At 58.4% G+C, this 115,343-nt stretch carries 106 protein-coding genes (2 of these 106 cut by a window edge); 43 read left to right on the top strand and 63 right to left on the bottom strand.

The window, feature by feature from the left end; genetic code table 11:
- The 4 genes from ACFSE1_RS15530 to ACFSE1_RS15515 all read left to right on the top strand — a co-directional run.
- On the top strand, positions 1–39 hold the end of the coding sequence (locus tag ACFSE1_RS15530; protein ID WP_377403225.1) for a creatininase family protein. The gene continues 762 nt to the left of window position 1, outside the view; the window shows 39 of its 801 coding nt (coding positions 763–801); its start codon lies off the left edge, out of view; it ends in the stop codon at positions 37–39.
- Positions 40–141: 102 nt separating this feature from the next.
- Positions 142–1,263 carry a CobW family GTP-binding protein gene (locus ACFSE1_RS15525; protein WP_377403223.1) on the top strand — a complete coding sequence of 374 codons (1,122 nt, stop codon included), beginning with the start codon at positions 142–144 and terminating at the stop codon, positions 1,261–1,263.
- Positions 1,264–1,295: 32 nt separating this feature from the next.
- Positions 1,296–2,282 (top strand): WD40 repeat domain-containing protein, encoded by a 987-nt coding sequence (locus ACFSE1_RS15520; RefSeq protein ID WP_377403221.1) that lies wholly within the window; start codon positions 1,296–1,298, stop codon positions 2,280–2,282.
- A 37-nt stretch (positions 2,283–2,319) separates the two neighbouring features.
- Positions 2,320–2,562, top strand: a complete 243-nt coding sequence (locus ACFSE1_RS15515; protein ID WP_377403219.1) for a hypothetical protein — start codon at positions 2,320–2,322, stop codon at positions 2,560–2,562.
- Positions 2,563–2,598: 36 nt separating this feature from the next.
- Here ACFSE1_RS15515 and ACFSE1_RS15510 read toward each other — a convergent pair whose 3' ends face one another.
- Both ACFSE1_RS15510 and ACFSE1_RS15505 read right to left on the bottom strand, forming a co-directional pair.
- The gene (locus ACFSE1_RS15510) at positions 2,599–6,609 is read right to left on the bottom strand and encodes an amino acid adenylation domain-containing protein (protein ID WP_377403217.1); all 4,011 of its coding nucleotides are present in this window, start codon (positions 6,607–6,609) and stop codon (positions 2,599–2,601) included.
- An 829-nt stretch (positions 6,610–7,438) separates the two neighbouring features.
- A complete protein-coding gene (locus ACFSE1_RS15505; RefSeq protein ID WP_377403333.1) occupies positions 7,439–8,125 on the bottom strand; it encodes an OmpW/AlkL family protein in 687 nt (228 codons plus the stop codon).
- A 267-nt stretch (positions 8,126–8,392) separates the two neighbouring features.
- Here ACFSE1_RS15505 and ACFSE1_RS15500 point away from each other — a divergent pair, with 267 nt between their 5' ends.
- Positions 8,393–8,662 (top strand): hypothetical protein, encoded by a 270-nt coding sequence (locus tag ACFSE1_RS15500; protein WP_377403215.1) that lies wholly within the window; start codon positions 8,393–8,395, stop codon positions 8,660–8,662.
- A gap of 127 nt (positions 8,663–8,789) precedes the next feature.
- On the opposite strand, the gene ACFSE1_RS15495 is transcribed toward ACFSE1_RS15500, so the two are convergent.
- Complete coding sequence (locus tag ACFSE1_RS15495; protein ID WP_377403213.1) at positions 8,790–9,383, bottom strand: GNAT family N-acetyltransferase; 594 nt, start codon at positions 9,381–9,383, stop codon at positions 8,790–8,792.
- Between the two features lie 85 nt (positions 9,384–9,468).
- A complete protein-coding gene (gene odc2, locus ACFSE1_RS15490) occupies positions 9,469–10,602 on the bottom strand; it encodes an ornithine/lysine decarboxylase (protein WP_377403211.1) in 1,134 nt (377 codons plus the stop codon).
- 526 nt (positions 10,603–11,128) lie between these two features.
- On the opposite strand from odc2, the gene ACFSE1_RS15485 reads away from it, so the two are divergent.
- The 3 genes from ACFSE1_RS15485 (at position 11,129) to ACFSE1_RS15475 (ending at position 13,798) form a co-directional block, all read left to right on the top strand.
- Positions 11,129–12,022 (top strand): LysR family transcriptional regulator, encoded by an 894-nt coding sequence (locus ACFSE1_RS15485; protein WP_377403209.1) that lies wholly within the window; start codon positions 11,129–11,131, stop codon positions 12,020–12,022.
- Between the two features lie 94 nt (positions 12,023–12,116).
- Positions 12,117–12,758 (top strand): DUF1007 family protein, encoded by a 642-nt coding sequence (locus tag ACFSE1_RS15480; RefSeq protein WP_377403207.1) that lies wholly within the window; start codon positions 12,117–12,119, stop codon positions 12,756–12,758.
- Complete coding sequence (locus ACFSE1_RS15475; RefSeq protein WP_377403205.1) at positions 12,752–13,798, top strand: nickel/cobalt transporter; 1,047 nt, start codon at positions 12,752–12,754, stop codon at positions 13,796–13,798. The genes ACFSE1_RS15480 and ACFSE1_RS15475 overlap by 7 nt, the downstream gene beginning before the upstream one ends.
- A gap of 98 nt (positions 13,799–13,896) precedes the next feature.
- Here ACFSE1_RS15475 and ACFSE1_RS15470 read toward each other — a convergent pair whose 3' ends face one another.
- The 4 genes from ACFSE1_RS15470 to ACFSE1_RS15455 all read right to left on the bottom strand — a co-directional run bounded on the left by ACFSE1_RS15470 (position 13,897) and on the right by ACFSE1_RS15455 (position 16,273).
- Positions 13,897–14,106 carry a hypothetical protein gene (locus ACFSE1_RS15470; RefSeq protein ID WP_377403203.1) on the bottom strand — a complete coding sequence of 70 codons (210 nt, stop codon included), beginning with the start codon at positions 14,104–14,106 and terminating at the stop codon, positions 13,897–13,899.
- On the bottom strand, positions 14,103–14,795 hold the full coding sequence (locus ACFSE1_RS15465) for a GNAT family N-acetyltransferase (RefSeq protein ID WP_377403201.1): 693 nt from the start codon (positions 14,793–14,795) through the stop codon (positions 14,103–14,105). The genes ACFSE1_RS15470 and ACFSE1_RS15465 overlap by 4 nt, the downstream gene beginning before the upstream one ends.
- A 78-nt stretch (positions 14,796–14,873) precedes the next feature.
- Positions 14,874–15,572: a tellurite resistance TerB family protein gene (locus tag ACFSE1_RS15460; RefSeq protein WP_377403199.1), complete on the bottom strand. Its 699-nt coding sequence runs from the start codon at positions 15,570–15,572 to the stop codon at positions 14,874–14,876.
- A 62-nt stretch (positions 15,573–15,634) separates the two neighbouring features.
- On the bottom strand, positions 15,635–16,273 hold the full coding sequence (locus ACFSE1_RS15455) for a 2-dehydro-3-deoxy-phosphogluconate aldolase (RefSeq protein ID WP_377403197.1): 639 nt from the start codon (positions 16,271–16,273) through the stop codon (positions 15,635–15,637).
- A 165-nt stretch (positions 16,274–16,438) separates the two neighbouring features.
- Between ACFSE1_RS15455 and ACFSE1_RS15450 the strand changes: the two genes are divergently transcribed.
- The 5 genes from ACFSE1_RS15450 to trhO all read left to right on the top strand — a co-directional run bounded on the left by ACFSE1_RS15450 (position 16,439) and on the right by trhO (position 21,748).
- Entirely contained in the window at positions 16,439–16,936 is a 498-nt protein-coding gene (locus tag ACFSE1_RS15450; protein WP_377403195.1) for a CYTH domain-containing protein, read from the top strand.
- Entirely contained in the window at positions 16,911–17,822 is a 912-nt protein-coding gene (locus ACFSE1_RS15445) for a CHAD domain-containing protein (protein WP_377403193.1), read from the top strand. The genes ACFSE1_RS15450 and ACFSE1_RS15445 overlap by 26 nt, the downstream gene beginning before the upstream one ends.
- Before the next feature lie 191 nt (positions 17,823–18,013).
- Positions 18,014–18,850, top strand: coding sequence for a hypothetical protein (locus tag ACFSE1_RS15440; RefSeq protein WP_377403191.1), 837 nt, complete (start codon positions 18,014–18,016; stop codon positions 18,848–18,850).
- Between the two features lie 78 nt (positions 18,851–18,928).
- Positions 18,929–20,668 (top strand): methyl-accepting chemotaxis protein, encoded by a 1,740-nt coding sequence (locus ACFSE1_RS15435; protein ID WP_377403189.1) that lies wholly within the window; start codon positions 18,929–18,931, stop codon positions 20,666–20,668.
- 135 nt (positions 20,669–20,803) lie between these two features.
- Complete coding sequence (trhO, locus tag ACFSE1_RS15430; RefSeq protein ID WP_377403187.1) at positions 20,804–21,748, top strand: oxygen-dependent tRNA uridine(34) hydroxylase TrhO; 945 nt, start codon at positions 20,804–20,806, stop codon at positions 21,746–21,748.
- 30 nt (positions 21,749–21,778) lie between these two features.
- Here the strand turns inward: trhO and ACFSE1_RS15425 are convergent, their stop codons facing one another.
- The 4 genes from ACFSE1_RS15425 to ACFSE1_RS15410 form a co-directional block, all read right to left on the bottom strand.
- Complete coding sequence (locus ACFSE1_RS15425; protein WP_377403185.1) at positions 21,779–23,983, bottom strand: putative bifunctional diguanylate cyclase/phosphodiesterase; 2,205 nt, start codon at positions 23,981–23,983, stop codon at positions 21,779–21,781.
- Between the two features lie 174 nt (positions 23,984–24,157).
- Positions 24,158–24,790, bottom strand: coding sequence for an NAD(P)H-dependent oxidoreductase (locus tag ACFSE1_RS15420; RefSeq protein WP_377403183.1), 633 nt, complete (start codon positions 24,788–24,790; stop codon positions 24,158–24,160).
- 166 nt (positions 24,791–24,956) lie between these two features.
- Positions 24,957–25,706 (bottom strand): EAL domain-containing protein, encoded by a 750-nt coding sequence (locus ACFSE1_RS15415; RefSeq protein WP_377403181.1) that lies wholly within the window; start codon positions 25,704–25,706, stop codon positions 24,957–24,959.
- 55 nt (positions 25,707–25,761) lie between these two features.
- Positions 25,762–27,138, bottom strand: coding sequence for a GH1 family beta-glucosidase (locus ACFSE1_RS15410; RefSeq protein WP_377403179.1), 1,377 nt, complete (start codon positions 27,136–27,138; stop codon positions 25,762–25,764).
- A gap of 85 nt (positions 27,139–27,223) precedes the next feature.
- Between ACFSE1_RS15410 and ACFSE1_RS15405 the strand changes: the two genes are divergently transcribed.
- Positions 27,224–27,625, top strand: a complete 402-nt coding sequence (locus tag ACFSE1_RS15405; protein ID WP_377403177.1) for a hypothetical protein — start codon at positions 27,224–27,226, stop codon at positions 27,623–27,625.
- A gap of 56 nt (positions 27,626–27,681) precedes the next feature.
- Here ACFSE1_RS15405 and ACFSE1_RS15400 read toward each other — a convergent pair whose 3' ends face one another.
- On the bottom strand, positions 27,682–28,854 hold the full coding sequence (locus ACFSE1_RS15400) for a Gfo/Idh/MocA family protein (protein ID WP_377403175.1): 1,173 nt from the start codon (positions 28,852–28,854) through the stop codon (positions 27,682–27,684).
- A gap of 182 nt (positions 28,855–29,036) precedes the next feature.
- On the opposite strand from ACFSE1_RS15400, the gene ACFSE1_RS15395 reads away from it, so the two are divergent.
- Positions 29,037–29,672 carry a CatB-related O-acetyltransferase gene (locus ACFSE1_RS15395; RefSeq protein WP_377403173.1) on the top strand — a complete coding sequence of 212 codons (636 nt, stop codon included), beginning with the start codon at positions 29,037–29,039 and terminating at the stop codon, positions 29,670–29,672.
- Positions 29,673–29,675: 3 nt separating this feature from the next.
- On the opposite strand, the gene ACFSE1_RS15390 is transcribed toward ACFSE1_RS15395, so the two are convergent.
- Positions 29,676–30,728, bottom strand: coding sequence for a sugar phosphate isomerase/epimerase family protein (locus ACFSE1_RS15390; RefSeq protein ID WP_377403171.1), 1,053 nt, complete (start codon positions 30,726–30,728; stop codon positions 29,676–29,678).
- A 325-nt stretch (positions 30,729–31,053) separates the two neighbouring features.
- Between ACFSE1_RS15390 and ACFSE1_RS15385 the strand changes: the two genes are divergently transcribed.
- The gene (locus tag ACFSE1_RS15385) at positions 31,054–31,530 is read left to right on the top strand and encodes a VOC family protein (RefSeq protein ID WP_377403169.1); all 477 of its coding nucleotides are present in this window, start codon (positions 31,054–31,056) and stop codon (positions 31,528–31,530) included.
- Positions 31,531–31,563: 33 nt separating this feature from the next.
- Here the strand turns inward: ACFSE1_RS15385 and xylA are convergent, their stop codons facing one another.
- The 5 genes from xylA to ACFSE1_RS15360 all read right to left on the bottom strand — a co-directional run bounded on the left by xylA (position 31,564) and on the right by ACFSE1_RS15360 (position 38,516).
- Positions 31,564–32,874, bottom strand: coding sequence for a xylose isomerase (gene xylA / locus ACFSE1_RS15380; protein WP_377403167.1), 1,311 nt, complete (start codon positions 32,872–32,874; stop codon positions 31,564–31,566).
- Between the two features lie 47 nt (positions 32,875–32,921).
- Positions 32,922–34,370: a xylulokinase gene (gene xylB / locus ACFSE1_RS15375; protein ID WP_377403165.1), complete on the bottom strand. Its 1,449-nt coding sequence runs from the start codon at positions 34,368–34,370 to the stop codon at positions 32,922–32,924.
- A 25-nt stretch (positions 34,371–34,395) separates the two neighbouring features.
- Positions 34,396–35,421, bottom strand: coding sequence for a LacI family DNA-binding transcriptional regulator (locus ACFSE1_RS15370; RefSeq protein WP_377403163.1), 1,026 nt, complete (start codon positions 35,419–35,421; stop codon positions 34,396–34,398).
- A gap of 191 nt (positions 35,422–35,612) precedes the next feature.
- Complete coding sequence (locus tag ACFSE1_RS15365) at positions 35,613–37,190, bottom strand: DHA2 family efflux MFS transporter permease subunit (protein WP_377403161.1); 1,578 nt, start codon at positions 37,188–37,190, stop codon at positions 35,613–35,615.
- 126 nt (positions 37,191–37,316) lie between these two features.
- On the bottom strand, positions 37,317–38,516 hold the full coding sequence (locus ACFSE1_RS15360; protein WP_377403159.1) for an HlyD family secretion protein: 1,200 nt from the start codon (positions 38,514–38,516) through the stop codon (positions 37,317–37,319).
- Positions 38,517–38,648: 132 nt separating this feature from the next.
- Here ACFSE1_RS15360 and ACFSE1_RS15355 point away from each other — a divergent pair, with 132 nt between their 5' ends.
- The 7 genes from ACFSE1_RS15355 to ACFSE1_RS15325 all read left to right on the top strand — a co-directional run bounded on the left by ACFSE1_RS15355 (position 38,649) and on the right by ACFSE1_RS15325 (position 47,478).
- Positions 38,649–39,314, top strand: coding sequence for a TetR/AcrR family transcriptional regulator (locus ACFSE1_RS15355; RefSeq protein WP_377403157.1), 666 nt, complete (start codon positions 38,649–38,651; stop codon positions 39,312–39,314).
- Between the two features lie 117 nt (positions 39,315–39,431).
- On the top strand, positions 39,432–40,181 hold the full coding sequence (locus ACFSE1_RS15350; protein WP_377403155.1) for a TerC family protein: 750 nt from the start codon (positions 39,432–39,434) through the stop codon (positions 40,179–40,181).
- A 141-nt stretch (positions 40,182–40,322) separates the two neighbouring features.
- Complete coding sequence (locus tag ACFSE1_RS15345) at positions 40,323–42,095, top strand: SLC13 family permease (RefSeq protein ID WP_377403153.1); 1,773 nt, start codon at positions 40,323–40,325, stop codon at positions 42,093–42,095.
- A gap of 117 nt (positions 42,096–42,212) precedes the next feature.
- Positions 42,213–43,670: a glutamate--tRNA ligase gene (gltX, locus tag ACFSE1_RS15340; protein WP_377403151.1), complete on the top strand. Its 1,458-nt coding sequence runs from the start codon at positions 42,213–42,215 to the stop codon at positions 43,668–43,670.
- A gap of 93 nt (positions 43,671–43,763) precedes the next feature.
- Positions 43,764–45,260: a lysine--tRNA ligase gene (lysS, locus tag ACFSE1_RS15335; protein ID WP_377403149.1), complete on the top strand. Its 1,497-nt coding sequence runs from the start codon at positions 43,764–43,766 to the stop codon at positions 45,258–45,260.
- A 489-nt stretch (positions 45,261–45,749) separates the two neighbouring features.
- Positions 45,750–46,457 (top strand): helix-turn-helix domain-containing protein, encoded by a 708-nt coding sequence (locus ACFSE1_RS15330; protein WP_377403147.1) that lies wholly within the window; start codon positions 45,750–45,752, stop codon positions 46,455–46,457.
- A gap of 145 nt (positions 46,458–46,602) precedes the next feature.
- On the top strand, positions 46,603–47,478 hold the full coding sequence (locus tag ACFSE1_RS15325; RefSeq protein ID WP_377403145.1) for a SphA family protein: 876 nt from the start codon (positions 46,603–46,605) through the stop codon (positions 47,476–47,478).
- Positions 47,479–47,702: 224 nt separating this feature from the next.
- Here ACFSE1_RS15325 and ACFSE1_RS15320 read toward each other — a convergent pair whose 3' ends face one another.
- Positions 47,703–48,830: an ICP22 family protein gene (locus ACFSE1_RS15320; protein WP_377403143.1), complete on the bottom strand. Its 1,128-nt coding sequence runs from the start codon at positions 48,828–48,830 to the stop codon at positions 47,703–47,705.
- A gap of 285 nt (positions 48,831–49,115) precedes the next feature.
- Here ACFSE1_RS15320 and ACFSE1_RS15315 point away from each other — a divergent pair, with 285 nt between their 5' ends.
- Genes ACFSE1_RS15315 through ACFSE1_RS15300 form a run of 4 tightly spaced genes read left to right on the top strand, consistent with a single transcriptional unit; the run spans position 49,116 to position 52,570 of the window.
- A complete protein-coding gene (locus ACFSE1_RS15315) occupies positions 49,116–49,985 on the top strand; it encodes a metal ABC transporter substrate-binding protein (protein ID WP_377403331.1) in 870 nt (289 codons plus the stop codon).
- Positions 49,982–50,896 carry a manganese/iron ABC transporter ATP-binding protein gene (locus ACFSE1_RS15310; protein ID WP_377403141.1) on the top strand — a complete coding sequence of 305 codons (915 nt, stop codon included), beginning with the start codon at positions 49,982–49,984 and terminating at the stop codon, positions 50,894–50,896. Before ACFSE1_RS15315 ends, ACFSE1_RS15310 begins: the two co-directional genes overlap by 4 nt.
- A 19-nt stretch (positions 50,897–50,915) precedes the next feature.
- Positions 50,916–51,740 (top strand): metal ABC transporter permease, encoded by an 825-nt coding sequence (locus ACFSE1_RS15305; RefSeq protein WP_377403329.1) that lies wholly within the window; start codon positions 50,916–50,918, stop codon positions 51,738–51,740.
- A complete protein-coding gene (locus ACFSE1_RS15300) occupies positions 51,737–52,570 on the top strand; it encodes a metal ABC transporter permease (RefSeq protein WP_377403139.1) in 834 nt (277 codons plus the stop codon). The genes ACFSE1_RS15305 and ACFSE1_RS15300 overlap by 4 nt, the downstream gene beginning before the upstream one ends.
- Positions 52,571–52,626: 56 nt before the next feature.
- Here the strand turns inward: ACFSE1_RS15300 and tal are convergent, their stop codons facing one another.
- Positions 52,627–53,583, bottom strand: a complete 957-nt coding sequence (gene tal / locus ACFSE1_RS15295) for a transaldolase (RefSeq protein ID WP_377403137.1) — start codon at positions 53,581–53,583, stop codon at positions 52,627–52,629.
- Between the two features lie 165 nt (positions 53,584–53,748).
- Between tal and ACFSE1_RS15290 the strand changes: the two genes are divergently transcribed.
- Both ACFSE1_RS15290 and ACFSE1_RS15285 read left to right on the top strand, forming a co-directional pair.
- A complete protein-coding gene (locus ACFSE1_RS15290) occupies positions 53,749–54,723 on the top strand; it encodes a sugar-binding transcriptional regulator (RefSeq protein ID WP_377403135.1) in 975 nt (324 codons plus the stop codon).
- A gap of 156 nt (positions 54,724–54,879) precedes the next feature.
- The gene (locus ACFSE1_RS15285; RefSeq protein ID WP_377403133.1) at positions 54,880–55,176 is read left to right on the top strand and encodes a hypothetical protein; all 297 of its coding nucleotides are present in this window, start codon (positions 54,880–54,882) and stop codon (positions 55,174–55,176) included.
- Positions 55,177–55,215: 39 nt separating this feature from the next.
- Here ACFSE1_RS15285 and ACFSE1_RS15280 read toward each other — a convergent pair whose 3' ends face one another.
- Positions 55,216–56,100, bottom strand: coding sequence for a methylated-DNA--[protein]-cysteine S-methyltransferase (locus ACFSE1_RS15280; RefSeq protein WP_377403131.1), 885 nt, complete (start codon positions 56,098–56,100; stop codon positions 55,216–55,218).
- 65 nt (positions 56,101–56,165) lie between these two features.
- On the bottom strand, positions 56,166–56,660 hold the full coding sequence (locus ACFSE1_RS15275) for a DUF2244 domain-containing protein (protein WP_377403327.1): 495 nt from the start codon (positions 56,658–56,660) through the stop codon (positions 56,166–56,168).
- A 24-nt stretch (positions 56,661–56,684) separates the two neighbouring features.
- On the opposite strand from ACFSE1_RS15275, the gene nth reads away from it, so the two are divergent.
- Positions 56,685–57,473 (top strand): endonuclease III, encoded by a 789-nt coding sequence (nth, locus tag ACFSE1_RS15270; RefSeq protein ID WP_377403129.1) that lies wholly within the window; start codon positions 56,685–56,687, stop codon positions 57,471–57,473.
- On the opposite strand, the gene ACFSE1_RS15265 is transcribed toward nth, so the two are convergent.
- The 11 genes from ACFSE1_RS15265 to ACFSE1_RS15215 all read right to left on the bottom strand — a co-directional run bounded on the left by ACFSE1_RS15265 (position 57,426) and on the right by ACFSE1_RS15215 (position 70,486).
- Complete coding sequence (locus ACFSE1_RS15265) at positions 57,426–58,172, bottom strand: sulfate transporter family protein (RefSeq protein WP_377403127.1); 747 nt, start codon at positions 58,170–58,172, stop codon at positions 57,426–57,428. The genes nth and ACFSE1_RS15265 overlap by 48 nt on opposite strands.
- A gap of 77 nt (positions 58,173–58,249) precedes the next feature.
- Positions 58,250–59,827, bottom strand: a complete 1,578-nt coding sequence (locus ACFSE1_RS15260; protein ID WP_377403125.1) for an FGGY-family carbohydrate kinase — start codon at positions 59,825–59,827, stop codon at positions 58,250–58,252.
- A 56-nt stretch (positions 59,828–59,883) separates the two neighbouring features.
- The gene (locus ACFSE1_RS15255; RefSeq protein WP_377403123.1) at positions 59,884–60,573 is read right to left on the bottom strand and encodes an HAD family hydrolase; all 690 of its coding nucleotides are present in this window, start codon (positions 60,571–60,573) and stop codon (positions 59,884–59,886) included.
- Positions 60,574–60,583: 10 nt separating this feature from the next.
- Positions 60,584–62,065 (bottom strand): mannitol dehydrogenase family protein, encoded by a 1,482-nt coding sequence (locus tag ACFSE1_RS15250; RefSeq protein WP_377403121.1) that lies wholly within the window; start codon positions 62,063–62,065, stop codon positions 60,584–60,586.
- A 57-nt stretch (positions 62,066–62,122) separates the two neighbouring features.
- Positions 62,123–63,121 (bottom strand): ABC transporter ATP-binding protein, encoded by a 999-nt coding sequence (locus ACFSE1_RS15245; protein ID WP_377403119.1) that lies wholly within the window; start codon positions 63,119–63,121, stop codon positions 62,123–62,125.
- 25 nt (positions 63,122–63,146) lie between these two features.
- Positions 63,147–63,977: a carbohydrate ABC transporter permease gene (locus tag ACFSE1_RS15240; RefSeq protein WP_377403117.1), complete on the bottom strand. Its 831-nt coding sequence runs from the start codon at positions 63,975–63,977 to the stop codon at positions 63,147–63,149.
- Between the two features lie 3 nt (positions 63,978–63,980).
- Positions 63,981–64,853 carry a carbohydrate ABC transporter permease gene (locus tag ACFSE1_RS15235; protein ID WP_377403115.1) on the bottom strand — a complete coding sequence of 291 codons (873 nt, stop codon included), beginning with the start codon at positions 64,851–64,853 and terminating at the stop codon, positions 63,981–63,983.
- Positions 64,854–64,962: 109 nt separating this feature from the next.
- A complete protein-coding gene (locus tag ACFSE1_RS15230) occupies positions 64,963–66,282 on the bottom strand; it encodes an ABC transporter substrate-binding protein (protein WP_377403113.1) in 1,320 nt (439 codons plus the stop codon).
- Positions 66,283–66,428: 146 nt separating this feature from the next.
- Positions 66,429–67,382, bottom strand: a complete 954-nt coding sequence (locus ACFSE1_RS15225; protein WP_377403111.1) for a sugar-binding transcriptional regulator — start codon at positions 67,380–67,382, stop codon at positions 66,429–66,431.
- An 87-nt stretch (positions 67,383–67,469) separates the two neighbouring features.
- The gene (locus ACFSE1_RS15220; RefSeq protein ID WP_377403109.1) at positions 67,470–69,296 is read right to left on the bottom strand and encodes an ABC transporter ATP-binding protein; all 1,827 of its coding nucleotides are present in this window, start codon (positions 69,294–69,296) and stop codon (positions 67,470–67,472) included.
- A 26-nt stretch (positions 69,297–69,322) separates the two neighbouring features.
- Positions 69,323–70,486: a M20 aminoacylase family protein gene (locus ACFSE1_RS15215; protein ID WP_377403107.1), complete on the bottom strand. Its 1,164-nt coding sequence runs from the start codon at positions 70,484–70,486 to the stop codon at positions 69,323–69,325.
- A gap of 315 nt (positions 70,487–70,801) precedes the next feature.
- Here ACFSE1_RS15215 and ACFSE1_RS15210 point away from each other — a divergent pair, with 315 nt between their 5' ends.
- From ACFSE1_RS15210 to ACFSE1_RS15200, 3 genes are all read left to right on the top strand, one after another.
- Positions 70,802–72,508: a peptide ABC transporter substrate-binding protein gene (locus tag ACFSE1_RS15210; RefSeq protein WP_377403105.1), complete on the top strand. Its 1,707-nt coding sequence runs from the start codon at positions 70,802–70,804 to the stop codon at positions 72,506–72,508.
- Between the two features lie 75 nt (positions 72,509–72,583).
- Positions 72,584–73,594 carry an ABC transporter permease gene (locus tag ACFSE1_RS15205; protein ID WP_377403103.1) on the top strand — a complete coding sequence of 337 codons (1,011 nt, stop codon included), beginning with the start codon at positions 72,584–72,586 and terminating at the stop codon, positions 73,592–73,594.
- The gene (locus ACFSE1_RS15200) at positions 73,587–74,504 is read left to right on the top strand and encodes an ABC transporter permease (RefSeq protein WP_377403101.1); all 918 of its coding nucleotides are present in this window, start codon (positions 73,587–73,589) and stop codon (positions 74,502–74,504) included. The genes ACFSE1_RS15205 and ACFSE1_RS15200 overlap by 8 nt, the downstream gene beginning before the upstream one ends.
- 285 nt (positions 74,505–74,789) lie before the next feature.
- Here ACFSE1_RS15200 and ACFSE1_RS15195 read toward each other — a convergent pair whose 3' ends face one another.
- Together ACFSE1_RS15195 and ACFSE1_RS15190 are read right to left on the bottom strand one after the other, a co-directional pair.
- Positions 74,790–75,800: a sensor histidine kinase gene (locus tag ACFSE1_RS15195; RefSeq protein ID WP_377403099.1), complete on the bottom strand. Its 1,011-nt coding sequence runs from the start codon at positions 75,798–75,800 to the stop codon at positions 74,790–74,792.
- A 305-nt stretch (positions 75,801–76,105) separates the two neighbouring features.
- Positions 76,106–76,900 (bottom strand): response regulator, encoded by a 795-nt coding sequence (locus ACFSE1_RS15190; RefSeq protein ID WP_377403097.1) that lies wholly within the window; start codon positions 76,898–76,900, stop codon positions 76,106–76,108.
- A gap of 134 nt (positions 76,901–77,034) precedes the next feature.
- Between ACFSE1_RS15190 and ACFSE1_RS15185 the strand changes: the two genes are divergently transcribed.
- Complete coding sequence (locus ACFSE1_RS15185) at positions 77,035–77,250, top strand: NepR family anti-sigma factor (protein ID WP_377403095.1); 216 nt, start codon at positions 77,035–77,037, stop codon at positions 77,248–77,250.
- Entirely contained in the window at positions 77,247–77,813 is a 567-nt protein-coding gene (locus ACFSE1_RS15180; protein ID WP_377403093.1) for an RNA polymerase sigma factor, read from the top strand. The genes ACFSE1_RS15185 and ACFSE1_RS15180 overlap by 4 nt, the downstream gene beginning before the upstream one ends.
- Here the strand turns inward: ACFSE1_RS15180 and ACFSE1_RS15175 are convergent.
- Positions 77,810–78,166, bottom strand: coding sequence for a hypothetical protein (locus tag ACFSE1_RS15175; protein WP_377403091.1), 357 nt, complete (start codon positions 78,164–78,166; stop codon positions 77,810–77,812). The two genes, ACFSE1_RS15180 and ACFSE1_RS15175, sit on opposite strands and share 4 nt — an antisense overlap.
- A gap of 129 nt (positions 78,167–78,295) precedes the next feature.
- Here ACFSE1_RS15175 and ACFSE1_RS15170 point away from each other — a divergent pair, with 129 nt between their 5' ends.
- Positions 78,296–79,054, top strand: coding sequence for a Crp/Fnr family transcriptional regulator (locus tag ACFSE1_RS15170; RefSeq protein WP_377403089.1), 759 nt, complete (start codon positions 78,296–78,298; stop codon positions 79,052–79,054).
- A gap of 57 nt (positions 79,055–79,111) precedes the next feature.
- On the opposite strand, the gene ACFSE1_RS15165 is transcribed toward ACFSE1_RS15170, so the two are convergent.
- From ACFSE1_RS15165 to ACFSE1_RS15100, 14 genes are all read right to left on the bottom strand, one after another.
- A complete protein-coding gene (locus tag ACFSE1_RS15165; RefSeq protein WP_377403087.1) occupies positions 79,112–79,624 on the bottom strand; it encodes a Dps family protein in 513 nt (170 codons plus the stop codon).
- 39 nt (positions 79,625–79,663) lie between these two features.
- Entirely contained in the window at positions 79,664–80,107 is a 444-nt protein-coding gene (locus tag ACFSE1_RS15160) for a hypothetical protein (RefSeq protein ID WP_377403085.1), read from the bottom strand.
- Position 80,108: 1 nt separating this feature from the next.
- A complete protein-coding gene (locus tag ACFSE1_RS15155) occupies positions 80,109–80,435 on the bottom strand; it encodes an ElaB/YgaM/YqjD family protein (RefSeq protein WP_377403083.1) in 327 nt (108 codons plus the stop codon).
- Positions 80,436–80,598: 163 nt separating this feature from the next.
- Positions 80,599–81,414, bottom strand: a complete 816-nt coding sequence (locus ACFSE1_RS15150; protein WP_377403081.1) for an ABC transporter permease — start codon at positions 81,412–81,414, stop codon at positions 80,599–80,601.
- A complete protein-coding gene (locus ACFSE1_RS15145; RefSeq protein WP_377403079.1) occupies positions 81,414–82,364 on the bottom strand; it encodes an ABC transporter permease in 951 nt (316 codons plus the stop codon). The genes ACFSE1_RS15150 and ACFSE1_RS15145 overlap by 1 nt, the downstream gene beginning before the upstream one ends.
- Positions 82,365–82,396: 32 nt before the next feature.
- Entirely contained in the window at positions 82,397–83,935 is a 1,539-nt protein-coding gene (locus ACFSE1_RS15140) for an ABC transporter substrate-binding protein (protein WP_377403077.1), read from the bottom strand.
- Positions 83,936–84,045: 110 nt separating this feature from the next.
- Positions 84,046–84,798, bottom strand: coding sequence for an ABC transporter ATP-binding protein (locus ACFSE1_RS15135; RefSeq protein ID WP_377403075.1), 753 nt, complete (start codon positions 84,796–84,798; stop codon positions 84,046–84,048).
- Complete coding sequence (locus tag ACFSE1_RS15130) at positions 84,795–85,628, bottom strand: ABC transporter ATP-binding protein (RefSeq protein WP_377403073.1); 834 nt, start codon at positions 85,626–85,628, stop codon at positions 84,795–84,797. Before ACFSE1_RS15130 ends, ACFSE1_RS15135 begins: the two co-directional genes overlap by 4 nt.
- Complete coding sequence (locus ACFSE1_RS15125; protein WP_377403071.1) at positions 85,625–86,557, bottom strand: ABC transporter permease; 933 nt, start codon at positions 86,555–86,557, stop codon at positions 85,625–85,627. The genes ACFSE1_RS15130 and ACFSE1_RS15125 overlap by 4 nt, the downstream gene beginning before the upstream one ends.
- On the bottom strand, positions 86,554–87,621 hold the full coding sequence (locus ACFSE1_RS15120; protein ID WP_377403069.1) for an ABC transporter permease: 1,068 nt from the start codon (positions 87,619–87,621) through the stop codon (positions 86,554–86,556). The genes ACFSE1_RS15125 and ACFSE1_RS15120 overlap by 4 nt, the downstream gene beginning before the upstream one ends.
- Positions 87,622–87,632: 11 nt before the next feature.
- Positions 87,633–89,276 carry an ABC transporter substrate-binding protein gene (locus tag ACFSE1_RS15115; protein ID WP_377403067.1) on the bottom strand — a complete coding sequence of 548 codons (1,644 nt, stop codon included), beginning with the start codon at positions 89,274–89,276 and terminating at the stop codon, positions 87,633–87,635.
- A gap of 50 nt (positions 89,277–89,326) precedes the next feature.
- Complete coding sequence (locus ACFSE1_RS15110) at positions 89,327–90,373, bottom strand: dipeptidase (protein ID WP_377403065.1); 1,047 nt, start codon at positions 90,371–90,373, stop codon at positions 89,327–89,329.
- Between the two features lie 82 nt (positions 90,374–90,455).
- Positions 90,456–91,130 (bottom strand): phosphoribosyltransferase, encoded by a 675-nt coding sequence (locus ACFSE1_RS15105; protein WP_377403063.1) that lies wholly within the window; start codon positions 91,128–91,130, stop codon positions 90,456–90,458.
- A 12-nt stretch (positions 91,131–91,142) separates the two neighbouring features.
- A complete protein-coding gene (locus ACFSE1_RS15100) occupies positions 91,143–92,060 on the bottom strand; it encodes a LysR family transcriptional regulator (RefSeq protein WP_377403061.1) in 918 nt (305 codons plus the stop codon).
- A 99-nt stretch (positions 92,061–92,159) separates the two neighbouring features.
- Here ACFSE1_RS15100 and ACFSE1_RS15095 point away from each other — a divergent pair, with 99 nt between their 5' ends.
- Together ACFSE1_RS15095 and ACFSE1_RS15090 are read left to right on the top strand one after the other, a co-directional pair.
- Entirely contained in the window at positions 92,160–93,347 is a 1,188-nt protein-coding gene (locus ACFSE1_RS15095; protein ID WP_377403059.1) for an acyl-CoA dehydrogenase, read from the top strand.
- A 207-nt stretch (positions 93,348–93,554) separates the two neighbouring features.
- On the top strand, positions 93,555–94,991 hold the full coding sequence (locus ACFSE1_RS15090; RefSeq protein ID WP_377403057.1) for an NAD-dependent succinate-semialdehyde dehydrogenase: 1,437 nt from the start codon (positions 93,555–93,557) through the stop codon (positions 94,989–94,991).
- 83 nt (positions 94,992–95,074) lie between these two features.
- Here the strand turns inward: ACFSE1_RS15090 and ACFSE1_RS15085 are convergent, their stop codons facing one another.
- The 7 genes from ACFSE1_RS15085 to ACFSE1_RS15055 all read right to left on the bottom strand — a co-directional run bounded on the left by ACFSE1_RS15085 (position 95,075) and on the right by ACFSE1_RS15055 (position 104,038).
- Positions 95,075–96,100 carry a sulfate/molybdate ABC transporter ATP-binding protein gene (locus tag ACFSE1_RS15085; RefSeq protein ID WP_377403055.1) on the bottom strand — a complete coding sequence of 342 codons (1,026 nt, stop codon included), beginning with the start codon at positions 96,098–96,100 and terminating at the stop codon, positions 95,075–95,077.
- A gap of 3 nt (positions 96,101–96,103) precedes the next feature.
- A complete protein-coding gene (cysW, locus tag ACFSE1_RS15080; RefSeq protein ID WP_377403053.1) occupies positions 96,104–96,988 on the bottom strand; it encodes a sulfate ABC transporter permease subunit CysW in 885 nt (294 codons plus the stop codon).
- Positions 96,989–96,990: 2 nt separating this feature from the next.
- Positions 96,991–97,812 (bottom strand): sulfate ABC transporter permease subunit CysT, encoded by an 822-nt coding sequence (gene cysT / locus ACFSE1_RS15075; protein ID WP_377403051.1) that lies wholly within the window; start codon positions 97,810–97,812, stop codon positions 96,991–96,993.
- 79 nt (positions 97,813–97,891) lie between these two features.
- Positions 97,892–98,878 carry a thiosulfate ABC transporter substrate-binding protein CysP gene (gene cysP, locus ACFSE1_RS15070; RefSeq protein WP_377403049.1) on the bottom strand — a complete coding sequence of 329 codons (987 nt, stop codon included), beginning with the start codon at positions 98,876–98,878 and terminating at the stop codon, positions 97,892–97,894.
- A 201-nt stretch (positions 98,879–99,079) separates the two neighbouring features.
- Positions 99,080–102,229 (bottom strand): efflux RND transporter permease subunit, encoded by a 3,150-nt coding sequence (locus ACFSE1_RS15065; protein WP_377403047.1) that lies wholly within the window; start codon positions 102,227–102,229, stop codon positions 99,080–99,082.
- Positions 102,230–102,253: 24 nt separating this feature from the next.
- Positions 102,254–103,393 carry an efflux RND transporter periplasmic adaptor subunit gene (locus ACFSE1_RS15060; protein ID WP_377403045.1) on the bottom strand — a complete coding sequence of 380 codons (1,140 nt, stop codon included), beginning with the start codon at positions 103,391–103,393 and terminating at the stop codon, positions 102,254–102,256.
- Positions 103,394–103,432: 39 nt separating this feature from the next.
- Positions 103,433–104,038: a TetR/AcrR family transcriptional regulator gene (locus tag ACFSE1_RS15055; protein ID WP_377403043.1), complete on the bottom strand. Its 606-nt coding sequence runs from the start codon at positions 104,036–104,038 to the stop codon at positions 103,433–103,435.
- A gap of 153 nt (positions 104,039–104,191) precedes the next feature.
- Between ACFSE1_RS15055 and ACFSE1_RS15050 the strand changes: the two genes are divergently transcribed.
- Positions 104,192–105,745 (top strand): PAS domain-containing sensor histidine kinase, encoded by a 1,554-nt coding sequence (locus ACFSE1_RS15050; RefSeq protein WP_377403041.1) that lies wholly within the window; start codon positions 104,192–104,194, stop codon positions 105,743–105,745.
- 53 nt (positions 105,746–105,798) lie between these two features.
- The gene (locus ACFSE1_RS15045; protein WP_377403039.1) at positions 105,799–106,071 is read left to right on the top strand and encodes a BON domain-containing protein; all 273 of its coding nucleotides are present in this window, start codon (positions 105,799–105,801) and stop codon (positions 106,069–106,071) included.
- Positions 106,072–106,185: 114 nt separating this feature from the next.
- Here the strand turns inward: ACFSE1_RS15045 and ACFSE1_RS15040 are convergent, their stop codons facing one another.
- Positions 106,186–108,534: a glucose/quinate/shikimate family membrane-bound PQQ-dependent dehydrogenase gene (locus ACFSE1_RS15040; protein WP_377403037.1), complete on the bottom strand. Its 2,349-nt coding sequence runs from the start codon at positions 108,532–108,534 to the stop codon at positions 106,186–106,188.
- A 135-nt stretch (positions 108,535–108,669) separates the two neighbouring features.
- Complete coding sequence (locus ACFSE1_RS15035) at positions 108,670–109,170, bottom strand: sigma-70 family RNA polymerase sigma factor (RefSeq protein ID WP_377403035.1); 501 nt, start codon at positions 109,168–109,170, stop codon at positions 108,670–108,672.
- 179 nt (positions 109,171–109,349) lie between these two features.
- On the opposite strand from ACFSE1_RS15035, the gene ku reads away from it, so the two are divergent.
- Together ku and ligD are read left to right on the top strand one after the other, a co-directional pair.
- Entirely contained in the window at positions 109,350–110,219 is an 870-nt protein-coding gene (gene ku / locus ACFSE1_RS15030) for a non-homologous end joining protein Ku (protein ID WP_377403033.1), read from the top strand.
- Between the two features lie 2 nt (positions 110,220–110,221).
- Positions 110,222–112,711, top strand: coding sequence for a DNA ligase D (gene ligD / locus ACFSE1_RS15025; protein ID WP_377403031.1), 2,490 nt, complete (start codon positions 110,222–110,224; stop codon positions 112,709–112,711).
- Between the two features lie 48 nt (positions 112,712–112,759).
- On the opposite strand, the gene glgA is transcribed toward ligD, so the two are convergent.
- Together glgA and ACFSE1_RS15015 are read right to left on the bottom strand one after the other, a co-directional pair.
- Positions 112,760–114,226: a glycogen synthase GlgA gene (gene glgA / locus ACFSE1_RS15020; protein WP_377403029.1), complete on the bottom strand. Its 1,467-nt coding sequence runs from the start codon at positions 114,224–114,226 to the stop codon at positions 112,760–112,762.
- A 305-nt stretch (positions 114,227–114,531) separates the two neighbouring features.
- The gene (locus tag ACFSE1_RS15015) at positions 114,532–114,849 is read right to left on the bottom strand and encodes a DUF2934 domain-containing protein (protein ID WP_377403027.1); all 318 of its coding nucleotides are present in this window, start codon (positions 114,847–114,849) and stop codon (positions 114,532–114,534) included.
- 176 nt (positions 114,850–115,025) lie between these two features.
- On the opposite strand from ACFSE1_RS15015, the gene ACFSE1_RS15010 reads away from it, so the two are divergent.
- Complete coding sequence (locus ACFSE1_RS15010) at positions 115,026–115,247, top strand: hypothetical protein (RefSeq protein WP_377403025.1); 222 nt, start codon at positions 115,026–115,028, stop codon at positions 115,245–115,247.
- 57 nt (positions 115,248–115,304) lie between these two features.
- On the opposite strand, the gene ACFSE1_RS15005 is transcribed toward ACFSE1_RS15010, so the two are convergent.
- A protein-coding gene (locus ACFSE1_RS15005) for a YciE/YciF ferroxidase family protein (protein ID WP_377403023.1) crosses the window boundary here: on the bottom strand, positions 115,305–115,343 show its end. It continues 459 nt past the right edge of the window; 39 of the gene's 498 nt are visible here — the last part of the coding sequence; its start codon lies off the right edge, out of view — the gene reads right to left on this strand; its stop codon occupies positions 115,305–115,307.

Genomic DNA, 115,343 nt, shown 5'->3' with positions numbered 1-115,343 from the left:
CACCGCTTCGATGTCGATACACTGTCCTCCACAGCGTGACATTATAACATCGGAAGGCCCTTTGAACTGCCGCCAAGACGGCTTATATGAACGCAACCGCTGACGCTCCATTCGCGAGCGCCCTCATTCCCGGAGGTTCCCATGGCCGATACAGCCGCGCAAAAGCCAATTCCCGTGACCGTTCTCACCGGCTATCTCGGTGCCGGAAAAACAACGCTTCTCAACCGCATTCTCTCCGAAAGTCACGGCAAGAAATACGCGGTCATCGTCAACGAGTTCGGCGAGATCGGCATCGACAACGATCTGATCGTCGAGTCGGATGAAGAAATCTATGAAATGAACAATGGCTGCGTCTGCTGCACCGTTCGCGGAGACCTCATCCGCGTGGTGGAAGGCCTGATGCGCCGCCCCGGCCGCTTCGACGGCATCATCGTGGAAACGACCGGCCTTGCCGATCCTGTACCCGTCGCGCAGACATTCTTCATGGACGACGATGTGCGCGCCAAGACGGAACTTGATGCGGTTGTGGCCCTGGTTGACGCAAAGCACCTGCCGCTGCGCCTGAAGGACAGCCGCGAGGCAGAAGATCAGATCGCCTTTGCCGATGTGGTGGTGATCAACAAGACGGATCTCGTTTCGCCGCAGGAACTGGCAACCATCGAAGAAATCGTGCGCGCCATCAATCCGACCGCAAGGGTTTACAAGACGACCCGTTCGGGTGTCGATCTGGCCCGCGTGCTCGATCAGGGTGCCTTCAATCTGGAGCGTGCACTGGAAAACGACCCGCATTTCCTCGATCACGGCCATCCTGATCACGTTTGCGGCCCCGATTGCGGCCATGACCATCATCACCACGATCACGACCATCATGATCATCATGATCATCACCACCATGATCACCATCATCATGATCATGGGCACGATCATCACCATCACCACGATGCGCCTTCGGCCATCCACGACATTACGGTGAAATCGATTTCCCTGCGTGGCGGAGAGATGAACCCGGAACGCTTCTTCCAATGGATTCAGAAGATCACCCAGGTTCAGGGGCCGAACATCCTGCGTCTCAAGGGAATTATCGCCTTTGCTGGCGATCCCGAGCGCTATGTGGTTCAAGGTGTTCACATGATCGTTGAAGGTGATCACCAGCGTGCCTGGAAGGACGGCGAAAAGCGCGAAAGCCGCCTCGTCTTTATCGGGCGCGACCTGGACCGTGAAAAGATCGAACAGAGCTTCCTCGCCTGCCAGGCGAATGGCTAACCACAAGAAAAAACAGAAGGATTTTGCCGGAAATGCCGACAGTTGCCCCATTCGATATCGAAGGCCACGTGATTGGAGCGCATTTCCTGGGCGATATTCCCTTCTTCGCCACAGCCGCCGGAGAGATCCGGCGGTTGGATAACGGGGAAAAGGTGACAGAGCTGCATCAGGGCATGCTCACCTGTGTGCGGGATCCCTTTCACGCCTCGCTGCTCACCGGCGGTGAGGACGGCAAGGTGATGCGCATTCTGGCGGATGGCTCGGCTGTTCAGGTTGCGGAAGCCCCGCGCAAGTGGATCAATGTCGTTGCAGGCGGTCCGCAAGGTGCTGTGGCTTATGCCCACGGCAAGGCAAGCCATGTGGTGCTGCGTGACGGTACCACCAAGGTATTTCCCGAAGAGCGCACGGTTGAAGGATTGGCCTTTGCCTCAAAGGGATTGCGTATTGCCGCTGCCCGTTACAACGGGGTCTCGCTCCACTGGGTCAATACGAATGCCCCAGCCTCCGATCTGGAATGGAAAGGTGCCCATACGGGTGTTACCTTCTCCCCCGATGGTCGCTTTCTCGTGACCACCATGCAGGAAAACGCGCTGCATGGCTGGAAGCTGGAGGGCAAGCCCGGCGACCCGCGCCATATGCGAATGACCGGCTATCCTGCCAAGGTCAAATCCTTCTCCTGGTCCCCGAAAGGCAAGTGGCTCGCCACATCCGGTGCGCCTGCGGCCATCGTCTGGCCCTTCTCGGCCAAGGATGGCCCTATGGGCAAGGCCCCGCTGGAGCTTGGCACCCGGGCCAATGTGCTCGCCACCTGCGTGAGCTTTCATCCAGCGGAAGAGGTTCTCGCCATCGGCTTCATCGACGGCATGGTGCTTGGCGTTCGCGTCGGAGATGGCAAGGAAGCGCTGCTGCGCCGCCCCGGCAAAGGTGCGATTACCGCGATGAGCTGGAGCAGCAACGGAAAGCTGCTGGCCTTCGGATCCGAGGCTGGCGACTGCGGCGTGATCGATATCGCCGCTTGAGCTAGAGCATTTCCGGCAAACTCAGGGTCAGTTCTGTTTGTCGATTGGCACGCACGATCCGGTGGTCAAGCGGGCGAAGTTCGATGCTGCCGCATCGGGCAAGACCGGTTCGCCATCGGGCGTCCGCCAATCGGAAACCCGAAGGGACGGGCGCTTTCTCTTTACCCTGAAGCAGCGGGGGCTCTCCGGGACGCATGAGCGCACGAGAAACCCGCATCAGCTTTGTCTGCTGCGCCTGAAAAAAGAGGGCATTTCAGGCGACCGACCTGAAATGCCCTGACATTTTGAAGATTGCCTGCTTTTTTCCGACAGCGCATCAGGCCAGAAGATCGACCGTCATGACGCCGCCCACTCTGCGTCGAGTGGCCGCGATAGGCGTGATTCTCGCTCTTCTCTTCTGCGTTAGCTGGTCAGAAACCAATGCACCGATCTCCTTGGCAGGAACGTCCTCCAGCATATCTGCATGCCCCGCATCGATCTGAATGATCTCGACATAGCCGTTTGTATGCTCTTGCCAGGCGGTCGGATCGTAACGCAGCACCTCTTTCAACCGGGGCGACGCCATGGTGCGCGCCTGGAACATATGGATGTCGACATCGACCTGCCCCGGCTTGAACCTGTTGCTCATTTCGAGATGCTGAACGATCGCGCTTCTCACCCGGGCAAAGATCTCCGGATTATTGCGCTTCAGCTCCCTTTCGAAGGCATTGCCGTGGAACTCCCACTGGTCAAGAAGGAAAGTTTCCAGTTGATCGAGCGTCGGGTTCGACCCAAGAACCATCGCATCGTGTCCAAGGAAAGCCAGTGCCTGTTGCACCAGAAAACCCTGCCGTTCCTCCACATCGATCTTGGTATTGGTAAAGGGATAGGAGTCCAACATACCCAGATAGGAAACGCTGTGGCCCTGAAGCGACAGGACCCGAGTCATCTCATGGGCAACCAGACCGCCCATGGACCAGCCGAGCAAGCGATAGGGACCAACAGGCTGAACCTCGCGGATCCTGTCAACATAGCGTCGCGCCATGCTTTCGATCGTTTCGTCCGGGGCGAGACCCGCCTCGCTATAGGCGTCGGATTGCAGGCCATAGATCGGCACGTCCGGATTAAGCGACATTGAAAGCGCGGCGAACTTCCAGCCAAAGCCAACGCCGGGATGGATGCAGAACAGGGGCGCTTCCCCGCCACCTTCCCGAAGCCGCAGAAGCGGCTGGAAGTAGTTCACGTCCAGCTGCTTGTTCAGGACCTGCGCGAGCCGGGCAATGGTCAGAGAGTCGAGAAGCGCAGCAATCGGCACTTCCGGCAAGTCTGCCTCTCTCAAGGCTGAGATCATGACCGCAGCAGAGAGCGAATCGCCGCCCAGCTCGAAAAAGTTGTCGTGAATTCCAACCGTTTGCAGCCCCAGCACATCGCACCAGATCTTTGCAATGCGCTTTTCGAGATCGGTCGTCGGCAGAACCGCCTCCTGACGGGCCGTCTCGCGCGGCTCTGGAAGCGCTTTGCGATCAATCTTGCCATTCGTGTTCAAGGGCAGCGCATCCAGCACAACAAATTCCGAGGGGATCATGTGTGCAGGCAGCAAATCTGCCAGTCGATGCTGCATGGCCTTGGTCGTCAGGGCAGGTTCATCATCGGTCACAATATAGGCCAAGATGCGCATACGCTGGCTGGAGTCCGGTTTCGCGACAACCACAACTTCACGGACACCCTCCAGACCGGCGATCACGGTTTCGATTTCGCGCAATTCCACCCGGAACCCGCGGATCTTCACCTGGTCATCGTTGCGGCCGATATATTCCAGCACGCCATCGTCACGCCATTGAACCAGATCGCCGGTTTTATAGATCCGGCTGCCATCTTGCGTGAACGGGTTCAAAAGGAAGCGTTCAGCCGTAAGGTCCGGCCGGTGAAGATAGCCTTTGGCAACGCCCAGGCCACCAATATACAATTCTCCAGGCATTCCCACCGGAACCGGCTGCATATGCCGATCCAGAACATAGACTTGCGTGTTGAGAATCGGACGTCCAATCGGGGTTGACTGGAGATCGTATCCGCCGAGAGCCATGCAGGTGGACCACACTGTTGTCTCAGTCGGGCCATACACGTTCAGAACAGGATGTCCCATCAGGGCCATTTTCCGCGCCAGATCCGCCGGCAGCGCTTCACCTCCAACCAGCGAACGCAAACCCTTCAGGCGTCCGGCGAATTCGTGGGCCAGCGAACGCCACAGCGATGGCGTTGCCTGCATGACCGAAATTCCCTCACGCTCGATCAGACCGACCAGCCTTGCGGGATCCTTGACCACGTCACGCTTCACGATGACAGTGGCAGCACCCGATGTGAGAGGCAGGAAAAGCTCCAGCGCCGCAATGTCGAAGGCAACCGTCGTGACCGCCGCGATCTTGTCTCCCTCGTCCAGCGGCACAAGCCCCTGCATGGCCTGAAGGAAATTCAACAGGGAGAGATGTGAAATCTCGACACCCTTCGGCCGGCCGGTGGAACCTGATGTGAAGATCACATAGGCCGTGTCATCACCGGATGGCATCACGGATGCAACGGGCCCGCGAATTTCCGGCAGCGGCTCATCCATCAGCAATTTCAGCGCCGCAGAACCCGGCAGCTTTCCGGCAGCCTCTGCGGTAGTCATCACCGCAGCTGGCTTGGCGTCTTCGAAAATCAAACCGAGGCGATGCACCGGGTCTTCCGGATCGACAGGAAGATAGGCCGCTCCGGCCTTGTGAACAGCCAGCATGGCAACCAGCATTCGCATGGAGCGCGGAACCGCAACAGCAACCAGATCCCCGCGGCTGATCCCCTCCTGGCGCAGCACCGCAGCCCAACGATCCGAGAGGCAATCGAGATCGAAATAGCTTGCGCTCCTGTCTTCAAAACGGGCAGCAAGCGCATCAGGATTGCGGCATACCTGCTTCTGGAAGAGTTCGATCCAGCTCTGTCCGGTCACAGCCTGCTGCGTCTGGTTCCAGACATGCACAATCCGATGCTTTTCCTCCGGCGCCAGCAGGGAAATCGCAGGGATCGGCATCTCCGGTGATGCCAGAATGACATCCAGAACCCGCCGGAACCGCGTCTCGTGCTGCTTCAGCTCATCCAGAGTGTAGAGACCGGGATTGGCATCGAAATCCAGTTCGACATCCTGATCCGTGCCTCTGTCATAGGCAAAGATGGTAAAGTCACTCATCGTGCCATTCGAGAGGTTATGCGCCGTTGTCGGATGACCGTCGAACCGCAGATCGTAATTGAACGGCTCGATATTCACCCCGAGGCGAACCAGTTGGTCCTCCTGCTTGTTCATGCCGAGATCGCGCCGCATATCCTCGTAGCGATAGCGCTGATAGCGCAAAGCGCGCATCATCTGCTGGGCAACCTGCTTGGTCAAATCAAGCCAGCTCACATCGGAGCCGATCTTGAAGCGCAGCGGCACACCGTTCGCCATCATGACCGGCAAGCGGCGCATGGCCGGGCTGGTCCGCGCCGTAACCATGGTGGCCATGGTCAGCTCTTCGCAGTCGGTGGCGCGCGCATAGTAAGCGCCGACCAGGGCAATCAGGCATTGCGGCAGGGTGCAGCCGATCTGCTTTCCAAGCGCAGACAATTTCTGCACCTGTTCTCGTGGCAACTTCCCGCGATGGCGCAGGAAGCCTCCGGTCATCGGTCCTTGCCGCTTCGCCAGCGTTACCGGCGAAGAGATGCCCTGCAACTGCGACATCCAGTAGGCACGGTCTCGCTCAAAACTGGGGGAGTTCTTGTACTGCTCCTCGACCTCCAGCGACTCCTGAATTGTGCCGAGCTCGCTCGGAGGGACAGGCTCATTCCGCTTCAGCGCGGTGTAGATCTGCGACAGGCGGTGTGCCAGAAGGAAACCGCAGAAACCATCCATAGCCACGTGATGAGCACGGTGAAACCAGACCCAGTGATCGTCGCTCAGGCGCAACAGCGTGCTGTTCCAGAGCGAGTGATCATCCCCCTTGCGGATCTCCCCATTCATCCACTCATAAGCAGCATCGCGCGGATTCGGCCAGGTTGAAAAATCAAGCGTTTCAAACGGCTGCTCGCGCCGTTCCCTGATCAGGAACTGAGGCGCGTGCCCAACCTCGACCAGTTCCATTCTGGCACCCTCCGTCTCCGCGGAGAGCAATTCAAGGCTGCGCAAGAAAACATCCGCATCGATAGGCCCGTGGATCTCGATACTTTCAGCGATATCGAAGAGCGTATCGCTAGAGGAGAATTTTTGCTTCAGCCAAAGGCCTTTTTGCGCGGCAGTCAAAGCTTTATACGAAGCACCAGGAAGCAATTTCTCTCTCCTATACATAAGTAAGAGACGACTATATATATCCAGAACGACTGTTTAAAAATTTTTACGTTACTTTATGGGATAAGTGCGGTTTCAATATTTTTCTATTCATAGTCCAAATTAGCGGTACTGATAAATTTAAAAAGTTGAAGCGAACGATCCAAAAATTTTAATATGAATAGATGTTATATAAATGCGCAGAAGAATTCGGAGTGAACCCGCCTTTCAACGTTATGGATGTATAAAATTGACACAGAGTCAGTAATTTGCGCGAGCTCTGGACGCAGACTCACAAGGTGAGTGAGGGTCATTTTTTGTCGGGCACTGTCGCTTCGTGAACAATCTGGCGAGCAGAAAAAGGCGCACACGGATCTCACTAGGAAGGGCCATCTGTCAATTTTGTAAACAGTTGCACACGCCTGACGCGCCACACCCTGCTGCAGTGCAAAAAGCAGGAGAACAGATGACGACTTGTTGAACTGTTCTGCAGCAACAGAACTTCGTCAGTATCGAGGCCTGTCCGACGGCCCGCGCCGGCGATGGGATGGGGGGCGAAGGCAACGACGATCAGCCTCAAAGACCGGAATGTGTATGGGTACGGGAAGCACTAGAAATTGCTTGAAAACGGAAACGGGGAGCAACGCCCTCACGCGCTGCTCCCCGTCTCATTTCCCTTCCCGAGTCAAACCTGCCACGGTGCCGGATGCCCCCATCCGGACGATTCCTCGGAAAGGTATTCTGCTCTTTCGAGTATTTCCAGGAAAAGCCCGTAGCGGTTTTCCGTCCGGAAATGCGTAAAAACAATGCGTTAGAGCGGTTCAGAGTCTCCGTGAAACAGTCAACCGCTCTAGAAGCGGTACGTCACACCGGCACCGACGATCCAGGGATCGAGCTTTGCCTTGCCAGACAGCGAACCACCGGCGGTGTTGGCGCTCCACTTCGTGTCAAGAAACACCTTCTTGACGTCGAAGTTCACGCCCCAGTGCTCATCCAGCATATAGTCGAAACCAACCTGCAAAGCCGCGCCGACATGGTTATCGACCTTCAGATTGCTGAAGCCAGGCTTGGTGGATTCGTTATAGAAGAAGGTGTAGTTGATACCCGCGCCGATATAGGGCTTGAATGCGCCGAAATCGGTGAAGTGATATTGCAACGTCAGTGTGGGCGGCAGGATCCAGGTCTTGCCGACTGGCGTTCCGGCAAGAACACCGTCACCGCTGATCTTGGAGCTGGTCGTGCCCAGAATAAGTTCAGCTGCGAGATTGTCTGTAAAGTAGTAGGAAATATCCAGTTCAGGCGTAATCGAGTTCGAATACTGCAGATCGGAACCGGCAACACCATTCACCGAACCCTTATCATTCGGGATAACGCCAAGCGCGCGGACACGAACCTGCCAAGGGCTGCGAGACGCGGCAACAGCCTCATGCGCGGCCTGAACCGGATCGGAAACCGTAAGATCCGCAGCCTGCACAGCCCCGGAAAGAAGGACCGTGGCCGCACCCAGCATGGCGGCAATGGCTGGTCCGTTCTTGATCATGACACTCTCCTTGAAACATCAATGTAATGCGATGCGTGGAGATTTAGACGGAAGCCGAGGAAAGCGTTTGATCCGCATCAAGCTCACTTGACGATGATCAAGCCATTGAAGAATTTGAACAAATCGGCTGCGTTGCGTGCAATTATGCAACACCTGCCCTCGCCCTTCTGAAGAAGAAATTGAGCTTTCGCAAAAACACCAGCCGGCTGCGGGATCAATCCCATGCGCGGCACGTTGTGGCATGGCTGAAGGCGGAGCAGATGGATGACCGATCAAAACTTGGTTGCGGATTTTCTCATGGCGTTCTACGCCCTTCCGGACATCGTCAAGGCGCTTTGGCTTGTCGGCCCGCCAGCTTTTCTTCTGGCTATCCTCACCCTATGGCTGCGGAACGGCAGGAGCCAAATGCCGGAAGAGCAGATCCTCCATGCGCTGCAGCGCATGGACATTCGCCCTATTGAACCGAAGAGCCCCCTGCCAATCAAAGCCGAGCGCGCAGATGTGGTCACCACGGATGCGCAAAAGGTGGCATGACAGCGAACTGTCATGCCAGGCGCACAATTGAGCGTTTTGGTATCTCAAGGAAACACGAAAACGCTCCAACTCGTCGTATTTAGCATTTCAGGACCGAAAACCGCTACGCACGTTTCCTGAAAATGCTCTAGGCAGCGCGGCGCTGTTCCATTGCGCGGGAGAGTTTGCGGCCGGAGGCCGTCAACATGCCTGCGGCCCCATCCAGCCAGTCAGGCTTCAGCTCCAGCCCGAGGAACCGTTCACGCGCAAAAGGACCCGGCATCACAAGATGCTGCGCCTTGGACGCAAAGAAACCGAAGCGCTCGTAGTAGGGCGCATCGCCCACCAGAAGTATTGCTCCGTGTCCGCGTGCGGTGGCTTCGGCAATGGCAGCGCGCATCAGCGCACCTCCCACACCCTTGCCTTCCTGCGCGGGATCAACCGCAAGGGGACCGAGAAGAAGTGCGTCGACGGCGGCGCCATCGGCACCAACACCCGCCTCGACATTCCACAGGCGCACTGTGCCAATGACATGCCCGTGATCATCGCGAGCAACGAGCGCCAGACCTTCCGCCGGAAGACGTCCGCGACGCAGCTTCTCGCTTGACTTCTTGCGGCGACCTGGACCCATGGCCCGATCCAGAAGGTTTTCGCGCGCAACGACATCCGCTGGCGTTTCCGTAGCAATGATAAAAGATTTCGGCGCAAGAAATGCGCGTACAGAATCAAGAACAGCGGCCATCTTGGCCTCCGAAGCTCAACACCGTTCAGACGGCTCGAAAGAGAATTGTGAGATGCGGCTCCGGTTGCAAACCGGAGCCGGCCAATCAGATCACATAGGCTTTCAGCGGATCGAAGCCATTGAAGGCAACCGCCGAATAGGTGGTCGTGTAGGCGCCCGTGCCTTCGATCAGAACCTCATCGCCTACCGTCAGCGAGATCGGCAGCGGGTACATGTTCTTTTCGTAAAGCACATCGGCGGAATCGCAGGTCGGGCCGGCAATCACGCAAGGCTCCATCTCGTCACCGTCACGCTCCGTGCGGATCGGGTAACGAATGGCTTCATCCATGGTCTCGGCCAGACCGCCGAACTTGCCGATATCGAGGAAGACCCAGCGATGCTCGTCATTGTCGGACTTCTTGGACACCAGAACGACTTCCGCCTTGATCACACCCGCATTACCCACCATGCCGCGACCCGGCTCGATGATGGTCTTCGGCAGATTGTTGCCGAAATGCTTGCGCAGCGAAGCGAAGATCGCCTGACCGTATTCTTCCGCCGAAGGAATGTCGCGCAGATACTTGGTCGGGAAGCCGCCGCCCATGTTCACCATCTGCAGGAAAATGCCCTGCTTGGCGAGCTGCGCGAAGACGCGCTTGGCATCGGCCAGAGCCGAATCCCAGGCATCAACCTTGGTCATCTGCGAGCCGACATGGAAAGACACGCCGTAGCTTTCCAGCCCCAACTGGTGGGCATAGACCAGCACATCCACAGCCATCTGCGGAACGCAGCCGAACTTGCGCGACAGCGGCCATTCAGCGCCTTCACCATCGGTGAGAACGCGGCAGAACACGCGGGCACCGGGTGCTGCACGGGCAACCTTTTCCACTTCCTCGTGGCTATCCACGGCGAAAAGACCAACACCGAGTTCGAACGCACGCGCAACATCGCGCTCTTTCTTGATCGTGTTGCCAAAGGAAATCCGGTCAGCCGTTGCGCCGGCAGCCAGCGCCATCTGGATTTCAGCCACCGAGGCGCAGTCGAAATTGGAACCCATGGAAGCGAGAAGCTTCAGGATCTCCGGTTCGGGATTGGCCTTGACGGCATAGTAGATCGCGCTGTCCGGCAGGGCGTGACGGAATGCGGTGTAATTGTCGCGCACGATGTCGAGGTCAACGACGAGGCAGGGGCCTTCCGGACGTCGGGTGCGGAGAAAGTCGAGGATGCGAGCGGTCGTCATTGGTCTAATCCCTATTAAGCTTCTCCGGCGAACCGAAGGACAAAGACGCGCAAGCAGGTGAGCGAGGCCCGGCCGGTGGAAATCCCGGAGCATCGTTCGCGCCTGAATGCGCAGGGTTTGGCTCAACGCCCTGCCAAGAGCATTGATCCGGCTTTGTCTGCCATGGATTGGAGGGGATTATCCCAACCGCACTTCCGGCAATGATGGTGTGCCTCTTCAGTATTGCAAGCTGATGGAAAGCCTGCAGAGACCAGAAAGGCCCGCACCGTCGTTGCTTCAAGATGTCCTCGCATTTTCCGGTTGGCCGGAATAGCGACTGGAGGGGTTAGTTCCAGGTACCTTACCGATTATCCTCACCACTCGAGGGTCGGCGGACACCCACAGGCACGTGCGACTTTGGGCAGCACGGAAATATGTATAATCGCCGTCATAATCAAGAGCTTTTTTCAAGCACCTGAAAATTTCGCATTGCGCTACGGCGCATAAGGCTCCACGAAGAAAGCGACACTGAAAAAGGGAACAGAGTGTGGACACGCTGACGCGCATGCGCGCCTTCATTGACGTGGTGGAAGCGGAAGGTTTTTCGGCTGCTGCGCGCCGCACCGGGCGCTCGAAAGCGCTGCTTTCCAAATATGTGCGGGAATTGGAAGACGATCTGGGTGCGCTTCTGCTGAACCGCACCACACGCCAGTTTTCCCTCACGGAGGCAGGCCACACCTATTATCGAACGGCGGCCGACATTCTGAAGGAGATCGACAATCTTGCCGATCTGGTGCGCGAGAACAATGCCGACCTGAAGGGCAGGCTGCGAATCTCCGCACCGCGCACGTTCATGGATGCGGAAATCGGCCAGTCCCTGATCGATTTCGCCAAGGCGCATCCGGAAGTGTCGCTGGAAATCGTCGCGGAAGACCGGTTCGTGGATCTGATCGAGGAGAATTTCGATCTGGCGATCCGAATCACCCGCCTGGAAGATTCCGGCATGATTGCTCGTAAGCTGTCCGATTTTCGCGTCTATGCCTGCGCGACCACCGATTATGTCGCCCGTTACGGTCCGCTGAACCACCCGCAGGATCTGGCGGGAAAGCCGGTTATCATCGATACCAATGCCCGCTCGCACAACCATCTGCGTTTCCGCTCAACGGACGGCAGCAGCTTTTCCGTATCCGTCTCCGGCCCCATAGAGGTCAACAGTCCGCAGGCAACCCTTCGGGCCGCCCGGGCTGGCCTCGGTGTCGCCCTCATCCCGGATTTCATCGCCAAGCCGGTGATTGAGTCCGGCGAGCTGGTGAACCTGTTTGACGAATACATCGACAAAGACCGCGGCATCTACGCGGTCTACCCCCATCGCCGATATCTGCCCGCCAAAGTCCGCAGCTTCGTGGATTTTCTTTCCAACTGGTTTCGCAAATACGCGTGAAGCGGGGCACCTTGTGCCTGTCAGTGTTGACGATGGCCGAAATTCCGTCCCATTTGCGGGTGAAATCAAGGCCAACGCTTCACAGGATTCGGCAATGACCAGATACGGGTGGCTCGCTGCCGCAGCACTCATCGTTACTCCCCTGCCCGCCCTGGCACATCCGCACATTTTCGTGGAAGCGCGAATGGAAGTGCTGGCCGACGATAAAGGGCATGTTTCCGAAGTGCGCAATATCTGGCGTTTCGACGAAATGTTCTCGTCCAGCGTGCTGCTGGATTTCGACAAGAACACCAATGGCAAGCTCGATGCGCCTGAACTCGCCGAACTTGGCGAAACCATGCGCACCTCGCTGGCGGATTTCCATTACTTCACCAATATCACGATGAACGGCAAAAACATTCCGGTACAGAAGCCGGATGTGATCCACGTTACCTATCAGGATAATCAGGTATTGGCTTTCTTTGCCGTCAAGCCAGGTGAAACGATTCCGTTGAAGGGAAAACTGACCTTCGGGATCTACGATCCCTCCATGTACACGTCGCTCGACTTCCCCAACGACAAGGATCTGGTGCCGGAAGGCAAGGCCTTTGCAGCCTGTCAGCAGAAGGTCGTGCGTCCGAACCCGGATGAAGTCATCGCGCAGAATCAGTCCTCGCTGACGGATGCCTTCTTCAACGATCCGACAGGAACGGACATGACAAAGCTGTTCGCCACCCGCCTGGAGGTGACATGCTGAGAAAATCCGTCGCACCGGTCGCGATCCTGGCTTTGCTGGGTCTCGTCGTCGCGGCCCATGCTCAGTCTCCACTCGGCGTTGGAACGGCAGAACCCTCCTTCAACACCACCGGCTTTTTCGGCCCCTATCTCGGCTGGATCAATGTCTGGCAACAGACCTTCTATCGCGCGCTGACCGGCGCGCTGCGTGCCATGCGACAGGATCCCTGGGCGCTGCAAGGTCTCGTCGGCCTCTCCTTCGCCTATGGCGTTTTCCATGCGGCAGGCCCCGGACACGGAAAAGCGGTCATTTCCTCCTATATGATTGCCAACGAGACAGCACTGCGGCGCGGCATCGCCATCTCCTTCATCAGCGCCCTTCTTCAAGGTCTGGCCGCCGTGCTGCTGGTCGCTGTTGCCTATTGGCTTCTGCGTGGCACCGGCATCACCATGACCAAGGCAACCTGGGCCATGGAAATAGCAAGCTTCGGGCTGGTTGCCCTGTTCGGGTTCTGGCTTTTGGGCCGCAAGCTCATCACACTATGGCCGCAACGCTCTTCGCTGCCCATTTTCGCCAATGCCGAACCCGCTGGCGGCCCGACCGGTTTGCGCTTTCAGGCTATGGAAGTGGGTCATGACCACAAGGATCTGGCGGCAGGCGAATACTGCGCCGATTGCGGACAATTGCATATTCCAAATCCAGCCGCGCTGCGGGCCAAGGATTTTCATTGGCGCGAAGCTTGGTCGGCAATGGTCGCCGTCGGGCTTCGCCCCTGCTCCGGTGCCATTCTGGTCATGAGTTTTTCGCTGTTGAACGGGCTTTATCTGGGCGGCGCGCTTTCGGTGCTTGCCATGTCCATCGGCACGGCCATCACCGTATCCATACTGGCAATCATTGCTGTGAGCGCCAAGGGTCTCGCCGTGCGTCTGGCAGGAAAACGCTCGCGCGCTGCCACGCTGGTGACGAACGGCATCGAAATATTCGGCGCACTCTTCATCATCGTGGTGGGTACGAGCCTGCTCGCAGCATCGCTTCAGGGCACGGGCTTGCAAAGCTTCTAGAGCGGTTCATTGTTTCACGGGAACGCTAAACCACTCTACTCTTTGTATTTTCGCATTCGGGGCGGAAAACCGCTGCGCACTTTTCTCAGCTAAATGCTCTACAGGTCCTGACCTCGCTGGTGCTTTGCCCGCAGCCAGAACACCAGGAAGAAAGAAAGCACCGCCAGCGTGCCAAACGCTGCCGCCAGCCAGGGCGAAAAATCCGCCAGCCACAGCATGATGGCAGGCATGGCAAAAAACAGCAGCATGAAGCCAAAGAAAATGATCGCCGCGGCGATGGCGGGCGAACGTCCGGACCTGTTGTTCATAATGCCTTTTCCTGCAATTGCGCGCGGATGTCTTCCAGTCTCTGCTTCTGATGTCCCTGCTCATCGAAATTGGCCGGATCCAGCCACGCTTCGAAGGCCTTTGCCCGAAGTGGCCATTCGCTGTCGATGATCGAAAACCACGCCGTATCGCGGTTCTCACCGCGGGAAATCATGTGCTGGCGAAACACACCTTCAAAGGTGAAGCCATAGCGAATGGCCGCCCGCTTGCTAGGCTCGTTGGCATTATGGCACTTCCATTCGTAGCGACGATAGCCCAAGTCCTCGAAAGCATGTCTTGCCAGGAGATAGTGCGCTTCCGTGGAAAGCGGCGAGCGGGACATGCCAGGCCCATGCGCGACTGCACCGACCTCGACGACGCCATTGGCTGGATCAGGCCGCATATAGCTTGCCATGCCAACCACTTCGCCATCCTCCTTGTCCCGGAAGACAAGCGTGACGAAGCCCTTTGTGCTGTTCACCGTTTCAATCCAGTCAGCAAGCTGCTCCGGTCTCGAATAGGTTTCATTCGGGAAGTAGCGGATGAGATCATTGATCCCCTCTTCGGCTCCCAAAGCTTCCCAGAGCGTGTGAACATGCACAGCACGCTCATAGGGCTCTACGATAACATAGCGCCCTTCAAGCCGAACCGGTGCGGGCGGCCGGCAACTGTAATTGGCAAGATTGCGCATCCTTTTCCCCCTCTTTGCCGAGTGGTTTAAGGGAGGCGGCGACCAAGCGCAATCGCCGCCTTGTCGCAGAGGCTGGTCTCAAAGCGAAACCTTGGCCGAGGAAACGGTGGCTTCGATATGATCCACCAGCGGGTCCGGCAGCCTGAGCCGTCCGGCCAGAAGATCGAGATAGCCACGTTCGGCACGCGTATCCGGGTCAATCGCAAGTCGCGAGGCCGTATAGATCTCCACGCGTTGTTCCTCGGTACGGCCTGCCGCAACCAGAGCATCAAGATCGATCGGATCTGCCAGTTCCTTGGCAAGAAAGGCTTCCGCCTCTGCACCAAGATCCACTTCATGCACCTTCTGCATGATGTTCTGGCGCTCGAATGCGTCGATATGTCCATCGGCCTTGGCAGCGGCGATCATGGCTCTGAGCAGCGTCAGGGCAAAATCGTTGCTGAGCGTAGCAGACTGGGGGTGAAACGGCGAATCGCTTGGCGGCTGGAGCGCCGCCATATCGTTCGGCACGCCTTGCGGCTTTTGCCCGGACTGGTAGTTGCGGTAAGCAAGATAGCCAAGGCCCGCAATTGCAGCGATACCGCCCACGGCAGCAACATTGCCGGCAAGCTTGCGGCCTGTCTTGGTGCCGAGAATTGCGGCGGCCAGAGCGCCTGCCTTCATCGGATTGTTTCGGGCAAAGCTGCCCGCCTGTTCGGCACGCCCTTTGACCGATCCGGACAATCCGGGGATCTGCGACCCCAGAAACTGGTCAAGCAGCTTTTTCGCGTCGAACATTCATCTTCTCCCTGTTGAACTCAGGGAGAAGATAGGAATGGAAAAATGCAATATAAGGGCAATCAACCTTTAAGAGCTGCCGCTTCCGATGCCAGTTTCGTGATCGCTGCCCAATCGCCAGCCGCAACCAGCTCCTTCGGAGCCACCCAGGAACCGCCCACGCATACGACGTTTGGCAGGCTGAGGTAGTCACGCGCATTCTTCAGCGAGATGCCGCCGGTGGGGCAGAACAAGGTTCCGGCGAGCGGCGAGGACAGCGCCTTGAGATAGGCGGAGCCACCGGCCTGCTCGGCGGGGAAGAACTTCATCACATCATAGCCTGCTTCGCGAAGGGTCATCACTTCACTGGCTGTCGCGGCACCCGGCAGAAGCGGCACATTGGAATCGCTTGCGGCGGACAGCACGCCAGGCGCGACACCCGGGCTGACGATAAAGGTTGAACCCGCCTTCACGGCCGCGTCGAAATCACGCCCGTTCAAAATGGTACCGGCACCGACGTTGGCACCTTCCACTTCCGAAGCAACCGCCTTGACGGCATCCAGCGCCGCAGGCGTGCGCATGGTGATCTCAATGGCGCGCAACCCACCTGCGACAAGCGCCCGCGCCAGGGGCACGGCAGACGCCGCATCATCCACGATCAACACGGGAACAACCGGCTGAAGTTTCAGGATGGAAAGCAGACCTTCAGTCTTGCTGCTCATGATCGATCTCCCGCTGAGTACATTTTAAACGATTGAATTCGGTGCAAACGGCATAGCGCGACAGGCCGACGCTGTCGAGGAAAAAACCGCTGTCACGCCACCCGCGCACTGGCCTCGGCCCATGCTTTGCAATAGGTTAACTGATAGATAAGGATGGACAACCGCATGGCAAAGGAAATCGAGCGTAAATTTCTGGTGCGGTCGCAGGACTGGCGAGATAAGGCCATCTCCGAGGCGAGCCTGATCCAGGCCTATATTGCGGTGGACGAAAACCGCAATGTCCGGGTTCGCGTGAAAGATGGCACGAAGGCATTCCTGACGATCAAGATCGGGCACAGCGCACTGGTGCGGGATGAGTTCGAATATGAAATCCCCGTCAGCGATGCCGAAGAACTGGGGCGGGCGGCCATTGGCATCATCATCGAAAAGAAGCGCTACCGGGTGCCCCATGATGGAAAAATCATCGAGGTGGATGTTTACGAGGGCTTCTATTCCGGCCTCGTGGTGGCGGAAGTCGAACTCTCCAGCGAGGATGACGCCTTCAATCCTCCTCCATGGCTGGGCGAGGAAGTCACAGGCGACCGCCGCTACTCGAACATGATTCTGGCGACACAGGACCTTGCACCGGAGCTCATAAATGGCGTTTTCCATCAAGCCCTCTAAGTCCTTCGGCGGCGAATTTGCCCGCGTTGCCGAGGCGCAATTGCGCCTGGCAATCGACAGCCTCGAAAAGCGGCCGGAAGGCACTCATGAGGCGATCCACGCAGCGCGCAAGCGCTTCAAACGGCTTCGTGCCCTCTACCGCCTCGTCGAACCGGACGCCCGCAGTTTTCGCGAGCGGGAAAATGAGCGCATACGGAATATGGCGCGAACACTGTCTGCCGTTCGAGACGCGACCGCGCTTGTAGAGACGCTGGACTATCTGAAATCCGCCTCCAGCGGCGAGGAGGAAATGGAAGCGCTGCAGGAGGCGCAGGAAAGGCTTCGCAACCGTCGCGACGAGATCGCACAGGAAGCAGAGGCGGATCTGGAAGCCAGATTGCAGGCAGCTGTCGAGACCTGCCAGGAAGCGATCCAGGCGCTGGACCACCTGGACCTGCCGGAAGGGCGAACCAGAACCGCCAAGCGGCTGGAGAAAGTATGGCGCAAGCAACTCGGCAAGGCCCATAGGGCGCTGGAGGAATGCCGAACAAGTCACACGGAAGAGGCATTTCACGAATTGCGGAAATGCGGACAGGTCTACTGGATGCACCTTCAGCTGCTGTACGATCTCTGGCCAAGCGCCATAGAAGCCAAGCGTGAGCAGGTCAAACATCTGGTGGATCTTCTCGGGCACGAGCACGACCTGAGTGTGCTGGTGCAGACGATCAACGAAACTCCGGATCTCCTGCCAAAGAGCGAGACGCTCGCGCTTCTGCTCGGCGCCGTCATCCGCAACCAGCAGGCGTTGCGCAGCGAGGTGCTGTCGCGCGCGCAACAGATCTTCATCGATCGGCCTAGCAATGAGGCCGCAATTGTCGCGACCCTGTGGCTGGAAGCGGCAGATTGAGATTGCGGAAACCCCAGAAACCCGATTTTTGGGAGCAAATTGCTTCTGATAAACTATCAATTTCATAGCGCTACGACGACGATTTCGCGTTGAAGATTCAGTCTTTTTTAATTTAGTCGAAGCACCTTGCCTCTCGGGAACAACAGGGGGAATTTGCTTTGCTTACCCGTCGCAGTCTATGCGTCTTGACGTTGAGCGCCTTTTGTCTTGCCGGTCAGGTTCAGGCCGCCGGAAACGACACCATCTATTACAATTCCAGCGGCGGAAAAGAAAAGACGCTGGGCTTCGAGGTGTTGAAACTTGCGATTGAAAAATCCGGCAAAAATTACAGCCTGAAGCCATCGCCCACCGGCTATAGCTCGAACGCTGGCATGGTGGATGCCATTGCCAATGGCGCGCAGATCGATATCGCCTGGGTCAATGCCTCCAAGGCGGTTTCGGCCAAGCTTCTCTCGGTTCCCTTTCCTGTCGACATGGGGCTCGGTGGCTATCGCCTCTTCCTCATCGACGGCAGCCGGCAGGACGAGTTCAGCCGGGTCAAGAGCCTCTCCGACCTCAAAAATTTCATAGCGCTGCAAGGCACGGGCTGGGCCGATGTGGATGTGCTGCGCAAATCGGACCTGACTGTTCGCACGGGTCCGCAAAAGAACCTCTACCGCATGACCATCGGCAAGCGTGGCGATTACTTCGCGCGCGGCGTCAACGAGGCGCTGAACGAGCAGGCAAAGCAATCCGCCGAATTGCCAACACTCGCAGTCGAAAAATCGCTGGTGCTGCAATATCCATCCGCTTCGATCTTCTATGTCTCCCGCAATCGCCCGGAACTCAGGGACGATCTGATGCGCGGGCTGGAAGCGGCCTGGCAGGATGGCTCCTTCGAAAAGGTCTTCCTCTCCTATCCGGACATCAAGCTCGCCCTTGAAAAAGGCAACCTGAAAAACCGGACCATCATCAAGATCCCGAATCCCAATCTGCCGGAAGATATTCTGGCGATGGACACACGCTACTGGTTCAACCCCCAGAAGTAACCAGAACCACCCGCCTCACGCTGTCTCGCCGGCCAGATGCTGACTGCGGGACGTGTTCCAGATTTCAGGAAACAGACCATGTTCAAAAGCAAATCCGTTCGGATGCAGGTGATGCTGCCGTCATTGGCCCTCATCGCCGCCGGCTCCATCGCCATCAGCGCCTATGCCGTCTGGTCACAAGCCGATTCCGCCCGTGAACTCTTCGATCGCAAGGTGCGCCTCACCGCCTCCATGACAACCGCGGGCGCGGCCACCGCCATGTGGCAGTTCGACAAGGGCCTTGCGAAGGACACGTTCGAGCCCGCCACAACGGATGCCGATTTCCGCGCCGCCGTCGTGCTGGACAATACGGGCAAAGCCTTCTTCTCATCCGGCGAGGCCGAAGCCATCACCTCGGCTACGGAGCTTGCAGGCAAACAGGCGGCAACCGCGGATGAAGACAATCTGCGCTTCTCCATCGTGCCGTTGAAGCACACGGAAGAAGGCAAGGAAATGACCATTGGAACAATGGTGCTGGCCTTCGATACCGAGGCCATCATGCGCGATACCTGGTCGTCGCTGCTTGGTCAGGCCGCGATTGCCGGTCTCACCTTGCTGGCCTCCGCTTTCGCGCTGATGCTTCTGCTGCGCGGCATCACACAGCCCCTCGTCTCCCTCTCCGCCGTCATGAAGAAACTGTCCGGCGGCGCGCTGGAGACCGAAGTTCCGAACCAGAACCGGCCGGACGAGATTGGCGAAATGTCTCGTGCCGTCCAATACTTCAAGGAAAGCGTACAGCGCTCCTTCAGCCTGCAGCAGGATGCCGATGCAAGCCGCAAGATGGTGGAGATGCAGCGCCAGGAGCAGGAAGCCAGCGAACATCAGCGCATGCAGGCAATGATGGAGGCAAACCAGGCGCTGGCGCAGGGCTTGAGCGCCCTGTCTCGCGGCGACCTGACGGTGCAGCTGAACCAGCGCTTTGCGCCGGAATATGAAGATCTCCGCACCAATTTCAACGACGCCGTCCAGCAATTGCGCCAAACCATGTCAGTGGTCGTGTCGTCTGCCATGAACATCGATGCCGGCACCCGCGACATTGCTGGCAACACCAATGACCTCTCCCGCCGGACGGAACAGCAGGCCGCATCTCTGGAAGAAACCGCAGCTGCCCTGGATCAGATCACCACCAATGTTTCCTCTTCTCTTCATCTGACGGAGGAAGCGCGCCGGGTGGCAACCGAAGCCAACCAGAGCGCAACGAAATCCGGCGCAGTGGTGGCTGAAGCCGTGGAAGCGATGAGCCGGATCGAAGCCTCTGCAACGCAGATCTCCAATATCATCGGCGTGATTGACGAGATCGCCTTCCAGACCAATCTTCTCGCCCTCAACGCGGGCGTAGAAGCAGCGCGTGCCGGTGAGGCAGGCAAGGGCTTTGCCGTCGTGGCACAGGAAGTGCGCGAACTCGCCCAGCGCTCCGCCAATGCCGCGCGCGAAATCAAGGTTCTGATCCAGAACTCCACCACGGAGGTCGGCGCAGGCGTCCGCCTCGTTTCCGATACCGGCAGCGCGCTTTCGAATATCGGCCAGCTTATCGTCGCCATCAACGAGCATGTCAGCGCCATCGCCACCTCGGCACGCGAGCAATCCACGGGGCTGAAGGAAATCAATACCGCCGTCAACCACATGGACCAGAGCACTCAGCAGAACGCCGCCATGGTGGAAGAAACAAGCGCCGCCTCCGAAGCGCTTGCGGCGGAAGCGACCCGTCTGCGCGAACTGATGGTGCAGTTCAACCTGGATGCCAAGGCAGCATCGCAACTGGCGCAAAGAGCTGCCTGACCCCGTTTCGATCCGACCCATCCCTGTTTCCATGCGGGGATGGGTCACTCTCATGCACGCTTGACAAAGATCAAAGCGCATGGCACCGCGCAAAATTCATTGCTTTGCAGCGCGTGAGGCAGTATTTCGCCTCTCATGACCGACATTCTGAACACCTCTGCTGACGCCCCGTCCGGCTCCTTTCTCGTGGCCGCGCTCTATCATTTTGCGCGTTTCGACCGCTACGCGGATTTCCGCGCATCGCTGCAGTCGCTCTGCGACGAAAACGGTGTAAAGGGGACGCTGCTCCTGGCGCGCGAGGGCATCAATGGCACGATCGCCGGAACGGATGCAGGCATTGCCGCCGTTCTGGCCTATATTCGCGCCCAGCCGGAATTTGCGGCACTGGAACACAAGGAAAGCCGTGCTTCCAAGATGCCGTTCCTGCGTATGAAGGTGCGCCTGAAGAAGGAAATCGTGACGATGGGCGTTGAGGATATCGATCCCAACCGCATCGTCGGAACCTATGTCGATCCGAAGGACTGGAACGCCCTGATCTCCGACCCGGAGACCATCGTGATCGACACCCGCAATGATTATGAAACGGCGATCGGCATCTTCAAGGGCGCGGTCGACCCGAAGACGAAGACCTTCCGCGAATTCCCCGACTGGGTGCGCAACAATTCCGGCCTGCACAACAAGCCCAAGATTGCCATGTATTGCACCGGCGGCATTCGCTGCGAGAAGGCCACGGCTTTCATGAAGGAACAGGGCTTCGACGAGGTGTTTCACCTCAAGGGCGGCATCCTGAAATATCTGGAAGAAGTGCCGGAAGAAGAGAGCCTTTGGGAAGGCGCCTGCTTCGTCTTCGACGAGCGCGTATCCGTTACCCATGGATTGAAGGAAGGCGACCACAAGCTGTGTCACGCCTGCCGGGAACCTTTGACCGCCGAGGATCGCGCATCGCCTCTCTTCGAGGAAGGCGTTTCCTGCCCGCACTGCCATGACAAGCGCAGCGAGGCCGACAAGGAGCGTTATCGCCAACGGCAAAGGCAGATCGCTTTGGCGCGCAAGCGCGGCGAAAAGCATCTGGGAAGCTGAAGCAGGACGCCTGGCAACAGGCTCGCCCCCTCACTTGGTTGCGTAAAGCCGCGGCTTGTCGTCGAGCGACACCGTCATCTGGGTGATTTGCTCCTGCCCGCTCGGCTTTCCGAAGAGATAGCCCTGCAGGAGTTGGCAGCCCGCCTGCTTGAGTGCCTCGGCCTGAGCCTGGGTTTCAACGCCTTCCGCCGTCACCGGCATATCGAGAGAGCGGGCGAGCGCGACGGTCGCATGCAGTAGCTCCGCATCTCTCGGCCTGTCAGCGACCCCTTCCACCAAGGCCCTGTCAATCTTGATCCGGTCGAAGCCGAACTGTCGCAGATAGCCGACGCTGGAGAAACCAGCTCCGAAATCATCCAGCGCAACCTTGATCCCCATCTCCCGCAGCATGTCCAGCGTCTGCCGGGCTCGGGCGGGATTCTGGATGAAATAGGTCTCCGTCATTTCCAGCGTCAGGCGTGACGGCTCGATTTCCGCTTCTTTCAGAATGTCGCCAACCCTTCCCACGAAGGCGGGATCGCGGAACTGACCGGGAGAAACGTTGACGGAAATGGTCAGGTCCGGCCACTGGCGAAGTGCAAAGCAGGCGGAGCGCAAAACGCAAAGCCCCAGAAGATCGATAAGGCCGGTGCTCTCCGCAATCGGAATGAAGACCTCCGGCGAAACAGGCCCGTGGCCCGGACGCGTCCATCGTGCCAGTGCCTCCACGGCGCAAATACGGTAATCGCTGGCTCGAACAATTGGCTGATAGACGACGCCGATCTCCTCACGGTCGATGGCCGCGCGAAGATCCAGTTCCAGAAGGTTTCGCTCCTCGCGCTCGTCATCCATGGAGGCATCGTAAAATGTCCAGCGACCTCGACCATCCTCCTTGGAGCGATACATGGCAACGTCGGCGCGACGAATGAGCTCTTCACCCGGCACGAGCCCCTTCTTGGAGACGGCAAGGCCGATGCTGCAACCAATGACGGCAACACGTTCGCCAATGGTCAGCGGCTCATCCAGAAACTCCAGAACCCGGTCGGAAAGCTGCGCGGCGTCCTTCTGCACATCGAAGCCGGCAAAGGCAATGGCGAATTCATCGCCGCCGAGGCGGGCAAGCACGGCATTTTCCCGTGTCAGCACCCGAAGTCCGGCCGAAACGCTGCGGATCAACCGGTCACCCGTCGCATGGCCATAGGCATCGTTGACTTCCTTGAAGCCGTCGAGATCGAGATAAAGGAGTGCGACATCCTTCCCCTCTTCCTGCGCTTGCGCCACGAGATCCTGCAAGCCGACGAAAAGACCGGCTCGATTGGGCAGGCCGCTCAGTCGGTCGGTCAAGGAAAGCTGCACGGCAGCTGCCTCATCCGAGCTGACACGCTTGAGGATCTGGTTCCCGGTGACGAAAAGCAAGACCATATAGATGCCGATCATCAGCACGGCGCACCAGATCAATGGGCGCACCTGCGCCAGACTGGCATCCCCCGGTGAGCGGGCCACCCAGGAAAGCGAGGCGATCGGCTGCCCCCCCGGACTGCTCAAGAGCACGCTATGTTCGCCAGACGTGGAACCCGGCGTCAGCGTCAGGCCCGGCAAAACATAGGATCGCGACACCCTTGCAACGGTCTCCTCCGTCAGATGCCTGAGGAAGACGACATAGCGGCTGTCACCAAACGGAACGACCCTCTCGCCGGATTTCTTACGGATGAGTGCGACACCAACTGCCGCGACCCCCTTATCGGTCGCCACGAAACCCGTGGCTTCCGGCATGGCGGTATCGTCCATGCCGCGGACCTGCTCGAACAGGCTGATAACGTCCGGTGTCAGAAATTGCGCGGTTGCCTGGGATAAATCTCTGCCTTCGGAATAGGCGACGATGGCTTTGCCTTGCTGATCCAGGATCATCGCAACGTCGAAGAGTTCGCTATTGAAGCTCATTTCTCCGAAATTGCGCACAAGCCAACCGTGCCCCTTCGAATCATAGGCATTGTGGGCCGCATCGTCCCAGGCCGCGTAATCGTGCAAGGTGGCTTCCAGCTGGTCACGGAAGGTGCGCATGGCACCCGTCACCGCCTCGCGGGATCGGTCTTCATCCAGCTGGTTGGCATAATGCCCGACCCGATCCAATGCACTGAAGACCATGGCCGAGACGCAAATCATCACCGCCGCAAAGATCAGCAGCAATGAGCGAACGGCGGACCGCCGGTCCACTTTCGTCGCGGATTGTCCGAATTTTGTTGAGACAAATCGCATTTATGCGCCCCAGGATCCGGGGTCACATTGCCCGCCAAAGCGTTCAATTTACATTAACGCATAGGCTCGAATTGCCAGCTTTGAACGCTTGCTCAACAGCTTATAAACCAAGGCATGAGGTAGAGCGTCATGCCTTGGATTAAGGGCACGCTTCAAGAGCGATGGAGGTCTTGCTCAGCGGACTTCGCTGACGAACTGATCCTTGGAGCGGCGAACCTTCTTCAGGTTGACCAGCCAATCGTTCTCGCCATCACGATAGCCGAGCGGCAGCAGGGTCACAGAGCGCAGGCCACGAGCACGCAGACCCAGGATTTCATCCACCTTCTCCGGTTCGAAGCCTTCCATCGGCGTGGCATCCACGCCCTCGAAGGCGGCGGCAGCGACGGACATGCCAAAGCCAATATAGGCCTGGCGTGCGGCATGTTCGAAATTGATCTGCGGGTCACGCGGCACGTAGGTATCGAGGATCATCTTGCGATAATTCTCCCAGCCTTCATTGGTGAAGCCCCGCTCCTGGTTAACCAGATCGAACATCCCGTTGATGCGCTCTGACGTGTAGTTATCCCAGGCAGCGAAAACCAGCAGGTGTGAACCGTCGGTAATCTGCGCCTGGTTCCAGGCGACAGCGCGGATCTTCTCGCGGATCTCGGGATTGGTCACCACAATCACCTCGAACGGCTGCAAGCCGCTGGATGTGGGGGCAAGACGGGCAGCCTCAACGATGCGCTCGACCTTATCTTCCGAGACGGAGCGCTTCGGGTCCATCTTCTTCGTGGCATAGCGCCAGTTCAGCTTTTCAAGAAGCATCAGCAAAAAACCTTTATCTGATCCCCGTGGGAGGGAGGATCCAACGGAGACGCCATTTCAACCGGCTCTAGATAAAGAGAGGCAACCGCTAAACAAGCAGGCACTTTTCGGTAACCACCTCGCCAGACGGCGGCTTTGGCGGATGGGAAGCCCGCTTCCCCCCACGTCAGGCGGCCATCAACTGTGGTCGAATGAAGCTTTCAAAGGCTGGCTTCGCAAAGAGATAGCCCTGGAACAGGTTCACGCCGAGATCCCTCAGAACCAGGGCTTCCCCCGGCGTTTCAACGCCTTCGCAGATGGGAGTGATGCCGAAATCCGCCAGCATTGCCACTGTATGCTGCACCACGATGCGGCGTGCAGGATCCTGATCAATGCCGCGGATCAGGTCCATATCGAGCTTGACGATATCCGGCTGGAAACGGGCCAGGAGGTTGAGCCCGGCATGGCCGGCACCAAAATCGTCTATCGCGGTCTTGAAGCCAATCGAGCGATAGGTCCACAGGATATTGAGCAGGTGATCGGTGTTGATCCGCTCGCTTTCCGTGAATTCGAAAATGATCCGCTCCAGTGGAAAGCCCACCCGTTCTGCCGTCGCCAGCGTCAGGCGAATACAGGCGCGCGGCTCGTAAACGGCATTGGGCATGAAGTTGATGGAGAGTTTCTCCTGCCCATCCGCCATCATCAGGCCCGCCGCCAACTCAATGGCCTTGACGCGGCAAGCCTGATCGAAGGCATAACGGTTCTCTTCCGTTACACAGGCAAGGATTGCGCCGGCACCTTCGCCCGCAACGCCGCGAACCAGCGCCTCATGTGCGAACACATCGCCTGTCCGCACATCCACGATAGGCTGAAAGGCCATCGAGAACGGCACATCGAAGCCTGAACCGTTTCTGCATCCTTCACACCCTGTCGCCATGATATCCTCTCCACGCGCATTGAGTGAACCGTAGAGAGTAATCATTAAGGCCATACTAAACGGATGGTTTGGCGTGATTTCCCTTCGGAAAATGTCGCGCCAGATTGCGATACCACTTGCCGCTCTTCTTTATGGTGCGCAGCTGGGTCTCGTAATCCACGTGGACAAGGCCAAAGCGCATGCGATAGCCTTCCGCCCATTCGAAATTGTCCATCAGGCTCCAGGCGAAGTAACCGCGCAGAGGAATGCCCTCGGCCACCAGATCTGCCGCGACCGAAAGGTGGTCGCTGTAATAGTCGAGGCGGGGCTGATCATCCACTTCACCGTCCACGACACCCATATTGTAGCAGGCACCATTTTCGGTGATGTACATCTCCGGCAAGTCGTAACGCCGGTAGAGATCGCCGACCAGATCCCCCATTGCGGAAGGGAAAATCTCCCAGCCGATGTCAGTCTTTTCCGGATTGACGAAAGGGGCCGGTCGGGTGGCCGGAAATTCCGTGGCGGCAGGATCGTCCAGCACACGCATCGGCGTGTAGTAGTTGAGACCCCACCAATCCAGTTTCTCACTGATGATGGAAAGATCCCCCTCCTCAACCGGCGGCATTTGCGCGCCCAGAGCCTCAAGAAACTGCTCGGGATACTGGCCCTTGAAAACCGGATCGAAGAAAGCGCCATTGTGGAACTGGAAGGCCCGCTCGGCTGCCGCACGGTCCTCTTCGCTCTCCGAGCCCGGAAGAACGCAATGCGCGTTCAGCACCAGCCCAACTGGCACCTCTGGCGAAATGCTGCGAATGGCTTGCACCGCCAGACCATGCGCCAGATTGGTAAAATGCATGGCGTGCAGTGCCGCTTCCATATTGCGCTCGCCGGGGGCGTGAACACCGTAGAGATGGCTCAGCCAGACGGAGCACCATGGCTCGTTGAAGGTGGCAACGGCGTCCAGACGATCTCCCAACCGCTTCATGACAACCTCTGCATAGTGCTGGAAGGCGTAAGCGGTTGAGCGCGCCGTCCAGCCGCCTTCACCCATGAGTGCAAGTGGCAGATCCCAATGGTAGAGCGTGGCAAAGGTCTTGATGCCCCGCGCCTTGCAACCATCCACGAGCCGATCGTAGAAATCGAGCCCCCGCTCGTTAACACTTCCCACACCGTCGGGGATGACACGCGGCCAGGCAATGGAAAAGCGATAACCGCTGACCCCCATATCCGCAATGAGGTCGAGATCCTCGTCCAGCCGGTTGTAGTGATCGCATGCAATATCGCCATTGTGCCGGCCAAAGACCCGCCCGGGCATGTTGGAAAACGCGTCCCAGATGGAAGCCTTGCGCCCATCTGCCTTGGTTGCTCCCTCAATCTGGAAGGCGGCCGTTGCAACCCCAAACAAGAAATCGCCAGGAAAGCGCTGCGCAAGTGTTTTTGGTTCAATCATGGGTCACCTTTCAAGAAAATATGAGCGTTGTATTTCTGTCTGGAGAATGTTACCGAAGGTTGTATCTTTATCAGAGGGTATTTCCATGAATAAGACTTTATCGATCCTTCTTGGCGCAGCAGTCTTGAGCATTACTCTTCCAATGGCTGCAAGCGGTGCAACACTCTCATACAAGAACGGAAGCTCCAGCATCCGCTTCAACATCGGCTGGACCAAAGGCATGACGGTTCAACAGGCCATGCAGAAGGCCGGACCAGACTATGTGACGGGTTGGTCACATAAATACTCCGGCAATTCGCTGTTGATGGTGCTCGGAACCGGCAATTTTCCGACCACGCCGTCGTCCACCAATGGCAAGCTGGGCTCGCCCTACTGGCTGCTGTGCATTGATGGCAAGCCGGCCAGCGCTGGCATGACACAGCAGAAAATCCCGAGTCCGAAGTCAAATGTCAGCTGGATCTGGACCTCGAAGTTCCAGTGCAATTGAAACCGGTTCTCCACCTGGAGAAGCGCCAGGGCCGCCACCGCGACCCTGGCAATTTCTCATAGCTTCACCCAGGCACCGTTCTTCTTTGAACTTTCGATACAGGCGGTCACGAAGGCAACGCCTTTGACGCCGTCGTCGACAGTTGGATAGACCACCGCCGGATCGACGGTAGAGCCGGTGCGTGCGGCCTGAATGGCCGCCGCCGCTTCCGTATAGATGGTGGCAAAGGCCTCCAGATAGCCTTCCGGATGACCGCTGGGAATGCGCGTGACGCGGGAGGCAGAAGCCCCGGCACCCGCGCCGCCGCGCGTGATCAGCTGCTTCGGCTCGCCCAGCCGCGTGAACCAGAGATAATTGGGATCGGCTTGCGTCCACTCGATACCGGCCTTGGTGCCATAGACGCGCACTTTCAAACCGTTCTCATTGCCCGTCGCCACCTGGCTGCACCAGAGCAGCCCTTTCGCGCCATTCTTGAAGCGCAGCATGACATGGGCGTTATCGTCGAGGCGACGGCCTTCCACGAAGGTATGCACATCCGCCGCCAGCTCATCCAGTTCCAGCCCGGAGATGAAGCTTCCGAGATTATAGGCATGGGTGCCGATATCGCCGGTGGAGCCCCCAACACCCGACTGAGCCGGATCGGTGCGCCAAACCGCCTGTTTGGCTCCTGTCTGCTCGACAGGCTCGGCCAGCCAATCCTGCGGATATTCCATCTGCACAAGCCGAATGTCCCCCAGCTCGCCGGACTGAACCAATTCTCGCGCATGGCGCACCATTGGATAGCCGGTGTAGTTATGCGTCAGGATGAAAAGCGCCTTGGCCTTGTCGGCAACCGCCTTCAGCGCCTTGGCATCTTCGAGGTTGGAGGTCAGCGGCTTATCGCAGATGACGTGGATACCGCGTTCCAGAAAGGCTTTCGCGGCAGGAAAATGCACGTGGTTGGGCGTGACGATGGAAACCGCCTCAATACCATCCGGGCGGGCAGCCTCTTTCTCTGCCATCTCCTCGAAAGAGCCGTAGCAACGGTCTGGATCAAGGCCAAGCGCCACACCCGAGGCGCGGGATTTTTCCGGAGTTGAGGAAAGCGCACCCGCCACAAGATCGTAATGATCGTCCAGCCGCGCAGCCATGCGATGTACGGCACCGATAAAGGCGCCCTGCCCACCGCCCACCATGCCAAGACGGATCTTCGGTGCACGTTCATCCGATTTGCTTGCTTCGATCGCCATATGCTTCCTCCTTGAAACGCCGGTGTCTGGAATTTGGCCTCCAGATCCGTTAGACTGGCATCCTCAATGAAGGATGCCCTGACAGTGAACACCTGAGATCCGCCTCTTGCGAGGCAAAGCGAACGAGCCGGTGTCAGCGATAGACGCGACGCCAGAACTCCGCATTTGCAGGGATCTCAACCATGCCTTTTCTCAACCCGAAACAACCCTATCCCATCACGCTTGCCGACGGCTCGCCCTATCGCGAGACGGTGCATCTTGCTGCCGTGATCGACCATCCGCGTATGGAGATCGGTGACTACAGCTACTTCACCCACTCAGGCCAGGCGGCAGAAACGGCAGCTATTCTTGCTCCCTACCTCTACCCTTTCAGCCAGGAGAGGCTGAAAATTGGCCGCTTCGTGCAGATCGCGCGCGAGGTAATCTTCATCACCAGCTCGGCCAACCATGCCATGTCGGGCCTGACGACCTACCCCTTCCGCGTCTTCAGCCCTGAGACCATCACCGACTATCAATGCCTGCCTTTTCACGACACCGTGGTGGGGCACGACGTCTGGATCGGTCACGGTGCGACGATCATGCCGGGCGTCACCATTGGCTCCGGCGCCATCATTGCGGCTCGTGCCGTGGTCACCCGCGACGTGCCGCCCTACACAATCGTTGGCGGCAATCCCGCAACCGTATTGCGCCAGCGCTTCCCCGACGCGGACATCGCCGATCTGCTGCAGCTCGCCTGGTGGGACTGGCCGCTCGACAGGATCGAACGCGCCCTGTTCCACCTGGAGAGCGGCAATATCGCCGCCCTCAAGCCGGCATGACGATCAAAGACCCAGCATCCGGCGGTTGGCCGCATCGTCGGTCCCACCGGATGCGAAGTCGTCGAAGGCCTTTTCGGTGACGCGAATGATGTGCGCCTTGACGAACTCAGCGCCCTCCCGCGCGCCATCCTCGGAATTCTTGAGTGCGCATTCCCATTCGACGACGGCCCAGCCATCGAAATCATTGGCGGTGAGTTTGGAGAAAACCGCCCCGAAATCCACCTGCCCGTCGCCAAGCGAGCGGAATCGGCCAGCCCGCTGAACCCAGCCTTGATAGCCGCCATAGACACCCTGACGGCCAGTGGGGTTGAACTCCGCATCCTTGACGTGGAACATCTTGATCCGGTCCTTGTAGATGTCGATGTTATCGAGATAGTCGAGGCATTGCAGCACGTAGTGCGAGGGGTCGTAGAGCATGTTGGCGCGCGCATGGTTGCCAACCCGCTCGAGGAACATTTCGAAGGTCACGCCGTCATGCAGATCTTCGCCCGGATGGATTTCATAGCAGACATCCACCCCCTGCTCGTCGGCATAGTCGAGGATAGGACGCCAGCGGGCAGCCAACTCATCGAAAGCCGCTTCAACCAGACCTGCGGGACGCTGCGGCCAAGGATAGATGAAGGGCCAGGCAAGCGCACCGGAGAATGTTGCATGAGCCTTGATACCAAGATGGCGTGAGGCCTTCAGCGCCATCTTCACCTGTTCCACGGCCCAGGCCTGACGCGCTTTGGGATTGCCGCGTACTTCCGGTGCCGCAAAACCGTCAAACGCCTCGTCATAGGCCGGATGTACGGCAACAAGCTGGCCCTGAAGGTGGGTGGAAAGCTCCGTGATTTCGATGCCGTTCTGCCGCGCGACACCGGCAAGCTCCTCGCAATAGTCCCTGGATTCGGAAGCCTTCTTCAAATCGATCAGCTGGCTCGCCCATGTCGGCACCTGAACGCCCACATAGCCTTTTTCAGCCGCCCATCGGGTAATGCCGTCCCAGCTATCAAACGGGGCTTCGTTGCCGGCGAACTGGCCGAGGAAGATTGCGGGGCCCTTGATCGTCTTCATCTTGTCTCCTCCCTGAGAACAACTGCAACGTTGCAGAATTGGCTAACGCAGTTCGCCCATCAAGACAACCGCGCCAGAATGACATGTTGTGAAAACACGCTTGAGACACAAAGGGATAGCCGCCAGACACCCTTCGACAAGGCCTCTGAAACGGCGTTTGAAACCACCTGGAATTGAGCGATTAAGTAACTGATTGGAAAGGGATTTAGTGTTAGAGACGTGGTCGGATGCAAGTGTCCCGCAGGGCCTGGCGGCGACCGAAGGCCTCTTTCCCGCTCCGGTGGAAAAGAATATATTTTTTTGATGAACAGGTGGCATTGCCGGCATGCATGCCTCTGGAACGCCAGCAGACATTATTTGCGAAGAGCCGCAAGAAACGGATAGCGGATCGGCGCCCCTTGAAGGGTTGAGCGAAAATGGCGGAATGGAAATGAACGTGGCTGGCATCGGCAGAATCATCCTCTATTCGAGCGATGTCGAAGCGATGGTGGCATTCTATGCGCATCATTTCGGTTTCAGGGCCAAGACACTCCTCGGCGACGAATTAACGGAGTTGACCCCGGTGGAAGGGGGCGCAGCCCTGCTGATCCAGCGCAGCGAAGCCCATCAGCCTTGCGCGGAAAAACAGGTGGAGCTGGTTTTCGACGTAGCGGATGTGGACGATTTCGTGGCCCGTGCCCTTGAACGCGGCCTGGAATTCGATGCCGTCCGGCAAGCGAAAGGCTATCGTTTCTCCCAGACCCTCGACCCCAGCGGAAACCGCATCTCCGTATCCAGCCTCGCCTTTACCCCCAGGGGGTGAGGAGCCGACGCGCGGCTCCCCCTGCTTTTTCGGTCAAACGTAGCGGTTGACCACATTTTCCAGAAGCTCCTGCTTGCCGGACTTCGGCTGCGGGTTCACATTCTGGCTTTCGACGCGGGCTGCAATGGCATCGAGGCTTTCCTCGCCGCGCAGCATCTTCTGGTTCTCCGCCTTGTCCCAACCGGCATAGCGTGCATCGAGAGGCTGTGAGAGTGCCTTATCCTCGATCATCTTCGCAGCAGCCTTGAGGCCGCGTGCGCAGCAATCCATCCCGCCGATGTGACCGATCAGCAGGTCTTCCGGATCGAGCGACTGACGGCGCAGCTTCGCGTCGAAATTGGTTCCGCCCGTGGTGAAACCGCCACCTGCCAGAACGTGGTAGTAGGCAAGCGCCATTTCCGGCACATTGTTGGGGAACTGGTCGGTATCCCAACCGGACTGGTAATCGTTGCGGTTCATGTCGATCGAGCCGAAGATGCCAAGCGCGTTGGCGAGTGCCAGCTCATGCTCGAAGCTGTGCCCGGCCAGGATCGCGTGGCCCTGCTCGATATTGACCTTCACTTCCTTTTCCAGCCCGTAGTTCTTGAGGAAACCGTAAACGGTCGCCACGTCGTAATCATACTGGTGCTTGGAAGGCTCCTGCGGCTTCGGCTCGATCAGGATCGTACCCTTGAAGCCGATCTTGTGCTTGTATTCGACGACCAGATTGAGGAAGCGGCCCATCTGGTCCAGTTCCTTCTTCAGATCGGTGTTGAGCAGCGTCTCGTAACCTTCGCGACCGCCCCAGAGAACATAGTTCTCACCACCGAGCTTCATGGTGGCATCAATGCAGGTCTTCACCGTTGCCGCAGCAAAGGCAAAGACATCCGGATCCGGGTTGGTGGCAGCACCAGACATGTAGCGGCGATGCGAGAAGAGATTGGCCGTGCCCCAGAGCAGCTTGACACCCGTCTCTTCCTGCTTCTTGGCAAAGTAATCGACGATCTCGTTGAGGTTGCGGGTATTCTCCGCGAAGTTTGCCCCTTCCGGACGCACATCGGCATCATGGAAGCAGTAATAGGGTGCACCCAGAAGCTGGAAGAATTCGAAGGCCACATCCGCCTTCATCTTCGCCGCATCCATGCTGTCCTTGAACCAGGGGCGTTCGAACGTATTGCCGCCGAACGGATCGGTGCCTGGCCAGACGAAGGTATGCCAATAGGCAATGGCAAAACGCAGATGGTCTTCCATCCGCTTGCCCATGACCACTTCATCGGGATTGTAGTGACGGAATGCCAGCGGATTGGTGCTATCCGGGCCTTCGAATTTGATCTTCGGAATGTCTCCGAAAAAGCCAGTTGCCATCGTGTTGTTCCTCCTGGAAATGAAATCGAATTGGTGTCTGTGAGGTCTCAGAGAGACTTGATTGCCGGATAAAGTGCGCGATAGCGCCGATATGCCTCCTCATAGGACGAGCTCAGCGCGGAAACCGGATCGACTGTCTCGGCTGTCTTTGGCGCAGTGAAAACGGAAAGCGGATCGGAGCCGGTGGCTGCGACAAGGCCAAGGCGGGCGGCACCGAATGCTGCACCGAAATCGCCATCGGCTGGAATATCGACCGGAACGCCAAGGGCTGTGGCAATCGAGGCCAGCCAATAACGCGAGCGCGAGCCGCCACCGATGGCCGTCACCCGCTCGATGCTGGTTCCGGCAGATTTCAGCGCTTCCAGACTGTCGCGGATGGCAAAGGTCACACCTTCCATCACCGCCTGCGTCAGCGCTTTGCGCGACGTCTCATGAGCAAGGCCAATAAAGGCGCCGCGGATCCTCGCATCGTTATGCGGCGTGCGCTCGCCGGAAAGATAGGGAAGGAAGGTTACACCGCCGGGCGCCTGGAGTTCATCGCCCAGTTCGGCGGAAAGTTCGCCTGCCGATGTGCCGGTCACCTTCGCATGCCAGTTCAAAGCATCGGTGGCAGACAGGATCACGCCCATCTGGTGCCAAGTGTCGGGAAGCGCATGGCAGAAGGCGTGGACCGCACTTTCGGGTTTCGGGAGATAGGCGGCATTGGCGGCGAAAAGCACGCCGGATGTGCCGAGCGAGACGAAAGCCTGCCCCTCCCGCACCGTGCCCATGCCGCAGGCGGACGCGGCATTATCACCTGCACCACCGGCCACCACGACATTGCCGGACATACCCCATTGCGAGGCAAGCTCGCCGCGCAGGGAACCACCGGCCTCAGTGCCTTCCACCAGACGCGGCATCTGCTCTTTCGTCAGATCGGTTGCCGCCAGAAGCTCATCCGACCAGGCGCGCTTGCCGGTGTCGAGCCAGCTGGTTCCGGCGGAATCCGACATTTCGGAAACATGCTCGCCCGTCAGCCATAGCCGCAGATAATCCTTTGGCAGCAGAACCTTGGCCACCTTGCCGAAGATATCCGGCTCGTTGTTCTTCACCCATGCAAGCTTGGGCGCGGTAAAGCCGGGGAAGACGATATTGCCCGTCAGTGCCCGGAAACGCGGATCGGCGTCGAGTTTCGCCGCCTCGGCATGAGAGCGTGTATCATTCCACAAAATGCAGGGACGCAAGACGGCATCGTCTGCGCCGATGAGTGTCGCGCCATGCATATGACCGGAAAGGCCGATGCCTCTGACGGCTGCCAGCGCCTGACCATGCGTCGACTTCAAGATGCCGACCGCATCCAGTGTCGCGCTGATCCAGTCTGCCGGATTCTGCTCCGACCAGCCGGGATGAGGTCGCGAAACATCAAGCGCTGCCGTCGCGGAGCCGATGACCGTCTGACGATCGTCAATCAGCATGGCTTTCACGCCGGACGTGCCGAGATCAAGACCGAGATACATGGATGAACTCCTTCCCATATGCCCTTCAGGGCAGATTTTCTTTCAAAAAGATGTCGATGCGAATCCGCTCTTGCGCCGCCAGAAGGGCAGCGCCATCAGCGCCCGCCTTCAGCACGCGAAGGGCGCTTCGAACCTCATGCCCCGCATCCTGATTGAGAACCGCATCGATGCGGCCGCCGAGCAGACCCTGACGGCTGATTTCAGTCAGTTCATGAACAATGACGACAGGCGCCTCTTGCCCGCGTCCCTCCTCCAGAACAGTCAGGAGGCCGCGATTGCCCGCGCCAAAACTGTAAATGCCCGCAATATCCTCTCTGTGCCGCAGAGCCTCGCGCAGCAGAGCGGCAACCCGTTCCGGATTATCCGCACCCTCCACCACAGGCAAAAGGGCGCGGCATGGATAGGAGCGGGCGACGTGATCGGAAAAGCCTTTCAGGCGGTCACGGTGGTCCTGAACCTGCAGAGAACCGGCAATCGGCAGGATCTTGCCAGATCGCGCCCCCAAAAACCGACACATCAGCGTCGCGGCAGTCTGTCCGGCGGCAATATTGTCTATGCCTGCAAAATGATGGCGCCGCGAACCGGCAAGATCCGATACCAATGTTACGAGAATGGTCCCGCGCTCGGCCAGCCTCTCGACAACATCGCGCACGGCACCGGAATCGACAGCCACGAAGGCAATGCCGTCGATCGCGTCCTCACCCGCCTGCTCCAGTGCCGCCGCCAGCGCAGCATCATCGAAGGCCGGCACATCGACGATACGGATCGAAACCCGCTCCCGCCCGGCCCACTGGATGGCTTCCTCGACCTGACGGCGCAGGCCGATCATGAAGGAATTATCGTTGGCGGGCAGAATGAAGGTAAAGCGGTAGATGCGGCCTTTGGCGAGATTGGCAGCCGCCACATCACGCACGAAACCCAAAGCGGAAATCGCCGCCTCCACGCGCTCGCGCGTTGGCGCGCGCACACCGGCACGACCGTTCAGAACACGGTCCACCGTGGCCAGGCTGACGCCCGCATGGGCAGCGATATCGTGAACGGTTGGCTTCATGTCTCCTCCGGTGCAAAGGCATAAAGCAGGATTTGAGGTACGTAAATCAGAATTTATCCGCAAGACTGAAAAAGAGCGTGGAGCGGCCGGATCTGACACCCGGATCTCACACGCCGATCTCGCAAACGGAAAAGGGGCCGCTGCTTGCGCAACGGCCCCTGCAGGAGCTGGCATCTGGCAGGGAACAGATGTCAGTGAGCCGCGTCTGGAGGCGGAGCGGCTTTTGGTTTGGAAATCATGGAAACCAGCAGAATGAGGCTCGCAAACAGGACTGTCAGCCCCATGAACACATCGATGAAAGACATGATCGTGGCCTGCTGGTGGATCATTCCCGACAGCTTTTGCAAGGCTGCGGCGCTGCCATCCATGCCATAGGCATTGTAGTTTCCGGCAACATTGTTAAGCCATTCGAGCGCTGCCGGATTACCGAAATTCACGTGTTCCGAAAGCCGGGCATAATGCGCATCGGATCGCTGCGTCAGCATGGTGTTGATGATGGCCAAACCCACCGCACCGCCAAGATTTCGTGTCAGGTTATAGAGACCGGACGCATTCTGGATGCGCTGCGGCGGCAGTGTCCCCAGGGCGACATTGTTGATCGGCACCATGCACAGCATCAGCGAACAGCCGCGCAGGATCTGCGGAAGCAGAAGCTCGTAGAAATCCCAGTCCGCGGTCAGCCCGGTCATCAGATAGGTGCCACAGGCAAAGCCGAAGAAGCCGAGCGCCATCATCACGCGGGGGTCCATCTTCACCGAAAGCTTTCCGGCAACAGGCGCGGTGAGGAACATGGCAAGACCGGAGACGAACATGGTCTCCCCGATCATCAGCGCATCATAGCCGCGGATGCGGGCAAGATAGAGCGGATAGATATAGGTGAGGCCGTAAAGGCCAACGCCCATGATGAAGGAGAACAGCGAGCCGAAGGCAAAATTGCGGTTGGCGAAAGCCTTGAGGTCCACCACCGGGAAATCGACCTTGAACGCCCGCCAGAAGAAAACCACCGCACCAATGGCCATGGCAGCGGTCCCCAGCACGATATGCTCGTCGCTGAACCAGTCCTTGTTGTTCCCCTCTTCCAGCACGTATTCCAGGCATCCGAGAAAGACTGCCATGGAGAAAAGCCCCCACCAGTCGAAGCGCTTCATCAACTGGTGCTGCGGCTTGTCGAAATCGATGAAGGTCCAGGCAAGCAGGGTCACCGCAATGCCCGGTCCGATGTTTACCAGGAACAGCCAGTGCCATGAGAAGGCATTGCTGAGATATCCGCCGACAGTCGGGCCGATGGTTGGGGCAAGCGTCGCGATCAGGCCGATGATCGGAGAAACAACAGACCGCTTGGAAGGCGGAAAGATGGTGAAAGCTGCCGCGAAGACGGAGGGGATCATGCCACCGCCAATAAAACCCTGCAGCGCCCGGTAGATGATCATCTGTTCGATGCTGGTCGCTGTTGCGCACAGCGCGGAAGACAGCGTGAAGCCTGCGGCACAGATGGTGAAGAGAACGCGCGTGGACAGGATGCGGGCCAGGGTTCCCGAAAGCGGGATCATGATGACTTCCGCAATCAGATAGGAGGTCTGTACCCAGGCAACCTCATCCGACCCGGCCGACAGACCAGCCTGGATTTCCGCAAGCGAAGCGGAGACAATCTGAATGTCGAGGATGGACATGAACATGCCAACCACCATGGCGAAGAAAGCAATCAGCTTCCTTCTGTCCATGGGCGGATCCACAGGCATGGCGCCAGCATTTGCTGTAATGGCGGCCATGAGCTCGCTCCTTCAGGGCGAATCCGGGAAGAGGGCCATACATCTTCCAACGGTCATCGGGTCAAGACACTGGGTCGAGCGCCCATCGCGTTGAAACCGCGATCAGGCACCCGAAGAGCAAATTTCCTACTTCGCATCCGGCGCGGTGCGTGTATCGACATCGGCAATGATGCTGAGCCCTGCACGCAGACGCCCAGTTGCCAGGGCATCCTGAGGGATGGAAATGCGAACCGGAACACGCTGCACCACCTTGGTGAAATTGCCCGTGGCATTTTCCGGCGGCAGCAGCGAGAAAACCGCACCCGAAGCGGGCGAAACGGATTGAACTACGCCTTCAATCGGCTGGTCATCGAAGGCGTCCACATGCAACCGCACCTTGGAGCCCGGCACGATGTGGCCGATCTGCGTTTCCTTGAAATTCGCATTCACGTAAAGCGCATTGAGCGGCACGAGAGATGCCAGCCGCTTGCCAGCGGTCACGAAATCCCCCGTCTGCATGGAGAGATTGCCGATCGTGCCGTCGTAAGGCGCTTTCAGAACGGTGAAATCGAGATCCCGCTTCGCCTGATCGACGGCCAGCTGCTGGAGATCGACCGTGTTGACCGCTTCCGCACGTTGCGCCTTCAACAGCGCGATATTGGCCTTGGCGGATGTAACCGCCGCCTCACCAGCCTTGAGGTTGGCCTGAGCCTGATCGAGCGCAACCTGCGCATTGTCGAGGTCTGCGGTGGTTCCGACATTCTTGGCAGCCAGTTCCGCCGCCCGCTTCTGGGTAATCTCGGCGCCGCGCAGCGCTGCCTGAAGGGCACCAAGCTGTGCTTGCGCCTGGGCAAGGCTCGCCTCGCCGCCGCCAATCTGGGCGTCGATGCGCGCAACCGCAAGCTTGGCGCTCTGCACGTTGGACTGCGCCTTTTGGAGGACCAGCTGGTAATCGCCCTGATCCAGCGTCACCAGCGGATCGCCCGCCTTCACCGCCTGGTTCTCAACCACGTTCACCTTCTGGATGTAGCCGGAAACCTTGGGAGAAATGACCGCGATGTCGCCCTCGATATAGGCATCGTCCGTCGACACCAGGAACCGGCCGTCCGTCCACCAGTTATAGCCATACCATGCAGCGCCCCCCAGCACTGCGAGAACAAGAATGGGAAGCACGGGGCTGCGCTTCTTTTTCTTGCCGTCGCCTTCGAGATGCTGCGCATCCGCAACGGGCGCGTCGGCAGGTTTCTCGACACCGGGAGAGCCGGGACGCGAAGCGTCGTTCTTATCCTTGTTTTCCGCGTCTTGGGGCACTACGCGGAGCGAACCCGAATTGGAAGGTGAGGTCATTGATATCACCGCAGCTGGAAGACAACCAATCGAACCGATCGGTTCATTTGATGTTGACCTAATCCGATCCGTGAGACATTACAAGTGTAATCGAACCGCTCGGTTCGAAAAGGTTAAAAAACAGGTTCGCATATGACGGACAAGACAGACACGCCCTGTGAAAACCTGCCTCAGGCGGGCCGCTTTGCCGCGGGAGAGGATCCGGCAAAACGGGAACAGATCCTGGATGGCGCAAAGCGGGTGTTCCTGACGGTGGGCTTTGATGCGGCCAGCATGAATGACATCACGCGGGAGGCTGCAGTCTCCAAGGGAACCATCTATGTCTATTTCAACGGCAAGGACGACCTCTTTGCCGCCATCATGGAACGCGAACGCGGTCGGCTGGCGCGCTCCATGCAGGATGTGCTGGACGACGCGACGGAAGTGGAAGATGGCCTCTACCGCTTCGGCTATGCCTTTGCGCTGCGGGTGACGGACGAGGACATCGTGTCTGCAATGCGCACCATGATTGGCGTCGTCCACCGTATGCCGAGCCTTTCCAGCCGCTTTTTCAACACAGACAGCCTGAATGTGCGTACGGTTCTGGAAACCTTCATCAGGCTGCACCGCGATGCCGGCCGCCTGAATGTGGAGGATGTGACGCTGGCTGCACGGCACTTCATGGATCTCAGCACCGGAAGCTTCTTCAAGCTGCGACTGTTCGGGGACCTGAAGGCGCAGCCTCCGGCAGAGGAACTGGATCGCATCATTTCCAGTGCCGTGCGCGTTTTCATGGCAGCCTACGGCGCAAAGCAATAGTTTTTGACGCTAGAACGACGCCCGCCATTGCAGCTTGCACGATGACGGCCTAGTTACGTTGCCGAAATCCTGCCATTGGTTCGCCGCTCAACATCTCGGCGCAGAGGAAACCCGTTCATGCAAGACATTATGGTCCTTGTTCAAGATCCAGCCGCCTGGGTCGCTCTGGTCACACTTGTGGTCATGGAAGTCGTTCTCGGTATCGACAATCTCATTTTCATCTCGATCCTCACCAACAAGCTTCCGCCGGAAAACCGGGAGAAGGCTCGCAAGATCGGTATCGGCCTTGCCCTGATCATGCGCCTTGGCCTGCTGGGCACCGTCGCCTGGATCGTGCAGCTGACCAACCCGCTCTTCGAACTCTTCGGCCACGCCTTCTCCTGGAAGGATCTCATCCTCATCGCCGGTGGTCTCTTCCTCGTCTGGAAGGCAACCAAGGAAATCCACCACAGCGTCGATCCGATCGATCACAAGGAAGACATGGTTGGCAAAGCCACAGCCATGAGCTTCGGCTCGGCCATCGGCCAGATCCTTCTGCTCGATCTCGTCTTCTCCGTCGACAGCATCATCACCGCCGTCGGCATGACGCCGCATTTGCCGATCATGGTGATTGCCGTCATCGCAGCCGTCACCGTGATGCTGGTTGCCGCAACACCGCTTGCAAACTTCATCGAGAAGAACCCGACAATCGTCATGCTGGCGCTCGCCTTCCTGCTGATGATCGGCACCACGCTGATTGCCGAAGGCATGGGCTTCCACGTGCCCAAGGGCTACATCTATGCAGCCATGGCCTTTTCCGCGCTGGTGGAGCTTCTCAACATGTTTGCGCGCAATGCCCGCCAGCGCAAACGTCAGCACGGCGGTTGACGCCAGCTGCACGCAGCCAGTTGGAACTTTGAGACTGCCATTGTATTGGTGTGAACGACCTGCCGCGAATCCCCAACCGGCTTCGCGGCAGGATCCTCATTCGGTGGCACCTCCTGCCGCCAACGGCCCTTGCGGAGCGGCATGACCACAGAGCAAATACTCTCTTTCACCGTGATTGCAGGTATGATGGCGGTCTTCATATGGGACCGCTTTCGCTACGACGTGGTGGCCTGCTGCGCACTGGTCGCAGCCGTTGCCCTCGGCGTGGTACCGGCAGAGCACGCCTTCTCCGGCTTTTCGGATGACATCGTCATCATCGTGGGCAGCGCGCTGGTTGTCAGTGCAGGCGTTGCCCGCTCAGGCATTGTCGATCTTGCCATCAAGAAATTCTTCCCCAACCTGACATCGCTTCGCGCCCAGATGGCCCTGTTGATGATCGTGGTGGCTGTGCTCTCTGCCTTCATCAAGAATATCGGCGCGCTCGCAATCATGATGCCGGTCGCCTTCCAGTTCGCCCGCCGCTCGGGCATATCGCCCTCCCGCTATCTCATGCCCATGGCCTTCTCAGCACTTCTTGGCGGGCTGATGACGCAGATCGGAACCTCACCGAACATCGTCGTGTCACGCCTGCGCGCCGAGATGACGGGAACCTCCTTCACCATGTTCGATTTCACCCCGGTTGGTGGGCTCCTCACCATCGTGGGCGTGACATTCCTGATGTTCTTCTACTGGCTGGTTCCTGAGCGGACAAAGCAGAACAACAGCATCGAGGAAGCGGTGGAGATATCCAATTACGCCTCCGAGGCGGTTGTGACCGGCCAGAGCCAGATGATGGGAAAACCGCTTGCCGAACTTCTGAAACTCGGCGATGGCGAGGTGGTGGCCACGGCCGTTCTTCGCGGTTCGGTGCGTATGTCGCCCTTTCCGGATCTCATCCTGCGCGAAGATGACTCGGTGCTTCTGGAGGGCCGTTCTTCGGCGCTGGAGCGCGTGATTTCCGGCGCCAAGCTTCGGCTTTCCGGCAAGGAGCTGAACAGCAGCAAGGGTGTGCAGCAAGACCTCATCTCCATCGAAGCAGTGATTTCCCGGCAATCGACGCTGGAGGGCCTGACCGCACGCGGCATGGCCCTGTCCTATACGCGCGGGGTCAACATTCTGGCTGTCAGCAGGCGGGGAGAGCGAGTGCGCGACCGCCTGAGCGATCTCGTCTTGCGCGAAGGCGATGTCATCGTCTTGCAAGGTGCCCGCACGACGCTTCCCGGCGTCCTGCAGGATCTTGCGCTTCTGCCTCTGGCCCAGCAGGAGGTCATGCTGGGAACGGAGCGTCGGGCGCTGATCCCGATCATGATCCTTGCCCTTGCCATGATCGCCACCGCACTCGGTTATGCGCCGGTCGCCGTTGCCTTCTTCGCCGCGGCGCTTGGAATGGCCGTCTTCAAGGCCGTTCCACTGACGGATCTCTACAAATCGGTGGATGGCCCGATCCTCGTCATGCTCGGCGCCCTGATCCCGGTATCGGATTCCTTGCGCACCTCTGGCGGCAGCGAGTTGATTGCCGGCTGGCTTGGTCAGGTGGCTCACGTTTTGCCGCCGTACGGTGCCATCGCGCTGATCATGATCACCGCCATGGCGGTGACGCCCTTCCTCAACAATGCCGCAACCGTGCTGGTGATGGGACCGATTGCGGTGAGCTTCGCCACGACGCTGAATTACCGCCCGGAAGCCTTCCTGATGGCAGTTGCGATTGGCGCCGGTTCGGATTTCCTCACCCCCGTCGGGCACCAGTGCAATACACTCGTGATGGGGCCTGGCGGCTATCGTTTCTCGGACTATCCGCGCCTGGGTTTACCGCTGTCCATCTTGATCGTCCTCGTCAGCGTGCCTGCGCTCATGTGGTTCTGGCCGGTGCAATAACGCGCTGCAAACCTAAAAATCTTGACGCTTGCGCCGGAATATGCGCTAAGGCCAGCCAATCCGATCATCAGAGCTGCGCCCCTGGGCGCGCCATTATCCAAGTTCGAGCAGGTCCTCATGAGCACTTCCGGCGTCCGCGTCCGTATCGCACCTTCTCCGACCGGCGAGCCGCATGTCGGCACGGTTTACATCGCGCTCTTCAACTATCTCTTCGCCAAGAAGATGGGCGGCGAGTTCATCCTGCGTATCGAGGATACCGATGCCACGCGCTCCACGCCGGAGTTCGAGCAGAAGGTGCTGGATGCCCTGCGCTGGGCGGGTCTTGACTGGAAGGAAGGCCCGGATGTGGGCGGACCTTACGGGCCCTACCGCCAGTCCGATCGCAAGGCCATGTACCAGCCCTATGCCGATGAGCTTCTGGAAAAGGGTCACGCCTTCCGCTGTTTCTGCACCCCGGAACGGCTGGAGAAAATGCGTGAAGAGCAGCGCGCTGCCGGAAAACCGCCCGGCTATGACGGTCACTGCCTCAACTTGAAGGCAGAAGAAGTCAGCGCCCGCGTGGCTGCTGGCGAGCCTCATGTCGTGCGCATGAAGATCCCGACAGAAGGTGCCTGCGAATTCAACGATGGCGTCTATGGCGATGTTTCCATTCCGTGGTCGTCTGTGGACATGCAGGTGCTGATGAAGGCCGATGGCATGCCGACCTATCACATGGCCAATGTGATCGATGACCATCTGATGAAAATCACGCATGTGGCGCGCGGCGAAGAATGGCTGGCCTCCGTGCCGAAGCACATTCTGCTGTACCGTTATTTCGGCTGGCAGGAGCCGAAGTTCATGCATCTTTCGCTGATGCGCAACGCCGACAAGTCCAAGCTGTCCAAGCGTAAGAACCCGACATCGATCTCCTATTATTCGGCACTCGGCTATCTGCCGGAAGCGCTGATGAACTTCCTCGGCCTCTTCTTCATCCAGATCGCGGAAGGCGAAGAGCTTTTGACGATGGAAGAACTGGCGGAACAGTTCGACCCGGACAATCTCTCCAAGGCGGGCGCCATCTTCGACATCCAGAAGCTGGACTGGCTGAATGGCCGCTGGCTGCGCGAGAAGCTGACGCCGGAAGAATTCCTCGCCCGCACCTTCGAATGGGCGAGCGAAAACGACCGCCTGACGGAAGGTCTGAAACTGGCACAGAGCCGCATTTCCAAGCTCGGCGAGCTTCCCAATCTGGCGGGCTTCCTGCTGGCCAATGATGTGGGCCTGACGCCCGCCTCATTCGGCGGCCTGAAGACCTCGCCCGCCGAGACGCTGGAAATCATCAACACCGTTCAGGCCGATTTCGAAAAGATGGCGGAATGGACGGTTGAGAGCATTGATCAGGAACTGCGTTCCGTGGCGGACAAGCTGGGCAAGAAGCTTCGCGTGGTCACGCCGCCGCTCTTCATTGCCATGTCGGGCAGCCAGCGCTCCCTGCCTCTGTTTGATTCCATGGCGCTCCTCGGCCGCTCGGTGGTGCGCCAGCGCCTGAAGATTGCCGCAACCGTGGTGGCTTCCATGGTTGGCAGCGGAAGCTGAGACAATCCCCCTGCCGCATTGCTCCGGCCCCTCCCGAAGAGGGGCCAGTCGAGCCGGTAAACGAAACAAGCACAGCCGAAAAGGCGACAGACGATGACCGAACAGAAGACCGAAACCGCCCTCTCCTCCGACGCCACGGAAGTGCGCCGCCAGAAACTGGCGATGCTGCGCGACAAGATTGGCGACGTCTATCCGGCCCATTTCCACCGCACGATGACCAATGCGGAACTGGCGGAAAAATACGAAGGCCTCGAAGCCGATGTCGAGACGCAGGACGTGGTAACGGTCGCCGGCCGCGTCTACTCCTCGCGCAATTCCGGCATGTTCATGGACATTCGCGATGCCTCCGGCAAGGTGCAGATCTTCAGCCATAAGGATACGACGCCGGAAGCTGCCCGCGACATGCTGTCGATGATCGACATTGGCGATATCATTGGGGTGACGGGCGTTGTCCGCCGCACCAAGCGCGGCGAACTGACGATCAACGCGCAAGAGATCACCATGCTAACGAAGTCGCTGCTGCCGATGCCGGAAAAATGGCACGGCGTCTCCGACATCGAGCTTCGCTACCGCAAGCGTCACCTCGACATCATGACGAATGACGAGAGCAAACTGCGCTTCCAGCAGCGTTCGAAGATCGTGTCCGGTTTCCGCCGCTTCCTGGAGAGCGAAGGCTTCCTCGAAGTCGAAACCCCGATGCTGCAGACCGTTTACGGCGGCGCAACGGCCGATCCGTTCAAGACCTTCCACAACACGCTGAAGATGGACATGTACCTGCGCATCGCGCCGGAACTCTTCCTCAAGCGCACGCTGGTTTCCGGCCTTTCGGACAAGGTGTTCGAGATCAACCGAAACTTCCGCAATGAAGGCGTTTCTACCCGGCACAACCCTGAATTCACCATGATGGAGTGCTACTGGGCCTATGCCGATTACGAGGACATGATGGCGCTCGTCGAGCGTCTGTTCGAATATCTGGCCAACAGCATCCACGGCACGACGGACGTGACCTTCGGTGACAAGGTGCTGTCGTTCAAGGGTCCGTTCAAGCGCGTACCGATGCCAGATGCCGTCAAGGAAGCAACGGGCATCGATTTCCTCGCAATCAAGACCGATGAGGAAGCACGTGCTGCCGCCAAGGCCGCCGGTTTCGAAGTCGAGAAAGACTGGACCTGGGGCGAGTGCCTTGCCTTCATCTTTGAGGAAAAGGTGGAAGGCACGCTGATCCAGCCAAGCCATGTGACGCATTTCCCGAAGGATATTTCGCCCTTTGCCAAGGAGGTTCCGGGCGAGCCGCGCCTCGTGGAGCGTTTCGAAACCTATTGCAATGCCTGGGAAGTGGGCAATGCGTTTTCCGAGCTCAACGACCCGGAAGAACAGCGCCGCCGCATGGAAGAGCAGCTGGAACAGGCCCATGCCCGCGGCGAGAAGGACAAACAGCTGGACGACGAATTCCTCGATGCCATCGACCAGGGCATGCCGCCCGCTGGCGGCCTCGGCATCGGTGTCGATCGCCTGATCATGCTGCTCACCAACGCACCATCGATCCGCGACGTCATCCTGTTCCCGGCGCGCCGCAACAAGGCGGATTGACCAGCAGACAGAAGGCAGGGGCCTGATCTCCTGCCTTCCTGCAGGCAGGATATAGCCGGTATATTCGAAATACTTCATAGTATTGCGAAACACGACTCACGCTTACATTCAGAAAATTAAATGACGCCCACTACCGGGCGGTGCTTGGCAAGTTTTATGCTCTGTGTCTCTCTATGACGAAAGACGCGGAGGAGAACGTGTTGACGCAGGGAGATGTGCTGGAGGCACAGGGGAAATTCGTCCATTTTGCCAGCGGGGACGCCGCCCAGCTGGGATATGCATTCAGGGCTTGGCCGCAGGATTATATACAACTATCGCCCGGCCCGTTCTTCGGCAGCTTGCTGGAGTTACGCTTTCAAAAACTCGCGCTGTTCAGGGAATACTGCAACCGGTCCGTCTGCAAGACCGGCGCGGGCAATAAGGACAATCTGATCCTGAACCTGCCTTTGCGCGTTCATGGCATGGCCACAGCGGCAGGGCAGCGTCTGGATGACCGCAAGCTCATTCTCGCCAGCGGCGAAATATTTCCTGACATCGTCGCTCCCCCCCGATCTCGACGTCCTGTGTCTGGTGATGAACCGCGCCTGGCTACTGGACCTGGCCTCAAGTCTGCGAACCCGCGAAATGCTGCAGCAGGTGGAAGGCACGAACGCCCTGACCATACCTTCCGAAAATGTCGCACTGCTGTTTGCCCACCTGAAGCAGATATGGCAGAGCGCCAACCGCGAGTCGGAGGGACGGAACGGCTTCGATTTTGAGCAAGACATCGAATTGCGCGTGGCCGAGGCGTTTTTGTCCGCCCTGGATGAACGGTGCACATTGCACGGGTTGCAGGTTACGCCGCACAAGCTGATTGCCGATGCCGCAAGAGGCCAGATCATGCAGGACACGTCCGAGCCCCTGGACATAGAGAAACTCTGTCGGCAGATGTCGATCAGTCGACGCCATCTTCAAAACTGTTTTCAAAGCACCTTCGGGCAAAGCCCCATGCAGATCCTTCGGGCCATGCGCCTGAACGGCGCGCGCAAGGACATTCTCTCTGTCATACCGGATGCACGCACCTCCATCGGAGACATAGCAGCACGGTGGGGCTTCTGGCACTGGAGCCGTTTCACTCAGGAATACAAGCTGTTCTTCGGCGAGCTGCCGTCTGAAACCATGGCCTGCCGTCAGCGACACAAAAACGCCATAAACTGACATCGCGTGCCGAAATTGGATAACGCCTCGTTACCAGTCGATCCTAAGTTTCCGCCATTTACGGGACGACAACGGGGAACTCATTCATGAATTATGGCAATATTGCACGCCGCATGGGGGGGGCACTGCCTCCTTGCTTCTCTGCATGCTGAGCGCAGGCATCGCTCTGGCCGATGAAAACGGCTCGACCATCACACCTTTCGGCATCGGCGATTTTGGTGCAGGTCAGAGCCCGCCGCCAACGCCCTATGGCACTTTTGCGATTTCCGGCAGCTATTATCATGCGGATATGACCCGCGACGGAAGAGGCGACAAGGTCGACAACAACTTCGATCTCACGGTCAAATCCATCAGCCTGACCTATGTCAAAATGTTCGAGGCCCAGCTCTTCGGAGCCAATTACGGCTTCGCCGCGAGCATTCCCTTCTTGAATATCGGCGGCAATGTCACAGCTGCCACACCCACCGGCCTGCTGAACCTGGCCAACGAATCCGGTGGCATTGGGGACATCCAGATTTATCCCATCATTCTCCAATGGGATCTGACCAAGAACTGGTTCGTCAACGCAACGCTTCAGGTGCAGGCGCCAACGGGCGAATTTAACACGCGTGAGGCCTTCACGCCCGGCGTCAACCATTGGGCCATCGCTCCGGTCGTATCCTTCACCTATATCAGCGATAGCGGTTTCGAAATCTCGATGCGCAACGAGCTGAATTTCAACACCCGCAACCCTACCACACGCTATACCAGCGGTGTCGGCTTCAAGAATGAATTTGCCCTTGGCCAACACTTCGGTCCCTGGACCGTTGGCATTGGCGGCTATGCCTATCAGCAGATCACTGATGACAGCGCCCCGAACCTGACGTCCGGCAATCGCGGTCGCGTTTTTGCTGCAGGTCCTGCGATTACCTATAACGAACCGGGAATGCCCGCCATCGGTCTGCACGCCTATCAGGAATTCGGCGCCCGCAACCGCTCGGAAGGCTACAATGTCAACGTGCGAGTGGCCTTCACGTTCTGAAGCCGCTGCGGACGGGATGATAGCTTGAGACCCCACCGGGTTTTCCAGACTCCGCAATCGATCTTGAAGGGTTGAGGCTACCGGTCTCAGCCCTTCAATGCATGCGCGACCTTTCGGTTTCGGTCATTGCTTCCGGCACGCCGGTATCTGCCTGAAGCCGCTCACCGAGACTGCCAGTTTTGCTCAATGCGCTTGAGAGCGGTTCTGAAAGAGTGTGGCTGACGTCAGTGTCCCGACTTTTCGGAACCCTTGGCTGAGGCATCAGTCGGAGCTGCCACCTTCATGGGATCGATCCCGTCGTGGCTGGCGTCGTGGCTGGCCTGCGCATCAGGCTTAGCCGCACCTTGCCCGACAGGCGCCGGTGACGGTTGCTTCTCCACCACCTCCGGCTTGTCCTTTCCGAACATCATGGCCTTGATCCGGTCAACCAGACCGGCGGGCTCTGCGGCTGCTGTATGTTCAGGGCTTGGCGACTGGTGGTCTGCCAGCATTTTCTCCTCGCCCTGCGCTTCAGGATGCGGCGGCTGTGCAGCGACGGCCTCGCTCTTCTTGCCAAAGATCATCGTGCTGATGGAACTGACGAGGCCCTCGCTCTTGCCATCCTCCGTACCGGCTTCACCACCATGCCCTTCGGCTGGCGCAGCCTTGCCATGCCCGGCATCTGCAGCGGGGCTATCGTGCCCACCACCCTGCTCAGAAGCGTCACCCTTGCCCTTCTTCTCGTCCGTTTTGCTCTCATGGCCGGATGTCTTGCCATGCTCGCCGGAGCCAGACTTGCCGCTCTCCTCCGTCTCGACCACGGGAGAAATGCAATCTGCGCCATCGGTCAGCTCGGCGGCAATTTTTTCGATATCTTCAACCGGCGGTGAGATACGCAGGCCGAAAAATTCCCCGTTGCTCGCCGTCCCTTCGATGTAGAAGGCCGAATAGACGGGGTCGTTGGGATCAGGTGCCTTGCTGGTATCTGGAATATAGACAACCTGAGCGCCTATAGCGCGTCCGCGCATGGCCGCTCGCTGTGTCGGGCCGGATTTGTCGAGGACCGTAATCTGGATCAGGTCCGCCTTGGCGGATTTCTGCACGGCTTTCGCCACACGCACGGCGGTGCGCAGCCTGGCTGGCCCATCCCCCCCGGACGTGAAGACATAACGTCGCACCCAGGTGCGCTGGTCGCGATTCAGCTTCATTTCCTGAAGTGTCGTGCATTCCAGCCCGTTTATGCTTTCGTAGGAGGGGCCGAGAAGCCGGTCTGAGCCGATGTAAAGTGCCGCTGCGCCGCTTCCGCCAACCAGAAGCACGCCCCCGATAACAAGGATGAGAGTTCGTGAAAGCCGCAGCTTCAAGCCTTTCACGACCGGAACTCCGGCATCCATAACTCCCATAAACACAGCACTTATTCTCGAGACGACACATCCTGCGACATTACTCTTGAAGAAGCTTTAATATGCACAGGCGGTTTCCACCTTTCCGCGCGATGGAAGCCTCCAAAGGCCGGTAGCACCCCCTGAAATAGAGGGTTTCACCCCCTTTGTTGCAAATGATTTGCAATAGCATTGACACTCTGCATCAGGGCGCTACATTGTATTGAGAATGAATTGCAATAAGGAAGTCGTCCTGTGCTTTTTCGAGATCTTGTCATCGCTGCCGCGGCAATCCTGTCGCTCACTCCAGCCCTGTCTCAGGCGGCGGAAAAGCCGAAAGTCGTCACCACCTTCACTGTCATTGCCGATATGGCACGCAATGTTGCGGGCGATGCTGCCGATGTGGAAAGCATCACCAAGCCTGGTGCGGAGATCCACAACTACCAGCCCACACCGCGCGATATCCTGCGCGCCCGCAATGCCACGCTCGTCTTGCGCAACGGGCTCAATCTTGAGCAATGGTTCGACAAGTTCCTCGTCAATCTCGGCAAAGTGCCAAGCGTGACAGTCTCCGAAGGCGTTGAACCCATGGCCATTGCAGGCGGAGCCTATCAGGGAAAGCCCAATCCGCATGCCTGGATGTCGCCGGAGAACGGGCTGATCTATGTGGAAAATATCCGCAAAGCGCTGGTCGCCGTCGATCCTGCCAATGCTGAAACCTACAACGCCAATGCCAAGACCTATAGCGACAAGATCCGCGCGACGGTGCAGCCCATGCGCGATGCGCTTGCCAAACTTCCGGAAAATCACCGCTGGCTCGTGACCAGCGAGGGAGCCTTTTCCTATCTCGCCCGCGATTTTGGCTTGAAGGAGCTTTATCTCTGGCCCGTCAATGCCGATAGCCAGGGAACGCCGCAACAGGTGAAGGCCGTAATCGATGCAGTTCGGGCAAACCGCATCAGCGTCGTCTTTTCGGAAAGCACGGTTTCTGCCGATCCGGCAAAACAGGTGGCGAAGGAAACCGGCGCTGCCTATGGCGGGGTGCTGTATGTCGATTCCCTGAGCGAAGCCGACGGTCCCGTACCCACCTATCTCGATCTGTTGAAGGTCACAACCGGCACCATTGCCAAGGGATTGGCGTCATGAGAATGGGCAAATCCACGCGCCATCACGCAGGACTTTCCGTCGACAATGTCACCGTTGCCTATCGCAACGGCCATGTTGCCCTCAGCACGGCAAGCTTTGCGGTTCCGAAAGGCAGCATCACCGCTCTGGTGGGTGTGAATGGCGCTGGCAAATCCACGCTTTTCAAGGCCATCATGGGCTTCGTTCCACTGTCCTCCGGCAAGGTGGAACTTCTGGGCATGCCCGCGCGGCAGGCGCTGCGCCGCAATCTGGTAGCCTATGTTCCGCAGGCGGAAGAGGTGGACTGGAATTTTCCCGTACTGGTGGAAGATGTGGTGATGATGGGCCGCTATGGGCACATGAATTTTCTGCGCATCCCGTCCCGCCGCGATCACGCCATGGTAACGGAAGCGCTGCGCCGGGTGAATATGGAAGCCTTCCGCAAGCGCCAGATCGGTGAATTGTCGGGCGGGCAGCGCAAGCGGGTGTTTCTCGCGCGCGCTTTGGCGCAGGAGGGGCAGATCATCCTGCTGGATGAGCCCTTCACCGGCGTCGACGTCACCACGGAAGAGCAGATCGTAGCGCTTTTGAAAGCGCTTCGGGATGAGGGACGGATCATGCTGGTCTCGACTCATAACCTCGGCAGCGTGCCCGATTTTTGCGACCGCACCGTTTTCGTCAAAGGCACTGTGATTGCTGAAGGCCGCACGGCCGATGTGTTCAACGAAGAGAATCTGGAAAAGGCGTTTGGCGGCGTTCTGCGCCATTTCATTCTGGGCGGCCCGGACCTGCACGATGACGATGACCGTCGGCGTATCAGGGTCATCACGGATGATGAGCGCCCCTATGTGACCTATGGCGCGGATGCGACGCGTGTGGAGAGAACCACAGAGCGCCGTCAGGAGGCTCACAGTGTTCCAGACACTCATTGAGCCATTCACCTACGGCTACATGCGCGATGCCATCTGGGTCAGCGCCCTGGTGGGCTGTGTCTGCGGCTTCCTGTCTGCCTATCTGATGTTGAAAGGCTGGTCCCTCATCGGCGATGCGCTTTCCCATGCCATCGTGCCGGGCGTTGCCGGGGCCTATATGCTGGGTCTTCCCTTTGCGCTGGGCGCCTTCCTGTCCGGCGGGCTTGCTGCCGGTGCCATGCTCTTCCTCAACCAGCGTACCCGGCTGAAGGAAGACGCCATTATCGGCCTCATCTTCACATCCTTCTTTGGCCTTGGCCTGTTCATGGTGTCGCTCTCGCCCACCTCCGTGAACATACAGACCATCGTTCTGGGGAATATTCTCGCCATCACCGCCGAGGATAAATTACAGCTGATCCTGATCGGCGGCATCAGCCTTGCTATTCTGGCGCTGAAATGGAAGGATCTCATGGTGGCTTTCTTCGATGAGAACCATGCCCGCACCATCGGCCTGAAGCCGGATGCATTGAAGGTGCTGTTCTTCACCCTTCTCGCCGCTTCCACGGTCGCCGCCCTGCAAACCGTGGGCGCATTCCTCGTCGTTGCAATGGTGGTGACCCCTGGTGCGACTGCTTATCTGCTGACGGATCGCTTTGGCCGCCTGATTGCTCTTGCCGCCACCATTGGCGCGGTCACCAGCTTTATTGGCGCCTATGCCAGCTACTTTCTCAATGGCGCGACAGGTGGGGTGATCGTGGTGTTACAGACGCTCATATTCCTGATCACTTTTGTCTTTGCGCCCAAGCACGGTGTGCTGGCAGCCAGACGCCGCCGGAACCGAGAAATTGCCGGGAGGCTGGCATGAGCGAAATCCTGCAATTGGCAATTCTGCCCTTCCAGCTTCCTTTCATGCAGAACGCATTTCTCGTCACGCTGATGATCTCGGTACCGATGGCAATGCTATCCTGCTTCCTCGTCCTCAAGGGTTGGTCACTGATGGGCGATGCTGTGTCCCATGCCGTTCTGCCGGGCGTGGTCCTCGCTTACATCCTCTCCATTCCGCTCGCGATTGGCGCCTTCGCAGCTGGCTTGGTGTGCGCGATAGGCACCGGCTTCATCAAGGAAAACAGCCGCATCAAGGAAGATACGGTGCTCGGCATCGTCTTTTCCGGCATGTTCGGGCTGGGCCTGACGATGTATGTCGCGGTGCAGAGCGATGTTCACCTCGACCACATTCTGTTTGGAGACATGCTGGGCATCGCCCCCGCTGATCTTATTCAATCCGGGCTGATTGCACTCGCAGCCACTCTCTTCCTTGGTATTTTGCGCAAGGATCTGCTGCTGCACGCTTTCGATGCGCAACATGCGCAGGCCATTGGCCTGCCGGTCAGGCTCCTGCATTACGGGCTGCTGGCGGTTCTGTCTCTTACCGTGGTGGGGGCGCTGACGGCTGTCGGCATTATCCTGGCCGTTGCCTTTCTCGTCGGCCCGGGCACTATTGCTTATCTGATGGCACGCCGCTTCCACGCCATGCTGGTCACAGCCATTGCAATTGCCGTCGGCTGTTCATTCGTGGGCATCTACGCAAGTTTCTTCATCGACAGCGCCCCTGCCCCCACCATTGTATTGCTGATGAGCCTGGTCTTCATCGCAACCTTTGTGAAGACGTCGATCCGGGCGCATCGACCTGCCTAAAGCACAAACGGCCCGGTCGAAAACCGGGCCGTACAATGTTTTGCCTGTGAGGAAGCTTAGGCTGCCAATTCCTTCTTCACGATATCGCGCAGTGCCAGCAGATCCTTGGCAAAGAGGCGAATGCCTTCCGATAGCTTTTCGGTCGCCATGGCATCCTCGTTCAGCATCCAACGGAATGTCTTCTCGTCGATTGGCTGGAACGGATCTTCCGTGATGTTGTCCGGCGAAAGCTTGCGCTCCAGCGTGCCTTCCGCCTTGTCCAACTCATCCAGCAATGCCGGACTGATGGTCAGGCGATCGCAACCGGCCAGAGCTTCAATTTCGCCGGCGTTACGGAAGGATGCACCCATGACAATCGTCTTGATGCCATTGGCCTTGTAGTAGTTGTAGATCTGGCGAACGGAGACCACGCCCGGATCGGTTTCCGCCGTATAGTCCTGGCCGGTCGATTTCTTGTACCAATCCAGAATGCGGCCCACGAAAGGCGAAATCAGAAATGCCTTGGCATCCGCGCAGGCAATCGCCTGAGCCTTGGAGAAGAGAAGCGTCAGGTTGCAATCAATGCCTTCCTTCTGCAGCACTTCGGCAGCCTTGATGCCTTCCCAGGTGGAAGCGAGCTTGATGAGAATGCGATCCTTCTCAATACCACGCTCCTTATAGGCTGCGATGATACCGCGTGCCTTGGCAATGGAGGCTTCCGTATCGAAGGAGAGATCTGCATCCACTTCGGTGGAAACGCGACCCGGCACGAGTTCGGCGAGTGCTGCACCGACGGAAATGGCGAGACGATCAGCAACCGCAGCCACGACAGCCTCGGAAGAACCGTTCTGGCTCTTGCCCCAGACAACGGCTTCCTTGACCTTATCTGCAAAGATCGGCGTGCCCAGTGCCTTCAGAACGATTGTCGGGTTGGTGGTGCAATCCACCGGCTTAAGACGCGCCACTGCCTCGATATCGCCCGTATCGGCGACCACCGTGGTCATGGAACGGAGTTGTTCAAGTTTGGACGCCATCCGATGTTCCTTGCCTTATGAATAGCTATGGGAAGCATTTCCCTTCACCTCAATATCTGCGCGCTCAAGGCAAAAAGTCAAGACATTTGCTGATCGGATTTGACATTTGTTTCATCCGCAGGGATAGTTGCAACCACTATAAACCTCCAGCAACCGGCAGATCCCTTGGCCCGATTGAAACGCGAAACGCACATTGCCTATTCGGAAGCCGCATCACAGAGGCTTCGGGCAGCTTGGCTCTATTACAATCAGGGCCTGACGCAGAAAGATGTGGCAGACAGGCTGGGCGTCAGCCGCTCAACCGTCATCCGCATGCTGGATGAAGCGGTCAAGCGCTCGGAAGTGCAGATCTGGATCAGCGAGGGCGTGGATGATTGCGTGGCGCTGGCGGTGAAGCTTGAACAGGCTTACGGTCTGGATGAGGCAGTTGTTGTTCCGGCGCCCGCAAAGCAGGATGCCGATTCCTTGGCCAAAGCCGTGGGGCTTGCGCTTGGCCAATTCCTGACCGAAGTCATTACCAATGACATGACGATTGGCGTCGGCTGGGGCCGAACCATGACAGCTTCGCTCTCCGGCTTCCGCTCTCCCCGGCGGGAAAACTGCAAGGTCGTCTCCCTGCTTGGCGGCATCGTCGCCGTCCACCAGACCAATCCCATTGATTACACCTGGCGGCTTGCGAGCCAGTTGGGTGCGGAATGCTACATGTTTCTCGCCCCGCTTCTGGTCGATTCCACCGAAACGAAGCAGGCTCTCATCGAAAAGTGCGGCCTCAAAACCCTCTATGATCTGGCGGAGCGCCTGGACCTCGCGATTGTTTCCTGCGGCGATATCGGCCCGCATTCGACCTCCCTCTCGGAGGGATTCATATCGCGCGAGACCCTGCAGGAACTGGTGGACGCCGGATGCGTCTGCGACACCATGTTCAATTTCCTCGATGAAGCAGGACGCTCCATCGAACATCCGATCAATCAGCGTGTCATGTCCGTCGATCTCGATACGTTGAAGAAGGCAAAGCACATCGTGCTTTCCTCCGGTGGCGCACATCGCGCCAAGGCCATTCGCGCCACCATTCGCCGCATCGGCTGCAATACACTGATTACAGATGAAAGCGCGGCAAAGGCGTTGTTGGCTTTAGCATAGGCCCCGGCACGCTACGCAACCAAAACGGGTTGCGATAAAAAATTATCAACCTACATTGAGATTTGTCTCAAAACAGCAATTCGTGCTTGCGCCAAAGCATGCCAAATGAATAATCCCAGGTTGTTTAAAGTAACTTTTACACCAAAGGGTTTTAAAATGACACAGCGTATTATCTGGGGCAACGTTAATGCTGATGGCTCTATCCATTCCGGCAGCGGCGATTTTGCTATCACACGGACTGATAACGGCGTTTATATGATCCAGTTCAATGACGACTTCACCACCACGCCTGCGATTGTTGCATCTCAGGTTCGCTGGGGTGATATCGGCCAGAAAACTGCCGACAACGTCGTATTCCCGTTCCTGAACAAGAACGGAGCAACCGCGATTACGGGTGACAATAGCGGCAATCGCACCAACCGTAACTTCGCGTTCATTGCCATCGGCGTCTGAACCAGAACATGACCGAGATAGAGCCGGCGAGGCTCTATCTCACCCCTTGCCCGCCTCCCATCCAAGAATGGCCCGCTTGCGCGTCAGGCCCCAATGATAGCCGGTGAGAGCACCACTTTTGCCGAGTGCGCGGTGGCAGGGCACAACGAAGGAAATGGGGTTGCGCCCAATGGCAGCACCCACGGCACGGCTAGCCTTCGGCTGGCCGATATCGCAAGCGACATCCGAATAGGTCACCGCCTTGCCAAAGGGTATTTTTAGCAGGCTTTGCCATACGCGAACCTGAAAATCCGAACCGATCAGCACGACGCGCAGAGGCTCCTCGGATGACCAGCGTCTTGGGTCAAATATTCTGCCGATAAAGGGAGCCGTCGCTTCCCGGTCTTCGACATATTGGGCATTCGGCCAACGCCGCGCCATATCCTCGAAACAGGCATCCCGCCCGCCCTCATCATCTGCAAAGGCAAGGCCCGCCAGCCCGCGATCCGTCACCATCACCAAAGCCAGCCCGAAGGGAGAGGGATGAAACCCGTAACGCATGGTCAAGCCGCCGCCCCGCGCTTTCCACTCGCCAGGGCTCATGGCTTCGTGGGTCACGAACAGATCATGCAAGCGCCCCGGCCCGGAAAGACCGACCTCAAACGAAGCTTCAAGAAGCGGCAATTGCTCGTGGCCCAGAAGCCGCTTGGCGTGATCCAGTGTCACCGCCTGTAGAAAGGCTTTTGGGGAAAGCCCCGCCCAGCGAGTGAACACCTTCTGCAATTGTGTCGGCGACTGGCCAAGTTCCGCGGCAATCTTTTCCAGCGAGGGCTGCTCGCGGTAATCAAGGGTGATCAGTTCGATCACCTGCTTGACGATCTGATAATCCTCGCCGGTTGGCGTGATATCGATCTGGCGGTCTGGCACGGGTTGCAGGGCATTCATGGTTCAATCCTCATCTTGGCGTGAGAAGACCACGGCACGCTGTCCCATGCCACCCGTTTCTTGCGTCAAAGTCGCTGCTTCACCGTTGCGAGAGCGGCGCGAAACGCCTTGGCAAAGCTTTCCCGATCATCAGGATTGAGGAAAGAGCCAATATCCGTATGCCGCCCCTCCCCTGTCACATGCATGGAGGTAATGCCGAATTCCTGATGACGCTTGACGCGGAAGCGGGCCCAGAAGGAGTTGAAGCGGTGTTCCACCACCTGCCCCGCAGGCGAGAACTTCCGCACCGAAACATGCGTGCGGGAGACGGTCACCTCCTCCCGCGCCCGACCGGAGCGATAGTTCAACACGAAGGCTCCCCAGAGAAGCAGGAAATCCAGCCCGAAGAACAGACCGATGGGCCATGCGCCTGTCGCCAGAAAAAAGGCGGCATGAAGCATGCAGATGCCCCCGCTGATCAGGAGAAGTATACGAAACCCCTTTCGCCCCAGTGAGCGATAGGGGGTCAGCTCGGCTGCAAAAACCGGTTGCTCTTCACAAGCGTCCACGTTGCCTTCCATCCTCTGCCTTGCGATACAAGCCATATGGCAACTTCGAAGACTCAATCCCACATGCAAACTTCACAAAAGTCAAATGGCGCAGCGAGAAGCCGCAGACATGCCCGCACCGCCTATAACAAGGTTGAGCTGGAAGAGATCTTCCGCCGCTTCTCTGTGCAGAGGCCGGAGCCCAAGGGAGAGCTGGAGCACGTCAATCCCTTCACCCTGGTGGTGGCCGTTGCGCTTTCGGCGCAGGCAACCGATGTGGGCGTCAATCGTGCCACCCGCAAACTCTTCCAGATCGCCGATACTCCGGCCAAGATGCTGGCGCTGGGCGAAGAAGGGGTGATCGAGCACATCAAGACCATCGGGCTCTATCGCAACAAGGCAAAGAACGTTATTGCCTTGTGCAGAATGCTGCTCAATGATTTCGGCGGTGAGGTTCCGCAAACCCGTGAAGAGCTGATGCGCCTGCCAGGCGTGGGGCGCAAGACAGCCAATGTCGTGATGTCGATGGCTTTTGGCATCCCCACCCTTGCGGTCGATACGCATGTTTTCCGCATCGCCAATCGCATCAAGCTCGCGCCCGGCGCCAACCCGGATGCAGTGGAAGATAATCTCGTTCGGGTTATTCCGAAGCAATATCTCTTTCACGCCCACCATTGGCTGATCTTGCACGGGCGCTACACCTGCAAGGCCCGCAAGCCGGAATGCGAGATTTGCGTGATCGCAGATCTCTGTCGCTATCCCGCCAAGACAAACGACATTCCTGCCCCGCTTGTAGAGCTACCCGCGCAGATGATTGGGGCGGCTGCTCTGAGCGAGAGCGAATGACGGGTCCTTGCGGCTGACGGCCTTATGCAGATGCACCATCATACCCGCCGCAAACAGCGGCGTTAGCAGGTTGAGGAAGGGGATGGCGAGGAAACCGGCAATCAGCAGACCGCCAAGAAACACGGTTCCGCGATGCTTCTCGCGAAAGGCTTTGGCCTCGGCGGCTGGGCGAAAGCGCATGGCGGCAAATTCAAAGAATTCCCGGCCCAGTAGATAGCCGTTGACCAGAAAGAAGGCGACGATGTTGACGCCCGGCACGAACAGCAGGAAGAGCGCGATGATGTTGCCGATGATAACAACACCCAGGAATTTCGCCGACTCCACAAGCGCCTGCCCCAGAGGCAAAGCCATGCCCGGGGGATCGGTGGCATAATCCCGGCGCTCCACCACCTCCGCCACGTCATCCAGAAAAAGACCTGCGATCAGAGCGGTCACTGGCGCAATGAGAAGGGCAAGCGCAAGCGCCAATCCGATCCCCGCCAAGATAGCAAAAATGAAGGTCAGCCACCCTGCCCAGTCCGGAACTGTCGGCATCCATTGCGCCAAATATGGCCAGATATAGAGGAAGAACACTTCGCGCAGCGCAAACCATAGCCCCATCAGCACGACAAGGGTCAGCCCCAAAACTTTCCAGAATACGGATCGTGTTTCCGGGGCAAAAAGGTTCAACAGCGAAAGACGGGCTGCTTCGAGGATCATGTGAGAAACGCTCCCTGTTCCTCACCGATGTAGGTGGTGAGCTTGTCATGAACAAGCAGCAGCGAGCGTGCGAGCCATCACAAGGCTTCAAGTTCGGCGCGATGGCGGTGCATCAGAAGAAAACGTTGGTAATCGCGCTCATACGCTTCCTGCCGTTTTGCATCCGGCAGTTTTACGGTCGAACCCTGATCCATCAGCCTTCCGGCCTCGGCCATATCTGGATGGCGACCGCTGGCAACAGCCGCTGCCATGGCAGAACCGAGCAAGACTGCATCGGGCGTCTGGGGAAGAAGGACGCTACGCCCCGTCACATCGGCATAAAGCTCCACCAGGAGCGGATTGTTGAGATGGCCGCCGCCTGCATAAAGCCGCTCGAAGCGGTAGCCCGATTCTTCCATCCGCTCCAGGATATGCCGGATGCCGAGGACAAGCGCCACGCATGTGCGCCAGTATATGCGGCATAGCCCATCGAAGGACGCGTCCAGCGTCAGGCCGCTGATAACGCCGCGCGCGCGCGGATCTGCCAGCGGGGAACGGTTTCCGTGGAAATCAGGCAAAATATGCAGCCCCGCCCCGAAGCACTTCCCTTCGGCGGCTCTCAGCACACCAATCCGGTCAATGATGGCCTGATGCAGCTTTTTCGTCGGCTCGCCACCCACCGCATGCATTCGCACCACATGGTCGAGAAGCGCGCCGGTGGCCGATTGGCTTCCTTCCACTAACCAATGATCTTTCAAAATGGCCTCGAAATAAGGCCCCCAGAGAGAATGCCCTCCTTGTGGCTTGCGCGAGAGAGCAACAAGACAACTGGAGGTGCCGCCGATCAGCGCAAGGTTCTGCTCGACCTCAGAACAACCGAGATCCGGCGCGAGAAGGCCGAGTGTTCCGGCATAGGCATCGATAAGACCAGCGGCAACGACGCAATCCGTGGTCAAGCCAAGCGCTTGCGCCGCCTCCAAAGTCAGCGTTCCAACCGCGTCGCCCGGCGCCACCGTCTCTTGCGGTAAACCACCGCGCTCCAGCAAATCCTCCAGCCCGGCAAGGCGAAGATAGCTGTCGTCCCAGCCGCAGGCTTCATGGGCGAGATAATTCCACTTCGCCGTCAACGTGCAGCGGGAGCGTGCGGTCGATCCCGTTGATCGCCAGGTGAGGAAATCGGCGAGATCAAGAAAAAGCCCGGCCTTCGACCATTGCTGCGGCAGGTTGCGCTTCAGCCACATGAGCTTCGGGATCTGCATCTCCGGGGAGATGGACCCACCCGCATAACTTAAAATCCGATGGCCAGATGCGCTAATTTCTTCTGCTTGCGCGACAGCGCGATGATCGAGCCAGACGATGGTATCGAAGCGGGGCTCACCTTCTGCGGAGACAGCCAGTGGCCGATGATCTCGGTCACGCACGACAAGCGAACAGGTCGCATCAAAGCCAATGCCCGCTACCTCTTGTCCGCGCACGCCCGCCTCGCCCAAGGCCGCACGCACGGAAGAACAGGTTGCCTGCCATATATCTTCGGAATCGTGTTCGGCATAATCCGGCACAGACCGGCGCATTTGAATAGGGTGCTGGGCCTTGGCCAGCATACGGCCTTGGCTGTCAAAAACACCTGCGCGCGCGCTGGTCGTGCCAATGTCGACCGCCACCAGATACTGACGCATCAGGCTGTGTTTCCCATCCCCTCGATGCTCCCCTGAGTGACCCGCATGAGGCACGATCAGGGCGCATCCACTCCCAGACTTTCAGCCACAAGGTGGAGCAATTTGTCCATGTCGTCAAATATGACGTCTGGTGAAAGTGCTGCAACCTCTTCGCGATACTCCTCGCGGTCCGCATGGGAGCCCCCGGTGAAGGCAAACACGCGCATACCTGCCCTTTTGGCGGCGAGTATTCCGGCCGGACTATCTTCGACCACCACGCATTGGCTGGGTTCGGCATTCATTTCCGCAGCGGCATGCAGGAACAGATCCGGCTCCGGCTTGCCACGTTTGACCATGGTGGCGCTGAAGATGTGGGGTTCGAAAAAATTCTGCAGGCCCGTCAGCCTGAGAGAAAGACGTATCCGCTCCGGTTGGCTGGAAGAGGCTACGCATTTGCGCCACGGCATCTGCTGCAAGGCATTTGCTATGCCCTCGATGGGCTGAAGTTCTTCCTCAAACCGCTGGTAGAGCGCGCGCCGCATGCCTTCCAGAAACGCGGCATCGGCAGCTATACCGAAATCCTCATCCAGAATGGAGACCATGGTGGCCATGCTGCGCCCCAGAAACCGCCGATAGGCCTCCGCTTCCGACAGGGTGCCCCCATGAGCCGCAACCGCATCCATCAGGACACGGACGGACAGTGGCTCGCTATCGACGAGCACACCGTCACAATCGAAAATCACCAGCGGCTCTTGGGCATGTTGCATGGCCTTGAGACTACTCCACGAGGCGGTTATCGAGATAGAGCTGAAGTGTTTCTGCCGTACCCTTCGTCCACAGGGTGTTGAGCGCATGGGCAAAACGCTGGCGGAAATGCTCCGACCCGGAGACCGCACCGAAGATCTCGTCAAAGGCAAGGAATGCTGTCGGATCGTCCTTTGCCTTCAAAGCCGCCGCTTGCAGTTTTTCGGCACTCGCATCGTTAAAGATGATTTCCTTGCCGCTATCGCTCGTTCCGGCAAAGTACCGGCACCATAGCGCTGACACGAGCGACAGGCCCACAATGTCCTGACCCTGCCGCAGGCGATCCGCCGTCGATGGCAGGATGAATTTAGGCTGGCGGTTGGAGCCATCCTGCGCCAGACGGGGAATGGTATCGCCAATCTTCGGATTGAGGAAACGCCGCTCGATCAGTTGGAAATACGCATCCAGATCGGTGTCCGGCACCGGCGGCACGATGGGGATGATTTCCTCCCGCTCCAGCTTTGCCAGGAACGCCCGGATCAACGGATGCTCCATGGCCTCGTGAACAAAGTGAATGTCGAGCAGCGCTGCCGGATAGGCAATCGCGGCATGACCGCCGTTCAAAATGCGGATCTTCATCAGCTCGTAGGGCGCCACATCCGGCACGAACTGAACGCCCACCTTTTCCAGCGCCGGGCGACCGGCGGGAAAGTTATCTTCCATTACCCATTGCTTGAACTCTTCGCAGAAGACCGGCCAGTTATCGTCAATGCCGAATTCATTCGCCAGAAGGTCGATCTCGCGTTTACCTGTGGCGGGCGTAATGCGGTCCACCATGGAATTCGGGAAGGCCACGTTCTCGTGAATCCACTCGGCAAATGCCGGATCGGAAAGCCGCGCCAGACCGCAGACCGTGTTTTCCGTCACATGGCCATTACCCGGAATATTATCGCAGGACATGACGGTGAAGGGTTGAAGCCCCTTCTCGCGCCGCGCCTTAAGGCCCGCAATGATGAGACCGAAAACGGTCTTCGGCTGATCTGGGCTCTGGCTATCCGCTACGATGGCCGGATGGGACGGGTTGAAATGCCCCTCCGCATCAATGAAATAGCCGCCCTCCGTAATCGTCATCGACACAATGCGGATCTCGGGATCAGCCAGCGCCGCAATGATGGCACCCGCATCCCCCACCGGCAGAATATCCACCATGGGCGCGGTCACGCGTGCGCCCGTTTTGTTGTTATCCTGCTCCACGACAGTGGTGAGGAAATCCTGAGCGGAGAGCTTGTCGCGCATCGCCTGATCGGACGGCAGCACACCGGCGCCTAGAATGCCCCACTCATGATCAAGGCCGAGATTGAACAGGTCGTCCAGATAAATCGCCTGATGGGCGCGATGGAAATTTCCAACGCCGAAATGAAGGATGCCAGCCTTGAGGTTGCCGGGATCATAACCCGGAACCGTAGCCGTTTTACCGGCAGCTGCCAGCGTGGAAAGCGAAAGTTTGACAGTCATGATGTCACGTCCTGAAAATTGAACGGTGAAATGAAGTGCGCGCTCTATCCAGAGCACTCACATTGCAAGCCCCTTGTCGTTGAAGCGATGCAGCTTGGCCTCATCCGGGGTGAGGAAGACGCGGTCGCCATGGCGAACGCCAAATTCACCCCCCGCACGCGCCGTCACCGTGCCAATGCCTTTAATTTCAATGTGCATGAAGGTGTCGGAGCCCAGATGTTCGGCAATGGTCACCACGCCTTCCCAGGTTCCGCTGTCACGCGATAAACCGATATGTTCCGGGCGGATGCCAACCGTTTTGGCACCCTTCGTCTCGGCATAGGCACCTTCGATCAGGTTCATGCGCGGTGAACCGATGAAGCCTGCAACGAAGAGATTGGCTGGTTTGCGGTAGAGATCGAGCGGCGAGCCCACCTGCTCGATATTGCCCCGGTTCAGCACGACGATCTTGTCGGCCATGGTCATGGCTTCCACCTGATCGTGGGTTACATAGATCATCGTGGTCTTCAGCTGCTGGTGCAGCTCGCTGATTTCCAGCCGCATGTTCACGCGAAGCGCTGCATCGAGGTTGGAAAGCGGTTCATCGAACAGGAAGGCATCTGGCTGGCGCACGATGGCGCGCCCGATTGCAACACGCTGGCGCTGTCCACCGGAAAGCTGGCGCGGCTTGCGCTCCAGGTAATCGGTGAGGTTCAAAACTTTAGCGGCGTCAGACACCTTGCGGTCGATTTCCGCCTTGTCCACCCCCGCCATTTTCAACGGAAACGCAATATTGGAGCGCACACTCATATGCGGATAAAGCGCATAGGATTGGAACACCATGGCCAAGCCGCGCTTTGCAGGCGCAAGCTCGGTCGCATTGTGGCCGTTGATGATGATCTCACCGCCGGAGACATCTTCCAACCCGGCAATCAGCCGCAGCAGAGTGGATTTGCCGCAGCCGGAAGGCCCGACGAACACCACGAATTCTCCGTCGTTGATCTCCAGATTGATGGAGGGAATGACCTTCGCTTCACCGAAGACTTTTGAAACATTGCGAAGAGTAATGGAACCCATCTTCGTTTTCCTTGAATATCTACGGTTACTTGACGGCGCCAAAGGTCAGGCCACGCACCAGCTGCTTCTGGCTGAACCAGCCGAGAATGACGATGGGCGCAATGGCCATGGTCGAGGCAGCGGAAAGCTTGGCGTAGAACAGACCTTCAGGGCTGGAGTAAGAGGCGATGAACGTGGTGAGCGGGGCTGCATTCGAGGTGGTGAGGTTGAGCGTCCAGAAGGCCTCATTCCACGCCAGAATGATGTTGAGCAAAAGCGTGGAGGCAATTCCCGGAACCGCCATCGGCGTCAGCACATAGATGACTTCCTTCATCAGCGAAGCGCCATCCATGCGTGCTGCCTCCAGGATCTCGCCCGGAATTTCCTTGAAATAGGTGTAGAGCATCCACACAATGATCGGCAGGTTGATGAGGGTCAGCACAACCACCAGCCCGATGCGGCTATCCAGCAGACCGGTATCGCGAAACAGCAGGTAGATCGGGATGAGCGCGCCAACCGGCGGCATCATCTTTGTGGACAGCATCCACATCAGCACATCCTTGGTGCGCTTTGTGGGTGAAAATGCCATGGCCCAGGCGGCTGGGATAGCGATCAGAAGCCCCAGCAGCGTAGACCCGAAGGAAATGGTGACCGAATTCAGGAAGTGGCTGAAATAGTCAGATCGGCCCTGCACCTCCGTGTAGTTTTCCGTCGTCCAATGGAAGAACAGAAAGATCGGCGGTGAGGCAATGGCATCGCCTTCACTCTTGAAGCTGGTCAGGAACGTCCACAGTATCGGGAAGAACATCAGGAAGCCGATGGTCCAGGCGATGACTGTGAAGGTGATCTTGCGTTGTGTGGAGACTGCGCGCGCCATGGATCAGGCCTCCAGGTTCTTGCCGATGAGGCGAATGAGGAAGATGGCGACGATATTGGCGAGGATGACTGCCACGATGCCGCCTGCCGAAGCACCACCCACATCGAACTGCAACAGCGCCTGCGTATAGACGAGATAGGTGATGTTGGTGCTCTGCGTTCCCGGTCCGCCATTGGTGGTGACGAGAATTTCGGCAAACACTGAGAGAAGGAAAATCGTCTCGATCAACACCACAACCGTGATGGCGCGGGCCATGTGCGGCAGGGTGATATAGATGAACGTGGAAAGCGGTCCGGCTCCGTCCATTTCCGCCGCCTCCTTCTGTTCTTCGTCGAGAGATTGAAGCGCAGTCAAAAGGATCAGTGTTGCAAACGGCAGCCACTGCCAGGCAACGATGATGACGACAGAGGTGAGCGGTGCCACGGCCAGCCAATCCAGAGGCTCTGCACCAAACAGCCGAAGCAGCCATGCGAACAACCCGTTCACCGGGTTCATGAACATGTTCTTCCACACCAGCGCCGCGACCGTAGGCATGATGAAGAAGGGCGCGATAACGAGGATGCGCACAATGCCCTGCCCGAACATGGGCTGATCCAAAAGCAGCGCCATCAGAATGCCGCCAATCACAGAGATGGCCAGCACGCCGCCCACAAGAAGAAGTGTATTGGTCAGCGCATCGAAGAAGGCTGGATCGGTGAGAAAGAACTGGTAGTTCAACAGACCGGCAAATTCCTCCGTGCCCGGCATTAGAAGGTTGTAACGGAGGAAGGAAAAATAAATGGTCATGCCGAGCGGCACGATCATCCAGGCAAACAGCAGAATGACGGAAGGTGCCATCATCAGCCGCGCTGCCGAACGGGTGTGGGTCGTCGCCATGAGGCCGCCTCTTGATAACGTGTTCTGTAGGTTTGTTAGCCCGAAAAGGGCTATTCCTTACCCTCGCGAAGAGGGAACAGGCCGCTTGGACGGCGGCCTGTCGCTAGGATTACTTCTTAGGGTAACCCGCCTTTTTCATTTCACGCTCGGTCAATTGCTGAGCACTTTTGAGAGCCTGATCTACCGTCACCTGGCCAGCCAGAGCCGCCGAGAACTGCTGGCCGACAGCCGTGCCGATGGCCTGGAATTCTGGAATGGCAACGTATTGCACGCCTTCATACGGTACAGGCTTCACCGTCGGCTTCTTCGGATCGGCAGCGTTGATCGAATCCAGCGTCATTTTGGCGAAAGGCGCCGCCTTCTGGTACTCGGCATTCTGGTAAAGCGAGGTGCGCGTGCCCGGAGGAACATTGGCCCAGCCGTCCTTTTCCGCCACGAGGTTCAGATAGTCCTTGCTGGTTGCCCAGGCGATGAACTTCTCAGCCGCCTCAACCTTCTTGGAGCCCGCCGGAATGGCAAGGTTCCACGACCACAACCAGTTGCCGCGCTTGCCAAGGCCGGTATCGGGTGCCAGCGCGAAACCGACCTGATCCGCCACCTTAGACTCTTTCGGGTTCGTCACGAAGGAGGCCGCAACGGTGGCATCGATCCACATGCCGCATTTGCCCGTCTGGAACAGTGCCAGGTTTTCATTGAAACCGTTGGAGGAGGCGCCCGGAGGGCCAGCGTCCTTCATCAGCTTCACATAGAAATCGAGCGTATTCTTCCATTCCGGCTGATCGAACTGCGGCTTCCAGTTCTCGTCGAACCATCGCGCGCCAAACGCATTGGCCGTCGCCGTGAGGAAGGCCATGTTTTCACCCCAGCCAGCCTTGCCGCGCAGGCAGATGCCGTAGGTTTCAGAACCCTTGTCGGTGATCTTGCGGGCAGCGTCGGCAATGAAATCCCAGGTCGGCGCGTCCGGCATCTTCAGGCCAGCCTTCTCGAACAGGTCCTTGCGATACATGACCATCGAGCTTTCGCCATAAAAGGGTGCCGCATAGAGCTTGCCGTCAACCGTCAGGCCGGAACGGATCGGCGGCAGAAGATCGTCGGCATCGTAGGAGGCATTCGAGGAAAGCTTATCCAGCGGTGCCAGCCAGCCCTGCTTGCCCCAGATGGGAGCCTCGTAAATGCCGATGGTCATCACGTCATACTGGCCACCCTTGGTGGCCACATCGGTGGTCACTTTCTGGCGCAGCACGTTCTCTTCCAAAGTCACCCACTTCACATCGATGCCGGGATTCTTCTTCGTGAAGTCATCCGTCAGCTTCTGCATGCGGATCATGTCGCCATTGTTGACGGTCGCGATCGTCAGCGTTTCTGCAGATGCAATGCCGGAGAATGCCAGCGCAGATACCGCGCCAAGCAGAATTGTCTTGCAAGTCATATCTTCCTCCCAGAAGAGCGATAACGAGCATTCGCTTTGCTCGCGGGCAATTACTCACTTCAAGACAGCGAATGTCAAGCGCCATTCGTCGCTGCAATGCAGCGACGGCACGCCATCCTTTTGAATTTACTTTGAAAATATTTTGCTCAATCTATGAGCAACTGCTCAGACGTCCGCTCGTCGGTGATCAGCCCGTTGATCAAGCCGCCCACCAGAGCCGCCTTGATCGCCTTTTCCTTGCGCTTGCCAAGCCCGACGCCGATGACAATGCCGGGATCGCGAGGCGGGATGGGAACGCTGGCAACACGCTCATTGATCGGGTCGTCCAGCAGAATGCCATCGCGATCGAAAACCCAGCCGCAAATCTCCCCGGCAGCGCCGCGCCCGATCAGCGCCGTCATCTCATCCGGAGCCAGAAATCCATCGACGCACAGAGGCGCATCAACACCCAGTTCGCCAATGCCGACAAAGGTGACATGTGCCTCTGCGCCAAGCCTCAATGTCGATTGCACAATGCTTTGCTGGTGAAGCGCATCGCGCTCCTCCGCCGAGGAGCAAAGCACCGGCAGCGGCATCGGGAAATGCCGGGCCTTGATGGCATCGGCCATGGAAAAGATGACGTTATAGTAGGCGGCGGAACCATCCGGGCCGATATTGCCGGTGAGCGAAACCACCCGATGCTGTGGGCACTCCATCGCCCCCAGCTGATCGACGGCAGCCTTGAGGGTTCTGCCTGTGCCGATAGCAAGCACGATCGGCTCCTGCCGCTTCAACCAGCGCTCGATTTCCGCTGCCGCCGCCTCTGCAATGCCCACCGTCGTGGACGTGCCGGCCGGATCGCTCGGGACGACCTCCACATGGGCAAGATTGAACCTGCGCCGCAGTGCTTCCGCATATTCAAGACAGGCGGCAATGGGGTGATCTACCCGAACCTTGATCAGTCGTTCTGCCACAGCCAAGGAGACGAGACGCTGGGCCGACTGGCGGGAAATCCCCATCACTGCCGCTATTTCATCCTGCGTGCGACCGGCGACATAATAGAGCCATCCGGCTCTCGCTGCGTCATCCAGCCTCCCCTGCGCATCCGATTTTCTCGCCATTCTCGATCCCGACTCCACCTCATGCGATTTGCTGGCATGATTACGGGGATCGTGTCAAATCAGGATGCTCCAATCGCGCCGCGAAGATCAGGCCACCTGCACCAGATGCCCCTCGCCAACCTGCCGATACTCACGCACCGGCGGCACGAAGCCGGTCGGTCGAACCGGGCTCTTGATCTCCTCGATGGACAGATTGCGCTTGATGTTCCGGCGCGACGGGTCCGGCACGGGCACCGCCGCCATCAGTTTCTTCGTATAGGGATGCTGTGGATTTTCGAAGATCGCCGCCCGCGGGCCGATCTCCACGATCTCGCCCAGATACATGACCGCAACACGGTGGCTCACACGCTCCACCACCGCCATGTCATGGCTGATGAAGAGGTAAGCCAGGTTCAGGCTCTGCTGAAGGTCGAGAAGCAGATTGCAGACCTGCGCCTTGATGGAAACGTCCAGCGCCGAGACCGCCTCATCCGCAACGATGACCTTAGGGTCGAGCATCAACGCACGGGCAATGGCAATGCGCTGGCGCTGGCCACCGGAAAACTCATGCGGATAGCGGCTCATCATATCGGGAGACAGCCCGACCTTGACCAGAAGATCGGCAGCCTTGTCCCTCGCCTCGGATTTGCTTCCAAGCCTGTGCTCGATAAACGGCTCCATCACGGCAGAGCCAATGCTCATGCGCGGATTGAGGCTGGCAAACGGATCCTGAAACACCATCTGGATCGAGCGGCGCATGGTGCGAAGCGTGGTGCGATCCAGCCCCATCACATTATAGCCATCCAGCGTCACCTCACCGCTGCTGGGCTCGATCAGCCGGGTGACAGAGCGTCCAGTGGTGGATTTACCGCAACCGGACTCGCCAACGAGCGACAGCGTCTCCCCCTCAAAAAGCTGGAAGGAAACTTTTTCCACCGCATGGACTGCCCCCGTTTGACGACCCAATATACCGGAGCGGATGGCAAAGCGTGTCGTCAGATCCCGGACATCGAGAATGGGGGTCTTGGTTTTGGCAACCGTATCGGTAACCTCCGCCATGGGCTGCGCCTCGCCCGACTGCACATCCACCACCGGGAACCTGAGTGGCAGGGATCTGTCCTTCATGGAGCCAAGCCGCGGCACCGCTGCCAGCAGCGCGCGCGTATAAGGATGCTGGCCGCGATGGAATATATCATCGGTCGCGCCCGATTCTACCTGCTCACCCCGGAACATCACGATGGTACGGTCAGCGATTTCAGCCACAACGCCCATGTCATGCGTGATGAAGAGAACAGACATGCCCTCCTCATCCTGCAATTCCTTGATGAGATCGAGGATCTGCCCCTGAATCGTCACGTCGAGTGCGGTTGTCGGCTCATCGGCAATCAGAAGCTTCGGCCTGGAGGCCAGCGCCATGGCAATCATGACGCGCTGGCGCATGCCGCCCGAGAACTGATGCGGATACTCGTCAAACCGGCCCTTGGCGTTTGGAATGCGAACCTTTTCCAGCAACCGGATCACCTCGGCCTTTGCCGCGGCAGAGGAAATATCCTGATGAACCGTCAGGGCCTCAGCGATCTGCTTGCCAATCGGAAAGATCGGATTCAGGCTCGTCATCGGCTCCTGGAAGATCATCGAAATATCGTTGCCGCGCACCTGCCGCATCCGCTCTTCCGGCAAGGCCAGCAATTCCTGATCCCCCAACAGCACCTTTCCCTCGATCTTGCTGGAAGATCTTGGAAGCAGGCGCATGATGGAAAGGGATGTCACGCTCTTGCCTGAGCCGGATTCGCCGACAATAGCGACAGTCTCACGCGGCGCAATGGAAAAGCTCATATTGCGCACGACAGAACGCCACTGCCCGTTCACCCGGAAGGAGGTGGTGAGGTTTTCGACGCGCAATATGGGGGACTTGTCGGAGGCATTGGAGGTCATGGCATTCTCCTGTCCATCATATCCGATCAGGCGGCGAGCTTCGTTTCGGCCAAGGTCACCCAATAGCTGATGCCGTAAGGGATGACGTCGTCATTGAAGTCATAGGCCGGATGATGAAGATTGGCGGCCTCGCCAATACCGAGGAAAATGAAGGCGCCCGGCCGGGCCTCGAGCATGTAGGAGAAATCTTCCGCGCCCATCTTGGGAGCCATTTCCACCTCGACATTCTTTTCGCCGGAAACCTTGGCCGCCACGGAGGCGGCAAAATCGGTCTCATCGGCATGATTGACCGTGACCGGATAACCGCGAACATAGTTTACCTCGGCAATCGCGCCATGCGCCGTGGCCGTGCCTTGCGCCACCTCCACCACGCGTCTGGCGGCAAGCTCGCGGATTTCCGGATCGAGCGTTCGCACCGTTCCCGTCAGTTTCACATCCATGGGAATGACGTTGTAAGCATCGCCACCATGAATGGTGGTGACCGACACCACGACCGATTTCAGCGGATCGACCTCGCGAGAAGCAATGGCCTGCAGCCCGACCACCACATAGGCGGCCGCCAGAACCGGATCGACGGAAAGATGCGGCTGTGCGGCATGGCTTCCCTTGCCCTTGATGGTGATTTCGAACGTATCCGCCGCCGCCATGATGCCGCCCTTGCGAATGGCAAAGCCACCAAACGGGAGGTTGGGCGCATTGTGAAGGCCGTAGACTTCGCGAATACCGAACTTGTCCATCATGCCATCCTGCACCATGGCAAGACCGCCGCCGCCACCTTCCTCGGCAGGCTGGAATATCACTGCGACGGAGCCGGCAAAGCGGCGCGTTTCGCACAGATACTGAGCGGCACCAAGCAGCATGGCCGTGTGCCCGTCATGCCCGCAGGAATGCGCCTTTCCCGGCACTTTCGAGGCCCAGGGCTTGCCGGAATTTTCCAGGATCGGCAGCGCATCCATATCGGCCCGAAGCCCGATGGTTGCGCCTTCGCCCAACGAACCCTTGATGATGCCGACAACGCCTGTGCGCCCGATGCCGGTTTCAACCACGTCGCAACCGAAGGCCTTCAGCTTGTCGGCAACAAAGGCGGCTGTCTCATGCACATCGAACAAAAGCTCCGGATTTTCATGCAGATGACGCCTCCAGGCAGCGACCTCTTCCTGCATTTCTGCGGCGCGGTTGAGAATTGGCATGAATACAACCCCTTTAAATTTTAGTTAATTCGCTTATCATCCCTGGCGATATTGCAGTGGTCTACAACATGAATGCAAGCTTGAATTTTCATTCTTGAACGAAAATTAGGCTTGTGTTTAGATGGCACAAATTTTGATCAAACACGCAGGTGGCACGTCGAAAACGCCGGTCGCCTGTCGAAGTAAGACATTGGGAGAATTGAATAAATTCATTCTTTCGTCGCGAGGAAACGGCGGAAGAAGGAATGCGGCTCAAAAGGATGGAGCCGGGCCGTAACGGCCGCAAAAATCACACTCATCTTCAAGGGGAACACGATGAAGAGAAGCAAGATCCTGTTGGCAGGCACTGTGGCGTCGCTCGCCTTTGCCAACATGGCGCATGCCGAACGTGGAACGGACGGAGATTTGAAAATCCTGTTCTGGCAGGCCGTTTCCACCATGAACCCCTATCTCTCCGGCGGCACCAAGGAGATCTATGCCGCATCCATGGTGATTGAACCCCTGGCCCGCTACGATGAGAAGGGCGTGCTTCAGCCCTGGCTGGTGACGGAAATCCCGACACTGGAAAACGGTGGCGTTTCCAAGGACATGAAGAGCATCACCTGGAAGATCAAGCCCGGCATCAAATGGTCGGACGGATCCGCCTTCACCGCCGATGACGTAGTCTTTACCTGGCAATATTGCACGGCACCGGACGGTGGCTGCGCCCAGAAGGCCCAGTTCGAGGGCATTAGCAGCGTCGAGGCACTGGATCCGCTGACGGTCAAGGTGAGCTTCTCTGAGCCGAAATATTACCCCTATGGAGCGCTGACCGGCGCGCAGCAGCCAATCCTTCAGAAAGCGCAGTTCAAGGATTGCATGGGCGCAAAGGCACCGGGCTGCACATCGGCCAATTTCAGCCCCATCGGCACCGGCCCCTTCGTCGTGAAGGAATTCAAGCCGAATGACGTCATCACCTTCACGGCAAACCCGAATTTCCGCGATCCTGCCAAGCCCGCCTTCGCCACGGCAACTCTGAAGGGCGGCGGCGATGCCGCCTCTGCCGCCCGCGCCGTTCTGGAAACCGGCGAATACGACTACGGCTGGAACATGCAGGTGGAGCCGGAAGTGCTGGCCACCATGATGCAGGCCGGCAAGGGCAAACTGGAGACCGCGTTTGGCACGCAGGTTGAACGTATCGTCATCAACTGGACGAACCCGGATCCGAAGCTTGGTGACAAGCGCTCCACCGTCGAAGGCGGCAAGCATCCCGCCCTCTCCGATCCGGCTGTGCGCCGTGCGCTTTCGCTGGCCATCGACCGCGACATTATCGACGAAGCAGGCTACGGCGAAGCGGGCAAGCCCACCTGCAACATCGTTCCTGCACCGGATGCCTATGTCTCCACCACCAATGACAGCTGGTGCCTGAAACAGGATATTGACGCAGCAAACAAGCTGCTGGACGATGCGGGCTGGAAGAAGGGCGGCGATGGCATTCGCGCAAAAGACGGCGTGAAGCTTTCTTTCCTCTATCAGACCTCGACCAATTCCGTGCGTCAGGGCACGCAAGCGCTCGTGAAGGATTGGTGGAGCCAGATCGGAGTCGACGCAGAGCTTCGCAACGTGTCTGCTTCCGTCTTCTTCGGCGGCGATCCGGCAAGCCCCGACACCTTCCAGAAGTTCTATGCGGACGTCGAAATGTACACCAACAATTTCGACGGCACCGACCCGGAAAGATATCTGGCGGAATGGCTGTGCAACAAGATCCCCTCCCCGGCCAATGGCTGGCAGGGACAGAATATTCCGCGCTACTGCAACCCGGAATATGACAAGATCGTCAACGAGTTGGCAAAGACTGCCGATCTCGGCAAGCGTGCGGAACTGGCCAAGAAGGCCAACGATCTTCTGACAACGGAAGGCGCCCATATTCCGCTGATCCATCGCGGCCAGATCTCCTCCCGTTCGGTAACGCTGCAAGGCGTGAAGATGACGGGCTGGGATTCAGAACTCTGGAACGTTGCGGACTGGTCTCGCAAGAAGTGATCGGATGAAACCCGGCCTTCGCTGAGAGGCGGAGGCCGGCCATGTTTTTCTCCGAGAGACTGGAGACGCCATTTCATGTTTACCTATACGATCCGGCGACTGATGTTTGCCGTGCCGACGCTGCTTGTCATCAGCTTCGTCATCTTTGCCCTTCTCGATCTGGCACCGAACGACCCCCTGGGTGAGCTGCCCCTGACAATCCCGCCGGAAGTGCGCGAACAGATCCGCGCCTCGATGGGCCTCGACCAACCCTTCCTCATCCGCTACCTGCACTGGCTGCACCAGTTCTTCGTCAATGAGCCGCTCAATATCTTCGAACAGTTGACCGGGATAACGGTCGGCGATGGCGAACGCATGCGGGTGCTTTCCTGGGCCACCCGCAGCCCCGTGGTGGACCTGATCGTCCAGCGCCTGCCCCAGACCCTCTGGGTCGTCGGCATGGCCTATGTCTTCGGCATTCTGATTGCCATACCCGTGGGCGTCATCTCGGCCTACCGGCAATACTCGATCTTCGACCAGATCGGCACCTTCATCACCATGGTCGGCTATTCGGTGCCAACCTTCTTCACCGGCATCGTGCTGATCGTCATCTTCTCCTCCTATCTGCAATGGTTCCCCTCCATCTACGATACGAACCTCGTGGTGAATGACTGGGCCAGTTTCGTGCAGCAGGTGAAGCAGATGGTTCTGCCGGTTACCGTGCTCGCGCTCTACAATGCCTCGCAGATTGCACGCTTCGTGCGCGCATCCATGCTGGATAATTTGAGCCAGGATTATGTGCGTACCGCCCGCGCCAAGGGCGTGAAGGAAAAGGTGGTTCTTCTCGTCCATGTTCTGCGCAACAGCCTGATCCCGGTGGTCACGGTGATTGCGCTTGGCGTCCCAACCATCTTCTCCGGCGCCATCATCACCGAGCAGATCTTCCGCGTGAACGGTCTCGGCCAACTGCTCATCACGGCGGTACAGGGGGCGGACATCCCCCTCGTGCAAACGCTCACCTTCATTTTTGCCGTGCTGATCGTGCTCTTCAACCTGATTGCCGACGTGCTCTATGGCATCCTGGACCCGAGGATCCGCTATGACTGATATCGCCCTCACCACGCCCAAGGTCGCGACCGATGCGACGACGCCCTTCGGCATGTTCTGGCGCAAGTTTCGCCGACACAAAGGCGGCGTGGCGGGCTTGATCGTGTTCACCGCCATCCTGCTGACGGTCTATGTCGGGCCATTGATCCATACGATAGATCCCAACAAGATCGACATTCGCGCCAAGAACCAGGGGCCGTCGCTTGCCCATCCCTTCGGCACAGACAATCTGGGCCACGACATGCTGGCGCAGGTCATGGCCGGCGGGCAGATCTCGCTTGCCGTCGGAATAACGGCCATGCTGCTGGCGCTCCTCCTCGGCACCCTCGTGGGCGTTCTCTCCGGCTATTTTCGCAGGCTTGACGGGCCATTGATGCGCCTGACGGATCTTTTTCTGGCCTTGCCGCTGCTGCCGCTGCTTCTGGTCATCATCATGCTTTTCCGCGACACGCTGCGGGGCGCTTTCGGGCCAGAGACCGGCATTTTTATTCTGATTGTGTTTGTGATCGGCATCACAAGCTGGATGCACACCGCGCGCATCGTGCGCGGCGATGTTCTTGCGGTGAAAAGCCAGGAGTTCATCATAGCTGCGAAAAGCAGCGGTATGCGCGAATACCGGATCGTGCTGCGGCACATTCTCCCCAATGTGCTCAGTTCCATCATGGTTTCGGCCACGCTTGGCATTGCGGCAGCCATCATTACCGAATCCGCCCTCTCCTTTCTCGGCCTCGGCTTCCCGTCAGATTTTCCCACCTGGGGTCGTTTGCTGTTTGATGGCGCGAACTTCCTGCAAATTACGCCCTCACGCGTCATCTGGCCGGGGCTCGCCATTTCGCTCACCGTTCTCAGCGTCAATTACATCGGCGACGCCATCCGCGATGCACTCGATCCACGGACACAGGTTCACTGATCGAACCAGATCCATGGGATCGAAACGGGGGCGCGATTTTTTTTGATTTTTTTTCGGAACTGCCGGAACCAATACTCCGCTTGCCCGTTCTTGATACATCTGGAAGCGCCCCCGTCCCCCGCCCTTCAAAGCTTCCAGATAAACTCTTCATCCCCCTCGAAGAGACCAACGGTCTCGGCTTCGCAAGAAACCGAGACCGTTTCTTTTTGTTTCCGTCTCAAAACGCATGGCACAGATTCGGGCAGCTGGCCCGGGCGGGCACCTTCCGTTCGCACTGCCAACTTTCTATTCGGATGCGTGTTCCAGCGGGAAGACGAGACTGTAGCTGATGCGGTCTGCCGTGATCGTATAGCGCGCCTTGCCGTTGACGGAGGCGGGAACCACACGCTCCAGCACAGTGCTGCCGAAATTGGCTTTCAGATTGTCGCTATCGCGGGGATCGGCATGCCGCATGAGATTGGGCAACCCCTCCTCCCAACGTACCTCAAGAGAATCCTGACCATTCGCCTGCACCCGATGGCAGGTGACTGAAATGGCCCGGCCGCTCTTGGCCAGCGAGCCATGGCTGACGGCATTGACGATCAACTCATGCAGAGCCAGCCCCAGATGCAGCGAAGCATTGGGGGTGAGAAGAACATTATCGCCGTTCACCTTGATCAGGCGCGCATTCTCCGGCAGATATTTTTCAGTCTGCTGCTGCACCAGCTCGAAAAAATAGGCGCCGCGCCAACTGGAATCCGTGATCAGGTCCTGGGATTGCGACAGTGAATAAAGCCGCCCGCGGAACTTGTTGAGAAAGATATCCAGCGTCACCGAATAGCGCGCTGTCTGCAGGGCAATACTTTGAATGATGGCCAGAAGATTCTTGGAGCGATGGCTCACCTCCCGCAGCAGGGCGCGCAGCAGCCGTTCGCGGTGACGTTCTTCCGAGCGATCGACAATCGTGGTGACGAGGTGAACCGCGCCGTTATGACAGGAAATGGCCTGTACGCGGAACTCGTAGACCTCATCCGAATTGACGGTGAATTCGATATGGCCCTTCTGGCCATGCTCGGTCATGCCCTCCTTCAGAAGACGCAGCTTGTCCGCAATCTCCTGGCCGAAAATGCTGGCATCAGTCGGCTCCGCACTCATACTGCCCGACCATAGGGCGGGCAGATTGGTGACAAAGAGATATCTTTGCTGCAGATCCTGAATGATGACGCTGGCGCCCAGGTCCACCAGGGCGGGCATGAAGAAATCGCGCAAGGCCTCGCCGTTTTCACCAGCTTGCTGCCATGTCAGCTGATGCGACAAGAAATTACTCCGCCATTCCCTGTGGGGCAGAACACAACACCCTTGCTGCTCCCGCCACCAACGCCGCGCCCGTTATAGGCCCTAAGCCCTTCGGTCTCAACCCGATAAGCCATGAAAAACCAAGTTCCGTCAGTCCAATTCCCGCCCATGCGGCTCGCACGGGCGGGTATCGCCAAAAGAAAATCTGGGATGGCCCGCAAGAGGCCAAGAACCGCTTTCCCAAATGGGAACGCGGCGACAAAACGCTAAAGCCGCCGCGAAGGTTCCGCAGGTTAGATTTGCTTGCTGTGCATGGCAAAGCGGGTTCAGGCAGCAGCCTTGACTGCCTCATTGAAAAACAGCGCCTGGCTGATGAGAGCCTTGACCATATCCGGGTTGAACGGCTTGGTCACAAGGAAGGCAGGCTCCGGGCGTTCACCCGTCAACAGGCGTTCCGGGAACGCCGTAATGAAGATGACCGGCACGTTGGATGATTTGAGGATCTCGTTGACCGCATCGATACCGGAGCTGCCATCGGCAAGCTGAATATCGGCCAGAACCATCTTGGGGTTCGAGCTCTGGAACAGAGCAACGGCTTCCTTGTGCGTGCGGGCAATACCGGTGACCCGGTGGCCAAGATCCTGAACCATCTGCTCGATGTCGAGCGCGATCAGCGGCTCGTCTTCGATAATCATGATGTCGGTTGCGACCTGGCGGGAAATTTCGCGCGATGCCTCATCCAGAAGGCGCGTCACTTCATCCACGCTCACATCGAGGATTTCGGCAGCCTCTTCCAGCGTGAAGCCCTCGACGGACAGAAGCAGAAAGGCATGGCGCGCCTGGGACGGCAGCGAAGCCAGATTGGCAACGGCCCGTTGTTCCCACGCGAAAGGCGACTCGATCGGCCGGATCTCGATGGAAGTGGAACCAAAAATTGCGACGAAGAGTTTGTAAAGCGAGACGCGGTCTTTTGACGTCTCCGGAAAAATGGAAACATCGGCAATCAAAGCTTCCAAGACCGCTGCGACATATGCGTCTCCTGAGGTCTGCGAGCCGGTTACAGCGCGGGCGTAACGGCGCAGATAAGGAAGGTGGGACGCAACGCGAGTGGTAAGTGACATTCAGAATCTCCCCTGATGCCCAGCGGGCAATGAACGTGGTATAAACGGGAATGTAGAAAAAAAGTTCCGGCTTGGGGAACTTTTTTTGTGCTCGAGCATTTTCAGGAAACAATACCGCAACAGGCGCCTGCGTGATGAGTGACGACAAACCCAGAAAAAAAGATGAGATGAACACAGCACAATCGAGCAATTTAAGGCCAGGCGCCACGTCACCGAACGCATCGATTTCACGCAAACTGCGGGAATTCTATGACGCTGTTCAGGAAGAAGGCATTCCCGATCGTTTTATGGAACTTTTGGAACGTCTTGAAGAGGCGGAAAAGAAATCCAAATCGGTGAACCCGAAATGACTGTCGAAAAAGATGATGCCGATCGCGCCTTCAAGCGGGACCTTTTGTCCTCTCTTCCGAACCTGCGCGCCTTTGCCGTTTCCCTGACAGGTCGCCACGACAAGGCGGACGATCTGGTGCAGGACACCATCATGAAAGCATGGGCAAACCAGAAGAGCTTTACCGCTGGCACCAATATGCGGGCATGGCTGTTCACGATCCTGCGCAACGAATTTTACAGCCAGATGCGCAAGCGCGGCCGCGAGGTTCAGGATAGTGACGGGCTGTTCAGCGAGCGCTTCTCCGTGCATCCGGAACAGTATGGTCGCCTCGACCTGCAGGATTTCCGCAAGGCGCTGGATACCCTGCCCGACGATCAGCGCGAGGCCATCATTCTGGTCGGTGCCGCTGGCTTCGCCTATGAAGAGGCTGCAAGCATTTGCGGATGTGCCGTGGGAACGATCAAAAGCCGTGTCAGCCGCGCAAGAACCCGCCTACAGGAACTGCTCGGTGTGTCCGGCGAAAGCGATTTCGGCCCCGACCCGGGTGATGCGGCCATCACGGCACGTGCATTCGGCAGCTAATTCCTTGGCCCTTGTGCCAACACGAAGCCAACGGCTTCAACCAGTTTCTCATCATTGAACGGCTTCAAGACAACCGGCACCTCAGGAAACCCTGTAACGCCGTCATGATGCTGGCTGTCAACGGAGGAGAAAACGAATCCAGCGCCTGCGTCAAGCAGGCGCTGGATTCTCCCCCCTAAGGCAGCTGTGATCAACGCGGCATCCACCACCGCGACACTGAATTCACCTGCCTCCAGAAATCCTTCCACATCACGCGGCATGCCGATTTCAACCGGACAGCTGAAGGCTTCCCCCAGAACGTGCTCCGCTTCAAGGGCCACCAGATATTGCGTGTCGATGACCAGCAGCCGCAAGCGCTCATTCCCGATTAAAAGAGGATATGGCGTAGATCATCAGTTGAGCCTGTGGGTCTATTAAAAAAGACACACCAAGTTCTAAAATGTCAGATAATATCATTTCGGTTGGGCAGGGAACGGTTTCAGATGGTTCAAACAAAAATAGCCAGTGCCACGCGCCGGCCCTGCGAACTTTGCCCGCTGCGCGGTCGTTCAGCTTTCAGAGACTTTGCGCCGGAAGAACTTGCTTTCGTTTCCTCTTTCAAACAGGCTGAACTGACGGTCGAGGCAGGGGGTGCCCTCATTGTGGAGGGCGAGCAGCATCCGCAGCTTTATACGGCGCTTGGGGGCTGGGGCTTCCGCTACAAAATTCTGGAGGATGGCCGGCGCCAGATCCTCAACTATATCCTGCCGGGCGACTTGATCGGGCTTCAGGGCAACCTGATGTCGGAAATGCTGCATTCCGTCGAAGCGCTGACGCGCATGACGCTGTGCATATTCGAACGCGAGCGGCTGACGGCCCTGTTTCGCAATCACCCCTCGCTGGCCTATGATCTGACCTGGATCGCATCCCGGGAAGAATCGATGCTGGATGAGCATCTTCTGTCGATTGGCAGGCGAACGGCTCTCGAACGTGCGGCCTATCTTCTCGCCTTCCTCGATCATCGCGCCCACATGACCGGCATTTTTACCGCCGATGTGCCGCATGTCCTGCCCCTGACGCAGCAGCATGTGGCCGATACGCTGGGTCTGTCGCTGGTTCACACGAACAAGACACTGAAACGTCTCTCGGAGATCGGCCTGTTGCGCTGGCTCGATCGTGGCTGTGAAGTTCTGGACCGGGGGCGGCTGCTTGATATTGCCGGGTGGCAACCAGCCCCCGAGGGCCTGCGCCCCTTCATTTGAGGACAAAAAAAAGCGCCGCGGTTTCCCACGGCGCTTCGGAAGCCTTACCGGCAGATCCTATTCCGCAATAATGGCGCGGAGCATCCACAGAGCCTTTTCATGGAAAGTCAGGCGGTCGGTCAGCATGTCCGCAGTCACCACATCGCCGGCTTCATCAGCCTTTTCAGCCGTCTCACGCATCACCTTGACCGCTTTCTCATGGTCGGTGACGAGATCGTTGACCATATCGACAGCGGTGAGCTTGCCCACATCATTTGCTTTGGGAGCAAAATCGGCCGCCTCACCAAGCGTTGCGGGCGCCAGATGGCCGAGGGCACGAATGCGTTCGGCGATGATATCGGCGGCTCCGAAAAGAGCGTTGTAATGCTCCTCCGTCAGTTCATGCAGAGGCTTGAAGAGAGGGCCGACGACATTCCAATGATAGACATGGCTCTTGATGGTGAGGCGATAGGTTGCTGCCAGAATGTCTGACAGGTTCTGCGCCGCTTCCGCCAGGTAGCTCTTCTCAAGTCCGATATTGACGTCTTCGTCATGGGACTTCGACTTCAGCACAGATGATGCATTGGCCATTGGAATTTCCTTTCCGGTTACATCGGGGAACAGGATACCTCAGGCATCCATGTCCGATTGGTCGTTTCCACCCCCAAGAAGTTTAAGGGCCAGAAGCCCCGCCCCGCCCGAAATGACGGCCGCCATCAGCGGCCTGGATTTCATCAGGATCGGCAGGGCAGAAAGCGCTGCGGTCATCATCATGGCCCTGTTTCCCGCCGCTGCTTCGCGCCGCTTTCTCTCATCTGCCCGGTTCTTCACAACCACAACGAGGATCATCACCAGGGCAATGAGAATGGCTCCAGCCGCGACGAGGCCAAGCGCTGCCGCCATGCTCATCATGGTCGAAAGCCAAACGGCCAATGCCGCAATACCAGCACCGTAGGCCGTCAGCAAAAACAGCCCGGCAATGGCATAGATCATGGCGCTACGCTTCGTGCGCTGTGCGAAACCCTTCACATCAGCAGCCAGAAGCGACGCCAGTAAAGGCGCCAGTCCGCCCATATCAGCGACGCGACAACATGGCGAAGAGGAAGCCGATACCGGCCGCGATGGCGACAGACTGGAGCGGCTTGGTGCGGATCTGTCTTTCAAGATCCTTTTCCATGGACTGGAACTGCAACTTTGCCGAATCCAGAGCCTGGGCAGAGGCATCCATCGCCTCATGCGAAGCGCGGCGCGCCTTGTGCTTCAGCGTATCGGCCTTGTTTGTGCCAGCCGCCGCCACCGAACGTGCCAGGGCTGCAATGTCTTCCCGCAGCTGTTGCAGCTGGCGCTCGATATCCGCCTCAGAACCGGTACGCGTGAAATCATTCGGTGAATCCATGGACATCATTGTCTCCTGACTAGTGAACCGCAATCGGAGGCAAACACGATGTGAAAGCGCTTCCCCCTTGCCGAGCGGCAGTCCCGCAAGCTGCCCTCTTCGCGGCGACAACGGCCAAACCGCTCTTTTGTTCCTTAGCAGACCGGGAACAAATCCACCTTGAGCGGAATCAATGGACGCGCGGATCCAGCAAATCCCGCAGCCCATCGCCCAGCATGTTGAAGCCAAGGACGGCAAGCGCGATGGCAAGACCGGGCAATAGCGCAAGCCAAGGGGCCTGCTCCAGATAGGTCTGCGCTTCGAACAGCATTCGCCCCCAGGTGGGCGCGGGCGGTGGCATGCCAAGGCCGAGAAAACTCAGCCCGGCCTCAGTCAGTATCGCGAGGCCAAGCTGCACCGTAATCTGTACGATGATCTGGTGCGCAATATTTGGCAGAACATGCACCCATGTGATGCGGCTGCGGCTGCGCCCCATGCCAATGGCAGCTTTCACATAGTCACGGGTCCATATCTGGCGAGCGGCCCCGAGCGTCATGCGCGCGAATACAGGCACCATGAAAACGGCAATGGCGATAATGGCGGTGAAGCGTCCCGGCCCCAGAAAGGCCCCCAGCAGCATGGCTGACAGAATGGGTGGAACAGCAAAAACGACATCGCAACACCGCATGACCAGCGCCTCGGTCCACCCGCGCACCGCAGCCATCACGACGCCGATGAGGGAACCGAGACCTGCGCCGATAGCAACGGCAAGCACCGCTGTGGAGAGCGAATTCCACGCACCGACCATCAGAAGAGAGGCAAGATCGCGCCCGAAATGATCCGTGCCCAGCAGACCGTGCGAGAACGGCGGTCGAAGCTTTTGCAGGATCAGCATCTTTGTCGGTGGCTGAGGCGTCCAGACCAAGGAGAGAAGGGCGACGAAAATCAGCGCCCCGGTGAGGGCAAGGCCGATCAATAGCGCGGGATGGTAAAACAGCCGCCGCATCAGCGTCCCTCACCCCGAAGACGGGGATCCAGGACGAGATAGAGCATGTCGACGAGAAAGTTCATCAGGATGACGAGGCTTGCAAAGAACAGCACGACAGTTTGCATGACCAGAACATCACGCTGCGACAGTGCCTGATAGGCAAGCCGCCCCAGACCCGGAAGATTGAAGACATTCTCCACCAGCACGGCCCCGGCAATCAGGAAGGTGAACTGAAGCCCGAGAATGGTCACGACCGGCACCAGCGCATTGGGCAGCGCGTGGCACCACAGCGCCCTGCGCTCCGAAAGACCTTTCGACAGGGCGGTGCGGACGTAATCTTCCGACATCACCTCAAGCACGGATGTCCGCGTCACACGCGTCAGCACCCCGGCCTGCGGCAGGGCCAGCGCAATGGCGGGCAGCAGAAGCGCCTTCAGCGCAGCAGATATTCCGGCACTCCAACCGGGGAAACCTCCGGCAGGCACCCAGCCAAGCGTGACGGAAAACAACATCACAAGAAGCAGGCCCACCCAGAAACCCGGCACCGCGATGAAGATTTGCGAGGCAAGGCCCGCGGCAAAATCAATCCCGCTGCCAACGCGTCCAGCCGATATGACGCCTAAGGGAATGGCAATGACCAGCGAGATGCCAATGGCCAACAGCGCCAGAGGCACGGTCACAGTCAGCCTTTCGGCAATCAGACCCGCCACGGGAACGCCATAGGTATAGGAGGTTCCAAGGTCGCCTGTCAGCGCGTTCATCAGCCATTGAACATATCGCAGGGGCAGCGGCTGATCGAGGCCAAGTTGTTTCTGGAGCGCCGCCAGCGTTTCCGGCGTGGCGGATGTCCCCAGCATGACGGAAGCCGGATCGCCCGGCAGAAGCGCCATCACCGCAAAGAGCAGAGCTGATACGATCAGAAGCGTGAGAATGAGACCGGCAAACCGGCGAGCAATAAGCACGATCATGTCAGCTGCTTTCAACGCAGGACGTGTTCACGTCAATCCGTCCACTCCACGCCACGCAGAACATTGGAGGGTATCGGCTCGTTTTCCCACAGCCCCTTCAGCTTCCTGTTCCACACACCAAGCTTCGGCATGACGAACAGGTAGAGGGCTGGCACATCCTGCGCCAGAATTTGCTGCGCCTCGCCATAAAGCCTTGCCTGGCTTGCCTCATCGGTCGTGGCATCCACCTGTTTCAGAACCTCGTTGAAGGCAGGGTTCCGATAGTTGAAATAGTAGGGATCTCGCGAATAGATATCGATATCCATCGGCTCCGCATGGGCAACGATCGTCATATCGTAATTTCCTGCCTTGAACACATCGGCCACCCACTTGGCGGGAAACTCTGTGGTTTCAATGGTCAGCGTGACGCCAACCTCCGCAAACATGGCCTGCAGCATCTGTGCGCTACGCTGGGCATAGGCCATTTGCGGCACCTTGATCGAGAATGACAGGCCGCTACCATAGCCCGCTTCGGCCAGCAGCGCCTTCGCCTTTTCCGGATCGTATGGATATGTGCCCGTCAGGTCGATGTAGCCTCTGTCATTGGGTGTGTAATGGCTGCCGATTGGCGTGCCATAACCCGACCACGCCCCCTCGATCAGGGTCTTGCGATCCACCGCCATCATCAATGCCTGGCGAACTCGCTTGTCGTTGAAGGGCTTGCGCGCATTGTTCATGCCCGCAACAACCTTCAATTCCGTATTGCCGATCACGGTAACGAGGTTCGGATCGCCCTTGAAACTATCCATCAATTCCGGTGCTGCAAATTCCGGGAAAGCATCCACATCGCCGGATTTCAGCGCTGCGGCCTGTGCCTGCGGATCGTTGATGAAGCGGAATGTCACCTTTTCCAATCTCGCCGCAGCCTCGCGGTTCCAGTAGTTCGGGTTTCGCTCCAGCTGAACCTGAGAGCCCTTGCTCCAACTGACGAATTTGAACGGTCCTGTGCCAACCGGCGTGATCTTGTTGTTCTCCGCCGTCTTTGGTGACACCATGACGGATGAGGGCCAGCCCAGCCAGTAAAGGAAATTGCCGGTCGGGCTCTTCAGCTTGACGACCAGCGTGGAGGCATCCGGTGCCTCGATCGCATCCACAGATGAGAAATAGCGCTTCTGCGGATTGACGGAATCGGCTGCACGCGCCCGCTCTATGGTGAATTTAGCTACGGAACTGTCGAATGACGAACCGTCGTGGAAGGTCACGCCCTGACGCAACTTGAACGTATAGGTCAGCCCATCCGGCGAAATCGTCCAGCTTTCGGCCAATTGCGGCTGCACCTTGCCTTGCGCATCAATGGTCGTCAGGCCTTCGAAAATATTCTGCCATGTCACCTGTCCGATTGCGACGGGGGCGCCAACAGTTGGGTCCAGTCCAGCCGGTTCGATGGTCATGCCAAGTATCAACGTGGTTTTGCCCGCCGCCTGCACCGGAACCGGTCCCATGAAAACCGCACCCGCCGCAAGCGCGGCAGCTATCAGCGTGCGGCGCGTGACGTGAAGCCGTGCAGAATGATAGGAAGACAGAAGCGACATGCTTGATAGTCCCTTGTGCAGCGTTCGTGTGCGGCGTTCCTCCACAGCGGGAGTGGAATGCCATTTATGCGAGATTGCCGGGCGTTGCACGCAAAAGAGCGAAGGCTCATTCAGTTTCGGCGAAATCCTTCGCTGGCGACGAGCAATTGCCGCGTATAATCCGCGGAAAACTCCCGGTTTTCCAGAGCTTCCACGGCAACTGTCTCGACAACCTCACCCTTGCGCATTACGGCCAGCCGCTCGCACATATGGCTGATGACGCCCAGATCGTGGCTGACCATCACGAAGGTCAGGCGGCGATCCTTCCGCGCCTGCTCCAGAAGGTTGAGGATTTCCGCCTGAATGGAGGCATCAAGCGCCGATGTCGGCTCATCCAGCAGCAGAATTTTCGGCTGCAAAATCAGGGCCCGCGCTATGGCAATGCGCTGACGCTGGCCACCGGACAGCTGGTGCGAATAGCGAAACCGGAAACCGGAGCCGAGACCCACCTCATCCAGAGCACGGGCAATGCGGGCATCCACATCGCTAAACCCGTGAATCGCAAGAGGCTCCAGCAGAAGGCGATCCACCGTCTGGCGCGGATGCAGCGAACCATAGGGGTCCTGAAACACCATCTGCACGGTGCGATAGAACTCCTTGTCCCTCTTTGTGCCCGAATAGCTCCGGCCAGCAACCGTGAGGCTGCCGGATTCAAAGGCATTCAAACCGGCCACCGCGCGAAGAAGCGTCGATTTGCCGGAACCGGATTCGCCGACAATGCCGAAGGATTCACCCTCATTCACATCGAGCGTGACCCGGTTCAGCGCGAGAAAATCATCGAATGCCACGACCATGTCGCGGACGGAAAGTGCGGTGCCTGTCATTGCGCCCACTCCGCCTTTCGCTCCAGTACCGGCAGCGGGTGACGATGGGTTCCGATGGTCGGCAAGCAATTCAAAAGTCCCTGTGTGTAAGGATGTTGAGCTGCGTGAAGATTGGCGGAGGGCAGTTCCTCCACCACCCTGCCCGCATACATGACGAGAACGCGATCGCAAAAAGACGAAACGAGCCTTAAATCATGGCTTACGAAGATCAGGCCCATGCCGCGCTCACGCACCAGCTTGTCCAGAATATCCAAAACTTCCAGCTGCACCGTCACATCGAGTGCGGATGTCGGCTCGTCGGCAATCAACAGTTCCGGGCCGCAAACCAGCATCATGGCAATCATGATGCGCTGGCCCATGCCGCCGGAAACCTCATGCGGATAAAGGCCGAACACACGTTCCGGGTCGCGGATCTGCACGGCTTCCAGCATGGCAAGCGCCCGCTCTCGCGCCTGCGCGGTCGATACACGCTCATGCGTTTTCAGCGTTTCCATGATCTGCCGACCAATCGGCATCACGGGATTGAGCGAATATTTCGGGTCTTGCAGGATCATAGCCATGCGCTTGCCGCGCATATCCCGCCGTTCCCGCTTGGATGCGGTCAGCAGGTTTGTGCCATCGAAATCCAGCCTGTCGGCTGTGATGCGCGCCTGTGCCGGGGTGAGCCCCATGATGGCGCGTCCCGTCTGAGACTTGCCCGAGCCGGATTCCCCCACAATGCCGAGCCGTTCTCGCCCCAGGGTGAAGGAGACGCCGCGCACGGCATTCACCTCTCCGGTGCGCGTCGGAAAGGTCACACGCAGGTTTTCAACCGTCAGAAGCGGGCTCATTGTCCGGCCTCCTTCGGGTCCAGTGCATCGCGAAGACCATCGCCCAACAGGTTGAAGCCAAGGCTGACGATGAGAATGGCAAAACCCGGCATGGCCGCCACCCACCACTGGTCGAGAATGAAACGGCGGCCGGAGGCAATCATTGCCCCCCATTCCGGCAGCGGCGGCTGTGCGCCAAGACCAAGGAAACCGAGACCGGCGGCGGTGAGAATGATGCCCGCCATATCGAGCGTCACACGCACGATCAGCGACGATGTGCAAAGCGGCATGACATGTCGCAACACGATGCGGAAGGGCGAGGCGCCCATCAGCCTGACTGCCGAGATAAATTCCGAATGACGGAAGGTCAGCGTTTCGGCACGGGCAATACGCGCGTAAGGCGGCCAGGAGGTGACGGCAATGGCAAGAATCGCATTCTCGATGCCAGGACCGAGGGCCGCGACAAGCGCCAGAGCCAGGACCAGTTTCGGGAAGGCGAGAAAGATATCGGTGATGCGCATCAGAACCGCATCCACCCAGCCGCCAGCATAGCCGGCCACAGTGCCGACCAGCAGGCCGACGGGGGCAGCGATGACGGCAACCAGAACCACCACCATCAGTGTCAGGCGCGAACCATGGATCAGGCGCGAGAGAATATCGCGGCCCTGATCGTCCGTTCCCAGCAGATACCCCTCGCTTCCCGGCGGCAAAAGACGGGCATTGCGCAAATCGCCGATGACCGGATTATGCGGAGAAATGATATCGGCGAGTGCGGCAACGGCAATCAGCGAAAGAATGATGAGAAGGCCGAGCAGCGCCAGACGGTTTTCCGAAAAGCGCCGCCAGATGATGTAGGCGCGGCCAAGCTGTGCCTGCCTTCGGCTTGTGGGCCGGTCGGACAAAAGCCATTCGCGGCTGTAGGGTTTCAAGGTGGGCTCAAGCATGGTCATCGGCTGCGCGTCCTTGGATCGAGCGTCCGGTAGAGCAGATCGGACAGCAGATTGATGGTGACGAACACCGCGCCCACAACAATCGTGCCGCCCAGCACGGCATTGATATCCGCATTCTGCAGCGAATTGGTGATGTAGAGGCCAAGGCCCGGCCAGGAGAAGATCGTTTCCGTCAGGACCGACCCTTCGAGAAGGCCCGCATAGGAGAGCGCAATCACCGTGATCAGTGGCACCGCCGCGTTGCGAAGTGCGTGAAACCAGATGATCCGCGCCTCGGAGAGCCCCTTGGCACGCGCTGCCACCACATATTCCTGCGCCAGTTCATTCAGCATGAAGCTGCGCGTCATGCGGCTGATATAGGCCAGCGAGAAGTAGCCGAGTAGCGCGGCGGGAAGAATGATGTGGCGCATGAGATCCCTGAAGATATCCCACTCGCCTTGCATAACGGCATCCAGGAGGAAGAAGCCTGTCGTCGAGGTGAAGGTATATTCATAGGCAATGTCGATGCGGCCTGGATAAGCGACCCAGTTCAGCTTCGCATAAAACAGAAGGAGCGCCAGAAGCGCCAACCAGAAGACCGGCACGGAATAGCCAATAAGACCCACCACGCGCACGATCTGATCGATAATGCTGCCGCGCTTCACCGCAGCCAGCACACCCAAAGGCACACCGAAAAAGGCACCGATCAGCGTTCCAACCGTTGCCAGTTCCATGGTGGCTGGAAAGACGCGCTTGATATCTTCCATCACCGGATTGGTGGTGAGCACCGAGGTGCCGAAATCGCCGGTCAGTACCTGCTTGATATAGATGAAAAACTGCTGCCAGAGCGGCAGATTCAGCCCAAGCTCCTCGCGCACACGTTCCACCACATGGGCAGGGGCACGATCGCCGACAATCGCCAGCGCCGGGTCGATGGGGATGACCCGACCGATGAAAAAGGTGACAGCCAGAAGGCCGAGGAACGTGGTCAGAACCGTTACCGCAAAACGCAGAACGGCCCCGACCGCACGGGTGTTGCGACGCCGCCTCAGCCGCGTCGCCCCGCTTGTTTCAGGAAGCGTCAAGGAACTGGTCCCTATTCCTTGGACACCGTATAGACGAAGTTGGTGTCAAAGCTCGGACCGAGCTTGAAACCCTTCAGCTTCTTGGAATGGCCAGCCACTTCCACCTGCTGGAAGATGATGAGGAAGGGGCTCTTGGCCAGCACTTCCTTCTGCAGGTTGCGGTAGATTTCGGCGCGCTTTTCGGTGTCCTTTTCAAGCAGTGCTGCCTGCGTCTGCTTGGTCAGCTCCGGCACATCCCAGGCATTGCGCCAGGCCAGCGTCTTGTTCTTGCCTTCGTCGGAATTATCCGGGTTGAAAGTGAAGGTTTCAGCATTGGAATTCGGATCGAAATAATCCGAACCCCACTGGCCGATATACATATCGTGCTGACGTGCGCGATACTTGGTCAGCGTCTGCTTGCCATCCCCGGGAATGATTTCAAGCTTGATGCCAGCCTGCGCCAACGTCTGCTGGAAAGCTTCGGCAATGCCGGTCACCGGCTGCGTGTTGCGCACATCCATGGTGACGGTGAAGCCATCCTTCAGGCCAGCCTTCGCCAGCAGTTCCTTGGCCTTGGCAACATCGAGCTTGTAAGGCGTATCGGACAGCGCACCCAACTGGCCTTCCGGCAGGAAGGTCTGGTGAACCTTGCCAATGCCATTGATGATCGTCGCACCGATCGCGTCATAATCCATCAGGTATTTGAAGGCTTCCGCCACTTCCGGCTTGGCCAGATTGGCGTTTTTCTGGTTTAGGCTGATATAATAGACCGTGCCCTTGGGTGCGGAAACCGTGCCGAGGTTCTCCTTGGAGGCAATCGCCTTCAAATCGTTCGGCTCAAGGTTGCGCGCAACGTCAATATCCCCATTTTCCAAGGCAAGACGCTGCGAAGCGCTTTCCTTCATGTAGCGGTAGATGACGCGCTTCAGCTTCGGCTTTTCGCCTTGGAAATTCGGGTTGGCTTCCAGAACGACAGCTTCGTTTGCCTTCCAGGTCAGCACCTTGAAGGGACCGGAACCGGCATAACCTGTCTTGAGGAACTCATTGCCGAAATCGGTGTCATACTTGTAGTCATCCGTCGGCTTCATCGGCTTGGCCTTCGCCATCACCACTTTTTTGTCGACCACGGAAGCAACCGTTGCCGTCAGCACGTTCAGCACGAAGCTTGGCGCGTAAGGCTTGTCGACTGTCAGCGTAAAGGTTCCGGCATCCACTGCCTTTGCCTTCTCCGTCACATTGTCGCCCTTCAGGCCGAACTGGGTCAGCAGGAAGGCAGGCGACTTGTCCAGCTTGACGGCGCGCTCGAATGAAAAAGCCACATCTTCCGCCGTAATGGGATTGCCGGACGCAAACTTCAAATTCGGCTTCAGCTTGAACGTATAGGTCATCCCGTCTTCGGAGATTGTCCAGCTTTCCGCCAGCTGGCCAATCACCTTGGAGGTATCGCTTGGATCAAGCGTCACCAGCTTTTCATAAGTGTTAGCCGTGATTTCCGCTGTGGTCAGCTCGAAAGCCTCGCCGGGATCCAGCGTGATGATGTCGTCGATCGCAAAACCCTCGACCAGGGTATCAGCAGGCGTGGCGGCAAAGGCATTCGGTGCGGAAAGCATCATCAGGGAGAGCGCCGCACTGGCACCCAAAACTCGGAGGCTGCGATTGAAAGCGTTCATGGTCATTGTTCCCCTTGTCTTTTTAGACAGTGTTTTTTGGACCGATCTGAAAGTGCTTAGCGCCACGTTTGACTGAAGATTCTCAACCAGTTAGTGCGGCATAGCTTTATTAGATCTTCCTGACCGTAGCCCGCGTTTTTCAGGGCCGCAACCAATTTCTGATTGCCCGCCGCATCATGAATTTCCTCCGGCACGGTTGCGCCGTCGAAGTCGGATCCGAGTGCCACGCAATCTATGCCCATGCGCTCGACCATGTAATCGATGTGGCGCACCATCAGATCCAGAGGTGTGCGGGCATCGTCGCGCGCATCGGGCCGCAGCATGGTCACGGCATAGTTCAGGCCGACAAGCCCCTTGGTCTCGCGGATCGCATCCATCTGCTTGTCGGTAAGGTTGCGCGCTACAGCCGTCAGGGCGTGAACGTTGGAATGGCTGGCAACCAGTGGATTGGTGGAGGTTTTGGCCACATCCCAGAAACCCTTTTCCGTGATGTGAGCAAGATCGATTACAATTCCCAGGCGATCACAGGCGCGAACCAGATCGAAACCAACATTGGTGAGACCGGGCGCCGTATCCGGCGACATGGGATAGGCGAAGGGTACGCCATAGCCGAAAATATTGTGACGGCTCCAGACCGGCCCGAGCGAGCGCAGGCCCGCCGCGTGGAAGACATCGAGAGCGGCAAGATCGTGGCCAATCGCTTCGCAGCCTTCCATATGCAGGACACAGGCGAAAATACCATCGCGCATGGCCGCTTCGATTTCCGGCACGGTTCGGCAGATTGCCCAAGCTTTGGCGCGATCGAGCTTCAGCGCAATCGAAAACTTCTCCAGCGCTATATCGAGGGAGGGCGTCCGTTCCAGGGGCGCAGCCAGCGGCGTCACGTAATGGCCGTTCAGATCCGGTTCCTGCAGGATCAGATCGCCCGATGGAATGTAGATGGCGCACAGGCCGCCAGCCAATCCGCCCGCGCGGGCGCGTGGTCCATCTATGTGGCCTTCGCATGTTCCCTCGGCAAATTCCCGGACGGGATCACCGCCGTTACGCATGGTCCGCCACAGCCGCAGCAGAACGTCGTTGTGGCCGTCGAAAACTAATTCCATGAGGATTTTCCGATTGTTGGAACGCGAAAGATGCCGTGATCCTAATGCGACAGGCACGAACCGCAAGGCAAAAAGTGCCGCATCAAAGCCAAGCGTCAGTTCCTGACCGAGCAAGCCTCGGCGTTTCGAAAACACCGCGCACGCGCCCGATCCACTTTGGGTCCAGTGCGCCAAGCGCCTCTTCCCAACGCCGTGTTTGCAGCATGGCAGCCCCGATGGCGACAGGCTCCACGCCAATCTTGCCAAGCAGTGAGAGGCCGGCAACTATGGAGGTGCCGCTGGACAGCACGTCATCCACCAGTGCCACGCGCCGTCCTTCCAGAAGCGGCAGCATGCGGGGATCGACATAAAGCCGCTTTGCCTGTTCCGGCGTCGTGATGGAGGAAATGGGAACCGAAAGCTCATCCCGGTACCAGAATTTGCGGGAATTGCCGCAGGGCACATAACGGGAATGGCCGAGCTTGCGCGCCACCTCTGATGCGAGCGTCAACCCCAGCGTCGGCAGGCCGAGAACAATCTCGACGCCTTCTGCCGCCAGCTGCTTCGCCAGATCGTCGGCCAGCGCATCCAGCACCACAAACGAGGCCTGATTGATGATAAGAGAGGCCAGCGCATGAACCCCATCGCTTAACGGGCGAATGGGAAGACGCAATTGCCTGCCATCCCTCAATCGTGCTGGATAAAAGCCATCATAGGGTCCAGCCTCGGCAAATGTGCCGGGGGCGTGAAGCTCTTGCCAGAAATCATGAGGCTGCATTGTCTATCCCGGTTATGCGTAGAAAGGTTCGTTGCGCCAGCGGCCAACCTCTTCAATCAGCCAGTTGCGAAAGAGTGCGACGGGGCGGAAATCCATCTTGGTGATGGGCGCGGCAAGATAATAGGAGCTTGGACTGCGCACCTGCTGCGGATAGGCCTGCACCAGCGTCCCAGCGGATAGTTCCGCCTCGATCAGAAACAGCGGCATGAGCGCGACACCGAGACCGGCGCTGCAGGCCTGCGCCACACTGGAAAACTGCTCGAAGCGCATGCCGGGCGACGGGATGGCCGTCACGCCCAGGGTCTCGAACAGATGCGTCCAGGCACCGGGACGCGATGCCATGTGCAGGAGCGATACCGTTGCCAGATCGTCTGCGGTCCTGATCGGATGCTCCGCCAGAAATTCCGGGCTGCAGACCGGGGCGACCATTTCATCCATCAAAAAAGTGCATTCAGCGCCCGGCCAGTTTGGCTGTCCGATATGAATGGCCACATCCAGCCCGTCCTGCTCGAAATCGAAGATGCCGATTCTCGTTGCGAAGTTCAGCGTGATTTCCGGGTGCGCGGCAACAAAGCGTGGAATGCGCGGCAAAAGCCAGCGGGTGCCGAAGGTTGGCAACATTGCCAGATTCAACGTGTCGCCATGCCGTTTGGTCATGGCCTGCAGCGAGGCAGTGCGGATCTGCGAGAGTGCGGCACCAATGGCTTTTGCATAGGCCCGACCGGATTCGGTCAAGGCAACACCCCGGCTGCTGCGCTCAAACAAGAGAATGCCAAGCTGCTCTTCCAGACCGGAAATCTGGCGGCTGATAGCCCCTTGGGTGAGCGCAAGCTCCTCGGCTGCGGCAGAAAAGCTGCCAAGCCTTGCAACGGATTCAAACGCCGCCAGAGCGCTGGTTGAGGGAAGAAGCCTTCGGCTGAGATTGCTCATGCCCCATTCCTATATCTCATATCAGCGTGAGTAAACTGCGCTTTACCGCCCCATGCCCATCCCCCATAGTGCCGCCAACAGTTTTTGGAGATTTTCGACATGAGCGACCGCGCGGCTTTCAATTGGGCAGACCCCTTCCTGCTGGACGACCAGCTGACGGATGACGAACGGATGATCCGCGATGCGGCAGCCGCCTTCGGCAAGGCCGAGCTTCTCCCCCGCATCCAGGAAGCCTATCTCAGTGAAACCACCGAGCCGGAACTCTTCCGCCTGATGGGCCAGACCGGCCTTCTGGGCGTCACTTTGCCGGAAGAATACGGTGCGGCGAACGCCTCCTATGTCGCCTACGGTCTTGTTGCACGCGAAGTGGAGCGCATTGATTCCGGCTACCGTTCCATGATGAGCGTGCAATCCTCGCTCGTCATCTACCCGATCTATGCCTATGGCTCGGACGAACAAAGGAAGAAGTACCTGCCGGGTCTCGTCTCCGGCGAGTTGATCGGCTGCTTCGGCCTGACCGAGCCCGACGCCGGTTCCGATCCGGGTGGCATGAAGACCCGCGCTGAAAAGATCGAGGGCGGCTATCGCCTGCGTGGCTCGAAAATGTGGATCTCCAACGCCCCCATCGCCGATGTCTTCGTCGTCTGGGCCAAGTCCGAAGCGCATAACAATGAAATCCGTGGCTTCGTACTCGAAAAGGGAATGAAGGGCCTCAGCGCTCCAAAGATCGGTGGCAAGTTGTCGCTACGCGCATCCATCACCGGCGAAATCGTCATGGATGGTGTGGAAGTCTCCGAAGACGCGCTGCTTCCCAACGTCTCCGGCTTGAAAGGCCCCTTCGGCTGCCTCAACCGCGCCCGCTACGGCATTTCCTGGGGCGTCATGGGCGCTGCGGAAGATTGCTGGTTCCGCGCCCGTCAATACGGCCTGGACCGCAAGCAGTTCGGCAAGCCGCTCGCAGGCACGCAGTTGTACCAGAAGAAACTTGCCGACATGCAGACCGAAATCGCGCTTGGTCTTCAGGGATCGCTTCGCGTTGGCCGCCTGATGGACGAGCACAAGATGGCGCCGGAAATGATCTCCATCGTCAAGCGCAACAATTGCGGCAAGGCGTTGGACATCGCCCGCCAGGCGCGCGACATGCACGGCGGCAATGGCATCCAGATCGAATATCACGTCATGCGCCACGCCCAGAACCTGGAAACGGTCAATACCTATGAGGGCACGCATGACGTTCATGCGCTGATCCTCGGCCGTGCGCAGACCGGCATTCAGGCATTCTTCTGATTTCAGACAGGTGATTTCAGGCAGCGCCCTCTGCGGCGACGGCTCCCCAGGCCGTCGCCGTTTGATGTTATTAAGTACTACTTTTTCTCGGTGCTGTTGATTGTAGCGCTCCAATGTCTTAACTCATGAGCCGAACCTTCCTGAGCCGCTTCCCTAAGTTTGGCTAACCCGCCCGCCTGCGGCTTCGAACGCGAAAATGAGGTCAAAATGCACAGCTATCCGGACGTAAAACTTTTCATCGCAGGCGAATGGCGCGATGCCATCGGTGGCAAAACCATTCCGGTTGAAGATCCTGCAACGCAGGAAATCATCGGCAAGATCGCCCATGCGGAAAAGGCTGACCTCGACCTCGCACTGGAAGCTGCCGACAAGGGCTTCAAGGTCTGGCGCGATACATCCGCCTTCGAGCGCTCCAAGATCATGCGCAAGGCGGCAGACCTGCTGCGCGAGCGTATCGATTACATCGCCTGGCTGATGACCCGCGAACAGGGCAAGCCGATTGCCCAGTCCAAGGGCGAAATCATCAATGCTGCCGATACGATCGACTGGTTTGCCGAAGAAGCCCGCCGCACCTATGGCCAGATCATTCCGGCCCGCTTCGGCGGCGTTGCCAACATGGCCGTCAAGTTCCCGGTTGGCCCGGTTGCAGCCTTCACGCCGTGGAACTTCCCGATCAACCAGATCGTGCGCAAGCTTTCCGCTGCCGTTTCCGTCGGTTGCTCCATCATCGTCAAGGCACCGGAAGAAACGCCTGCATCTCCGGCTGAGCTTATCCGCGTCTTCGTGGATGCCGGTATTCCGGCTGGCGTGGTCAACCTCGTCTATGGCGTACCGTCCGAAATCTCCGAATACCTGATCCCGCATCCGGTCATCCGCAAGATTTCCTTCACCGGCTCCACTCCGGTTGGCAAGCATCTCGCAGCGCTCGCCGGCAAGCACATGAAGCGCGCAACGATGGAACTGGGCGGCCATGCGCCGGTCGTCGTGTTCAACGATGCGGATCTGGAAAAGGCCATCGAAGTCTCGGCAGCTGCCAAGTTCCGCAATGCCGGTCAGGTCTGCGTGGCTCCAACCCGCTTCCTCATTCAGGATGGCGTTGCCGACAAGTTCATCGACGGTATCGTGAAGTATGCGGAAAGCATCAAGGTTGGTAATGGCCTTGAAGCCGACACGACCATGGGTCCGCTGGCCAATGAGCGCCGCATCCCGGCCATGGAAGACATGATTCAGGACGCCGTTTCCAAGGGCGCAGTTCTGAAGACCGGCGGCAAGCGCATTGGCAACAAGGGTCACTTCTTCGAGCCGACCGTCCTGACCGACGTGCCGACCTCTGCCAAGATGATGAACGAAGAGCCCTTCGGCCCCATCGCCATCGTCAACCGCTTCTCGACGCTGGCAGAGGCACTGGAAGAGTCGAACCGCCTGCCCTTCGGTCTTGCATCCTACGCGTTCACCTCCTCCGTCAAGACGGCCCATGCGCTGGGCCAGAAGCTGGAAGCAGGCATGCTGACGATCAACCACAATGGCTTTGCAATTCCGGAAGTGCCCTTCGGCGGCATCAAGGATTCCGGCTACGGCACCGAAGGCGGTTCCGAAGCTGTGGAAGCCTATCTGGAAACCCGCTTCGTCACCCAGATGAACTGATCTGGTCTGACAGACAAAGAAAAAGGCGTCGGACAACCGGCGCCTTTTTTGTTTGGAAATTTTGCGAGACGCGACTCTGGCGGTTACCCCAGCGAGAAAACCTTCGCCCGCCGCAGCGTGACATAACCGCTTTGGCCAGCCACCACCTCAACCTCCGGCTCCACATCGAACTCCAATGCCTCGCCTTGGTTCGTGATTGCGACCACACGCCGCTCGCCGGGTCTGTCCAGCACGCGCTGGACGCTCGCTTCGACCCCCGGTCCTGCGACTGACCAATCGAGGTCACGCGGACGGGCAAAGATTTCCACCGGACCATCTGCCACACCTTCGGCGGCGGCCACAGCAACGTCAGCGACATGCGCAACATTGCCACGAACCTCTCCGGTCAGGCGGTTTGCATCACCGAGGAACTTCAGAACGAAGGCATCCTTCGGATCGCGGCAAACCTCCTGCGGGGTTCCCTCCTGAACAATCTTTCCTTCTTTGAGAATGACGACACGATCCGCCAGATCCAGCGCCTCTTCCTGATCGTGCGTGACGAAGATCGTCGTAATGCCCAGCTCATCGTGGATCTCGCGCAGCCAGCGGCGCAGATCGTGGCGAACATTGGCATCGAGAGCGCCGAAGGGCTCATCCAGCAGCAACACCTTGGGATCGACCGAAAGCGCGCGGGCGAGTGCCACACGCTGACGCTGGCCGCCGGAAATCTGGGCCGGGAAGCGGTCTCCGAGCCCTTTGAGCTTCACGAGAGACAGAAGCTGGTCCACGCGGGCTGCAATCTCGGCCTTGCTGCGCTTCACCTTGGACACGCTCATGCCAAAGCCGATGTTTTCTGCCACCGTCATGTGCGGAAAGAGCGCGTAATGCTGAAAGACGAAACCCACGCCACGGTCGCGCACGGGAATATCGGTCGCGTCCTGATCGCCGAAATAGATATGGCCACCATCGGCATATTCCAGACCGGCCACCATGCGCAGGATCGTGGTCTTGCCGGAGCCTGAAGGCCCCAGCAGGGCAATCAATTCACCGCTCTTCACAGTCAGCGAAACGCCATGCACAGCGCGGAACGTATCGAAGGTCTTGATGACGTTATCGAGGCGAATTTCCATGGTTCAATGTCCTGTCGGTACGGCTTCGGTGGCTGCGAGCTTGCGGCGACGTCCGGCACCGCGGCGCTCCAGCGCCACTTTCGCGATAATGGTGAAGACGGCGAGAAGCGCCAGAATGGAGGCGGAGGCAAAGGCCCCTGCCGCCTGATAATCGTGGTAGAGCAGCTCGATATGAAGCGGCAGAGTATTCGTCTGGCCGCGGATATTGCCGGAAACAATGGAAACCGCGCCAAATTCGCCCATCACGCGCGCATTGCAAAGCACCACGCCATAGAGCAGCGCCCATTTCACATTCGGAAGCGTGACCGAGAAGAAGGTTTTCCAACCGGACGCACCAAGCGACGTTGCCGCCTCTTCCAGATCGCGCCCCTGCGCCTGCATCAGCGGGATCAGTTCACGCGCAACGAAGGGCGCGGTGACGAACATGGAGGCAAGCACAATGCCTGGAAGGGCAAACAGGACCTTGATGTCATGCGCATCGAGCCAGGGACCGAACACGCCTTGCAGGCCGTAGACGAAGAGATAGGCAACGCCCGCGACAATGGGCGATACGGAAAAGGGAATCTCGATCACCACCAGCAGCAGGCGCTTGCCCCGAAAATCGAACTTGGTAATGGCCCATGCGGCGGCCACGCCGAAAGCCATATTGAGGGGAACCGCAATCAGGGCCGTCAACACCGTCATCATGATGGCATGGCGCGTATCGGGATGGTTCAGCGTGCCGATGTAAACCTTCCAACCCTGCTTAAAGGCTTCATGACCAATGACCAGCAGCGGAGCCAGGATAAGAAATGCGCCGAGGACCAGCACAAGGCCGATCAGAACCCGGCGAAAGACAGGGCCATCGCCCACGCGCGGCGGTTTGCGGGAAGAGGTGGAAGCAACCATGATCAACCCTTTACCGTGTAGCGCAGCGCGCGGGATTGAAGCCAGTTCGTCACGGCCAGCATGGCAAAGGCGGTGAACAACAGCACGGACGCAATCGCCGCCGCCGCCTGATAATCATATTCCTCCAGACGGATGAAGATGAGCAGTGCCGTGATTTCGGTCGACAGGGGCTGATTGCCCGCAATGAAAATGATCGCGCCGAACTCTCCAAGCGATCGTGCAAAGGAAAGCGAAAGACCTGCCAGCAACGCAGGCGTCAGCAGCGGCAGAATGACCTTTCGGAAAATCGTCCAATCGGAACCGCCAAGCGATTGCGCCGCCTCTTCCAGTGCCGGATCGAGATCCTCCAGCACGGGCTGCACCGTGCGCACGATAAAGGGCAGGCTGGTGAAGCACATGGCAATCATGATGCCGATGGGCGTATAGGCCACCTTGATGCCCGCATCGGAAAGAATGGAGCCAAACCAGCCATTGTTGGAGAAAAGCGCGGTGAGCGAAATGCCCGCCACCGCTGTTGGCAGAGCAAAGGGCAGGTCAACCATCGCATCCACGATCCGGCGACCGGGGAAACGGTAGCGCGTCAGCACCCAGGCAAGCGCCAGGCCGAAGACAAGGTTGAACAAGGTCGCGGCAAGCGCCGAAAGGGCCGTGACACGGTAGCTTGCCACCGCGCGCGGGGACGAAACGATGGACCAGTAATCGGAAAAGCCGAGGCTTGCCGCCTTGAACACCAGTGCGACCAGCGGCAACACGACGATCAGGCCGACGTAGAAAAGAGTAATGCCCAGCGAGAGGTGAAGGCCGGGCAGGACATTGCGTCTCACGATGCGCTTCCTGTCATAAACAGGCAAACCCGACGGTCATCCTGCACCGTCGGGTCGCCATTTCCCTGGGAGGAGAATATCAACGGCTGCCGTATAGCGTGTCGAGAATGCCACCGGAAGCGAAGTGTTCCTTCTGGATCTTGTCCCAGCCACCAAACACATCGTTCACGTTGACCAGACGAATTTCAGGAAACTCGCTCTTGAACTCGGCAACCACCTTTTCATTGTGAACGCGGTGGCCGAACTGGGCAGCAACCCGCTGGCCTTCCTCGCTGTAGAGGAAGTTCAGGTAGGTCTTTGCAAGCTCTTCGGTGCCGTGCTTCTTGGCAACCTTGTCGACCACGGCGACAGGAAACTCAGCCAGCAGGGAAACCGACGGAATGACGCTCTCCACCTTGTCTGCGCCATACTGCTTGGCAATGCCCCGCGTCTCGGCCTCGAAGGTAATCAGCACGTCACCGGTTTCGCGCTCCACGAAGGTCGTGGTGGCCGCACGGCCTCCGGTATCGAAGACAGGCACGTTGTCGAAGATCTTCTTCACAAAAGCTTCGACCTTCTCCTCATCGCCCTTGAACGCTTCCTTGGCGTAGGCCGTGGCCGCAAGATAGGTGTAGCGCGCATTCCCGGATGTCTTGGGGTTCGGGAAAACAACCTTCACATCATCGCGGATCAGATCGTTCCAATCCTTGATGTTCTTCGGGTTTCCGGCACGAACCAGAAAGGACGGAAAGGAATAGAAGGGAGAAGCATCGTTGGGGAAGTTCTGCTTCCAATCCTTCGAGACGAAACCCTGCTTGACCAGAAAATCGATGTCCGTGACCTGATTAAAGGTCACCACATCCGCCTCCAGCCCTTCCACAATAGCGCGGGCCTGCTTGGAGGTACCCGCATGGGACTGGTCGATGGTCACACCGGGATGCTGCTTGATGAATGCCTCGTTCTCGGCAGCGAACAGCTCACGAGCAATGTCATAGGAAGCATTGAGAAGCTTGTTCGGCTGCTCGGCCATAGCCGGCGCCGCCAGCATGGCAGCAAGCGCAGTGCCGAGAATGAGAAGGCGTTTCATGGAAGTCTCCGGTACATTCAAACTGGACCGTAGAATAGAAAATATCCGCCACCTTCACGAGGAACCGCCACCTCATCCGTGTCAGAGAAAGAGAATTTTTCTCTCAAATAACGAATGGACGGCACTGCCAATTTTCACGGGCATTGCCGTCCATCAAATGGGACGGGAGGCGGCTGGGGTGAGCCGCCTCCCCCCGGTCGCTCATTCCGCGGCGGTGGAAAGGGTGAGCGAGCCTGGGTCTTTGGCATTCCCGTTGATATCGTCCCCGGGGGCAGAGCCCTGCTTGTCCTTGCCGAAGAACAACGCATAGGCCGCCGGAAGAACGAGGATGGTCAGCACCGTGGCAACCATGATGCCGCCCATCATGGCATAGGCGAGAGGCCCCCAGAACAAGCCGCGCGAGATCGGAATGAGCGCAAGGACCGCCACGAGCGCCGTCAGCATGATCGGCCGGAAGCGGCGCACCGCCGCACCGATAATGGCCTCGCTGCGGGCCATTCCGGCTGCGATGTCCTGGTCGATCTGGTCCACCAGGATAATCGAGTTACGGATGATGATGCCAAGAAGTGCGATGACGCCAAGGATGGCAACGAAGCCGAAGGGGGCACCAGTCACCAGAAGCGCAGCTGCCGCGCCGATGATACCGAGCGGACCCGTTGCCAGAACCAGCATGGCCTTGCCGAAATGCTGCAACTGGATCATCAGCAGCGTCAGGATGACGAAGAGCATGACCGGTGCCTTGGCGGCAATCGACATCTGGCTCTCGGCGGCGTCTTCCGCCCCGCCCTGAATTTCCACCTTGTAGCCCGCAGGCAGGGACTTGCGCAGATCCGCCATGCTTTCGAACATCTTGGCAGAGATCTCGTTGGGCTCCACACCATCCGGCACAGTGGCCTTTACGGTGATGGTCGGCAGACGGTCACGGCGCCATTCAATGCCGTTTTCCTGCACCGGCTCGACGCGGGCGATTTGCGAAACCGGCACGAAATCACCGCTATCGGTCGGGATATAGACCGAATTTACGGCCGTCAGCAGGTCACGCGTGGATGCCGGCTCCCGCGCCACGATGGAAACCGTCTCTTCGCCATCCCTGAACTGATCCAGCGTGACACCCGACATCGATGCGAACAGCATCTGGCGAACCCGCTGCGAGGTTACACCAAGGGCGCGGGCACGATCCTGATCGATCACCAGCCGCATCGCCGTGACCGGTTCCAGCCAGTCATCATGGATTGTGCCGAGAAGCGGATTGGCATGGAAACGCTGCTTGACCTGATCCGCAATACGGCGCACCTCCTGCCGGTCAGGACCGATGACGCGCATCTGCACAGCCCAGCCAACCGGCGGCCCGAGGAAGAGACGGTCGACCTTGCCGCGTACCGTGGGGAAGTCCTGCGCCAGAATGTTTCTCAGCTTCACCACAAGCCGTTCACGCTCTTCAAGACCGTTCGACATGACCAGAAGCTGGGCGTAATTCGGGTTTCGAAGCTGCTGATCCAGCGGCAGGAAGAAGCGTGGAGCCCCCTCGCCGATGAAGGTTGCGACAAATTTCTTGTCCGGATCATCCATGATCTTGGCTTCGAGCGCCTTGGCCTGCCGCTCGACTTCCTCGATGGCCGTGCCTTCCGGCAACCACATGTCGACCAGAATTTCCGGGCGGGAAGATTGCGGGAAGAAGCTTTGCGGAATGAACTGGAAAGCCCAGACGCTGGTAAAGAAAACACCAATCGTGGCCGCCAGCACGATGACGCGATGATGCACGCTCCAGGACACCGTGGCGCGCAGACCGCGATAAAAGCGCGTGTCGTATACGTCATGATGCGTTCCCGCATGGGCGCGCTGCTTCAGCACCATGTAGCCGATCCAGGGCGTGAAATACACCGCCACGAACCAGGAGGTGACGAGCGCTATTCCCACCACGAAGAAAAGCGAACGCACATATTCACCGGCAGTGGAGTCGGCAAAACCGACGGGAATGAAGCCTGCCGTAGTGATCAGCGTGCCGGTCAGCATGGGAAAGGCGGTCGAGGAATAGGCGAAGGTGGCCGCATCCAGCTTCTCCAGCCCCTCTTCCAGCTTGCGCTCCATCATTTCAACGACGATCATGGCGTCATCGACCAGAAGGCCGAGCGCGATGATGAGAGCGCCGAGCGAGATACGCTGAAGCTCGATTCCCATTTCGTACATGATGGCAAGCGTGGCTGCGAGAACCAGCGGAATGGAGATGGCAATGACGATACCCGACCGCCAGCCAATAGAGAGCAGCGACACGACAAGCACGATCACCAGCGCCTCGATCAGCGCCTTGGTGAATTCACCGATGGCTTCATGCACCACTTCCGGCTGGTTGGCGATCTGCGAGATTTCCACCCCGTAAGGCAGCGTATTCTCGAAATTGCTGTAAGTCTCTTCGATCCATTTGCCGACATCGGTGACCTTGAAGCCATTCTGCATGACTACGCCGATCTCAACTGCATCCTTGCCGTTGAAACGGAACTTCCGATCATAAGGGGAGATCAAGCCTTCTGAAACGGTTGCAATATCGCCGAGGCGGAACACCTGGTTGCCACTTCGAATGCGCAGTTCCCGCACATCTTCCGGTGTTCTGACACCACCTTCCACGGATATTCGAACGGAGCGGGTCGCCGTCTGCACGCTGCCTGCCGGATCCACATTGTTCTGGCCAGCCAGCGCATTCTGGATGTCGTTCAGCGTCAGCCTGCGCTCGGCAAGCGCCTTGGAAGAAATGTCGATGTAGATCCGCTGGTCCTGATCGCCAAGAATGACAACCTTTTCCACGCCCTTCGTGGCCAGAAGCATGTCACGCGCGCGCGTCGCGATGTCCTTCAGTTCCGGGTAGGAATAGCCGTCGCCGGTCAAGGCATGCAGGGTGACATAGGTATCGCCGAACTCATCGTTGAAGAAGGGGCCAAGCACGCCCGACGGCAGGTCCTGAGAAATGTCGCGCACCTTCTTGCGCACCTGGTAAAAGGCATCCGCCACCTGGGCTGCGTTGGTATTGCCCTTGATCTGGATCGTCGTGATGGAGAAGCCCGCGCGGGTATAGGATTTCACCCAATCCAGATGCGGTGTTTCCTGCAGTTTTCTTTCGATCTTGTTGACAACCTGATCCTGCATTTCCTGAATGGAAGCGCCGGGCCACACGGCCTGAACAACCATGACGCGGAAGGTAAAGTCTGGGTCTTCCTTCTGGCCCATGTTCATGATGCCGAGCGCGCCGACGATGATGATCACGCCGAACAGGAAACGGCCAATGCTGGGATGGGCGATGGCCCAGCGCGACAGGTTAAACGGCTGCTTGCCCGAGCCGTTGGAGCGAGACGATGACATGGATTTGCGTTCCTCGCTGACGGATCAGGAATTGGCCGGAGACGGAACCGTGCCCGCCTGGCCCTGCGGCTGCGCCGCATCACTTCCAAGGCTGACTTCCAGATCCGGACGCATGAACTGCGTACCGGCAGCCACCACGAGATCACCCGCAGCAATGCCGGAACTGACGCGCACGCCATTGTCGGTGAAGCCATCGATCGTGACCGGACGGAGGGTCACTTTTTTCGTCGTGGGATCGACAACCCAGACAGCCGATTTGTCATCCTGCTTCGTCAGCGCAGCAAGCGGCAATTCAAAGGATTGCGCGCCCGTTTCTGCAAGCGCCGCCACCGTTGCCGTTACGCCGAGGCGGATATGGGGATCGTCCGGCAGACTGACACGCACCGCAAAGGTGCGCGATTGCGCATCGGCACTGCCTGCAACCTCACGGACCTTTCCGTCGACGACGAGCTGCTGATCGAACCAGAATGACGCCTTCACCGCTTTGCCCGGCGAAAACTGCGAGATATCGGCCTCGGGAACCGCGATAACCGCTTCCTTCTCGCCATCCTGCGCGATCGTCACGACCGGATTACCTGCCGCAACGACCTGCCCCGCTTCAGCGCTGACCGCCGTGACAAGACCGGCAAGATCGGCCTTGAGGACAGAATAGGCAACGCGATTGCGAGCCTGATCGAGCGATGAGGCAGCGGCATCCCGGCGGGCAATGGCCTGCTCGGAAGACAATTGCGCCTGTTCAAGCTGCGATTGCGAGGTCACATTCTGCTGCTGTAGGGTTTGCGCGCGTTTCAGAGCAATCTGGCTGATTTCCACCTGCTTCTCGGCGGAAGCAAGTTCAGCCTCGGCCTGACGAACCGAAAGTTCGTAATCGGTGGAATCGAGCCTGGCCAGCACATCGCCAGGCTTCACCCGCTGCCCGACATCGACAAGACGCTGCGTAACCTTACCATCCACACGGAAGCCCATGGGAATTTCGGTTCGGGCGCGAACAGCACCGGAATAGGTGAGAGAAGCACCCTGTTGCGGCGCCTTTACCTCGACCACCTTAACCGGACGTATGACCGGCGCCTCGGCAACTTTTTCTTCAGAGCAACTAGCCAAGCCGATCAAGACCACCACACCGGCAGCGCTGAGCTTCCCCAGTCTATTGAACAACATTTTCATGACTCCTGTCACAAAGGCCCCTCTCCAGGAAGCCGGAACCTATTTGAGCGCTCGCAGGGAATAATCGACGAGTTGTTCTGGTGTCAGAACCTCATCGGATGCGAGCGTTTTGGTGATCAATTGCGGATGACACAGACAAACGCCTGAATTCATGAACCACTCAGCAGCGAGGCGCGTGTTCTGTTCTCGAAACTCACCAGCGGCTATACCTTCAGCAATGATCCGCTCAACGAGAACTCTCACCTTGCTGATATGCTCTTCAATAACGGGCCATTGCTGATCCATCGCAATCACGACCATTTCATGGACCTTTTCTTCGTCCATCATAGTCTCGACCGTCATGCGATGTTGCAGAAGCACGTGATCCTTCAATCTTTCCGAAGAAGAAACCTGCCTAACAGAATTCATCTGCAGCATTTCATACTGTAGAGACAACATTCTTTTGGCCAAAGCTTGATGAATATCAGACTTAGAAGAAAAAAAGCGGTATATATTCGCAGGTGACATTGAGAGATCGCGCGCAATATCTGCAACATTGGTTTTAGTATAGCCGTAATGCTTGAAGAGACGCTCGGCGCTGTCGAGAATCTTCTCTACATTATCCTGACGGGAGGCTTCCGCCGCGGCTGTCATAGGTTCAATCATCGCTGCCTTCTAATGAATGACGAATTTTGAATTTCGTCAGTCGTACATCGACAGCCGCACTGAGTCAACTAGCGTACAATTTTCCCAATGGTGAAACTTTTGCTTATGAACGATGTTCGGCATCGCCGTGAATGCTGGTGGGAGATAGGAAATATGGCCGAAGGCCGCACTGTGCGACGTCAGGTGCAGGACCGATACAGGCTGCTGATCGAATCCATTATCGACTACGCCATCTATATGTTGGATCAGGATGGTCATGTTGCGAGTTGGAATCCGGGGGCACGACGCCTGAAAGGATATGACGCGGACGAGATAGTCGGACTTCATTTTTCCAGTTTCTATACGGAAGAAGACCGGGCAAAGCGGGAACCATGGCGGGGCCTTGAGGCGGCCGCGCGAGAAGGACGCTTCGAGAATGAAGGCTGGCGGGTGCGCAAGGACGGAACGCGCTTCTGGGCCAGCATTGTTATCGACGCCATCCGCGACGATGACGGCAACCTTCTCGGCTTTGCCAAGATAACGCGCGACATCAGCGAAAAGCGGGAAGCCCAACTGGCTCTTGCGAGGGCGCGAGAGGAGCTGTTCCAGGCACAGAAGCTCGAAGCCATCGGCCAGATGACCGGCGGCATCGCACATGATTTCAACAACCTTCTCACCGCCGTCCTCGGCTCCCTCACCCTGCTGCAAAAACGTCTTCCGCCGGACCCGGAATGCGAAGCGCTCGTCAAGAGTGCGCTTGTGGGAGCAGAGAGAGGCGCGACGCTGACCCGGCGTCTTCTCGCCTTTTCCCGGCGGCAGGATCTGGATGTGAAGGCGGTGAAGCCAGTCGCGCTGGCAGCAGGAATGCTGGAACTCGCTTCCCGTTTCCTCGATCCGGACATCGAGCTTACGACCGCGTTCGAAGAGAACATCCCCGAGGTGTTGACCGATGCAAACCAGCTGGAGATGGCACTTCTGAACCTGATCATGAATGCGCGCGACGCCATGCCGAAGGGGGGAGAAATTCTGATTGGCGTGCGTCATTGCGAACCTGCCGGAGAAGCACAGGACAATGGACTGCCATGGGTGGAACTCTATGTCCGCGATGAAGGTCACGGCATGGACGAAAAGACGCTGGAGCAGGCAACCGCGCCCTTCTTCACCACCAAGGGGATCGGCAAGGGAACAGGTCTTGGCCTCGCAATGGTGCATGCCTTGATGGAACAATCCGGTGGGGCCTTGCGTATTCTCAGCAAGCCCGGCGCGGGAACAACCGTGTCGATGGTCTTTCCGGCAGCTCCGGTTGCGGAAGGACCGCAACCAGAAACGGAGACTGCCGAGCCTGCCATGCCAGATGTTATGAACGGAAATCGCCCCCTCACAGTGCTCGCCGTCGATGATGACGGTCTGGTCCTGATGAACACCACGATGATGCTGGAAGATCTGGGGCACACGCCTCTGGAGGCTTACAGCGGAGACGAGGCATTGCGGCTTCTGGACGAGCGTCCCGACATCGATCTTGTGATCACCGACCACTCGATGCCGAAGATGACCGGGACCGAACTGGCAACGGCCATTCTGGAACGCCGAAGCGATATGCCCGTGATTCTCGCCACAGGTTACTCCGAAGTGCCGCAGGGTCACGGCGCCGAGCTACAAAAGCTGACCAAGCCCTTCACCCAGGAAGAGCTGGGCAAGGCGATCGGAGCGGTTCTGCAGCGGAGATGAACGATTTCCCGCCTGTGACGTTACTCTCCCAGCCGACATGGAGGAGACGCAGCATGGTGTTCAAACATCCCACCTTTCATCGGGAAGATCCGGTTGTGGAACAGGAATTTCCGCCCCAGGCAATGCTTGAAACCAGCGTTGCGGCAGCTCTTGCCAGCGCTGGTGGACTGGACGCGACCAATGTGACCGTCACAGCCAAAGGCCCGGTCATCGAGCTTGGCGGCCGGGTGTTTCTCAAAGGAGAAATCCGGCGTGCAGAAGAAGTGGCACGTAGCGTGCCTGGTGTCAGCAAGGTGGTGAACGACCTAATCGCAGAACAGCCCTGACCTGTTGATCACATGCAAAGACCAGAAAGCCCGGCGCAGCGATGCGCCGGGCTTTCTGCATCTGCAACGGAGAAGACGGGCAGCCGCAGCTGCCCCGTCTCACTGTTGCATGCCTCATTGCCTCGGAAGCGCATAAGCAATCACATAATCGCCGGGCTTGGTACCGATCGAACCATGACCGCCTGCGACCATCACCACGAACTGACGACCGTCGTCGACCGAGTAAGTCATTGGCGTCGCCTGTCCGCCGGCTGGAAGGCGTGTTTCCCACAGCTGCCTGCCGCTCGTCAGGTCATAGGCGCGCAGGTAATTGTCCACGGCGGCACCGAGGAAGGCAACGCCACCCTTGGTAATCATCGGTCCGCCGATCCCCGGCACACCAACCTTGAACGGCAGCGGCAGCGGCGTCATGTCATAAACGGTGCCATTCTTGTGCTTGTAGGCAATCTTGCCCGTTCGCAGATCTGCACCTGCCACATAGCCCCACGGCGGCGCTTGGCAGGGGATTTGCAGAGGCCCGAGGAAGGGGCCCATCTTGACCGCGTAAGGCGCGCCTTCATTGCGGTTCAGGCCCTGTTCGGAACCCTTTTCACCCTCACCCTTCGGCGGCACTTGCGAACGCGGAACGAGCTGCGAGGTGAAAGCGAGATAGGTCGGCATTCCGAACATCACCATCCGCTCGGGATCGACGGCGACCGAACCCCAGTTGAAGGTGCCGAAATTGCCCGGATAGACGAGTGTGCCCTGAAGCGAAGGCGGTGTGTACTGGCCCTCATACTTCAACTGCTTCAGCCAGATACGGCACACCATCTGGTCGAACATGGTGATGCCCCACATATCACGCCCTTCCAGCGTGCGCGGACGAAAGTTCAGTGCCGAAATCGGTTGCGTCGGCGCGGTGCGATCTTCCGGAATGGCACCGCCCGGTGCAGGCAGTTCCGTCACGGGAATGATCGGCTCGCCATTGCGGCGATCCAGCACATAGATGTCACCCTGCTTGGTGGGGCCCACGAGGGCCGGTACCATGCTGCCATCCTCCGCCTTGAGATTGAGCAGCACCGGCTGGGCGGGAACGTCCATGTCCCACAGGTCATGATGAACGAACTGGCGCATCCAGCGGTCAGCACCGGTATTGATATCCAGAGCAACGATGCCGGCAGAATATTTCTCGACATTTTCCGAGCGGTTCATGCCAAGCTGATCGGGAACCTGATTGCCGAGCGGGATATAGACCAGGCCCATTTCCTCATCGACGCTGAAAACAGACCAGCTGTTCGGTGAGTTGGTCGTGTATTTTTGCCCTTCCGGCAAAGGCTCTGTCTGTGTCGGATTGCCGGAATCCCAGTTCCAGACCAGTTCTCCGCTGTTGACGTCGAAGGCGCGAATAACGCCGGACTGCTCCTGCGTGGAATAGTTGTCGTTGACCGCACCGCCGATAATGATCTTGCCAGCGGCAATCACGGGAGGAGACGTGGAATAGTAATAGCCTGCCGGATTATACGGCATTCCGGCTTCGAGATGGAGAGCGCCGTTATCGGCAAAGCCGGTGCACACCTGGCCATTGGCAGCATCCAGCGCAATCAGCCGCGCGTCGGACGTCGGCAGATAGACGCGTTCGGCACAGGCCGTACCGACTGCTGCCTGCGGATCCTTGTAATAGGTCACACCACGGCAGGTCTGGTGCTGCCGGTCGGGATTGAGGCCGACATTGGGATCGTATTTCCATTTCTGCTTGCCGGTGGTTGCATCAAGCGCAATGGCCCAGTTGTGCGGCGTGCAGAGATAGAGCGAATTGCCGATCTTCAGCGGTGTCACCTGATAGGTGGTCTCGCCCACATCTTCGGGAAGCTTCACGTCGCCCGTCTGGTAACGCCAGACTTCCTGGAGATCGGCCACGTTCTGCACATTGATCTGATCGAGCGGAGAATAGCGCTGGCCAAAGGGCGTGCGGCCATATTGATGCCATTCACCCGGGGGCACATCGCCTCCCATGGCCGGAGCAGCAGCGACCTGCTCTTTCGGAAGTTCGCCCGACAGATCGTGAATATCCACCAGCATCGAAACAACAGCGATGATGAGCGCCAGCGCCAGCGATGCGAGCAGCGGAGTTGCACCGGCACTGTAGCGATACCCCGTATTGGGACTGGTGAAACCGAGTGGTCTGCGGATCCACGGGGTAAGCAACCATGCGCCAAGCACGATGATGACACCGCCGCGCGGGCCAAGCTGCCACCAGTCGAAGCCGACTTCCCATATCGCCCAGCCCAGCGAGCCGAGAACAATCAGCGCATAAAGCCAGAGCGCCTCAGAGCGCCGGAGGAAAAGCAGAACAGCGGTGACGAGAAATGCAAGGCCGGTAACGAGATAATAGGCACTATCCCCCAGCATCAAGAGCTGCGCGCCACCCGCCGCCAAGGCGATCCCGATGAGTGCAAACAGGATCGCGGTGATCGTAACGGGCATAATGAAATCCTTAATGAGCAGGTGCAATCGATCGAGGCCGAACGGCCTCCCGCCCCGCGGGAACTGCCCAACGGCTCAAAGGTTCCCGAATTTTTACAGGCAGCGTGCTTCTGTCGGAACCGCACCTGACAGAGCCTATTCCTCGCCCAGTTCCTGAAGGATCTGGTGACGGGCGCGGTTCAGCCTGCTTTTGACCGTGCCAACCGCGCAATCACAGATTTCCGCCGCCGACTCGTAGCTCTCCCCCAGGATCGCCACAAGTGTGAGAACCTCCCGGTAATGGGGGGGAAGTTTTGCAAGCGCCCTCTGCACTTCACGCACACGCGCCTGCACCTCCTGCGTTGCCTCCATGGGCGAATCGCCGCTGACACATTCTTCCACGCCCGGCGCCTCGCGACCGAGAACCTTTGCCCTTGTGTAGAAGGTGTTGCGCATGATGGTGAACAGCCACGATTTCAGCTTCGTGCCCGGCTCGAACTTGTCGAGATTGGCAAGCGCCTTCATCAGCGTTTCCTGCACAAGGTCGTCAGCATCCGAGGCATTGCGGCAAAAGGTGCGGGCAAAGGCCCGCAAGGCAGGAATGAGCCTGACAATATCTGCGCGAGCAGGATCGCGACTCGACTGTGATTCGGACACCGTTCGAAACCTCTCCCAGTATCTTGGCGGGGTGACGGTGGCAAACGTCGCGTCGTTATATTTGGTTCCGCTAAAACAAGCATATGTCAGCTTGTCCGGTATCGTACGAAAGGCATTCCCGACGCGGAACAATTTCAAGCCAATTCCTGTTCATCGAGTCCTTTGAAAGGAGTCCTGCCGTGGCACCTCGCGCGAATTGGAAAGGGCATCTGACGCTTGGCGAGCTCAGCTGCGCCGTCGCTCTCTATACGGCTGCATCCACATCGGACCGGGTCAGCTTCCACATCATCAATCGCCGCACCGGACACCGTGTGCACCGGCAGATGATCGATTCCGACACGGGCCAGGAGGTGGAGCGCGACGACATCGTGAAAGGCTACGAGATTTCGAGCGGCGAATATGTGCTGCTCGATCCGCAGGAGATTGCCGATGCGGTTCCGGAAAGCGACAAGACGCTGGCACTTGAGACCTTCATTCCCTGCAATGGGGTCGATACCATCTATCTTGACCGACCCTATTATCTGGCCCCGGCGGACAAGGTTTCCGTGGAGGTCTTCGAGCTGATCCGGCAGGGCCTTGTTGCGAAAAGCGTGGCAGCACTTGCCCGAACCGTTCTCTTTCGTCGCTTGAGAACCGTGCTCATCCGTCCGCATGGCGACGGGCTTATCGCCAGCACGTTGAACTACGATTACGAAGTTCGTTCAGCCAAAGAAGCCTTCTCCGATATAAAGCCGTTGAAGATAGAGGGCGAGATGCTGGATCTGGCCAGACACATCATCGCGACGAAACAGGGACACTTCAATCCTGAAGACTTCGACGATCGCTATGAAAGCGCGCTTCAGGAGCTGGTGAAGGCCAAGATCGAAGGTCGCAAGCCGAAGAAGAAGCCGCAGCCCAAGGAGACCAATGTGGTCGACCTCATGGAAGCACTGCGCATGAGCGCCGGCGTTGATACCGCCCAGCCGAAGAAGGCGACCACCAAACCGGCCAGACGCAAACCAAAGCCAGCGAAATCGTCCGCACCTTCCAAACAGAAGAAGGCGAGCTGACCATGTCGCTTGAGACCTACCATCAGAAGCGCGATTTCAACGCCTCGCCTGAACCGCGCGGCAGCAAGGGAAAGGCAAGCGGCAACAGTTTCGTGATCCAGAAACATGCGGCACGTCGCCTGCACTATGATTTTCGCCTGGAGATGGACGGCGTGCTGAAAAGCTGGGCTGTCACCAAAGGACCAAGCCTTGTTCCTGGCGAAAAGCGGCTTGCGGTCCATGTGGAGGATCATCCGCTGGATTACGGCGATTTCGAAGGCACGATCCCCGAAGGACATTATGGCGCGGGCGAAGTGATCGTCTGGGATCGCGGCATCTGGACGCCCGTCGGCGACCTGAAGAAGGCCTATCGCAAAGGCCACATGGAATTCGAGCTGCAAGGCGAAAAGCTTAAGGGCCGTTGGCACCTGGTGCGCATGGCCGACCGGCGTGATGAAAAGCGCGAGAACTGGCTCTTGATCAAGGCAGACGACGAGTTTGCCCGCGCGGCAGATGATGCCGACATTCTGGAAGAGCGACCGGAATCGGTGAAAAGCGGCGCGACATTGAAAGGCAGGACGCCGCGCAAGGCAGCAAGCTCAAAGAAGGCCCCTCCCGCGCAAGCTGCCAAGATCAAGGGCGCAAAGCAGGCTGACATGCCGGATTTCGTGAAGCCCCAACTGGCCACGCTGGTGAAATCCGCGCCCACCGGCAGCCGATGGCTGCACGAGGTGAAGCTCGATGGCTACCGCCTGCAGGCCCGCCTGGATAATGGCAGCATCACCCTTCTCACCCGCACCGGGTTGGACTGGACGGAGCGCTTCGGCAAGCCGATCCAGTCCGCCCTGCAATCCTTTCCCGCCCACACCGCGATCCTGGATGGCGAGATTGCCGTCGCGAACGCAAATGGGGCCACGGATTTCTCGCTTCTGCAGAAGGATTTGAGCGACGGGCGGCGGGACAGGTTCATCTTCCATGTCTTTGATCTTCTTTATCTGGATGGACAAGATCTGACGGGCGCGCCCCTGCTGGAGCGCAAGAAGCTTCTGGAGGCCCTGTGCGCGGAATGCCCTGCGGTAATCCGTTACAGCGAGCACTTCACCGACGAGGGCGGGCTGGTGCTCAAACACGCCTGCCGCCTGAGCCTTGAAGGCATTATCTCAAAGGTCGCAACGGCACCTTACAGGAGTGGTCGCGGCAAGGACTGGGTGAAATCCAAATGTTCCGCCCGGCAGGAATTCGTGATTGCGGGGTTCGTCCCTTCAAGCGTGTCCAAATCCGCAATCGGAAGCCTGATCATGGGCTATTATCGAAATGGTGAGCTGATCTATGCCGGGCGCGTCGGCACTGGCTATTCTGCCGAGACCGCCCGCGCGCTGTTCAAAAGGCTTGATCCGATCCGACTGGAGAGGAGCCCGTTCAAACAGAAGCTGACGGCAGAGGAACGGCGGGATGCTGTCTTCGCAGAACCTCTCCATGTGGCCGAGGTCGAGTTTCGCGGATGGACAGCGGACGCACATCTGCGTCATGCTTCGTTCAGGGGATTGCGCGAGGACAAGGCGCCAGAAGAGGTGATACGCGAAACGCAGCCGGAAGCCGCCAGCCACGCCGCCCCCCTGCCCGTGGAGGCGCGGCGAACTGTCAAACTCACCCATCCTGACCGTATCTATTGGCCGGATGCCGGTGTGACCAAAGCCGGACTTGCCGATTATTATGCGCAGGTCTGGCCCTTCATGGCACCCTTCGTCGTCAATCGCCCGCTTTCCCTGCTGCGCGGGCCGGATGGCATCACCAAGCCGCTGTTTTTCCAGAAACATGCATGGCGCGGCATGACCAAGGATGCGCGTCTCGTGGTCGATCCCGCCGACAAAAACAGCGTTCAAAGTATCACAATCCGTGACCTGAACGGGTTGCTCGGTCTGGTGCAGGGCGGAACGCTGGAGGTGCACCCCTGGGGTTCCAATCTCTCCGATTGGGAAAAGCCGGATATGATTATCATGGATCTCGACCCCGGCGAGGGAACAAGCTGGAAAGCCGTGATTGCCGGTGCTGAAGAGGTGCGCGAACGGCTGGCAGCAATGGGGCTGACCGGCTTTCTCAAAACATCCGGCGGCAAGGGGCTGCACGTGGTGGCCCCCGTCAAGCCGAAAGCAGAATGGCCCGATGTGAAAGCGGCAATGAAGGCGCTCGCAGACGCCATGGCCGCGGATACTCCGGATCTATACGTATCGACCGTGACGAAATCCAAACGGCCCGGCAAGATTTTGATCGACTACCTGCGCAACGGAAGAGGAGCGACCGCCGTCGCCCCCTACTCCACACGCGCACGCGCGGGTGCGCCAGTTTCCATGCCGCTGGAATGGTCTGAACTGAATGAGGCCATTGGTCCCGCCCAGTTCACCGTCGGCAATACGCCAGCTCGCCTCGCGGCACTGGACAAGGATCCCTGGGCGGATTTCCGCAAGGCGGAAGCAGTGATCGAGTATCAGGCTTCGAAGAAGAAGCGTCGGTAGGACGTTGTCGAGACACTGCCCGGCCGGCCCCGGGCAGTCTCGACGCCTCTATCTGTAACGCCGTTGTTCCGGCAGTTCCTCGCTGCGGCAGATGAGATTGTTGTAAATGGCAGCGTATTTCTCCGCGCTCCGCTCCCACGAAAAGCGGGTTTTCATGCCTTGATTTTGCAGACGCGCCCAGTTGCGGGTATCGCCATAGGTATCGAGCGCACGGCGAAGCGCCAGCCTGAGACCATCCGTATTGACGGGATGAAACTGGAACCCCGTTGCAACGCGGGCAGACATTGCCGCATCATTGGCATCGATGATGGTTTCCGAAAGCCCGCCGGTGCGGGACACGACGGGCACGCAGCCATAGCGAAGCGCATAGAGCTGGGTCAGACCGCAGGGTTCGAAACGGGAGGGTTGGACAATGGCATCCGATCCGCCGTGGATGAGGTGCGCAGTAGGTTCGTCATAGCCCACATGCACTGCCATGCGTCCGGGAAAGCGGGCGGCGGTCTGGCGCAATGCCTCCTGAATGGCGGCATCGCCCTGGCCGAAAACGATGACGCGTCCGCCCTGGTGAAGAACCTCATCCGCCGTATCGGCGAACATATCCATGCCCTTCTGCCAGGTCAGGCGCGTGACCGCGGAAAAGACCGGACCATCGCCCTGTTCAAGCCCGAAACGCTCCATCAGGGCAGAGCGGTTCTCACGCTTGCGCTTCAATGTCGTCGAATCGTAATTGCGCGGCAGGTAAGGATCGGTCGACGGGTTCCACACGTCCAGATCGATGCCGTTGACGATCCCGCGAAGCGACATCACCCGTTCGTTCAGCACACCATCAAGCCCCATGCCGAAGCGCGCAGTGAGGATTTCGCGCGCGTAAGTGGGGCTGACCGTGGTGATCACGTCTGCTGTCTGCAGGCCACCTTTGAGATAGCTGATATCGCCGAAATATTCGAGGCAATCGGTGCTGTAGAGATGCTGGCCGAGACCCAGTGCGTCCATCCGGTCTGCGCCATACTGGCCCTGGAAAGCGAGATTGTGGATGGTGAGTACCACCGGCAAATTGCAGCCCAGTTCACGCATATAGACCGATGTCAGCGCCGCCTGCCAATCATGCGTGTGAACCAGATCCGGCGTCCAGCCCGCCAAAGCCCCGTTTGCCACTTCGGCGGCAGCACGCGACAAAGCGGCAAAACGTTTCCAGTTATCGGGATGGTCCGTGCCGTTTCCGTCAATATAGGGGCCGCCGTCCCGTGCAAACAAAGCCGGGCAATCCAGAACGAAAAGCTCCAGATCCTCATGACGGGCATGATACAGGGTTGCCCGCTCACCCAGAAGATTGTCGAAGCTCACAAGTGGCATCCGCTCGCCGAGCGTCTGCATCACCACCGGGTAACCCGGCAACATGCTGGTCGTATCCACACCGCAGCTCAGCAGCGCCTTCGGCAAAGACCCCGTCACATCCGCCAACCCTCCTGTTTTGATGAGGGGAAACAATTCGGATGTAACCGATAGTACTTTCATTGGGCCTGCTTCTTTCTTGCCTGAACTGGAACCAACCGATCGGCTGCGCCCAGAGCTACGGCCAAACCGATTATCCAGCGTCAACGGCGCGTTCATCATCGCGGCTTCCTCCGAATGCACGGCTGGTATCGGCCCGCATGCCTTGCGTCTTTGGAAACGTAGCGAAAGCCTCGCCCGTTCCAGTCAGAAAACGAAATAAAGTGATGGTGAAGACCGATTGCCATGCCCATACCGAAAGCCAAAACGACACCGTTCCGCCGCAGAGGCTGCGACGGTCAAACGATCAATATGATCGAAGGAAGCGATCAGGCAGTCGTGGCCTTGCGCGTCCGTCTCTTGGGGGAAGGATCCGCAACCGGAGCCACGGGCGTCGGTGGCGCCTTCGGCTTCCTGCTTTTCGCTGATGTCTGGATTGACGGGTCGCTCGCTGCCGGCTCAGCCTTGGCAGGCGCCTTGCGCTTGGTCTGTGCCTTGAGCCCCGCTGCCGGAGATTTGCCATTATGCTTGGCATGGAATTCGGCCGTTGCCTGCTTCCAGTGCTCGTCATGCTTGCCGTGAGGGCGGCCTTCGGCCTCCCACAACTCATAAGCGCGATGTTTGATCCAGTCTTCGGAATCCGCCATATGCCTCTCCATTCGCCCGACAACGATAACGTTAGAGAAATCTAAAAGGTTCCGTACCCAGATCGATTTTGTGCGCTGCATCTAAAACTAGCAAGGGCTTAAAAAAACTTTTTTAACCGAAGGGAACTTTGCCTGCGGTTGCGGGTTACGAGGCCGGGCGTGGGAGGGCCCGTGACATGGAAAAATGCTTCGACATCATTCCGCATTCCACTGGTTGGGTCTACGTACGCGATGGACGCGTTTCGGCGTCCTATCCTTCCTATGCTCTGGCGTTGAAGGCGGCTCGCCTGCACGCGGAACAGGAAGTCGACACGTTGAAGCGGATCGTTTTCCGCCGCCAGGAAGTGAACGGCCAGATGACACGCGTCGTGCCGAACAACTCTCTCGGCCATGCCTGAATTCAATCTGCCGTTGAAAAGATGAAAAAGGGCCGGTCCACGCCGGCCCTTGCGCCTTTATGCAGCCTTCTGCGCTGCAGCATTCAGCGTGCTTTC

Origin of the sequence: Affinirhizobium helianthi, assembly GCF_042680945.1 — a bacterium.
Classification (GTDB): Bacteria; Pseudomonadota; Alphaproteobacteria; order Rhizobiales; family Rhizobiaceae; genus Neorhizobium; species Neorhizobium helianthi.
The sequence above is the reverse complement of the archived record's forward strand: the minus strand, read 5'-3'. Positions and strand labels throughout refer to the sequence as shown.

Coding starts and splice junctions, on each gene's coding strand:
- ACFSE1_RS15220 (WP_377403109.1), bottom strand. CDS start 69,296: ATGACCTCCAATGCCTCCGACAAGTCCCCCATATTGCGCGTCGAAAAC.
- ACFSE1_RS15050 (WP_377403041.1), top strand. CDS start 104,192: ATGGCCGAAGGCCGCACTGTGCGACGTCAGGTGCAGGACCGATACAGG.
- ACFSE1_RS15510 (WP_377403217.1), bottom strand. CDS start 6,609: ATGTATAGGAGAGAGAAATTGCTTCCTGGTGCTTCGTATAAAGCTTTG.
- ACFSE1_RS15135 (WP_377403075.1), bottom strand. CDS start 84,798: ATGACAGGCACCGCACTTTCCGTCCGCGACATGGTCGTGGCATTCGAT.
- ACFSE1_RS15425 (WP_377403185.1), bottom strand. CDS start 23,983: ATGCGATTTGTCTCAACAAAATTCGGACAATCCGCGACGAAAGTGGAC.
- ACFSE1_RS15185 (WP_377403095.1), top strand. CDS start 77,035: ATGAGTGACGACAAACCCAGAAAAAAAGATGAGATGAACACAGCACAA.
- ACFSE1_RS15260 (WP_377403125.1), bottom strand. CDS start 59,827: ATGCGTCAGTATCTGGTGGCGGTCGACATTGGCACGACCAGCGCGCGC.
- cysW (WP_377403053.1), bottom strand. CDS start 96,988: ATGGTTGCTTCCACCTCTTCCCGCAAACCGCCGCGCGTGGGCGATGGC.
- ACFSE1_RS15205 (WP_377403103.1), top strand. CDS start 72,584: ATGTTTACCTATACGATCCGGCGACTGATGTTTGCCGTGCCGACGCTG.
- ACFSE1_RS15145 (WP_377403079.1), bottom strand. CDS start 82,364: ATGATCGTGCTTATTGCTCGCCGGTTTGCCGGTCTCATTCTCACGCTT.
- ACFSE1_RS15180 (WP_377403093.1), top strand. CDS start 77,247: ATGACTGTCGAAAAAGATGATGCCGATCGCGCCTTCAAGCGGGACCTT.
- ACFSE1_RS15055 (WP_377403043.1), bottom strand. CDS start 104,038: ATGATTGAACCTATGACAGCCGCGGCGGAAGCCTCCCGTCAGGATAAT.
- ACFSE1_RS15370 (WP_377403163.1), bottom strand. CDS start 35,421: ATGAAGCCAACCGTTCACGATATCGCTGCCCATGCGGGCGTCAGCCTG.
- trhO (WP_377403187.1), top strand. CDS start 20,804: ATGACCGACATTCTGAACACCTCTGCTGACGCCCCGTCCGGCTCCTTT.
- nth (WP_377403129.1), top strand. CDS start 56,685: ATGGCAACTTCGAAGACTCAATCCCACATGCAAACTTCACAAAAGTCA.
- ACFSE1_RS15360 (WP_377403159.1), bottom strand. CDS start 38,516: ATGACCTCACCTTCCAATTCGGGTTCGCTCCGCGTAGTGCCCCAAGAC.
- ACFSE1_RS15330 (WP_377403147.1), top strand. CDS start 45,750: ATGACCGCAAGCTCATTCTCGCCAGCGGCGAAATATTTCCTGACATCG.
- gltX (WP_377403151.1), top strand. CDS start 42,213: ATGAGCACTTCCGGCGTCCGCGTCCGTATCGCACCTTCTCCGACCGGC.
- ACFSE1_RS15455 (WP_377403197.1), bottom strand. CDS start 16,273: ATGAGCAGCAAGACTGAAGGTCTGCTTTCCATCCTGAAACTTCAGCCG.
- ACFSE1_RS15305 (WP_377403329.1), top strand. CDS start 50,916: ATGCGCGATGCCATCTGGGTCAGCGCCCTGGTGGGCTGTGTCTGCGGC.
- ACFSE1_RS15255 (WP_377403123.1), bottom strand. CDS start 60,573: ATGCAACATGCCCAAGAGCCGCTGGTGATTTTCGATTGTGACGGTGTG.
- ACFSE1_RS15355 (WP_377403157.1), top strand. CDS start 38,649: ATGACGGACAAGACAGACACGCCCTGTGAAAACCTGCCTCAGGCGGGC.
- ACFSE1_RS15300 (WP_377403139.1), top strand. CDS start 51,737: ATGAGCGAAATCCTGCAATTGGCAATTCTGCCCTTCCAGCTTCCTTTC.
- ACFSE1_RS15040 (WP_377403037.1), bottom strand. CDS start 108,534: ATGCCCGTTACGATCACCGCGATCCTGTTTGCACTCATCGGGATCGCC.
- ACFSE1_RS15280 (WP_377403131.1), bottom strand. CDS start 56,100: ATGAATGCCCTGCAACCCGTGCCAGACCGCCAGATCGATATCACGCCA.
- glgA (WP_377403029.1), bottom strand. CDS start 114,226: ATGAAAGTACTATCGGTTACATCCGAATTGTTTCCCCTCATCAAAACA.
- ACFSE1_RS15015 (WP_377403027.1), bottom strand. CDS start 114,849: ATGGCGGATTCCGAAGACTGGATCAAACATCGCGCTTATGAGTTGTGG.
- ACFSE1_RS15190 (WP_377403097.1), bottom strand. CDS start 76,900: ATGTCACTTACCACTCGCGTTGCGTCCCACCTTCCTTATCTGCGCCGT.
- ACFSE1_RS15445 (WP_377403193.1), top strand. CDS start 16,911: ATGGCGTTTTCCATCAAGCCCTCTAAGTCCTTCGGCGGCGAATTTGCC.
- ACFSE1_RS15095 (WP_377403059.1), top strand. CDS start 92,160: ATGAGCGACCGCGCGGCTTTCAATTGGGCAGACCCCTTCCTGCTGGAC.
- ACFSE1_RS15245 (WP_377403119.1), bottom strand. CDS start 63,121: ATGGGTTCCATTACTCTTCGCAATGTTTCAAAAGTCTTCGGTGAAGCG.
- tal (WP_377403137.1), bottom strand. CDS start 53,583: ATGGCGTCCAAACTTGAACAACTCCGTTCCATGACCACGGTGGTCGCC.
- ACFSE1_RS15200 (WP_377403101.1), top strand. CDS start 73,587: ATGACTGATATCGCCCTCACCACGCCCAAGGTCGCGACCGATGCGACG.
- ACFSE1_RS15165 (WP_377403087.1), bottom strand. CDS start 79,624: ATGGCCAATGCATCATCTGTGCTGAAGTCGAAGTCCCATGACGAAGAC.
- xylA (WP_377403167.1), bottom strand. CDS start 32,874: ATGGCAACTGGCTTTTTCGGAGACATTCCGAAGATCAAATTCGAAGGC.
- ACFSE1_RS15500 (WP_377403215.1), top strand. CDS start 8,393: ATGACCGATCAAAACTTGGTTGCGGATTTTCTCATGGCGTTCTACGCC.
- ACFSE1_RS15100 (WP_377403061.1), bottom strand. CDS start 92,060: ATGAGCAATCTCAGCCGAAGGCTTCTTCCCTCAACCAGCGCTCTGGCG.
- ACFSE1_RS15465 (WP_377403201.1), bottom strand. CDS start 14,795: ATGCGCAATCTTGCCAATTACAGTTGCCGGCCGCCCGCACCGGTTCGG.
- ACFSE1_RS15125 (WP_377403071.1), bottom strand. CDS start 86,557: ATGACCATGCTTGAGCCCACCTTGAAACCCTACAGCCGCGAATGGCTT.
- ACFSE1_RS15285 (WP_377403133.1), top strand. CDS start 54,880: ATGACACAGCGTATTATCTGGGGCAACGTTAATGCTGATGGCTCTATC.
- ACFSE1_RS15215 (WP_377403107.1), bottom strand. CDS start 70,486: ATGCCAATTCTCAACCGCGCCGCAGAAATGCAGGAAGAGGTCGCTGCC.
- ACFSE1_RS15325 (WP_377403145.1), top strand. CDS start 46,603: ATGCTGAGCGCAGGCATCGCTCTGGCCGATGAAAACGGCTCGACCATC.
- ACFSE1_RS15435 (WP_377403189.1), top strand. CDS start 18,929: ATGTTCAAAAGCAAATCCGTTCGGATGCAGGTGATGCTGCCGTCATTG.
- ligD (WP_377403031.1), top strand. CDS start 110,222: ATGTCGCTTGAGACCTACCATCAGAAGCGCGATTTCAACGCCTCGCCT.
- ACFSE1_RS15390 (WP_377403171.1), bottom strand. CDS start 30,728: ATGAAGACGATCAAGGGCCCCGCAATCTTCCTCGGCCAGTTCGCCGGC.
- ACFSE1_RS15365 (WP_377403161.1), bottom strand. CDS start 37,190: ATGGCCGCCATTACAGCAAATGCTGGCGCCATGCCTGTGGATCCGCCC.
- ACFSE1_RS15400 (WP_377403175.1), bottom strand. CDS start 28,854: ATGGCGATCGAAGCAAGCAAATCGGATGAACGTGCACCGAAGATCCGT.
- ACFSE1_RS15470 (WP_377403203.1), bottom strand. CDS start 14,106: ATGAACAACAGGTCCGGACGTTCGCCCGCCATCGCCGCGGCGATCATT.
- ACFSE1_RS15090 (WP_377403057.1), top strand. CDS start 93,555: ATGCACAGCTATCCGGACGTAAAACTTTTCATCGCAGGCGAATGGCGC.
- ACFSE1_RS15480 (WP_377403207.1), top strand. CDS start 12,117: ATGACCAGATACGGGTGGCTCGCTGCCGCAGCACTCATCGTTACTCCC.
- ACFSE1_RS15495 (WP_377403213.1), bottom strand. CDS start 9,383: ATGGCCGCTGTTCTTGATTCTGTACGCGCATTTCTTGCGCCGAAATCT.
- ACFSE1_RS15420 (WP_377403183.1), bottom strand. CDS start 24,790: ATGCTTCTTGAAAAGCTGAACTGGCGCTATGCCACGAAGAAGATGGAC.
- ACFSE1_RS15230 (WP_377403113.1), bottom strand. CDS start 66,282: ATGACTTGCAAGACAATTCTGCTTGGCGCGGTATCTGCGCTGGCATTC.
- ACFSE1_RS15065 (WP_377403047.1), bottom strand. CDS start 102,229: ATGTCATCGTCTCGCTCCAACGGCTCGGGCAAGCAGCCGTTTAACCTG.
- ACFSE1_RS15385 (WP_377403169.1), top strand. CDS start 31,054: ATGCATGCCTCTGGAACGCCAGCAGACATTATTTGCGAAGAGCCGCAA.
- ACFSE1_RS15460 (WP_377403199.1), bottom strand. CDS start 15,572: ATGTTCGACGCGAAAAAGCTGCTTGACCAGTTTCTGGGGTCGCAGATC.
- ACFSE1_RS15405 (WP_377403177.1), top strand. CDS start 27,224: ATGAATAAGACTTTATCGATCCTTCTTGGCGCAGCAGTCTTGAGCATT.
- ACFSE1_RS15450 (WP_377403195.1), top strand. CDS start 16,439: ATGGCAAAGGAAATCGAGCGTAAATTTCTGGTGCGGTCGCAGGACTGG.
- ACFSE1_RS15415 (WP_377403181.1), bottom strand. CDS start 25,706: ATGGCGACAGGGTGTGAAGGATGCAGAAACGGTTCAGGCTTCGATGTG.
- ACFSE1_RS15520 (WP_377403221.1), top strand. CDS start 1,296: ATGCCGACAGTTGCCCCATTCGATATCGAAGGCCACGTGATTGGAGCG.
- ACFSE1_RS15010 (WP_377403025.1), top strand. CDS start 115,026: ATGGAAAAATGCTTCGACATCATTCCGCATTCCACTGGTTGGGTCTAC.
- odc2 (WP_377403211.1), bottom strand. CDS start 10,602: ATGACGACCGCTCGCATCCTCGACTTTCTCCGCACCCGACGTCCGGAA.
- cysP (WP_377403049.1), bottom strand. CDS start 98,878: ATGAAACGCCTTCTCATTCTCGGCACTGCGCTTGCTGCCATGCTGGCG.
- ACFSE1_RS15250 (WP_377403121.1), bottom strand. CDS start 62,065: ATGACTGTCAAACTTTCGCTTTCCACGCTGGCAGCTGCCGGTAAAACG.
- ACFSE1_RS15130 (WP_377403073.1), bottom strand. CDS start 85,628: ATGAGCCCGCTTCTGACGGTTGAAAACCTGCGTGTGACCTTTCCGACG.
- ACFSE1_RS15155 (WP_377403083.1), bottom strand. CDS start 80,435: ATGTCCATGGATTCACCGAATGATTTCACGCGTACCGGTTCTGAGGCG.
- ACFSE1_RS15105 (WP_377403063.1), bottom strand. CDS start 91,130: ATGCAGCCTCATGATTTCTGGCAAGAGCTTCACGCCCCCGGCACATTT.
- ACFSE1_RS15310 (WP_377403141.1), top strand. CDS start 49,982: ATGAGAATGGGCAAATCCACGCGCCATCACGCAGGACTTTCCGTCGAC.
- ACFSE1_RS15210 (WP_377403105.1), top strand. CDS start 70,802: ATGAAGAGAAGCAAGATCCTGTTGGCAGGCACTGTGGCGTCGCTCGCC.
- ACFSE1_RS15110 (WP_377403065.1), bottom strand. CDS start 90,373: ATGGAATTAGTTTTCGACGGCCACAACGACGTTCTGCTGCGGCTGTGG.
- ACFSE1_RS15395 (WP_377403173.1), top strand. CDS start 29,037: ATGCCTTTTCTCAACCCGAAACAACCCTATCCCATCACGCTTGCCGAC.
- ACFSE1_RS15170 (WP_377403089.1), top strand. CDS start 78,296: ATGGTTCAAACAAAAATAGCCAGTGCCACGCGCCGGCCCTGCGAACTT.
- ACFSE1_RS15235 (WP_377403115.1), bottom strand. CDS start 64,853: ATGGCGACGACCCACACCCGTTCGGCAGCGCGGCTGATGATGGCACCT.
- ACFSE1_RS15475 (WP_377403205.1), top strand. CDS start 12,752: ATGCTGAGAAAATCCGTCGCACCGGTCGCGATCCTGGCTTTGCTGGGT.
- ACFSE1_RS15525 (WP_377403223.1), top strand. CDS start 142: ATGGCCGATACAGCCGCGCAAAAGCCAATTCCCGTGACCGTTCTCACC.
- ACFSE1_RS15085 (WP_377403055.1), bottom strand. CDS start 96,100: ATGGAAATTCGCCTCGATAACGTCATCAAGACCTTCGATACGTTCCGC.
- ACFSE1_RS15150 (WP_377403081.1), bottom strand. CDS start 81,414: ATGCGGCGGCTGTTTTACCATCCCGCGCTATTGATCGGCCTTGCCCTC.
- xylB (WP_377403165.1), bottom strand. CDS start 34,370: ATGTATCTCGGTCTTGATCTCGGCACGTCCGGCGTGAAAGCCATGCTG.
- ACFSE1_RS15115 (WP_377403067.1), bottom strand. CDS start 89,276: ATGACCATGAACGCTTTCAATCGCAGCCTCCGAGTTTTGGGTGCCAGT.
- lysS (WP_377403149.1), top strand. CDS start 43,764: ATGACCGAACAGAAGACCGAAACCGCCCTCTCCTCCGACGCCACGGAA.
- ACFSE1_RS15350 (WP_377403155.1), top strand. CDS start 39,432: ATGCAAGACATTATGGTCCTTGTTCAAGATCCAGCCGCCTGGGTCGCT.
- ACFSE1_RS15160 (WP_377403085.1), bottom strand. CDS start 80,107: ATGGGCGGACTGGCGCCTTTACTGGCGTCGCTTCTGGCTGCTGATGTG.
- ACFSE1_RS15410 (WP_377403179.1), bottom strand. CDS start 27,138: ATGATTGAACCAAAAACACTTGCGCAGCGCTTTCCTGGCGATTTCTTG.
- ACFSE1_RS15275 (WP_377403327.1), bottom strand. CDS start 56,660: ATGGAAGGCAACGTGGACGCTTGTGAAGAGCAACCGGTTTTTGCAGCC.
- ACFSE1_RS15265 (WP_377403127.1), bottom strand. CDS start 58,172: ATGATCCTCGAAGCAGCCCGTCTTTCGCTGTTGAACCTTTTTGCCCCG.
- ACFSE1_RS15045 (WP_377403039.1), top strand. CDS start 105,799: ATGGTGTTCAAACATCCCACCTTTCATCGGGAAGATCCGGTTGTGGAA.
- ACFSE1_RS15060 (WP_377403045.1), bottom strand. CDS start 103,393: ATGAAAATGTTGTTCAATAGACTGGGGAAGCTCAGCGCTGCCGGTGTG.
- ACFSE1_RS15345 (WP_377403153.1), top strand. CDS start 40,323: ATGACCACAGAGCAAATACTCTCTTTCACCGTGATTGCAGGTATGATG.
- ACFSE1_RS15140 (WP_377403077.1), bottom strand. CDS start 83,935: ATGTCGCTTCTGTCTTCCTATCATTCTGCACGGCTTCACGTCACGCGC.
- ACFSE1_RS15240 (WP_377403117.1), bottom strand. CDS start 63,977: ATGGCGCGCGCAGTCTCCACACAACGCAAGATCACCTTCACAGTCATC.
- ACFSE1_RS15225 (WP_377403111.1), bottom strand. CDS start 67,382: ATGGCGAGAAAATCGGATGCGCAGGGGAGGCTGGATGACGCAGCGAGA.